This is a genomic window from Rathayibacter sp. PhB127, assembly GCF_003751665.1.
Taxonomy (GTDB): Bacteria; Actinomycetota; Actinomycetes; order Actinomycetales; family Microbacteriaceae; genus Rathayibacter; species Rathayibacter festucae.
Genome location: NZ_RKHW01000004.1, coordinates 55,699 through 168,510, shown reverse-complemented (window position 1 = coordinate 168,510; position 112,812 = coordinate 55,699). Strand labels below are relative to the sequence as shown.

The following is a 112,812-nucleotide window of genomic DNA, read 5'->3' as shown; positions in this document are numbered from 1 at the left end:
CGGCGGACTCCGGCTTCGAGGTGGCGAGCGACAGCGGGATGCCCGCGGCGGCGATGCCCGCCAGGAGCTCCGGCAGACCGGGGTAGACGCTGGAGTCGAAGAGACCGCCCGCGTTGTAGCGGCGGCGGTAGACGACGAGGGCGGCCTGCGCCTCGTCGACGCTCATCCCGCCGAGCTCGCGGAAGGCGTCGAGCAGCGGCGGTCCGACGTAGGCGAGCAGCTCGACGGGGGTGGGCACCGGGCGGCCGAGCTCGACGAAGGTGTCCACGAGGGTGCCGGTGATGCCGGGCGCCGAATCGGTGATCGTGCCGTCGAGGTCGAAGAGGATGCAGCTCCAGGTCGCTGCGATGCCGGGCTGCGCGTCGGGCGCGAGAGTGGTGTCGGACATGGCGGGCTCCTGCCCTCGGAGGGACGTCGTGATCCCGGCGGTGTGCCCCGTCGGGGGGAACACTCTACGGTGCCGGGGCGTCGAGGGACTGCTCGATGAACGACCGGGTGACGACCTGGGCGATCGAGCCGGCGTCGAGCTGGACGGCGACGAAGTCGGCGGTGCGGATCAGCGCGAACGCCTCGCGGCCGGGCAGGACCAGCATCTGCACGCGCGGGTGCTGCTGCCGGGGGACGGCGGCGCGCAGCTCGTCGGTCGAGGTGAACAGAGGGAGCACCTGCTCGCCGGTGGTCGTCGCGACCACGCGCACGTGCGGCACGCCACCGGGCTGCGAGCCGGTCACATCGACGACGAGCGAGCCCTCGAGGCAGGCGGCGAGGAGGCGCTCGACCCCCTCCGCGGTCGCGTCGGCGACCAGCGCCTCGAGCGCTTCGCGCGCCGCGGTGTTGCGGTACGGGCCGGGTCGCGACGGGCGGGCAGGGGGTCCGTTCCTCCGTGGCATGTCTTCACGGTATCCGGGTTCGCGCCATCTCTCGAATCCATCGCGACAATCGCGCGCATTCGATGTCCGAGTGCGCTATACGACGGATGCCGGAGAGATGAGCCGATTCTCAGGCGGATTGCGACGCTTATCCTGAGTATCGGCGCAGATGACGACAGAGAATCGGGCGAATGGCGCCGATAAGTGCTCGACCGCCGACAAGAAGGGGTAATGTCTCCTCCTGTCAGTGACATCCAGGAGGAAAAGTGGCCCAGAAGATCACGCTTGTCGACGATATCGACGGAACCCCTATCGACTCCGGGGACGGCGGCACCGTCCGCTTCAGCATCGACGGAGCCAACTACGAGATCGACCTCGGTCCGGACAACATCGCCGAGCTGCACTCCGTGCTCGAGAAGTTCGTCTCGAACGGCCGCCGCGTCGGCTCGCGCCCCGCTGCCGCCACGTCGGTCGCCTCGGCGTCGAAGAGCGACCCCAAGCAGCTCAAGGCCGTCCGCGAGTGGGCGAACGCCAACGGACACCAGGTGTCCGACCGCGGTCGCATCCCCGCCGAGGTCCAGGCGGCATACGCCGCCGCTCACAAGTAGAGCCGCGCCGGGCGCACCGAGAGGTCGCGCCCGCATCGTCGAAAGGCCCCGTCGATCCGTCGACGGGGCCTTTCGCGTGCTGTTCTCCACGACCGCTCGTGGATTCTCGCAGAGCCCCTGGAAAGGGGGACGCGAGCGCTAGAAGAGGCGGGTGTGCGAATCGTCGACGCCGCGCATCGACTCGTAGTCGAGCACGACGCAGCGGATGCCGCGGTCCTGCGCGAGGGTCCTCGCCTGCGGCTTGATCTCCTGCGCCGCGAAGACTCCGGTGACCGGGGAGAGGTGCGGATCGCGATTCATCAGCTCGAGATAGCGGGTCAGCTGCTCGACGCCGTCGATCTCTCCGCGGCGCTTGATCTCGACCGCCACGGAGGCGCCGCTCGAATCGCGGGCGAGGATGTCGACCGGTCCGATCGCCGTCATGTACTCGCGCCGGACGAGGGTGTGGCCCTCGCCGAGCAGATCGATCTGCTCGGCCAGGAGGCGCTGCAGGTGCGCCTCGACGCCGTCCTTGATCAGGCCGGGATCGACGCCGAGCTCGTGCGCGGAATCGTGCAGGACCTCGTGGATCGAGACGACGAGGGCGTCGCCGGTCTTGCGGTGCGTGACCGTCCACTGCTCGTGGACGCCGGCCGCGCGGGCGTCCTCGTCGGGCTCGCCGGTGCTGAGGATGCACGGGGGGCTCATCCAGTTCAGCGGCTTGTAGGAGCCGCCGTCGGAGTGCACGAGGACGCTGCCGTCGGCCTTGACCAGCAGCAGTCGGGTGGCGAGGGGGAGGTGGGCGCTGAGACGGCCGGTGTAGTCGACGGAGCAGCGCGCGATGACGAGACGCACCCGTCGAGGATAGACGGCGGTGGTCGGGGGCGGTCGGACGGGTGGGTCTCGATACGCCCCTGCGGGGCTACTCGACCAGCATGAAGGGGGCCCCTGCGGGGTCGAAGCGGGTCAGGCCATGCGGAGGACGTTGCCGGTGACGCGGCGGCCGGCGGGGGAGACGAGGTAGGAGACGAGGTCGGCGACCTCGTCGGGGCGGGCGACGTCGAAGAAGGCGTCGTTCGCGGCGACGGCGGCGTGGACGTCGTCGGTGACCCAGCCGGTGTCGGTGACGGGCGGGTGGACCGCGTTGGCGGTGACGCCGAGCGGGCTGAGCTCGAGCGAGGCGGAGATCGTGTAGTTCACCAGCGCGGCCTTGGCGGCGCCGTAGGAGACCTCGCCGGGGAAGCCGCGCTCGCCGCCCGAGGTGAGCGTGACGATCCGGCCGCCGTGGCCGCCGCGGCGCTCCAGCCGCTCGGCGAGCTCGGCGATCAGCAGTGCACCGGCGCGGGCGTCGATGTCGAGCACCCGGTCGATGCTCGCGGCGTCGACGCGGCGCTGGGGGCGGCCCATCCAGTCGTTCGGGCGGGTGCGGAAGGTGTCGATGACGGAGCCGGTGGCGTTGTGCACGAGGACGTCGACCGGGCCGAGCGACTCCTCCGCGGCGTCGAGGAGCAGGGCGGCGGAGGCGGCGTCGCGCAGGTCGGCGGAGACGGCGCGGGCGCGGCCACCCGCGGCGCGGATCCGATCGGCGACCTGCTCGCCGTCGGTGCGGTGGGCGAGACGCTGGCGCTCCGGCTCGTACTCCGGCAGATCCTCGGCGAGGAAGGCGACCAGCACGGCCAGACCGTCGGCGGCGAGGCGCTCGGCGATCGCGGTGCCGATGCCGTGGTTCGCCCCGGTGACGACGGCGACGCGGCAGGGCTCGAGGCCCGGGGCGCTCATGCGCGCGCGCCGTCCTGCACGCGCTCGGCGGGCTCCTTCTGCGGGCGGGCGGCGGGTGAGGCGAGACCGGCGAGGACGACGAGGGCGAGCACCAGGAAGAGCGCGTTGAGGAGGCCGAAGTGCTCGCCGAGGAAGCCGATCGCGGGCGGGCCGACCAGGAAGGCGACGTAGCCGAGCATCGCGACGGCGCTGACCCGGGCCGCCGAGTGCGGGCCCTCGGCCGCGGCGGACATGCCGACCGGGAAGCCGAGCGAGCAGCCCAGGCCCCACGCGACCGCTCCGGCGATCACGAGGCCGTCGACCGGAGCGAGGATGAAGAGCAGGATGCCGACGATCGCCAGCCCGGCGGACGCGCGGAGCACCGGCACGCGGCCGAAGCGGTCGAGCACGGGGCCGCCGAGCACCCGGCCGACGGTCATCGCCGCGACGAAGACGCCGAAGACGACGGCGGCGGTGGTCTTGTCGGTGCCGTGGCCGTCCACCATCGCGAGGGTCAGCCAGTCGTTGGCCGATCCCTCCGCGAAGGCCATGCCCAGCATGATCAGGCCGATCAGCACCAGGCGGCGGTCGCGCCAGACGCCGAGCGAGGCGGCGACGCGCTCGCGGACCGGCGCCTTCGCGACGACGGCGACCCCGGAGGTGTCGAGCTCGTCGCGCACGGGGATGAAGCGGATCGCGACGGAGACGGTGATCACCACGACGACGGCGACGCCCGAGAGGTGCGCGGCCACCGGCACGGCGAGCGCGGAGGCGGCGGCGCCGAGGATCGCGCCGAGGACGGTGCCGAGGCTGAAGAAGGCGTGGAAGAGCGGGAGCAGGGTCTTGCCGAAGGCCTTCTCGTTCGCGGAGCCCTCGACGTTCATCATCACGTCGACCGCGCCGTTGCCGAAGCCCAGCAGGACCATGCCCGCGAAGGCGAGGGGGAGTGCGCCGAACGCGTCCGCCGCGAGGCCCAGGAGCGCGAGTCCGGAGGAGCAGACGACGAGTCCGGCGACCATGCCGCGGCGGGCGCCCAGCGCCGACATGATCGCGGTGGAGAGGCTGAGGCCGACGATCGCGCCGATCGACATCGAGAGGATCAGGAGGCCCACGCCGGAGGTGGGGAGCTGCAGCTCGTCGCGGATGGCGGGAGTGCGCGAGACCCAGGTCGCGATCGAGAGGCCGCTCAGCACGAAGATCGTGAAGACGGCGTTGCGCCACGCGACGAGCTGCGGGCGGCTGAGGGCGGTGGTCGAGGGCATGCGGGGTCCTGGCTGATCGCGGGGCGGTCGTGGGGCCTGATCGAGGGGAATCGAATCGATTCGATGCGGGCCGGTCTAAGCTATCCGGAACGCCGGGACCGGTCAAGGACGGGTCGCCGGGCGCCGGCCCTCCGGGTCGGGGACGAGGAGCACCGTGGAGTCGAGCAAGGCCGTGGAGTCGAAGAGCGGCGGAGCGCCGACGTCGCGCCCGACCCTCGCGCGGGTCGCGAGCCGGGCCGGGGTGTCGCCGTCGACGGCGTCGCTCGTGTTCAGCGGCTCCGGACCCGTCGCGGCCGCGACCCGCGAGCGGGTGCTGCTGGCCGCCGCCGAGCTCGACTACGCCGGGCCGGATCCGCGCGCGCAGTCGCTCCGGCGCGGACGCTCGGGCATCGTCGGGGTCGTCGTCGACGAGCGGGTGCTGCACGCCTTCCGCGACCCGATCAAGATCGCGATGCTCGACGGCATCGCGGACGTGCTCGGCGGGGCCGATGCGGGGATCCTGCTGCTCACCGAGACCGAGGGCGGCTCGGGGCTGCTGGCGACGGCGCCGGTGGACGCGATGATCCTGGTCGGCTGCAGTCCCTCCGTCGACGACTCCGTGGCGGTGCTGCGGCGGCGCGGCGTGCCGGTCGTGGTGGTCGAGGGGGTCTCCGATCTGGGGACCGCCGTCGTCTCGCTCGACAACCGGGAGGCGACCCGGACGCTGGCCGAGCATCTGCGGGAGCTCGGGCACGAGCGCGTCGCCGTCGTCTCGCTGCCGTTCGCGAAGGACCGCCGGCGCGGGCCGATCCCGGCCGACTGGCGCGCGAGCCCGAGCATCACGGCGGTCGAGCGGCTGCTGGGGGCGCGGGACGTGTTCGGCGATCCGGAGGTCGTGGCGGCGGGGGCGAGCACGGTCGACGAGGGGGTCGCCGCCGGGCGGGTGCTGCTCGATGCCGCCCGGCCGCCGACGGCCGTGATCGCGCAGAGCGATCTGCTGGCGGCCGGGGTGATCCTCGCGGCCGAGCAGCTCGGACTGCGGGTGCCGGCCGACGTGTCGGTGGTCGGCTTCGACGGGGTGCAGGTGCCGGGGCTCGCGGCCGAGTACGACCTGACGACGATGGCGCAGCCCGCGGTGGAGAAGGGCCGGGCCGCGGCCCGCGCCGTCCTCGCGCTGATCGCCGGCGACGAGGCCGAGCCCGTGCGCTTCACCTCCGTCTTCCACCGCGGCACCACGAGCGCACCGCCCCGCTGACCCGCGCTGACCCCTCCCGCGAGATGCCACTTATGAGCGGATTCTGCGGCGTGTCGTGCTCATAAGTGGCATCTCGCGGAGGGGGAGCGCCGGGAGTTGTCCACAGGGTTGTGCACAGGGTGTTCGAAACTTCGTTCGAGGGTCAGCGGAGCCAGACGTCGCCGCGGAAGCGGAGGCCGAGGGTGAGCGCGCGGGCGCCGAGGAAGCCCGCGGCGTAGGCGATCCAGAGGGCCAGGAGGCGCCAGTCCTCGGGTGCGAGGGGCGCGAGGAGGGCCAGCGGGGCGAGGGCGGCGAGGTTCACGAGGCCGCTCAGGGCGAGGTAGCGGCCGTCGCCGGCGCCGATCAGCACGCCGTCCAGGACGAACACGAAGCCGCCGAGAGGAGCCGTCAGGCCGACCACGACGAGGGCGGCGGGGAGCAGGCGGAGGACCTCGGGGTCGCTCGAGAAGACGAACGGGAGCACTCCGCTGGTCGCGACGATGACCGCTCCGAGGGCGACCCCCGCGCCGATTCCCCAGGTCACACAGCGTTTCGCGACCGCTCGGGCCCGTGCGGGGTCGCCCTCGCCGAGGAGGCGGCCGAGCAGCGCCTGCGCCGCGATCGCGACGGCGTCGAGGGCGAAGGCGACCGTGGAGAACAGCGTCATCGCGACCTGGAACGCGCCGAGCTCCTCGGCGCCGAGCGAGCCGGCGACCGCGACCGCGAGCAGGATGGCGGCGCGCAGCGAGGCGGTGCGCAGCAGCAGCCAGCCGCCCGAGCCGGCGGAGGCGCGCAGCCCGGCCGGGTGCGGGCGCAGCGGCGCTCCGACGCGGCGGGCGAGCCGCAGGGCGATCACCGCGTAGGCGCCGAACATGCCCCACTGGGCGATGACCGTCCCCAGGGCGGACCCGGTTATCCCCAGGCCGGCGGGGTAGATCAGCACGGCGTTCAGGGCCGCGTTCACCGCGAATCCGCCGCCCGCGATGATCAGCGGAGTGCGGGTGTCCTGGAAGCCGCGGAGCAGTCCGGTGAGGGCGAAGACGCCGAGCATCGCGGGGATGCCGGCCATGCTCACCGAGAGGTAGCGGACGCCCGCGTCGGCGACCGCGGGCTCCGCGCCGAAGAGGCCGATCAGGGCGGGAGCGGCGAGGGCTCCGGCGACCGCGATGACCGCGCCGAGGGCGAGCGCGAGCCAGCCGCCGTCGATCCCGGCCGCGACCGCGCGGCGCTCGTCGCCCTCGCCGAGCGCGCGGCCGACCCGGGGAGTGGTGCTGTAGGCGAGGAAGACCATCAGGCCGACGATCGTCTGCAGCACCGCGCCGCCGAGGGCGAGGCCGGCGAGCGGCACCGCGCCGAGGTGGCCGACGAGGGCGGAGTCGGTGAGCAGGAACAGCGGCTCGGCGATCAGCGCCCCGAGCGCGGGCACGGCGAGCCGCAGGATGCTGCGGTCGAGGGTGCGGCGGTCGGCGGTGGTCACCCGCTCGACGGTAGCGGGGCGGGCGGGGTGCGCGGGCGGTGTGCGCGGGCGGTGGCTACGGTGGAGGCACCCCCGGACGGAACGAGCACCATGGCATCCCGCACTCCCCGCCTCGGCCTCGGCCTGGCCGCCGTCGGGCGACCGGCCTACATCACCGCCGGGCGCGACGGCGATCTCGGGCCGCCGGAGGGGCGCAGCGTCGACGCCCTCCGCGCGCGGTCGCACGAGCTGCTCGACACCGCGTGGGACCTCGGTGTCCGCTTCTTCGACGTGGCCCGGTCGTACGGACGCGCCGAGGAGTTCCTCGGCGGGTGGCTGGCGGAGCATCCGGAGCGGCGCGGGGAGCTGACGGTCGAGTCGAAGTGGGGCTACGAGTACGTCGGCGACTGGGCGATGGACGCGGCGGTGCACGAGCGCAAGGAGCACTCGGTCGCGATGCTCGAGCGCCAGTGGTCGGCGACGCTCGCGGCGCTGGGCAGCGCGCCGGACCGGTACCTCGTGCACTCGATCACTCCGGAGAGCCCGGCGCTCGTCGACCGCGAGCTGCTGGATCGGCTGCGCGGGCTCGCCGGGTCGGGCGTCGCGGTCGGGCTGTCGACGAGCGGGCCGGAGCAGGCGCGGACGATCCGGCTCGCCCTGGCGATCCCGGACTCGCCGTTCAGCACGGTGCAGACGACGTGGAACCTGCTCGAGCGCTCGGCCGGCGCGGCGCTCGCCGAGGCGCACGGCGCGGGGTGGACCGTGGTGGTCAAGGAGGCGCTCGCGAACGGGCGGCTGGTCGGCGACCGGGCGCCGGCGGAGCTGCGGGGGCTGCCGGGGGTGCCGGAGGACGTCGCGCTCGGTGCGGCGCTCGGGCGGTCGTGGGCCGACCTGGTGCTCAGCGGGGCGGCGACTCCGGCGCAGCTGCGGGAGAACGTGCGCGCGCGGGCCGGCGCGGTGCCGGAGGGGCTGCCGGCGCAGGATCCGGGGGAGTACTGGGCCGAACGGTCGGCGCTGGCCTGGCGCTGACGCGCGGGCGGGTGAGCGGCTCGGGGGACCTCGGGCTCGCGGGATCGGGTTCGGCTCGCGGGACCGGGCGGTTCCGGCGTGCCGGAGGTGGATTCGCGTGCCGGAGGTCGACCGGGGTCGGGTTCGGCTCGTGGAATGTGGTCGGGCTCGCGGGATCGGGCGGTTCCGGCGTGCCGGAGGTGGTTGCGCGTGCCGGAGGTCGGGCGGCGTCGGTTCGGCTCGCGGAGTGAGGTTCGGCTCGCGGAGTCGCGTAGATCTCGCGTGCCGGAGGCGGTTCCGCGTGCCGAGGGTCGACCGGGGGTCGGGTTCGGCTCGTGGAACGGGGTCGGGCTCGTGAGATCGGGCGGTTCCGGCGTGCCGGAGGTGGTTTCGCGTGCCGGAGGTCGGGTGAGGGGCGAGCGGGTCAGTGCGGGGCGACGGCCGCCAGCCACTGTGCGACGAGGGGGGTGAGCCAGGACGGGTCCTCGCCGGGGGCGAGTGCCAGGACGGCGCGGTCGGGGGCGCGCCAGTCGAGGCGGTGGCCGGGGTCGGACAGCGCGTCGGCAGGGGGCGGGCCGGCGAGGGGCGCGGCGCCGCGATGCAGGATCACCTCGACGCGGTCGCCGGGGCGGAGGCGGAGGGTCACCAGGTGGGCGCCGATCGCGTAGCTCGGGGCGTTCCACTTCACCGACTCGACCAGGCGCTCGTCGGCGGCGAGGACCGCCTCGCGCGTGCGCTCGATCTGCTCGCGGCGCGGGTGGTGCATCGCGTCGACGTGCGCGGTGGTGGCGGCGGCGAGACGGGGCATGGGGACACGGTGGCAGAGGTTCGGGGGTGGGTGGGTCTCGATACGCCCCTGCGGGGCTACTCGACCGGCATGCGAAGGGGGTGCTCGACCGGCACGGGTGCTCGGCGCGCGTGGCAAGGGGCGGGGCCCTTCATGCTGATCGAGTAGGCCGCGGAGCGGGCGTATCGAGATCCGGCGTTGTGGGGACGGTGGGTCTCGATACGCTCCTGCGGAGCTACTCGACCAGCATGCAACGGGGCTGCTCGACTGGCATGCCGAGCATCCCCCAGGCGGCGGAGCCGCTCGATCGGCGGCTACGTGGTCTTCACCGCGTTGTCGCCGTGGTTGCCGATGACCTCGTAGGCGGTGCTGCCGACGGCGCGGACGGGCTTGGCGTTGACGTGGCCGGTCGCCCACTGGTTGCCGAGGACGGAGACGGCGCGGGCGTTGAGGGCCTCGACGCAGTGGGTCCAGCCGGAGCCGGCGTCCTCGCAGGCGAAGATGTTGCCGGTGATGCTGAAGCCGACGGTGCGGGCGGTCGGCGAGACGCCGAGGATCGCGATGGCGGGGTAGGTGTTCGCGGCGGCCTTGCCCCCGTTGCTGATCGCGTTGCCGACGATCTGGATCTGCGCGAGGTCCTCGGTCAGCCACGGCGGCATCGTGTAGACGAGGGACTGCCGGCGCGCCCCCTCCATGATGTTGTTCGCGATGGTGATGCGGCGGTTGCCGCGGAGCTCGATGTTGATCTGCGGCGAGCCGTCGAGGTGGTTGCCGAGGATCCGGATCGGGCCGCCCTCGATCGAGAGGTCGGCGTAGCTCGCGCCGATGTTGTTCTCCACGATCCAGGAGTCGATCATCCGGTAGCCGGTCCAGATGCCGGTGCCGGTGCACTGGTCGATGCTGCAGCGCTGGATGCGGTTGAGCAGGCCGAGGTCGCCGAAGGTGCCGTCGTTCAGGCGCATGCCGTAGTCGGTCCAGCCGTAGAGCTGCAGCGAGTCGAGCACCGTCTTGTCCAGGTGCGCGGAGACGCAGGGCGAGCCGAGGCCGTTCGCGTCGAGGATCAGGTTGTCGAAGCGGCAGGCGGAGAAGGCGCCGGTGACGACGGGGGCGTTCGTCAGCGAGCGGATCCGTGTGGACAGCTCGCCCGCGCCGCGGAAGGCGATGCTCGCCAGGCCCTCGGCGCGGCCGATCGATCCGGCGATGCGGTAGATGCCGCGCGGGAAGTACACGACACCGCCGTAGCTGGCGACGGCCGCGTCGATCGCGGCGTCGATGGCGGGCAGGTCGTCGGTGCTGCCGTCGCCGGTCGCGCCGTAGTCCTGGACGTTGTAGACGAGCTCGCCCTTCGCGACGGGGCGCTCGCCGGAGACGGTGCGCACCGCCTCGGGCAGCTGCGCGACGGGGACGGTGGCGGTGGAGTCGAGGCCGGCGACTCCGCCCGGGGAGGCGATCTCGGAGTGCAGGACGGGGTCGGAGGGGGCGGTGCCGGCCGCGGCGGCGCCCAGGGGGGAGGCGAGGAGACTGCGACGGGTGAGGTCGGCGGTCAGTGCGGTGAGAGGGGGCATCCGCTCACAGTCGACGGGTCGAGGAGGCGGCGCCGACCTCCGAAGTGGGGCGTTGGGGCCGCAGGGATCGTCGACAGTCCGGCGGAGGCGGCGCGGAACGACCCACGGCCTAGCATGCCACCATGCCCCGTACGCGTGAGCTGAGCCTCCTCGATCTGGCGATCGCGGGCGTGCTGAGCCTCTTCGCGCTCCTGCTCATCGCCCGCGCGACGGCCCTGCTGATCATCACGCCGCCGGTCAGCTGGGCGTTCGTCGCCGCGTTCGGCGTGGCCGTCGCCCTCACCGCGGCCTTCCGGATCGCTCTCGGCCGCCGCTCGGGCATGCCGGTCGCCGGCCTGACGGTCACCCTCCTCGTGATCATGCAGCCGGAGGCCGACCCGTTCCGCCTGCTCGGCGTCTGGACGGCGGCGAGCCTGGTGACCCAGCTGCTGCAGACACGGAACCTCGCGGTCGCGGGCTACGTCACGGGACTGGGGTCCCTCGCCGCGCTCCTCTACGTCACCGTCTTCCAGGCGGGGAGGGCCGTGCTGACGCCGCCGATCGCGCTGCTCGCGGCGAGCGCGCTCTTCCTCGCGGTCATCCTGCTCGTCGACCTCCTCCGCCAGCGCGGCCGCTGGGGGATGCAGTGGGAGCGGGGCTTCGGCGCCCTGTCGCCCAAGCGGGTCGGCTTCTACCTCCTCCTGGTCTGGCTGCTGAGCACGGCCGTCTGGTTCCTCGACGCCGTGGTCGTGCCGGCGATGGCCGGGGACCCCGCCATCGAGCAGAGCCCGATGGTCGTCCTGGTGGTCGGCGCGCTGGTCTTCGGCGTGGCGAAGCGGATCGAGGTGCGCGGCGTGCGGCGCCGGCTCGCCGGCGTGCTCGACGCGGCACTCGCGCTGCCCTGGGGGACCGTGGAGCAGGCGGAGCGGAAGATCGTCCGCCACGCGCTGACCTCGATCGAGGCGGACGCGATCGAGGTGCGCGACGAGCCCGCCTCCGGGCGGGAGATCGCCTCCGCCATGCTCCTGCCCGACGGCCGGACCCGGTACGTCGTCGCGTCGAAGCGGGTGAGCGCGATCCCCTTCAACGACGACGACGAGCAGATCCTCGACGCCCTCGCGCACATGGGCGCGGACACGCTGAGCACCCGCCACGACGTCGAGTCGCTGCGGCGCTCCGTGGACCACGACGCGCTGACCGGGCTGCCGAACCAGCGGGTGTTCCAGTCGGCGCTCGCCGTCGCCAACCGCGAGCGGCGGCCGTTCGAGGGCATCGCGGTGCTCTTCCTCGACCTGGACGACTTCAAGGACCTCAACGACGGCCGCGGGCACCACGTCGGCGACAAGATGCTGCGCCTGGTCGGGGAGCGGCTCGCGGAGGTGGCCGACGAGGGCGGAGTCGCCGCGCGGGTCGGCGGCGACGAGTTCGCGCTGGTGCTGCGCGGACTCGACTCGGCCGAGGACGCGCGCCGGCGGGCGCAGGCCCTGGTCGAGCGGGTGAGCGAGCCGGCGACCGTCGACGGCGACACCCTCGCCCCGGTGGTGACCGTCGGCGTGGCGTTCTCGGCGCACGAGGAGACGGACCCGACGACCATCGTCATCGAGGCCGACCGCAGCATGCTCGCGCTCAAGCGCGGGCGGGGCCGCAGCGGCCGCGGGCGCTCGAGCAGCCTCGACGTCACCTCGGTGCTGACCGATCCGGTGCGCGAGGTGGCGTCGCGCGCCCTCCGCGACCGCACCCTCGACCTCGCCTTCCAGCCCGTCGTCGATCTCGGCACCGACCGGATCTGGGCCTACGAGGCGCTCGTGCGGCTGGAGGACCCGGTGCTCGGGCGGATCGACCCGTCCCTGCTGATCCGGACGGTGCGGCACGCCGGCCTGCTCGACGAGCTGACCGTGCAGGTGGTGGAGAAGGCGATGTCCGCCGCCGCCTGCTTCCGCGACTCCGGCGCCGGAGTGGAGTGCATGAGCGTCAACGCGGACCTGGAGCAGCTCGCCGCCGAGCGGCTCGGCCCGTACTTCGCCGCCGTGCCCGAGCGCTTCCCGGGCCTGCGGTTCTGCCTCGAGCTCAGCGAGGGGTCGCTCGCGGCGGCGACGGACGAGCTGCGCGCGCAGGCCCAGCTCCTGCGCGACGCGGGTGTGCTGCTGGCGCTGGACGACTTCGGCACGGAGGGCTCCTCGGCGCTCGCCGTGGCGACGTTCCCCCTCGACGTCGTGAAGCTCGACCGCGCCCTGATCGCCGACCTGACGACCGAGCTGCGCCAGCGCGAGATCGTCCGGGCGATGCAGTCGTTCGCGGTCGCGGTCGGGGTGCGGATGATCGTCGAGGGGGCGGAGGACGAGGAGACGGTCGCGGTGCTGCGCGAGCTCGGAGTGACCGATGTGCAGGGATTCGTCTACGGCCGGCCTGACACTCGGACGGGGGCGGAGCACCGATTGCTCACCACCGGTTCGGGTGTCGGCGACTGCCTAGACTGACGCGAGAACGGGGCGTTTCCCCCGCACTTCCGCGGTTCTCCGCCGAGCTTTCGTGCACGACCGTTCCACTCTCCATCCTCGAGCGCCGGACCTCCCGGACTCCCGTATGCCGATCGGAACCCCGCCCCATGGCTTCTCCGCTCCTGCCTCGACGCGCCCTCGTCCCGGTCCTCGCCCCGGTGCTCTGCCTCGGTCTCGTCCTCGGCGGCGCGACCTCCGCGTCCGCCGCCGACCTCGTCGATCCGGCCACCGGCGGCGTCGTCCAGGGGCTCGAGAGCGACGCCGTCGTCTCGGTCTCGGCCGGCTCCGAGCCGCAGTTCGTCACCGTCCCGGTCGCCGACGGGGTCGTGCCGACCCGGGTGATCGCGTCGCTCGCTCCGCTCGAGCCGCTCACCGGCACGCTCTCGGTCATCGTGTCGGGCCGGGTCGTGCAGACGCTCGACGCCGCCACCGCGACCGCGATCGACGCGCCGGTCCAGGCCTCCGACGTCGTGGACGGCGTGCTCGCGGTCGGCTTCCAGCTCGGCGGCTCCGGCGACTCGGGCGGCGCGCTCTGCGAGGTCGGGAGCGAGGTGCTGAGCGTCTCCGGCCTGGGTGTCGTCGTCGACGGCACCCCGACCGCGCCGACCACCGTCGGCGACTTCTTCCCGGACGCGGTCACCGGCGTCTCGATCGTCGTGCCCGACGGCGCCGACGACGCCCTGCGCGCCGCGGGCCTCTCTGCGGCGGCCTCGCTCGCCTCGCGCTACTCCTCCGGCACCGCGATCACCGTCTCGGAGGAGAGCGCGACCGAGGGCCGCCCGGCGCTGGACGCTGCGCAGGGCCGCATCGTGCGATTCGCGGCGGGGGACGGCGACGTCGTCAGCGCGATCGGCGACGCCGGCGGCGTGCCCGAGCTGACCCTCACCGGGGCGGAGGCGGACCTCGCCGCGGCCGGCGCGGCGCTGGGCAGCGAGTACGCCGGCCTCGCCTCGAGCGCGACCACCACCGGTCTCGCGCAGAAGGTCGTCCCCTCGAGCTCGCTCGAGCACACGCTGGCCGACTTCGGCACCGAGCGCATCGCCCTCGGCAGCACCGGGGCGTCGACGAGCTACACGACCATCACGCAGTCCGCGTTCGGCGGGCCGGTCTCGAGCGTCGAGCTGGACCTGGTCGGCACGCACTCCGCCGTCCCCGCGGGGATCACCGCGACCGCGAACGTCTACTGGAACGACTTCCTGATCGGCTCGACGGTGCTGGGCCAGGACACCGACGTCGCGATGACGCTGCCGGTGCCGACCGGGCAGCTCAGTGCGTCCAACGGCCTCTCGGTGACGCTCTCGGCCGTGCGCGAGAGCGACGGCGCCTGCATCGGCTCGGCCGACTCCGTGCCGATCGAGTTCTTCGTCGACGGCGCGGGCTCGAGTGTCACCGGCGTCCGCGGCGAGTCCGCGGCGCCCGGCTTCGGCCGCTTCCCGCAGGCGTTCGGCGGCGAGCTCGCCGTCGCGTTCGGCGGCTCCGCGAGCGGCGCCGACGCGCTGCGCAGCGCCGGCGACCTCGTCACCGCGCTGCAGCGGGTCGACGCCGACCCCCTCGCCGTCTCGGTCGTGAGCGTCGACGAGTTCGTCGACTCGGACCGCTCCGGGGTCGTCGTCGGCGCGGGGACCGACGAGGCCGAGGCGCTGAAGACGCCGCTGCGCCTCGCCTCCTTCACCGCGATCGACGCCTCGCGCCTCAGCTACGGCGTCGGCACCGAGGCGCCCTACGCGGCCCTCGAGGCCTTCACCACCGACGGCCGCGACATCGTGCTGCTGGGCGGCTGGAGCGCCGACGGCGACGCGACGGCGTCCTCCGGGCTGCAGTCCTCGATCGCCGGCTGGGCCGCGGAGGAGGGCTGGACCTCGCTGTCCGGGAACCTCGCGGTCTCCGGTTCGACCGAGTCCGACCCGGTCGCGATCGACAGCAACGAGATCACCCCGCAGGACGAGGTGAAGGACGACTACTCCTCCTACGCGATCTGGTTCGTGATCGCGGTCGTGGTGATCGGCGTGCTGATCCTCCTCGGCTGGCTGGCGCGCCGCCGCCGGTCGCGGAAGGTCGCCGCCTACGTCGACGCGCAGGAGCGGGCGGCCGGCGAGCCCGCGGCCGCCGACTCCGCCGCTGCGCCCGCCTCCGCGCCGGCCGCGGAGGGCGACCACCCCGCCGCGCGCCACTCCTCGACCGACTGACCGAGCGGATGACCAGCACGATCGCCGCCCCGCCGCCGGTGGCCGGCGCGCCCGCCCGGCTCCCCTGGTGGCGGGAGGCGTGGGAGCGCCTCGGCCGGCCGGTCACCGGGCGGCAGGTGCCCGGCACGGTCGTGATCCTGGTGGTCTCGCTGCTGGTGGGCTTCGCGGCCTGCCTGGTGACCACCTCCTCCGGGATCAACCTCGCCTACGCGGACACCCAGAGCCACCTCTCGATCTCGCGGCGCATCTTCGACTCGAAGGCGCCCGGCTTCACCCAGCTCGGCACGGTCTGGCTGCCGGTGCCGAGCCTGATCCTGATCCCGTTCGTGCAGTCGCTCTGGCTCTGGCACACGGGCTGGGCGGCCGGGCTGCTCGGGATGATCTGCCTGGCCGGCACGGCCTGCGGCGTCTACCGGATCTCGGCGCGGGTGGGCCACCTGCGCGCCGGCCGCCTCACCGCGGTGCTCCTGGTGCTGGCGAATCCCGGCGTGCTCTACGCCTTCTCGACGGCGATGACGGAGCCGGTGCTGATCGTCACGATGGTCGGCTGCTTCTCCGGGCTGGCGCACTGGGTCACCAGCCGGCGCAACCTCAGCGCCGGCGAGATGATGGTCTTCTCCGGCCTGCCCGCCGCGGCCGCGACGCTCTCGCGCTACGAGGGCTGGGTGCTCGTCTTCGGCGGCACGTTCGTGGTGCTGATCGTCGCCTGGCGGAAGAAGCGGTCCTTCGTCTACGCGATCAAGATGGCGAGCGCCTTCGGGATCCTGCCGCTGATCGCGATCGTCTGGTGGCTGGTCTACAACTTCGCGGTCTACAGCAACCCGCTCGAGTTCATGAACGGCCAGTACTCGGCCGCGAACCTGCAGAAGGCGGTCGCCGACGCGGGGCTGCTCGCCTACCAGGGCAACGCGGGGCTCACGCTCTGGTCGTACAACTGGGCGGTCCTCGAGACCTCGGGCCTGCTGACGGTCGCGCTCGGCCTGGCCGGTGCGCTGGTGCTGGCCTGGCGGCGCGGGATCTCGGACGACGCCCTCGTGATCTGGCTGATGATCGTCTCCTACGCCTTCTCGCTGCTGAGCCTCTACCTCGGCCAGACGCACATGAACAACGACCAGACCCTGCCGACCAACTGGTGGAACAACCGCTACGCGCTGTCGGTGCTGCCGTTCCTCGCGGTGCTCGGTGCCGTGCTGGTCGACGCGCTGCGGCGGGTACCCCGGATCGGCGCGGGCGCGCTCGGCCTCGTGCTGGTGCTGCTCGGCGCGCAGACGGCCTGGTGGGTGCAGGACCTGGACCGCAACGCGGTGATCGCGGAGGCGACCGGCTACGTCTCGATCAAGGAGGCGTCGGGTGCGACCGCCGCGGCCCGGTTCCTGAGCGAGAACTACGACGGCGGCGGCATCCTGATCGACGAGAGCGCGGCCGGCAACGCGCTGCTGCCCGAGATCGGCGTGCCGCTCGCCGAGTACTACAACCGCTCGGCCGGCGAGCTGTTCGACGAGGCGCTCGCCGCCCCGTACACGCACGCGAAGTGGGTCTTCGTGACCACCGCGGACGCCCCCGAGCTGAGCGAGACCGGCGTCGCCGACCTCGTCTACGACGCGATCACCCGCGACTCCTCCTTCGACACCCGCTACCGGCCGGTGTTCGCGCAGGGGATCTACGTCATCTACGAGCGGCTCGGAGGCTGACCATGGCGACGACGACGCCCCGCGTGGGCGAGATCCTGCTCTCCCGCGGACTGATCACGGCCGAGCAGCTCGACGAGGCGCTGCGCCGCCAGGCGCGCGAGGGCGGCCTGCTCGGCCGGCACCTCGTCATCGACGGCGCCGTCACCCGGCGCGAGATGTACGGGGCGCTCGCGGAGCAGTGGGACGCGCCGATGCTCGACCTGGTCGAGGAGCCGCCGGGAGCCGCGCTGCTGGCCCGCATCGGCGCCTCCACCCTGGTCGGCGCGGGCTGGGTGCCCTGGCGGGTGCTGCCCGACGGGACCGGCGTGATCGCGACCTCCGTGCCGCCGACCGAGGCGATGCTCGCCGAGGCGCGGGAGATGCTCGAGGTCGACGTGGTCACCGTGCGCACCACGACCGACTGGGACATCTTCCAGGCCGTCGAGAGCGCCTGCCGCGCCGCGCTGCTCTTCGGCGCGGCCGACTCGCTCGCGGTGCAGAGCGGCGACGAGTCGGCCAAGTCGGGGCTGCGCCGCTGGCAGGTCATCACTCCGCTCGTCGTCGCCGCGATCGTGATCGTCGGAGCGGTGCTGGCGCCGAGCCTGACCTTCGTGATCGTGCTCGCCTCGGCCAACCTGCTCTTCCTGATGAACATCGCCTTCAAGGCGCTGGCCGGCCTGCGCGCGCCGCTCAACCAGAGCTCGGTGCGCGCGTGGGAGGAGGAGGTGGCGCTCGAGCGCGGCCGCCGCGGGCTGGACGTCTCGCCGCCGCGGATGACGGACGACGAGCTGCCGATCTACACGATCCTGATCCCCGCCTACAAAGAGGCCAACATCATCAGCAAGCTGCTGGTGAACCTCGGCGCCCTCGACTACCCGAAGGCCAAGCTCGAGGTGCTGGTGCTGCTCGAGGCCGACGACGACGAGACGATCTCCGCGGTGCGCCGGATGAGCCCGCCGGAGTACGTGCGGATGGTGATCGTGCCCCCGGGCGGCCCGCAGACCAAGCCGCGCGCCTGCAACTACGGGCTCAGCTTCGCCCGCGGCGAGTTCGTGGTGATCTACGACGCCGAGGACCGGCCCGACCCCGACCAGCTGCGCAAGTGCGTGCGGCTGTTCCGCGAGGACGCGTTCGAGCGCGAGCACGTGGATCCGGAGCAGAAGCAGCTCGTCTGCCTGCAGGGGGCGCTGAGCTACTTCAACGCCGACTACAACGTGCTCACCCGGATGTTCGCGGTCGAGTACGCGCACTGGTTCGGTGCGATGCTGCCGGGGCTCGACCAGTCGCACCTGCCGATCCCGCTCGGCGGCACCTCGAACCACTTCGAGACGCGCGTGCTGCGCGAGCTCGGCGCCTGGGACCCGTACAACGTCACGGAGGACGCCGACCTCGGCCTGCGCGTGGCCGCGCACGGCTACCGCGTGGGCGTCGTCGACTCCAACACCTGGGAGGAGGCGTGCGCCGAGGTCCCTGCGTGGATCAAGCAGCGCACCCGCTGGATCAAGGGCTACATGATGACCGCGGGAGTGAACACGCGGCACCCGATCCGCTGGTTCAAGGTGAACGGGGTGCTCGGCTCGCTGAGCCTGGTGGCGCTGATCATGGGGACGCCGGTCGCCTTCCTGCTCTACCCGCTGGTGCTCGGCTTCACCGTGATCACCTACATCGGCGTGCAGTTCCTCGGGCTGGATCTGCCGGAGTGGCTGATCGTCGCGGGGACGACGAACATGCTCTTCTCGAACACGCTGATGATCGTCGTCTCGGGGATCGCGGCGTGGAAGCGCTACAACTGGCGGGTCGCGGCGTTCGCGATCCTGAACCCCGTCTACTGGGTGCTGCACTCCATCTCGGCCTGGCGCGCGGCCTGGCAGATCGTCTTCAGCCCGCACAAGTGGGAGAAGACGCCCCACGGCCTCACGGAGGACTACGAGGACTCGACGATCGGGGCCCCGGCGTAGGTGCGCTCGCCGAGACGTCCCGTTCCGGTCGAGGCGTCCCGTTCCACCTGGACGTCTCGACCGTTCGAGGACGCCTCGGCGGCGTTAGAGCGGCGGGGCCGCCAGCAGCACGGCGCCGGCGGCGGCGCTCAGGGCCGCGACGAGGCACCAGCGGTCGGCGCGGAGGCGGCAGCCGCCCGCTCGGGCGAGCGCGGCGAGGCCGGCGGCGAGCACGGCGGCGCCGATCTGCACGGTCGCCGAGGTCCGCATCAGCGACCACGCCTCGAACGGCGGCATGCGGCCTTCGCCAGCCAGGAACGGCAGCCCCGCGACGCTCGCCGACGCCAGCAGCAGCAGCGCTGATCCGACCGCGAGAGCCACCACGACGTGCCCGAGCACCTCGGCCGCCGCCCGCTGCCGGGCGCTCGGCGCGGCGATCTGCGGGAGGACAGCGGAGGCGCTCGCAGCACTGCGGAGGGGCATGCGCCGAGCGTAGAACGCGGCCGTCTGCGGCGGACCCCCTTGCAGATCCCCCTTCCGGAGGTGATTCCGCGGGGGACTCTGCTCCGGCTCCCGTTGCGCGCTCGATGTTATACATCGGGCCGATGTATAACATCGCGGCGGCTTCTCGGTGGACCGGACTTCTGGCGGTGGTGGATCTCGATACGCCCGCTGCGCGGGCTACTCGATCAGCATGAAGGAGGCGTGCCCCGGACTGCGGTCAGCAGGGATCGGCATGCCCGGGAGTGCATGGACGGCGCGGGTCGGCATGCCCGGCGCTGCATGCTGGTCGAGTGGCCCCGAAGGGGCGTATCGAGACCCCGCTGCCGCCGGAGTCCCGGCAGCCGTCCGCGTCAGATGTTGAGGCGGTTGAAGATCGGGGACGGCAGCAGGCGGATGACCGTCATGATGACGCGCCACTTGGCCGGGGCGTAGGCGACGGCGCGGCCGGAGGCCATGGCGGCGGCGACGTCCTTCGCGACGGAGTCGACCGGGGCCAGCGAGGCGCCGCTCTGCTTGAGCGAGGCGGTCATCGGGGTGTCGGTCGGACCGGGCTTGATCAGCACGACGGACAGGCGCGAGCCGGCCAGGCGGTGCTGCAGGCCCTGGGCGAAGCGCTCGACGAGGCCCTTGGCGGAGCCGTAGACGTAGTTGGTCTTGCGGCCGCGGTCGCCGGCGACGGAGCCGATCACGCCGATGCTGCCGGAGGTCAGCGCGTTCGCGTAGGCCTCCATCCAGAGGGCCACCGAGACTCCGGTGACGACGAGGACGTCGCGGGCGACGGCGAGGTCGGCGGACGCCTCGTCCTGGGTGGTCATCGCGCCGTGGGCGATCAGCACGGTGTCGGGGGCGCCGCCCTCGAGCGAGGTCGCGACGACCGAGGAGATCGCGGCGGGGTCGGTCAGGTCGACCGCCGCCACCGACAGCGCGGCCGCGGGGAAGCGCACGCGCAGGTCCGTCGCCAGCGCCTCCAGCCGGCCGGCGTCGCGGCCGACCAGCAGGGCCGAGCGCGCGCCCGTGCCCAGCCACAGCCGCAGCGTGTGCTCGGCGATGGCGGAGGTCGCTCCGACCACGACGATCTTGGAGGGGGTACCAGTGCTCACGTCAGCTCCCGAGGACTCGGCGCGAGAAGCCGGAGGAGATCCCCGGGTCGCGCTGGAGGGTGAATTCGGCGAGGCGCGGGAAGCCGGCCTCGAACATCTCGCGCGTCATGCGCGCGTCCTTCGCCGGGTACAGCCGGCCGCCCGCGGCGAGCACCAGCGCGTCGAGGCGCTCGAACAGCGGCAGCGCGACGGGCGTGTTCGGGAAGTCGAGCGCGAAGCAGACCCCGGGCGCCGGGAAGCTCAGCAGGCCCGGCGACTCCAGCGCGCCGAAGGTCTTCAGCACGCCGAGGAAGGAGCCGGTGCCCGAGGCCGCGATCAGCGCGAGCATCTCGCGGGTCGTCTCGAGCGCCCCCTCCCACGGCACGGTGCTCTGGTACTGGTAGAAGCCGCGCGGGCCGTACATCGTGTTCCAGCCCTCGATCGCGTCGAGCGGGTAGTCGAACTGCTCGTAGTGCTGCACGGAGCGGCGGGCGCGGGTCGCCTTCAGGCGGTAGTAGGCGCGGTTGAGCAGCGGCAGCGTGGCGCGGTTGACGACCGAGAGCGGGAAGGCGAAGGGCACCTTCAGCGAGCCCGGCCGGTTCTCCGGCAGCTCCGGGGCGGCCGTGCTGTCCGCGCGCGAGTAGACCCCGCGGCGGCCGCCGCCCGTGGTCACGTCGATCCAGGCGACGGTGTGCTCGAAGACGTCCATCGACTCGTGCACGAGATCGAGGTACCCCTCGAGCGTCTGGAACGGCACGTCCTCGCTGACGAGCCACGGCCCGGGGACACGGGCGAGCCCGAGCTCGACCTCGACGATCAGCCCGGTGAGCCCGAGGCCGCCGATCGTCGCCTCGAACAGCTCGACGTTCTCGGTGGGGGAGCAGCGCGAGGACGACCCGTCGCTGCGCAGGAGCGTGAAGGAGCGCACGTGCCGGCCGATCGTGCCCGCGGAGGCGTGGTTCTTGCCGTGCACGTCGTTCGCGATCGCGCCGGCGAGGGTCACGTTCTTCGTCCCGGGGGTGACCGGCAGCATCCAGCCGCGCGGCGCGAAGACGGCCTGCACGTCGCGCAGCAGCACGCCCGGCTCGGCCCGCAGCACGCCGGTCTCCTCGTCGAAGGCGAGCAGGCGGTCGAAGCCGCTGAAGTCCCAGATCCGGCCGCCGCCGTTGAGCGCGACGTCGCCGTAGCTGCGGCCGAGCCCGTAGGCGATCCCGCTGTCGCCCGCGGCCAGCGCGGCCTGCGCCTGCTCGACGCTCGTGATCCGGGTGACGCGGTGCTCGTCGCGCGAGAGCAGGCCCCAGGAGGAGACGGGGGTGGTCATGCGGGCTCCTCTCGCGGGCCGGAGAACGTGACGTTCTTGTCGAGGTGGTACTTGGCGACGTAGCCGATGGCCAGGCCGATGACGGCCCCGGTGTAGCGGGCCAGGTCGGTGCCGAAGAGGTAGTCGAAGCCGAACTCGAAGCCCCAGAAGATCAGGGTCGTCACGCCGCTCATCACGCCGTAGAGGAGGAAGGTCCTCAGCCCGTGCGCCGCATTCATCGTCTCGTGCTTGAAGATGAAGCGCTTGTCGAGCACGTACTTGGCGATCACCCCCGTCAGGGTGCCCGCGAGCACGGCGGCGACGGTGGCCCACTCCGCGTCGACGGCGAGCTCGACGAGCATCTGCGTGCCCAGATTCACCGCCGTTGCAAGGATCGCGAAGACGACGTACAGCGCGGCCGTCCGCATGCGCTTCCCTCCGTGGTGCTCCGGTCGTGAGCGCTGCGGATCCGGGTGGATGGGAGCGCGTTCACCCCCGATTGTAGGTTGGGCCCGCGTCACCCCGATCCCGCCCGATCCGGCCGTTCCTGGCCCCGTTCCCCCGAGAGGGAGACGTCGTGAACACCGCCCGCGCACTCGTCGCCGCCATGCGTCCGCGCCAATGGCTGAAGAACGTCCTGGTGCTGGCCGCTCCGGTCGCCGCCGCACGCATCCTCGAGCCCGAGATCCTCGTCGCGACCGTCATCGGGGTGATCGCGTTCAGCCTCGCCTCCTCCGGCGGCTACCTGCTGAACGACCTCCTCGACGTCGAGTCGGACCGCGTGCACCCGAAGAAGCGCTTCCGCGCGATCGCCTCGGGCGCGCTGCCGCTGAAGGTCGCCTGGCCGGCCGCGTTCGTGCTGATGATCGTGCCGGTGCTGGTGACCTTCCTCCTCGGCTTCACCTGGTTCGCGGCGACGCTCGCGGCCTACCTGGTGATGCAGATCTCGTACTGCCTCTGGCTCAAGCACGAGCCGGTCATCGACATCCTGATCGTGGCGGGCGGCTTCGTACTCCGCGCGATCTCGGGCGCGGCCATCGCGGACATCCCGCTGACGCAGTGGTTCCTGCTCGCGGTGTCCTCGGGCTCGCTGTTCATGGTCGCGGGCAAGCGCTACTCCGAGAAGCTGCAGAGCGAGGGCAAGGAGGAGAGCCACACCCGCTCGACCCTCAAGGTCTACACGCCGGGCTATCTGCGCTTCATCTGGTCGGTCGCCGCGTCGCTGACGATGATCTCCTACGCGCTGTGGGCACTGTTCATCAACGGCGAGAACTCGCTCTGGTCGATGGCGTCGGTGGTGCCCTTCGGTGCGGCGCTCTTCCTCTACGCCCTCGACATCGAGCGCGGGCGGGCGTCGGCGCCGGAGGACATCGTGCTCGGCAACCTGCGGCTGCTGGTCTGCGGCGCGCTCTGGGCGGGGCTGTTCGTCGTCGCGATCATGACGCGGACGACCACGGGCTGAGGTCGCGGGTCGGGCGTCGAGCCGGGTCCGCCGCGGGATCGACGTCGTCGACGCCCTCGATCACCTCGCCGGGCTTCTCGGGGACCGCGAGCGCCTGCTCGGTGATCTCGTCGAGCAGGCCCGCGAGCTCGCGCTGGTCCTCCGGCACGTCGACCCCGCGGATCCCGGTGGCGCGGATGAGCAGCGGCAGGGTGCTGCCCTGGATCAGCAGCGTCCCAGCGATCTTCTCGCCTCGTTGAACGTCCGCGACTGCTGTGTCGTGTCCTCGGTGGGACCACCTCGGCCCCCGCACTACAGGAGGCATCATGCTCAAGCGAATCGCGACCACTGTGACGACTGCGGCGTTCGCCGCCGTCCTTCTCGCCGGATGTTCGACGGCCGCCGGCTCGGCCGCCTCGTCGGAAGCGCCGGCCGACAGCCCCTCCGCCACCGCGATGGCCTCCGCCACCGCGACCGCCTCCGCTGAGACGGCGGCTCTCACGACGGCGTCCTCGCCGCTGGGCGAGATCATCACGGACGAGGCCGGCTCCACCGTCTACACGTTCACGAAGGACACGCAGAACTCGGGCAGCAGCAGCTGCTACGACGAGTGCGCCACGACCTGGCCGGCCGTGTCGGCGTCCAGCACGACCGCCGCGGACGGGATCACCGGAGAGGTCGGCTCGATCACGCGCACCGACGGGACGACCCAGCTGACCGTCGACGGATGGCCGGTCTATCGGTTCGCGAAGGACACTGCACCGGGCCAGGTCAACGGGCAGGGTGTGAAGGACGCCTGGTACGTCCTCCTCCCTGACGGCACGATGAACAAGGAAGCCGCGGCCATGAGCACCGCCACCCCGGCGTCCTGATGCGACGGCGACCCGTCCCCGCGCAGCGAAGCGCATCGCCCGGACGGGTCGCCGGTTCTCGACAGGCAAGGACGGAAAGGGATGACCGGCAGTGATCGCAGCGACCGAGATGAGGGAGCGCGCCGTGGCGCTTCGAGGCGGTGAGCACTGTGCCCCGCCCCGTCGATGAGCTCCTGGCGGCGCTGTACGAGAGTCACGGCCCGGCGTTGCGGCGCTTCGTGCAGAACCTCACTCGGAACGCGGCGCTGACGGAGGACGTCGTGCAGGAGACGATGGTCCGCGCCTGGCAGCGCCCGCAGGTCCTCGAACGCGACGCCGACGCCGCCCGCGCGTGGCTGTTCACCGTCGCCCGCAACCTCGTCATCGACGACGCCCGCTCCGCTCGGAGCCGACGCGAAGTGCCGGCGAAGGACGAGGACGGCGGCGGCGCCGTCCCCGATCGCACCGACGCGGTCCTGGACAGCATCCTCGTCGCCGACGCTCTCGCCTCGCTGTCGGTGGAGCATCGTCGGATCGTGGTGGACGCGTACTTCCTCGGACACACCGTCCCCGAGATCGCTCGCCGGCACTCCATCCCCGAGGGAACAGCGAAATCCCGATTGCACTACGGACTGCGCGGACTGCGACTGGCTCTGCAGGAAAGGGGCGTCACCCGATGAACGACCACCACGGAAGCTCTGCGACGGAGGACGAGTACCGCGACTGGGACGCGTCCTACGTCCTCGGCGCTCTCCCCGCGGATCAGCGACTCGAGTACGAGCAGCACCTCAGCGGCTGCGCGGCCTGCCGCGCGGCCGTGGCAGAGCTGGCAGGACTGCCCGGCATCGTCGGTCGCCTCTCCGTCGAGGACGCTCTCGCCATCAGCGCATCGGACGACGGCGAGGAGGCGCCGCCGTCGATGGTGACGCTGCCCGCCATCGCCCACCGTGTCCGGACGCGCCGACGTCGGCGCCGGCTGGTGACGTCCCTCGCCGTCGCGGCCGCCGTCACCGCCTCCGTCTTCGGAGGCGTCGCTCTCGGCACGGGCATCGCGGGCGCTCCCGTGGCGAGCGAGGCGACCCTCGAACCGATGGACCCGATCGCGACCGATCCCGCTCTCGCTGCGGACATCGAGGTCGAGGGGAAGCCGTGGGGCACCCGGCTGGAGTGGAGCTGCACCTACAGTGGTGATGCGCCCGCCGACGCGGAGTACGAACTCGTGATCACCCGCACAGACGGCAGCACGATCACCGTCGCCACCTGGACGGCGGCCGGGCAGCGCGCCGTCGACCTGGCGGCGTCCACGGGCATCGCCCGGTCGGAGATCACCGGTGTCGACATCAGGGTCCGCGGTACGAACACCCCCCTCGTCCGCACCGACACCTGAGACACCATCCACCCGCAGGAGACACCGACACTGCCCGCGGTGCCGCGGACACCGGACAGGAGCAGACCTTGAGCACCGAGACCACGCCGCTGCACATCACCCGCGAGGGCCCGAGACGCTTCATCGGCCGCAACGCGCGAGGAGCCGAGGTCCGCATCGGCGGGTCGGAGGCCGACGGCGTGTTCTCGCCCGGCGAGCTGCTGCACCTCGCCCTCGCCGCCTGCGGCATGCTCTCCTCGGACCACCTCCTCGCCAGCCGCCTCGGAGCCGACTTCGAAGCGACCACCGACATCACCGCGACCAAGCCCGAGGGTGAGGACCGCTACGACTCGATCACCGCCGTGATCCGCGCCGACCTGTCGGCGCTCGATCCCGAGCGGATCGCCTCACTGTCCGAGCGCACCCGCCGGGCGGTCGACCGTCAGTGCACCGTCGGCCACACGCTCGAGCACGGCGCGGCGTACACCGTCGACATCGTGGACGACCAGGCCGTTCCCGTCAGCGGTCCGAGGACGGGGACCGTCTGAGATCAGCGCCTCATCGGTCACGACGACCGGTGCCGACCGAGCGGCGGACGTCTGCCTTCAGTGCCGTCAGTCCGCGACTCGCCGACCGGATCCGAGACGATTCGCGAGGCGGAGCGCGTTCACGGAGCGGAGGTGCTGGTCGGCGCGGTGACGTCCGTTGGCCGGCGACGGGTGCGGTGCCGCGAGGACGGGAACGACACGGGGATCATCGTGCAGGGTCAGGTAGCGCATGACCCCGTCGAGCGCCACGGTCCCGTAGGTGACGACGGCGTCGAGCGCGGGCAGCAGCTCCAGCAGCTCACCGAGCGCGAGCCTGCCCTGCTCGATGTCCGCGGGGCGGACGCGGCCAGGGATCTCCCACGGGATGAGGTTCCAGCGGAGGTAGTGGTCGCGGGAGAGTCCGGACTCGATGCGGGCCGCCCGGAACGCGGCGGCGGTGGGCCCGAGGTTGTCCTCACTGCAGACGGCAGCGGATCCCGCGGCGATCGTCCGAGGGCCGGGTGACTGCATCAGCACCAGGACGCGACTGGCGGTGCCGCCGGAGCGGGGATCGAAGCCCGGAACGAAGCGTCCGGTCGCGTCCGCGGTACTCCGCCAGGTCTCGGCGAGGGCGTTCAGGGTTCGGATGTCCACGATGGTCCTCGATCCCGGTCAGGCCGGTCGCGGTGGTGCGAGCAGGGTGCCGCGGATCACGGAACCGTGGAAGGTGCGGGCGGCGACGAAGATCCACGCGGCGACCAGGCCGACGTAGTAGAGCACGGCGAGGCCGGCGACGACCGTGAGACCGGAGTGCAGGGCGAGGCCGTTCAGTCCGGTGACGCAGGTGCCGACGGGGAACGTGAACGACCACCACGTCAGACTGAACGGCAGGTGCTCCTTCGCGGTGCGGAGGGTGATCGCGAGGGCGATGACGGTCCAGAGCAGTGCGAAGCCGAGCATCGCGAAGCCGTACACCAGAGCCACGACCAGCAGCGCACGCGCCGTGCCGGCGTCGACGACGGTGGGCGCGTTCGAGGCGAGCAGATTCACAGCGGTGATCGACTGTCCGACCGGTCCGAGGACGATCCACAGCGTCGGCACCATCCCGGCTGCTCCGACCTTGTGCTGCGCGAGCCGGTTCCAGATCAGGGTGATCACCACCAGCGACGCGACCAGGCTGAGGCCGAAGAAGCCGTAGCAGGACCACAGGAGCGTCTCCCGCGCTTGCCCGGCTGGCGCGTACGGCAGCAGCAGTGCGCCGGTGGAAGCGGACACCATCGGCGGAACGATCGGCATCAGCCAGCCGCCGAACGCCGAATCGGGCTTGTTCTCGTGCCGGGTGAACGCGAGGTAGGGCACCAGGACCGCCGTCGCCAGCCCGCCGAGTGTCCCCGCACCCCAGAGCACCCAGTCGATGGTGACAGCGGCGGGCAGGCCGATCCAGTCCTTGCCGAGAAGGAGGGTCCCCGCGCCGACGGTGAGGAACGCCATGGGCGGCGCGCCGTAGAAGTGCGAGAGGACCGGATTCAGGTGGTGCCTCATCGCTGTACCGCGGTAGCGGACCCAGTGCAGCCCGGTCGCGACCGTCAGCGCGACGAGCAGCAGTGCGGCGATCGCCCAGACGACGGTGGCCCCGGTACGCAGTCCGGGGAACTGGAGGGGCAGGGACGCGGCGGCGACCGCGACGATGCCGGTGCCCATGATCGACGCGAACCAGTTCGGCGTCAGGTTCGACACGATCAGTCCCGGATGCTCCAGCTCCCGGAACAAGCGCCTCGACCGCGGAGGATGCCCGATCGAGGAAGATGCGCGGGCGGGGGAGAGAGTTGTCATGACTCCAGCCTGAGCATCGCCGTCCCCAGCCGATACAGCGATCGTGTTGGCGGGGCACAATGAGTGCTTGTGGCGACGCGGCGATTGACGGACCGGATCCTGGATCTCGACACGCTGGAGGTGCTCGAACGCATCGCCGAGGCGGGCTCGCTCTCCCGTGCCGCCGAAGACCTCGGCGTCACCCAGCAGGCCGTTTCGGCGCGTCTGCGGGTCGCGGAGCGCGCCATCGGGCAGCCGCTCGTGCGCCGCTCTCCGACCGGGTCCCTGATGACCGACGCGGGCCGGCTCGTGCTCGAGCTGGCCGGCCCGGTCCTCGAGGCGTCCCGCCGCCTCGAGGCGGGCGCGGCAGCACTGCGACAGCCGACCGGCTCACTGGTCCTCGCGGCGTCGCAGACGATCGCCGAACTGCTGCTCCCACGCTGGCTCCTCGAATTCCGACAGCGCACACCCGAGGTGAGTGTGCAGCTGATCGCCGGCAATTCAGCCACGGTCACCGAGCTCGTGCGATCCGGTGCGGCGCAGCTCGGATTCGTCGAGACTCCGGCGTCCACGGCCACGCTCTCCTCTCACGTGGTCACGGAGGACGAACTCGCTGTCGTCGTCGCACCGGACCACCCCTGGGCACGCGCGGCGAGTATCAGCGCCGAGGACTTGGCCGGGACCGCACTGCTGACACGAGAGGAAGGCTCCGGCACCCGGACGACCCTCGAAGCATGGCTCCACGACGCCGGGCTCGCACCCACGACTCCCGCCGCGATCCTGGAGACGACGGCGATCATCCGAGCGAACGCCCGCGCCGGCATCGCGCCCGCCGTCATGAGCATCCTCACCGTCGAAGCAGATCTCGCCGCGCGCTCACTGATACGAGTGCCCCTCCGCGGACCAGCACTCGTGCGACCCCTCCGCGCCATCTGGTCCGATCGCATCGGGTCGTCCGCGGCGGCGTTCCTGGAGATCGCGCACGAGATGCGCTGACCGGTGCACGGCCGGGCCGGGCCGAACCGGAGTGGTCACCTCTGCACACGGCGGCACGGACGTCACTTCGCGGTGATGGCGAAGAGCCCGCCGATGCCGACGGTGTAGAGCGCGAGCACGATCACCGAGTCGACTCCCATGCCGGCGATGCGGCGGGTGGGTCGGAAGATCAGTCCGACGACGTAGACGAGGGTGAGCAGGGCGGCGAGAGCGGTGAGGTAGATGTCGGACGAGTTCGCCTGCGGGAGGACCGCGGTGCCGGAGAGGACGGTGGCGACGAGGAACAGGACGGGGAGGAAGGCATTGCCGCCGAAGATGTCGCTGATGGCGAGGTTGTCGTCGCCCTGCTTGATGGCTTGCAGCCCGGTCGAGATCTCGGGGAGGGAGGTGGCGAGAGCGAGCACGGTGGCTCCGAACAGCACCCCTGAGAGACCGAGCTGCGAGGATGCCGCGTCACCGGCGCGCTCGAGCACGACACCGGCGAGGAGGGTCGCCGCGGCGGAGATCGTGAACACGATGGTCGCCTTGCGTGTGCTCATCGGGTGCGTCTTCTTCTTCGCGGGGGATGCTGTCGCGTCGGGGGCCCGCCCGTCCTCGTGCCAGGGGAGGTGCTTGCCGGAGCGCTGCACGAGCAGCAGCCCCACGACCCAGAGGCCGGCGATGAGGACGACGTCCGGGGTCAGGCGCAGCACTTCCAGTCCGGAGGGCAGCTGGCTGCCGGCGATGACGACGGCGAGCACCGCGACGACCACGAGCCCCTCGAGCACGAGTGTGAGGGACGCAGCACGGTAGGTGAGCGGCTTCGCACCCTTTCCGCGCTTGCCGAACAGGTCGAGGACGACGAGGACCACGGTCTGCAGTGCGATGCCGCCGAGGATGTTGCCGACCGCGACGTCCAGGTTCCCGGAGAGCGCGGCGGACACGGTGATCGCGATCTCCGGCAGGTTCGTCGCGACGGCGAGGACGATCAGACCGCCCAGCGCACTCCCCAGGTGCAGACGCGCGTCCAGAACGTCCGTGGCCTTCGACAACTGGATGCCGGCGACCCACACCACTGCGGCGGCGGCGAGGAAGATGACGACGAGAACAACGAGAGGCAGACCATCCATGCACTGAGTGAACCGCGCCGACGACGATTCGAGACCCCCTTGCGCCGGGGCTGCTTCTCACCGTCAGCACCGGCCGGTCCTCATGATCCCCCTCTCCCCGGTCGATGATTCGGAGCCGCTGCCCTGGTCCTGACCGAGGTGCGGGCGTAAGCTGATGGCAGTGGCGATGGATCCCGCCCGAGCGTGAGCTCGAACTGCCGCCGAGGCTGATGGTTCCTACCTTCTCGATCAGAGACCAGGTAGGTGACCCGTGCCCGCGCATCCCCCGCTCGTCCTCGTGCGCCACGGTGAGAGCACCGGCAACGCCGACGGTCTCTTCTGCGGCGTCCTCGACGTCCCCCTCACCGACCTCGGACGTGACGAAGCGCGACAGGCCGCGACGCTGCTGAGGGACGCATCGATCGACCCCGATCTGATCCTCACGTCGACCCTGCAACGCTCCGCCGAATCGGCCCGGATCATCGTCGGCGCCCTTCCAGGGCGGCCGCGGATCGTCGCGGCCCAGTGGCGGCTGAACGAGCGCAACTACGGAGCGCTCACCGGCCTGTCGAAAAGCGCCGTCAGAGCCCGGTACGGGGCCGACGCCTTCCTGGAGTGGCGCCGGTCGATGGACGTCCGCCCGCCTGCTCTGTCCGCCGCCGCCTTCGCGCAGCTGCACAGGTCTGCGGCGTTCCGTGGGCAGCCGGCCGAGGCGATGACGGAGACGGAGTCGTTGCGCGACGTCGTCCACCGACTGCAGCCGCTCCTCGAGGAGCGCATCCTGCCCGCCCTCGAGGAGGGCGAGACGGTGCTCATCGTCGGGCACGGCAACTCCCTGCGCGCGCTGCGCGCCCTTCTCGAGGACCTCGGCGATGCCGCGGTCCGCGATCTGAACATCCCGACCGGTCAGCCGTACCTGTACGACACCGGGCCGTCCGGGACACCGATCTCGAGGAGCGGACGCTACCTCGACCCCGCAAGAGCCGACCGGGCGGCGATCACGCTCGCCCACGAAGGAGGAACCTGATGAACGCCTACATCAGCCACACCCGCACCAGCATCCACGGATCGGGCGAGTACGTCGCCCACCCCGCCGGACACCCGCTGGTCATCGCCGACGTCGCCGCACGGCAGATCCTCGACTCCCGCGGCTTCCCGACCGTCGCTGTCACCCTGCGTCTGGACGACGACACCGTCCTGGACGCCTCCGCCCCCGCAGGCGCCTCGACCGGCGCGTTCGAAGCGGTCGAGCTGCGCGACGGCGGCCCCGCGTTCGGCGGACGCGGAGTCCGCTTCGCTGTCGCGGCCGTCGACGGCGAGATCCGCGCCCTCCTGCTCGAGCACTCCTGGACCTCGCTTCGCGAGATCGACGAAGCGCTGCGAGCACTGGATGGAACCGCGAACCTCGCCCGCCTCGGAGCGAACTCCGTCGTCGCCGTCTCCATCGCGGCCGCCCGCGCCTTCGCAGCGCGCACCGGCCTGCCCCTGCACCGGTGGATCGCCGATCACACCGGGGCGACCGCCTCCCTGCCCGTCCCGCACTTCAACGTCATCAACGGCGGCGCGCACGCCGCGAACGGCCTCGACTTCCAAGAGTTCATGATCGCCCCCGTCTCCGCCGGCACCGAGGAGGAGGCCGTGCAGGTCGGCGCGGAGATCTATCACGCCCTCGCCGCCCGCGTCCGCACCGCCTACGGCACCTCCGGGCTCGGCGACGAGGGCGGCTTCGCGCCCCCCATCGACCGGCCCGAGGACGCCCTGGACCTCCTCGTCGCAGCGATCACCGACGCCGGATACCAGCCCGGCACCGGTGACATCGCGATCGCGATGGATCCCGCCGCGAACGGCTTCTTCCACGGCGACGGCCACTACACCGTCGCCGGCACCGACCTCGACCGCGACGCACTCGCCCGCTACTACGAGAAGCTGATCGCCGACTACCCGATCCGCAGCATCGAGGACGGTTTCGCCGAGGACGACCACGAGGGCTGGGCCCTCCTCGCCCACACCATCAGCGACCGGGTGCAGCTCGTGGGAGACGACCTCTACGTCACCGACGCCGACCGCATCCGCGACGGAGCCCGCAACGGCTACTCCAACGCCGCACTCATCAAGCCCAACCAGATCGGCACCATCACCGGCACCCTCGACGCGATCGCGGCCGCGCACGACGCCGGCATGCGCTGCATGGTCTCCCACCGCTCCGGCGAGACCCTCGACACCTTCATCGCCGACCTCTCGGTGGGAACCGGAGTCGGGCAGATCAAATCCGGCGCCCCCGCGCGCGGTGAGAGGGTCGCGAAGTACAACCGCCTCGTCGACATCGAGCACCTCGACCCCGCGCTGCACTACGGCCTCACCCACTGACCCGCCCCCTCCCGAAAGGCCCCGCTCCTCGTGACCGATGACCTCCACCGTCACCGCCCCCCGGACCCCGACCCCGAGCTGCCGGTCGACAGCGACCTCGACGTCGACGACGCCCCCGACGGGACGCCACGACCCGTGCACCTGCGCCTGCGGTACCTCCTCCTCGTCGCCGCCGGCGGCACGGTCGGGACCGGGGCGCGGGAGGGCCTGACCCTCGCGTTCCCCGCCGGTCCCGCCTTCGACACCGTCGTCTTCGCCATCAACATCGTCGGCGCGCTCCTGCTCGGCGTGCTCCTGGAGGGCCTCGCCAGAGCCGGCAGCGACGAGGGCCGACGCCGCACCGCACGGCTGCTGCTCGGTACCGGAGCGCTCGGAGGCTTCACCACCTACAGCACCCTCGCCACCGACACCGCCCACCTGCTCACCACAGGACACCCCGCACCCGCCGCCCTCTACGCGCTCGGCACCGTCCTCCTCGGTGCCCTCGCGTCCTGGACAGGGATCGTCCTCGCCGCAGCACTCCACCGGCGACGCACGCAGAGGAAGGTGCCGGCATGACACCCGCACTGTTCCTCGCGCTCTCCCTCGCCGGTGGAATCGGAGCCGCGACACGGCTCCTCCTCGACGGGCTCATCAAAGCCCGCACCGGCGGCGCCTACCCCTGGGGCACCACCGTCATCAACGTCACCGGATCACTCCTCCTCGGACTGATCACCGGCCTCGCCCTCGCAGGCATCGCCCCCGAATCGTGGCGACTCGTCCTCGGCACCGGCTTCCTCGGCGGCTACACCACCTTCTCCACCGCCAGCCTCGAGACCGTCCGCCTCCTCGCCGAAGGACGCCGCCTCGCCTCCGTCACCAACGCGCTCGGCATGCTCCTCCTCAGCGTCATCGCCGCAGCGACAGGACTCTGGCTCGGAGGCGCGCGATGAGCATCATCGATGGCCGCGAGAGCGGGAGCGGTTCTCTTCCTCGACGCTGATGACGGCGGCGATGCCGAGCTCCATCAGAGCGTCCTGCGGGCGGCGTCGGGCATCGGCGGTCTCGATTCGGGGAGGGGGAGGCGCCTGTCCGTGCGGGGGCGCTCGCGCGCGCGGGCGCTCGCGCGCGCGGTCGAGGCCGGACGGCGAGTCTGCGCTCGTGTCCGGCCTCGGCCTAGGGGGGTTGCGGGTGGCGGGTGCGTGGCTCCGCGACCCGATCTCCTGGGAAGAGACGCCCGCCTGCCTGCTGGTCGAGCAGCCCCGCAGGGGCGTATCGAGACCCGACTCCCCACGGACGTCGGTCGCCTTCCTGCCCTGCTGCCGCTCGTCAGCGCCGGTCGAGGACCCGGACGAGGCCGATCAGGAGGGCGATCGTCCCCAGCGCGGCGATCGCGATCGCGGCGGCTCCGGCCGGGCCGAGCGAGAGCGCCCAGTCGACGACGGCGGTCCGCAGCCCGGCGTCGGCGGCGAGGAGGAGCAGGAGGACCGCGACGGCGGCCTGGACCAGCCCCCAGACGATCGCGCCGGCGCGGATCCTGGGCCGCTTCGCGGTCTCGGTGGCGGTGCTGGTCTGCGTGGCGGTGGTGCTCTGCGCGGTCATCGTCCTACCTCCGTCGGGGTCGTGCTGTCGGTTCCGGGCGGGGTGCCGGGGTCTGTCGGGGTGGTGGGGTCCGTCGTGGTGGGGTCAGTCGTGCTGCCGGTGTCCGTCGGGGTCGGGAGGTCGGTCGCGGCAGCGGTCGCCCCCGAGGTCGGCTCCGCGGTCGCAGTGCCGTCCTGGTCGAGTGCGGCGCCGCTGGTCGAGTCCTCGGCGGTCCGGTCGTAGACGGTGACCCCGCCGCGGCCCTGCGCGATCCGGACGACGACCGGCTCGGCGTCCGGGTCGCCGAAGGTCTGCGTCCACGTGGCTCCGTCGCGGCTGTACTCGACGTTCTCCGGCTCGGAGCCCACGTCGCCGTCGGCGAAAGCGGTCGTCAGCCAGTAGTAGCCGTTGGCCGTGGACGCCTCGAGGCGGACCGCCGCCCCCGCCATCGGCATAACGGTGATGTTCCCGGCGCCCTGCCAGACGTCGATCACCTCCCCCGGGGCACCCAGCGACGGGTCGATCGAGATCTGCAGGTCGCCCGCAACCATCGCGTAGCTGCCCGGAACCGCGTTCGAGAGGCCGTACGAGCTGAGCATCGGCAGCAGCTGGCGATCGGGCGGGACGAGCGATGCGGTCGAGGCTGTCAGCACCGTGATCACCGAGACCGCGATCAGGAGGATCGCGCGCCGGCGCAGCAGTCCCGCGGCGACGATCGCCAGGGCGAGCACCAGGGTCGCGACGCTGAAGCCGACGACTGTCGCGGTCGAGCCGGAGACGGTGAGCGACGCGATCGCGCCGACGACGGCGGCCAGGCCGAGCACGAGCAGGGTGACGCTCCTCCGCAGCCGCGGGTTCGCCTCGCGGTGCAGCCGACGCCGCTCGAGGCGCGCCGCGGTGATCGCGGCGGCTCGGAGGCGCGACTCCTCGGCACGGGCCCGGGCCGTCTCGCGGGCGGTCGCGCTCTCCTGGGCGCGGAACGCCTCCCGCTCGGCCTTCCACTCCTCCTGGCGCTCGCGCCACAGCGCGAGGTCCTCGGGGGTGCTCGGCCGCGGCTCGGTCGGGCGCTGCGGAGGGAGGAGGGGAGCGCCGCTCGCGGGCTCGCCCTTCGGGGCGGGGTAGCCGGCGGCCGAGGCGCCGGGTCCCTCGGGGCTGCCGTACGGCGGGGGCGTCGGGTCGGTGCGGCCCGAGCGGCGGGCGATCCAGACCACGAAGAGCACGATGAGGACCAGGACGACGACCGTCCAGAGGGCACGGCCGGTGGCGGGCGCCCAGGGGACCGCCCCGGTGTACGCGCCGCCGAGCGACCAGAAGCCCTGCGCGACCGGGAGCATCGAGGCGAGCACCAGGGCGCCGATCCCGGCGTGGACCCGGGTCAGGCGCCCGCGGAGCAGCTCCTCGACCGGCAGCACGCCGTCCTCGTCGGGCAGCAGCAGCCAGGCCGCCGCGTAGAAGAGGAAGGCCGGGCCGCCGAGGACGGCGACCACGACGAAGATCCCGCGCACGATCAGCGGGTCGATGCCGAGGCGGTCGGCGATGCCGGAGCAGACGCCGCCGACCCAGCCGGGCCGGCGGGCGAGATCGAGGGAGCGCAGCCAGAGGAGGAAGCGGTTCTCGGAGGAGGGGCCGGATGCGGAGGCGCCGGGGCCGGGGGTGCCGGTCCCGGGGGTGCCGTTCCCGGGATCGCCTGCTCCAGCGGTCGGGTCCGGCGTCGGCGGATCGCCCGCCGTCTCCTGCGCCGGGTCCGGCGGGGTCGTGCTCGCTGCTGTCATGGCTCGAGTGTGACCCTCCTCCACAGCCGCCGACCATCGGGGGAACCCCTGATCCGACCCCGACTCCCGCCCCGGCGACCCCGACGACCTGTTTGGATGCAGGGGTGAGCACACCCACCCTCCCGAGCACCGCGGCGCATCCGCCGCGGCGTCGGCCGTCCCCGGGCCGATCGTCCGCGGGTCGGCCCGCCTCGGCCCGGCCTCCGCTGCGCCGCCCGCGCCGGATGGTCCTCGGCGGCGTGTGCGCGGCGCTCGCCGAGCACCTGGGCCTGCGCCCGGGGACGGTGCGCTTCCTCATGATCATCGCGACGCTGCTGGGCGGCGGCGGTGCGCTGCTCTACCTGTGGCTGTGGGCGCTGGTGCCCCTGCGCGACGCCGGCCCCGAGTCGGGCGAGCAGGCGGGCGGTGTGCGGCGGGCCGTCCCGGTCGCCGTGCTGCTCGTCGGCGTCGCCGGGGCCGCGACGCTCTCGGTCGTGGTCGCGCTGCGCGGGGGCGACGACACCGACGTCACCCGGGCGCTCGCCGCCGTCGCGGTGCTCTCCGGCGGCGCCGTCGCCTGGAGTCTCGGACTCGACCGCGGCGATCCGTCCCGCTCGGCGCGCTCCTCCGTCCTGGTCCGCCTCGCCGCCTGCGCTGTGCTCGTCGTCGCCGGGGCCGCCGTGCTCACGGCCCGCCCGAGCGCGGTCAACGCGGTCCTCGCCGTCGGCGTCCTCCTGGTCGCCGCGGGCGTGCTCGCCGCGCCCCGGGTCGTCACGCTGTGGACCGAGCTGATGGGCGAGCGCGCGGCGCGGGTCCGCGAGGAGCAGCGCGCCGAGATCGCCGCGCACCTGCACGACTCGGTGCTGCAGACCCTCGCGCTGATCCAGAACCGGGCGGGCGCCTCCAGCGAGGTCGCCCGCATCGCCCGCGCGCAGGAGCGGGAGTTGCGCGACTGGCTCTTCGAGCGCGACGTCCCGGTCGCGAACGACCTGGCGGCCGAGATCCGCGCCATCGCCGCCGCGATCGAGCTCGACTGGCCGGCGACGCTCGAGGTGGTCGCGGTGGGGGCCTCGGTGCCGGGCGCCGCCCCCGTGCTCGCCGCGACCCGCGAGGCGATGCTCAACGCGGCTCGGCACGCAGGCGGCGAGGTCTCGGTCTACGTCGAGTCGTCGGCCACCGGGGTCGACGTCTTCGTGCGCGACCGCGGCCCCGGAGTCGACCTCGGCGCACTCCCCGGCGACCGCCTCGGCATCCGCGAGTCGATCGTCGGCCGGATGGCGCGCGCCGGCGGCAGCGCGACCGTGCGGCCCGGCGCGGGCGGCTCGGGCACCGAGGTCCACCTGCGCCTGCCGGCGGGGGCCGAGCGGTGACCCGCGTCGTGCTGGTCGACGACCACTCCATCTTCCGCTCCGGGCTGCGCGCCGATCTCGCCCCCGAGCTCGACGTCGTGGGCGAGGCGGCCGACGTCGACTCCGCCGTCGCGCTGGTCGCGGCCGAGCGTCCGGACGTGGTGCTGCTCGACGTGCACCTGCCCGGCGGCGCGGGTGGCGGCGGCGCCGAGGTCCTGCGCCGCAGCGCCGCGCACCTCGACGCGGTGCGCTTCCTGGCGCTGAGCGTCTCGGACGCGGCGGAGGACGTGGTCGGCGTCATCCGCGCCGGAGCCCGCGGCTACATCACCAAGGCAAGCTCCGGCGCCGAGGTCAGCCGGGCGGTCCTCGCGGTGGCCGGCGGCGACGCCGTCTTCTCACCGCGCCTGGCCGGCTTCGTCCTCGACGCCTTCGGCGCCCTCAGCGGCGAGCAGGCGGAGTCCGTCGACGAGCTCGACCGCCTCTCGGCTCGCGAGCGTGAGGTGATGCGCCTCATCGCCCGCGGCTACGCCTACAAGGAGGCCGCCGCCGAGCTCTTCATCTCGGTGAAGACCGTCGAGTCCCACGTCTCCGCGGTGCTCCGCAAGCTCCAGCTCTCCTCCCGCTACGAGCTGACCGCCTGGGCTTCGGCCCGCCGCCTCCTCTGAGGAAGGCTCCCGTCTGATCTGCAGGCGATCCGATGCGGTAGGCGCCTTCCACCGCGAGGCGCGGAAGACGGATTCGCGCATCGCCTGCAGATCGGACAACGGACGGAAGACGCCCCCGCGCCCGGAAGCTAGAACGAGAGCAGCGGGAGGAACGGCAGCGCGGCCAGCGCCGCGAGCGTGCCGAGTGCCGCGCCCGCGAGCACGTCGGTCGGGAAGTGCATCCCGAGCACGAGGCGCGACAGCAGCATCACCAGCACGACGAGGACGGCGAGCGGCCACAGCGCGGGCAGCATCACGGCGAACACGATCGCCGCGGCGGTGGTCGAGGACGCGTGCGAGCTCGGGAAGCTGAGCTTGCTCGGCGCCGTCCCCCGCACCTCGACGCCCTCGCCGAGGGGACGCGGCCGCCGGACGACGCGCTTGATCACGATCGACAGCCCGTGCGCCACGACGATCGCGACGTCGCAGAGCGCCCACGCCCAGAAGCGGGACGGATCGGCGAACGCACCGACCACGCCCAGCAGCAGCCAGCCCGCGGCGTGCTCGCCGAAGAAGCTGAGCCAGCGGGCGATCGGGCGCAGGGGCGGTGCCAGCGGCGAGCGCTGCACAGCGACGATGACCGCGGACTCGCGGCTCCGGAGGGTCGACATCGCGCTCAACCTAGCGCACCCCTCGGGCCCCCGGTGTGCAGGCGTCAGTCCGATGTGCAGGTGTCCGTCCGATGTGCAGGCGACCGGCCGCGGAAAGCACTTGCCACCGCGTCGAGTGCGCCGCCGAGCCTCGGATCGCCTGCACAACGGACCTGCGTCCCCGATCAGGCCTCCGGCTCGGCCTCCGTGCCGGCCGCGCGGCGGCGCGCCAGACCCAGTGCGGCCGCACCCGCGGTCAGCAGGGCGGCGGCGCCGGCGACGAGGCCGACGCTCTCGACACCGGTCGAGGCGAGTCCGCCGGTCGTTCCGCCGCCCACCGGCATCGGAACGGGCGTGCCGGTCGGCGCGACGGTCGGAACAGCGGTCGGCGCGGCGATCGGCCCGGCGGTGGGCGCAGCGGTCGGTCCGGCTGTCGGCCCCGCGGTCGGAACCGCGGTCGGTCCGGCCGTCGGAGTCGCCGTCGGCGCCGTGGTCGGCCCCGCGGTCGGCGTGGGTGTCGGCGTGACGAGCTGCGACGCCGGCAGGATCTGCACGATCGTCGGGCGCGGCGCCGCGACGGCACCGGCCGCGAGGGCTCCGGTGGCAGCGAAGTCCGGGAAGTACGAGCTGGGCTCCTCGAAGGTGCCCTCCTCGCCCGGGTGCTGGACGGCCACGAACACGTGCTGGTCCTGGTCGTGCACGATCGGGCCGCAGGTCTCGGCATCGCGCGGGACCGAGAGGAACTGCTCCACCCGCCCGCGCTCGGCGCCCTCGAGCGCCACCTTGAAGAGGCCGTCGTTGTAGCCGATGCCGCTCGGGGCGCCGTCGGTCGAGATCCAGAGGTTCCCGACCGAGTCGAACGCGAGGTTGTCCGGGCAGGAGATCGGCGAGACCTGGTCGACCGGGAAGCCGGAGAAGTAGACCGTGTCGCCCTGCGCGACGTCGCCGCAGAGCATCAGCAGGTTCCAGGTGAAGGTGCGGCCGGTCTGGTCGCCGCCGTCCTCGATGATCTCGACGATGTGGCCGTCGCGGTTCTCGGTGCGCGGGTTGACCTCGGTCGGCCCCTCCTTGCCCTCGGTGCCGCGGTTGGAGTTGTTGGTGCAGGCCACGTAGATCCGGCCGCTGACGAGGCTCGGCTGGACGTCCTCGCAGCGGTCCATCTTCGTCGCGCCGGCGATGTCGGCGGCCATGCGGGTGTGCACGAGCACCTCCTCGACGCTCATGCCGGCGATCATCGACGCGCCGTCGAGGACCAGGGGCAGCCAGGCGCCGATGCCGTCGAAGCCGCCGTCCGAGGGGACCGCGCCGGTGCCGGTGATCTCGGCGACGGGGGAGTCGCCGGTGAAGCTCGCGACGAAGAGGTCGCCCTCCTCCAGCAGCGTCTTGTTGTGTGCGCGGTCGCCCTCGATGTAGCGCTTCTTCGAGACGAACTTGTAGAGGTAGTCGAAGCGCTCGTCGTCGCCCTGGTAGGCGACCACGCGGCCGTCCGGGGCGAGGATGACGTTCGCGCCCTCGTGCTTGAGGCGGCCGAGCGCGGTGTGCTTCTTCGGGGTGGACTCGGGGTCGAAGGGGTCGAACTCGACGATCCAGCCGAAGCGGTTCGGCTCGTTCTCGTAGCCGGGCGTGCGGGCGTCGAAGCGCGGGTCGTCGAGCTCCCAGAGGCGGGCGGTCTCGGCGTCGGCGAGGCCGTAGCGCTTCTCCGCGTCGCTGGTCGCGGTGGCGCGGAAGTAGCCGTTGAAGTTCTCCTCGCCGGAGAGGATCGTGCCCCACGGCGTGGTGCCGCCGGAGCAGTTGCCGAGCGTGCCGAGGACGGAGCGTCCCGTCGGGTCGGCGGCGGTCTTCAGCAGCGCCGAGCCGGCCGCGGCGCCGGTGACCTCGTACGGGGTGTCCAGCAGGTAGCGGCGGTTGTGCTCGCCGCCCTGGACGTAGGCCCAGGGGCGGTCGACGGCGGTGCGGACCAGCTCGACGACGCTGAGGCCGTGGGCGGCGCGGCCGACGGCGCGGACCCGCTCGGGCTCGGCCTCGAGCTGCGCGGCCGGGAACATGATCGACTCGTTCGTGTACTCGTGGTTCACGACCAGCAGGGCGCGCAGGCGCTTCGAGCCGGGGATCTCGACGATGTCGGTGTAGTCGTTGTTGTAGCCGAACTGCGCGGCCTGGGCCGCCTCCGTCTGGTTCTGGATGTCGAAGGCGGGGCTGTCGGCGAAGAGCGGGTCGCCCCAGCGGATGATCGGCTGCCAGGCGAAGCCCTCGGGGACGGTGAACTCGTCGACCGTGTACGGCACCGGGGCGATCGGGGTGAAGGCGAGCGGGGAGCCGCCGACCGCGGCACCGGCGACGGCCGCCTCCGCGCTGGGGGCGCCGCCGGCCGAGGCGACGGCGACGGTGACCGCGCCGGCGAGGCCCAGGCCGAGAGCGCTGCGGCGCGAGATCTGCCGGGCGACGATGTCGCGGAACGAGCTGTTGTGCGAGGTGTTGCAGGCGGCGGTCGAGCACGCGTTCGCGCACTTCAGGGCGCAGGTGACGGGGCTGCGCTTGCCGCGCACGTGCCCCGCCATGGGGAGGAGGAGCGGGCGGCGGGCGGTGTCGGTCATGCGATGTCCTTCGATCGGCAGGCAGTGCGATCGAGTGGACCAGTGCGAGGGGACGCGCATCCCGCTCAGCGGCGGCCTCTCCCTGAACGGAATATGAACGTTCTCACAAGAAGGTAAGGCTATCCTTCGTCGCTCCGGCGGGCGCCCCGGGCCGCCAGCACCGCGCCGACGTTGTCCGCGATCCACTCGACCACGGGCAGCAGCCGCTCGGCCAGCTCGGCCCCGAGCGGCGTCAGCGCGTAGTCGACCCGCGGCGGGATGACGGGGTGCGCCTCGCGCTGAACGAAGCCGTCCTCCTCGAGGGTGCGGAGGGTCTGCGCCAGCATCTTCTCGCTGATGCCGCCGATCCGCCGCCGCAGCTCGCCCCAGCGCAGGCCGCGCTCGGCCAGGGCGGCGAGCACGAGCACGCCCCACTTGCTCGTCACGTGGCCGAAGACCTCGCGGCTCGGGCAGTCGGCGGAGTAGACGTCGCCGGTGAGGAGGGGGCTCTGGATGATGGTCACAGGAGTACTAACAAAATAGTGGGTACTGCATTCCGGGAAGTTCTGGCGTCGTCGTCCGGTTCCTCTTCTCCGACGGCGCCCCACCCGCCGTCTCCCGAACGGAAGGACCACCCTCATGACCCTCGTCGTCACCGGAGCCACCGGCCACCTCGGCCGTCTCGCCGTCGAGCACCTGCTCGCCCGCGGCACCGCCGCCTCCGACATCGTCGCCACCGGCCGCGACGCCGCCAAGCTCGAGGCGCTCGCCGCCGACCTCGGCGTCCGCACCGCCGTCGCCGACTTCGAGGACCCGGCCTCGCTCGACGCCGCCTTCTCCGGCGCCGAGGCCGTGCTGCTCGTCTCCGGCTCGGAGGTGGGCAAGCGCGTCGCGCAGCACACCGCCGCGATCGAGGCCGCCGCCCGTGCCGGCGCGCGCCTGGTCTACACGAGCGCGCCGAAGGCGACCACCAGCCCGCTGATCCTGGCCCCCGAGCACAAGGCGACGGAGGAGGCGATCGCCGCCGCGGGGATCCCCGCCGTGATCCTCCGCAACGGCTGGTACAACGAGAACTACGCGCAGACCGTCGCCGAGCTCGCCTCGACCGGCACCGCCCTCTCCAGCGCCGGCGACGGCCGCGTCTCCAGCGCCGCCCGCACCGACTACGCCGAGGCGGCCGCCGTCGCGCTGCTCGACGCGTCCCTGGTCGGCTCGGTGCACGAGCTCTCCGGCGACACCGCCTGGAGCTTCGACGAGCTCGCGGCCCTCGTCGGCGAGGTCGCCGGCCGCGACGCCGCGATCACGCACGTCGACGCCGCCGAGCACGCCCGCGTCCTCACCGAGGCCGGCGTCCCCGAGGGCGGCGTCGGCTTCGTCGTCGGCCTCGACGCGAACATCGCCGACGGCCTCCTCGGCGAGACCGACGGCTCGCTCGCCCGCCTGATCGGCCGCCCGACCACCCCGATCCGCGCCTACGTCGAGGAGCAGCTCGCCCGCTGAGCCGCGGCCTGCCGGGGGCTGACCTCCGGCTCGCGGAACCCGCTCCGGCTCGCCGGATCGTCCGGTTCTCGCGAGCCGGAGGTGTTCTCTCGTGCCCGACTTCTGACTGGTCCACCTCCGGCATGCGGAATCCGCTCCGGCTCGTCGGATCGGCCTGTTCCCGCGTGCCGGAGGCGGTTCCGCGTGCCGGAGCTGCGACTGGTGAACCTCGGGCCCGCGGAAGCCGCTGCGGCGCGTCCGATCGGCCGGACTCGGCGTGCCAAGGTGTCCACGCGTCGGAAGTTGCGAACGGACGGCCCTGGCGGCCCTCCGTCATCGACGCGCGGCCCGGCGAGGAGGGCCGAGAACGAAGCAGGCCCCCGACGAGTCGGGGGCCGCGCCCGGTAGTCGAGACACCCGGGTGATTATGCGCCGACACTACCGGGGGCGCGCGAATGTGTCGGGCTCTAACGCATCGCCGACGCACCTCCGGCTCGCAGAATCGGCTCGGGCTCGATGAATCGGCCGGTTCCCGCGTGCCGGAGGCGGTTCCGCGAGCCGGACCCGCGCCCGCGGGCCGCGGTGTCCGACGCCCGACGTAGGCTTGACGCCATGACCTCGACGACGCCTCGCTCCGGTATCGACCTCTCCGAACTCGACCCGGCGACGCGTCCGCAGGACGACCTCTACCGCCACGTCAACGGCCTGTGGATCGACCGCACCGAGATCCCGAGCGACAAGGCACGCTACGGCTCCTTCCACGTGCTCCAGGAGGAGGCGGAGAAGGCGGTCCGCGACATCATCGTCGAGGCGCAGTCGGCCCCGCAGGGCACCGAGGCGCGCATGTTCGGCGACCTCTACACCTCCTTCCTCGACGAGGAGCGCGCTGAGGAGCTCGGCGCCGCCCCGCTCGCCGACGATCTCGCGGCCGTGCAGCGCGTCGACTCGATCGCCGGGCTGCTGCAGGCCGTCGGCGCCTTCGAGCGCGCGGGTGTCCCCGGCCTCTTCGGCCTCTTCGTCGACAACGACCCGGGCGACCCCGAGCGCTACCTCGTCTTCGTCAACCAGGGCGGCCTCGGCCTGCCCGACGAGAGCTACTACCGCGAGGAGGAGTTCGCCTCCGTCCGCGAGGCGTACCTGCCCTTCGTCGCCCGGATGCTCGGGTTCGCCGGCCTCGACTCGCCGGAGTCGCGCGCCGAGCGCATCGTCGCGCTCGAGACCGACCTCGCCGCCGTGCACTGGGACAAGGTGCGCAGCCGCGACAGCCAGTCCACCTACAACCTCCGCTCCTGGGCCGAGGTCACCGAGCTCGCCGCCGGCATCGACCTCGGCGTCTGGCTGACCGCGATGGGCGCGCCGGAGGGGGCGCTCGCCGAGGTCGTCGTGCGCCAGCCGAGCTTCCTCGAGGGGCTCGCCGGCCTGCTGACCGACGACCGCCTCCCCGCCTGGCGCGACTGGCTGTCCTGGCAGGTGATCCGCGGCGCCGCGGCCTACCTCTCCAGCGACTTCGTCGACGCCAACTTCGACTTCTACGGCCGCACCCTGACCGGCACGCCGCAGAAGCGCGAGCGCTGGAAGCGCGCCGTCTCGCTCGTCGAGGGCTCGCTCGGCGAGGCCGTCGGCCGGATCTACGTCGAGCGCCACTTCCCCGAGACGGCGAAGGCCGCGATGGACGTCCTCGTCGCGAACCTGATCGAGGCCTACCGCCGCTCGATCGTGGACCTCGAGTGGATGGGCGCCGACACTCGCGAGCGCGCGCTGGAGAAGCTCGCGAAGTTCACGCCGAAGATCGGCTACCCGGTCCGCTGGCGCGACTACTCCGCCCTCTCGATCGACCCGGCGGACCTGGTCGGCAACGCCCGCCGCGTCGCCGCCTTCGAGTTCGACCGGGAGCTCGGCAAGATCGGGAAGCCGCTCGACCGCGACGAGTGGTTCATGACGCCGCAGACCATCAACGCGTACTACAACCCCGGCTTCAACGAGATCGTCTTCCCCGCCGCGATCCTGCAGTTCCCCTTCTTCGACGAGTCCCGCGACGCCGCGGCCAACTACGGCGCGATCGGCGCGGTGATCGGCCACGAGATCGGCCACGGCTTCGACGACCAGGGCTCGCGCTTCGACGGCGACGGCCGCCTCACCGACTGGTGGACCGAGGACGACCGTGCCGCGTTCGAGGAGCGCACGAAGGCGCTGATCGCGCAGTACGACGCCCTCGCCCCCGCGACGACGCCCGGCCACCACGTCAACGGCGCGCTCACCATCGGCGAGAACATCGGCGACCTCGGCGGCCTCGGCATCGCGTGGAAGGCCTACCTGCTCTCGCTCGACGGCGAGGAGTCGCCCGTGATCGACGGCCTGACCGGCGCGCAGCGCTTCTTCCTCTCCTGGGCGCAGGCCTGGCAGCAGAAGGCGCGCGACGAGGAGACGATCCGCCTGCTGGCGATCGATCCGCACTCGCCGTCGGAGTTCCGCTGCAACCAGATCGTCCGGAACCTGGACGAGTTCTACGCTACTTTTGACGTCACCGAAGGCGACTCCCTCTGGCTCCCGCCGAGCGAGCGCGTCGCCATCTGGTAGTCGCCGCCGACTGCCGTCCCGCACCACGGGCGAGCGGCGGGCATCGAGAGCCGACCGATGCCTCCCGCGCCGTCCGTCCACCGACGCGTCGTCGCGGTGGACCCCGCTCCTCCCCTCCGCACCGACCGTTCCACCGACCCGGAGAGAGGCCGCAGCCGTGGTGATCCCCGCCCACGAGACCCGTCGCGAGAGTCGTCGCGCCCGCCGCGGCCGGCACAAGGGCGACTACGACCACGACGACTTCCAGCGCGGCTTCGACGCGCTCGGCCGGCTCGCCCTGGACGGCGTCGTGGTGTCGGCGCGCGCGGTCGACCTCGGCACCGGCCGCGCGCTCTTCGCGGTCGACGACTCCGTCTCGATGCCGACGGCGTCCGTCGGCACGATCGTGCTCCTGGTCGAGGTCGCGGCGCGGCTCGCCACCGACCCGCAGGAGAACCTGCGCCTCGTCGACCGCACCGCCGCCGACGCCGTCACCGGCACCGGGATCTGGCAGCACCTGCAGATCCCGTCGATGCCGATCGCGGATCTCGCCGCCCTCGTCGGGGCGACCAGCGACAACCTGGCCACCAACGTCCTCCTGCGCCGCGTCGGACTGGACGCCGTCCGCGAGCGCGCCGAGGCGCTCGGCCTCTCGCGCACCGCGCTGCTCGACGTCGTCCGCGACGAGCGCGGTCCGGACGACGCTCCGCAGCTCTCCATCGGCTCGGCCAGCGAGCTGACCTGGCTGCTCGCGACCCTCGCGAACGGCGAGGTCGTCGACCCCGCGGTCAGCTCGCGCGTCATCGGCTGGCTCTCGCTGAACAGCGACCTGTCGATGGTCGCCTCCGCCTTCGGCCTCGACGCGCTCTCGCACCGGCAGCCCGACCACGGCGTCCTGCTCGTCAACCGGACCGGCACCGACGTCGGCGTCCGCGCCGAGGTCGGCGTGCTCCGCGGCCCGCGCGCCGGCGTCGCCTACGCCGTCATCACGCAGTTCGACGACTCCAGCCTGCGCTACCGCCTCGCAGTGCTCGACGGCATGCGCACGCTGGGCGTCGACCTGCTGGAGTACGTGCACTGACGGTCGCAGCGGCCGCGTGCTTCCGCTCGCTCCCTTGCGGTCCGCGCTCGCCGACCTCCGGCTCGTGAAACATCGTTCGGCTCGCCGGAATCGCGAGGTCCGGCGTGCCGGAGTCGGTCGTGCGTGCCGGAGGGTTCCACTCGCCTCCCGGCGGGATGTTCGGCACGCCGAATCACGTCCGGCTCGCGCGAAGCGCACGATTCCGCGTGCCCATGTCGGTTCCGCGTGCCGGAGGTGCTCGCCGCGGGCGGCGTCGTCAAGCAGGTGACCGGGCCCGGAGGCGCGACCTAGGCTGCCCGCAGCGGCGCCGCCTCCCGGTGCGCCGCGGAGAGGACACCATGAGCAGCTTCGGCTTCGACGCCCCCGAGGACGTCACCGACACCACCCGTCCCGACGCCGACTCCCTGCCGGTCCCCCCGGAGGACCCGGCCGAGGTCGACGACACCGAGGCGACCGGAGAGGCGACCGACGAGGGCGCCGACTCCCGCCTCGACGACGATGCGCGTCTCGACGACGACCAGGACCCGCCGGAGCACCCCTTCGTCCCCTCGCCCAGCTGAGCGACGGACCGGGCTCCGACCCGGTGCGTGCACAACTAAGGCTGGAAGGGCCGGATCGGCCCGAAAACGCCCGATCCGCGGCTTCCAGCCTTAGTTGTGCACGCCCTCCACGGCTGACATCGCTTCGGGCGGTCGGTGACGGGGCGGCAGACCCTCTTCAACCGCGGAACGCCCCGCGGTAGCGCGCCGCAGGGTGCCGCGGGTTGAGCCGCGCGGCTCCGGTCAGCCGCTCGCGGAGCCCGCCGGGCGCGTACTCCGAGCGGGCCAGCCCCCGATCCCGCAGCACCGGCATCACCTCGTCGACGAACTCGACGTAGCTGTCGGGCAGCGACCAGTGGTTGAGGTTGATGCCGTCGACGCCCGCGTCGCGCAGCTCCGACAGCCGGTCGGCGATCTGCTCGGGCGTCCCGACGACGCGCTGGTGCCGGCCGACGGTGAGTCGCGCCAGGTCCGCGACGGTCGCGTCCCGGTCGGGGAGCAGCCGGATCATCGACTCGAGTGTGCTGCGATTCCCATTGGTGACGATGTCGCGCAGCCTCGTCTCGGGCGGGAAGGGCTTCCCGTCGGCCTGGTCGACGCTGAGCCCCGCGTGCAGCAGGTGGGCGTCGACGCTCGTATATGCGTCGAGCTCGGCCTCGAGCTCCCGGGCCTCGCGCTCGGTGCTGCCGACCACGACCGAGAGCGGGGAGAAGAACAGCACGTCGTCGCCGCGGCGCCCCGCCGCCTCCGTGAGCGCCCGCGTCGAGGCGATCAGCTCGCGGGTCTGCTCCGTCGTCGAGCCGCCGACGAACTGCGCCTCCGCGTGCCGGGCCGCGAAGGCCCGCCCGGCGGGGGAGGAGCCGGCCTGGAAGAGGAACGGCGTGCGCTGCGGCGACGGCGCCGACAGGTGCGGCCCCTCGACCCGGTAGCTCGCGCCGGCGTGGTCGATGCGGTGCACCGACTCCGGGCGGGAGTACGCGCCGGCCTGGTCGCGGACCGAGGCGTCGTCGTCCCAGGACCCCTCCCACAGCTTGTAGACGACGTCGAGGTACTCCTCGGCCTGCGCGTAGCGGTCGTCGTGCTCGGTCAGTCGGTCGAGGCCGAAGTTGCGGGCCGCGTTCTCCTGGTAGCTGGTGACGATGTTCCAGGCGACCCGGCCCTTCGAGAGGTGGTCGAGCGTCGACATCCGCCGGGCGAACTCGAACGGGTGCGCCTGCAGGATCGAGCTGGTCATCGCCAGGCCCAGGTGCTCGGTCGAGCCGATCAGGGCGGCGAGCAGGATCGACGGGTCGTTGTTCGGCAGCTGCAGTCCCTCGCGCGCGTTCACCTCGAGCGAGGCGCCGACCGCGCCGTAGGTGCCCACGACGTCCGCGAAGAAGATCGCGTCGAACACCCCGCGCTCGAGCGTCCTCGCGACCTCGATCCAGTGCCCGAGGTCCTCGAACGCGCCGGGCCGCGCCCCGGGCCGCCGCCACTGGCCGTGGTGGATGTGCGAGGGCGTGTTCATCACGAACGCGTTGAAGAGCAGCGGGCGGGGATCGGTCATGCGGGTGCTCCTCGGGCGGGACGTCGGTCTCGTGCGAGGCGATCGTACGGTGAGCGCGCCGGGCACGACGTGAGTGAAGTCGCCGGGTCTCGATACGCCGCCTGCGGCGGCTACTCGACCAGCATGTCTCCGACGGGTGCGAGTACATGCGGATCGAGCAGCCCGCGGAGCGTCCGCGCTCCATGCTGATCGAGTAGCCCGGCGCAGCCGGGCGTATCGAGATCCGCGCGCCTACTCCCGCGGGGTCGACCCCGGCTTGATGCGCTGCGCGAGCCGCTTCAGCGGGTGCGCCGGCTCGCGCTCGAGCGGCTCCTCCACCTCGAGGCCGTAGAACGAGCCGATGTCGCCGACGAAGGCGGCCCGGCGGGCTTTGTCGTAGGCGCGGATCTCCCTCCGGAAGGCGATCACTGTCGCCACGCACATCAGGATCATCACCACGCTGAACGGCAGCGCCGAGAGGATCGCGGCCGTCTGCAGCGCGTCGAGGCCGCCCGCGATCAGCAGCGAGAGCGCGAGCAGCGCCGTCGCGAGCGCGAAGAAGATGCGGATGCGGTTGCGCGGCTCAGCGTCGCCGCCGGTGGCGATCATCGACATCACCAGGGCGCCGGAGTCGGCGGAGGTGACGAAGAAGATGCCGATCAGGATGATCGCGCCGACCGTGAGCACGGAGCCCGCGGGCAGGCCCTGCAGCATCTCGAAGAGCGCCGCGTCGGTGCTGACCGAGCCGTCGGCGCCGACGAGCCCGCCGTCGCCGTACAGCTCGCGGAAGAGCGCGGTGCCGCCGAGGACGCTGAACCAGAGGAAGGTCATGATGGTCGGCACCAGCAGCACGCCCGCGACGAACTCGCGGACGGTCCGGCCCTTGGAGACCCGGGCGATGAAGATGCCGACGAACGGCGCCCACGACATCCACCAGCCCCAGTAGAAGGTCGTCCAGGACGCCTGCCAGGCCTCGCCCTCCTGGCCCGCGTAGGCGCTGACGGTGAAGGTCAGCCCGATGAAGTTCTGCAGGTAGTTGCCGAGCGACTGCACGAACTCGCGCAGCAGGAACTGGGTCGGGCCGGCGACCAGCACGAACACGAGCAGCGCGGCGGCGAGCAGCAGGTTGCCGGTCGAGAGCCACTTCATGCCCTTGCCGACACCGGAGACCAGTGAGAACACGGTGAGGGCGGTCACGACCGCGATCACGATGATCTGCACGGTGAGCGAGGAGTCGACGATGCCGCTCGCCTCCAGTCCCGCGGAGATCTGGGTGACGCCGAGGCCGAGCGAGGTGGCGACGCCGAACATCGTGCCGACGAGCGCGACCACGTCGATGGCGTTGCCCCAGCCGCCGCGGACGCGACGGCCCAGCAGTGGCTCGAGCGCCCAGCGGATCGACACCGGGCGCTTGCGGCGGTGGATCGCGTAGGCGAGGGCGAGGCCGACGACGACGTAGATCGACCAGGCGTGCACGCCCCAGTGCAGGTAGGTCTGCGAGATGGCGCTCTGGGCGAGCTCCGTCTCGGTGCCGGTGACGCCGGGGCGCGGGGTGGCGAAGTGGGTGAGCGGCTCCGCGACGCCGTAGAAGACGAGGCCGATGCCCATCCCGGCGGCGAAGAGCAGCGAGATCCAGGAGAGCAGCGAGAACTCGGGCTCGTCGTCGTCGGCGCCGAGCTTGATGTCGCCGAAGCGGCTGACGCCCATCCAGATCGCGAAGGCGACGAAGACGGCGGCGATCAGCACGTAGTACCAGCTGAAGGTGTTGACGACCGTGGTCTGCAGGGAGGCGAACACGCTGGTGGCGGCGTCCGGAACGATGATCGCGAAGGCGGCGATCGACAGGGTGATCACCGCGGCGGGCCAGAACACCCAGCGGGCGAGGCCGTGCGGCGATCTCACCGCGGTGGCGGTGGCGGGCGGGACGGCGGTGTCCGGGGCGGAAGGCTTGTCGGACATGGGGTCCTCTCGTCGGCGGCAACCTGCCACGGTACACGTGCGGTCGCGAGCGCGGTCGGCCGCCCGGTGGCGCAAGGTCCCCGATCGAGGGTCCCGGGGTTCCTGCGGGCGGGTCGGTCCCGACCGCGGCGACCGGGGTGCGCGAGGCTGGACCCGTGCAGTTCAGAGTCTTCACCGAACCCCAGCAGGGCGCGAGCTACGAGGATCTCCTCGCGGTCGCGCAGGCGACCGAAGCCCTCGGCTACGACGGCTTCTTCCGCTCCGACCACTATCTCCGGATGGGCGACGGCGACCCCGGCCCCGGCCCGACCGACGCCTGGACGACCCTCGCCGGCCTCGCGCGCGAGACCGAGCGGATCGCACTCGGCACGCTCGTCTCCTCCGTCACTTACCGGCCGCCGGGGATCCTCGCGATCCAGGTCGCCCAGGTCGACGCGATGTCGGGCGGCCGCGTCGAGCTCGGGCTCGGCACCGGCTGGTTCGAGGAGGAGCACGCCGCGTACGGCATCGACTTCCCGCCGCGTCGCTTCGACCTGCTCGAGGAGCAGCTCGAGATCGTCACCGGCCTCTGGTCGACGCCGGTCGGCGAGCGCTACTCGTTCGCGGGCGAGCACTACACGCTGACCGACTCGCCCGCGCTGCCCAAGCCCGCGCGGCTGCCGCTGCCGGTGATCGTCGGCGGAGGCGGGCCCAAGCGGACCCCGCGGCTCGCGGCCCGCTTCGCCAGCGAGTTCAACCTGCCCTTCCCCGAGTTCGACGCGATCCCCGGCGCCTTCGCGCGCGTCGACGAGGCCTGCGCCGCGATCGGCCGCGAGCCGTCCTCGCTCGTGCACTCGGTCGCGCTGATCGCGGTCGGCGGAGCGGATGAGGCGGAGTTCGTCCGGCGCGCCGCGGCGATCGGCCGCGAGCCCGCCGAGCTGCGCGAGCACGGCGTCGCCGGCGGCGTCGACGAGACCGTCGACCGCCTCGAGTCCCTGCGCGCGGCCGGTGCCGAGCGCGTCTACCTCCAGTTCATGGACCTCCAGGACCTCGACCACCTCGACTTCTTCGCCCGCGAGGTGCTGCCGCGCCTGTCCGCCTGAGACCCGCTGGAGAGGAGCGCGCTTCGCGCGCACCATGCTGATCGAGTAGCCCGCGGAGCGGGCACTGCATGCTGATCGAGTAGCCCGCGGAGCGGGCGTATCGAGATCCACCGTTCTGCAGGACGTGGGTCTCGATACGCCGCCGGAGGCGGCTACTCGACCAGCATGGAAAGGGCTGCTCGACCAGCGAGGCCGCAGGCAGGGAGACGCCTGCCGCCGCGACCTAGGCTGGAGGGATGGTGGACACGATCGAGCGCGCCGACGAGCGGCTGGCGACCCGCTCGGCCGCCGAGGTGCCGTGGGTCGTGCTCGTCTGGGACGATCCGGTCAATCTGATGTCGTACGTGTCCTACGTGTTCCGCAGCTACTTCGGCTTCGGTCGCGCCGAGGCCGAGCGGCTCATGCTCCAGGTGCACACGGAGGGGCGCGCCGTGGTCGCGACCGGCAACCGCGAGGAGATGGAGCGGCACGTGGAGGCGATGCACGGCTACGGCCTGTGGGCGACGCTGCAGAAGGCCGACGCATGACCGGCCGACTGACGGCGGGTAGGCCCTGATGCGCTCCTTCCGCCGCGACTCCTCCGGTGCCGCCGTCGCCCGCTTCGACCGCGAGGAGGCCGGGATCCTCCGCCACCTGGCCGGCGAGATGCTCGAGCTCCTCGATCGCGGCACGTCCGAGGACGCGCGCAACGACCCTGCGCTCGCGCGCCTGCTGCCCGACGCCTACCGCGACGACGACGAGGCCGCCGCCGAGTTCCGTCGCTTCACCGCCCCGGACCTGGCCGGCCGCAAGATGGACGACGCCCGCGCGATCACCGCCGCGCTGGACGCCGGCGAGGGCTCCGGCCACGCCCGCGTCTTCGCCGGTCTCGGCGAGGTCGCCGTCCGGCTCGAGCCGCCGCAGGCGCTGTCCTGGCTCCGCGGGCTCACCGACATGCGCCTCGCCCTCGCCGCCCGCCTCGGCATCGTCGACACCGACGCCGTCGAGCCGGAGGACGAGACCGGCCAGGCGATCCGCGCGGTCTACGACTGGCTCGGCAGCGTCCAGGACGGCCTGGTCCGCGCGATCGACGTGTGATCGCGACGGTCGCGGCCACGCCTTTCCGCTAGAGGATCGAGAGATCTCCACAGCTGTGGACAAACCTGTGGAGAGATGTGGAGAACGGGCGTCCTCGCCGGTGCCCGCCGCCGCGGATCGCCCGTCCCACAGCGGATCCGGCCGAGCGGAGGCTGTGGAAACGCGAGGTGTCCGGTCGGTGAACCCCTGCCCCGGAACGGGGGAACCGGCTCCCGGTTCGACGCCGGGGGCGGAACCGCGTACCGTCCGGACCGTGAACACTCCTTCAGGAACCCAGGCCAAGCGCGCCGCGGACGACGCGCAGGACTCGACCGCGGTGCGCACGCTCGCCCGCGGGGGCTACGCCGCGAACGGCCTCGTCCACGTCCTCATCGGCGTCATCGCCCTGCAGATCGCGACCGGCGGCCAGGGCGAGGCCGACCAGTCCGGCGCGCTCGGCTCGCTCGCGGCGCAGCCCGGGGGACTGGTCGTGCTCTGGGTCTGCGCGATCGGGCTCTTCGGGCTCGCGCTGTGGGGGGCGCTCGAGGCGTTCCTGGTGGCGGGCGGCGACAGCGCCGCGTCCCGCTGGGGCAGCCGGCTCAAGGAGGCGGCGAAGGCCGTCGTCTACCTCGCGCTCGGCATCACGACCCTGCGCTTCGCGATGGGCGGCAGCTCCGACTCGTCCGAGACGTCCGAGAGCGCGAGCGCGCAGGTCCTCGCCGCGCCGGGCGGAGTGGTGCTGCTCGTGATCGCCGGTCTCGCGATCCTCGCCGTCGGCGGCGTCTTCGTCTACCGAGGCGCGTCGAAGAAGTTCCTCAAGAACGTCGCACTGCCGGGCGGAACGGCCGGCCGGGTCGTCACCGGCCTCGGCGTCGCGGGCTACGTCGCGAAGGGCGTCGTGCTCGGCGTGCTCGGGATCCTGGTGATCATCGCCGCCGTCACGCACGACCCGGCGCAGGCGGGCGGCCTGGACGAGGCGCTGAAGACGCTGACCGAGCTGCCGTTCGGCGTGGTGCTGCTCGGCGTCGTCGCCGTCGGGCTGATCGCCTACGGCGCGTTCTGCTTCGCCCGGGCGCGCTGGCCGAAGCTCTGAGGAGCGCCGCCGGGGCACCGACGTCGCGTCGGCAGGAGGGCTCGGCGCGATAGCCGTCGCGGAGCCCGCCCATGCGCGCCGGATCCGCACCGCGCCGCCGTCCTGTCCGGCCTCGTCGTCGGGTCGCCGATCCCCGGAAGGACGGCCCAGCGGGGCGCGCACCTGTGACGCGGGGCGCGGGGCGGTGCTGATACCCCCTGACGGGTGTGATCGCAAGCAGTGCCCCGGTCCGCGTTCCAGTGACACTCTGTGCAGATGCATGCAGACAGCGACGACGCGAGCGCGGAGCGGGTCCGCGCTGCCCTGGCCGAGACGGCCGCGCGCCTGCTCCGGGCCGTCGCGACCGGTGACCGTGCCGCGTTCGCCGAGCTGTTCGACCGCTTCGGCGGACTCTTCTCCGCCTCGATCGCCACGGTGCACGCCGATGCCTCCACGCGCGACCGGCTCTGCACCGAGGCCTTCGCCGCGGTCTGGCGCCGTGCCCGGGAGGGCGCCCGCGCCCCGGAGCCGGTGCTCTGGCTGCTCGAGGTGCTCTGCGAGACGCTCGGCTCCTCCCGGGAGGGCTCGCGCCGCCCTCTCGCCGAGGGGCTCCTCGCACTGGCCTGCCCGGATCGCGAGCTGCTGCTGCTCGCCGTGGCCGGCCGCTACTCCCAGCCCGAGATCGCCGCGCTCACGGGCGTCCGCGAGTCGCGGCTGCGCGCGGTCCTCCGCGACGCGCTCGGCTCCCTCCGCGGCGGCCTCGGCGACGGGCGCCTCACCGCCTGACCGCGGCGCCGTCTCCTCGAGAAGTCGCCGCCTCCCCCGCGGCGGCTCCGACGGGCGTAAACTTGAGTCACCCGAACTCAACTTTCGAACCGCAAGGAGGAGATGCAGATGCAGGCCGGTCGGACACCCCAGCAGGACGAGTCGTCCGCGCTCGCGCAGTACGGCGTCGACCTGACCGCGATCGCGGCGAGCGGCAAGCTCGACCCGGTCATCGGACGGGACGCCGAGATCCGCCGCGTCAGCCAGGTGCTCACGCGTCGCACCAAGAACAACCCGGTGCTCATCGGCGAGCCCGGCGTCGGCAAGACGGCGGTCGTCGAGGGGCTCGCGCAGCGGATCGTCGCGGGCGACGTCGCCGACAGCCTCAAGGGCAAGCGGCTCGTCAGCCTCGACCTCTCCGCGCTGATCGCGGGGGCGAAGTACCGCGGCGAGTTCGAGGAGCGGCTGAAGGCCGTCCTCGCCGAGATCAACGACTCCGGCGGCCGCATCATCACCTTCATCGACGAGCTGCACACCCTGATGGGCGCCGGCGGCGGCGAGGGCTCGGTCGCCGCCGCGAACATGCTCAAGCCGATGCTGGCCCGCGGCGAGCTGCGGATGATCGGCGCCACCACGCTCGACGAGTACCGCCAGTACATCGAGAAGGACGCGGCCCTGGAGCGCCGCTTCCAGCAGGTCTTCGTCGGCGAGCCGACGGTCGAGGACACGGTGGCCATCCTCCGCGGGCTGAAGGAGCGCTACGAGGCGCACCACAAGGTCGCGATCGCCGACTCCGCGCTGATCGCCGCCGCCTCGCTGTCCAACCGCTACATCACCGCGCGCCAGCTGCCGGACAAGGCCATCGACCTGATCGACGAGGCCGCCTCGCGCCTGCGGATGGAGATCGACTCCGCGCCGGTCGAGATCGACGAGCTGCGCCGCTCCGTCGACCGGCTGAAGCTCGAGGAGCTCGCGCTGAAGAAGGAGAAGGACGAGGCGTCGAAGGCGCGGCTGGAGACGCTGCGCGAGGACCTCGCCCGCCGCGGCGCCCACCTCGCCGAGCTGCAGCAGCGCTGGGAGCGCGAGCGCGCCTCCCTCAACCGCATCGGCGATCTCAAGAACCGGCTCGACGCGCTCCGGATCGCGGCCGAGCGGGCCCAGCGCGAGGGCAACCTCGAGCGCGCCTCGCGCCTGCTCTACGGCGACATCCCCGCCGCCGAGAGCGAGCTCGCGGCCGCCGAGCAGGAGGAGCAGCCGGCCGAGGGCCGCATGGTCAACGAGCAGGTCACCTCGGACGACATCGCCGCGGTCATCGCCGCCTGGACCGGCATCCCCGTCGGCCGGCTGATGCAGGGCGAGACCGAGAAGCTGCTGCACCTCGAGACCGAGCTGCACCGGCGCCTGATCGGCCAGAACGAGGCGGTCTCGGCCGTCGCCGGCGCCGTCCGCCGCACCCGCGCGGGCGTCTCCGACCCCGACCGGCCCACCGGCTCCTTCCTCTTCCTCGGACCGACCGGCGTCGGCAAGACCGAGCTGGCGAAGGCGCTCGCCGACCACCTCTTCGACGACGAGAAGGCGATGGTGCGCATCGACATGTCGGAGTATGGCGAGAAGTTCGCCGTCTCGCGGCTCGTCGGCGCCCCTCCCGGCTACATCGGCTACGAGCAGGGCGGCCAGCTGACGGAGGCGGTGCGCCGCCGGCCGTACTCGGTCGTGCTGCTCGACGAGATCGAGAAGGCGCACCCCGAGGTCTTCGACGTGCTGCTGCAGGTGCTCGACGACGGCCGGCTCACCGACGGCCAGGGGCGGACGGTCGACTTCCGCAACACGATCCTCATCCTCACCTCGAACCTCGGCTCGCAGTTCCTGGTCGACCAGTCGCTGACCCGCCCGCAGAAGGTGGAGGCGGTGCAGCAGATGGTGCGCCAGGCCTTCAAGCCCGAGTTCGTGAACCGGCTCGACGACATCGTCGTGTTCGAGGCGCTCGACCGCACCGAGCTCGGCGAGATCGTCTCGCTCTACGTCGACCGGCTCTCGCGCCGGCTGGCGGAGCGGCGTCTCGACCTCGCCGTCACGCCCGCCGCCCGCGGCTGGCTGGCCGAGCGCGGCTACGACCCGCAGTACGGCGCCCGCCCGCTGCGCCGCCTGATGCAGCAGGAGATCGACGACCGGCTGGCGACGGCCCTCCTCGACGGCTCCATCCGCGACGGCGACGTGGTGCTCGTCGACGCGGGCCCGGACGGCCTGCTGGTCTCCGCGGGCCTCGCGACGCCGTAGGCCGGGCGAGGCTCCTCTCCCATTCCTCAAAAGTTGCGGTAGTCGCGCGCCACTACCGCAACTTTTGAGGACTCGCGGGAGGGATGCGCGAGGGTCGCTCCTCCACAGGGGGCGATCGCGGGCGGTCCGTCCGCAGTCGTCGCCCGGGCGCCTCGCCGGGGTCGCGTCGGCTGGTAGCGTCCCGCCCATGGACGCCCCCTCTCCCGCCGCCGGCGCGCGCATGGCCGACCTCGCGCCCGAGGAGCGGCCGCGCGAGCGGCTCCGCGCCCGCGGTCCGGAGGCGCTGACCGACGCGGAGACGCTCGCCGTGCTGATCGGCAGCGGGGTCCGCGGGGCGAACGCCACGGTCGTCGCGCAGCGTCTGCTCGCGCGCTTCGGCGGCATCGACGCGGTGTCGCGCGCGGGCGTCGCCGACCTCGTCCGCCAGCGCGGCGTCGGCGAGGTCGCCGCTTGCCGCATCGTCGCGTCCTTCGAGCTGCGGCGGAGGATGAACCGCGCCGGACGGGCCGCGCGCGTCGTCGACGCGGCCGGTCTCGCCGAGCTGGTGACGCCGCTGCTCGCCGCACGGCCGACCGAGACCGTGCTCGCCGTCGCGCTGACCGCCGCCGGAGCCGTGCGCGACGTGATCGCCCTCGCCGACGGACCGCCCACCCACGCGGAGGTGCCGGTCGCCGAGATCCTCGCCGAGGTGCTGGCGCGCGGTGCGGCCGGCGTCGGCCTCGCGCACAGCCACGCGGGCGCGGCGGACGTCCTCCCCTCCGATCTCGCCGCGACCCGGGCGCTCGCCGAGGCGTGCGCGGCCTGCGGGCTGCGGTTCGTCGCGCACGTCGTCGTCGGCGCCGACGGCTGGCGGGACGCGCCGCCGTAGCAGCCGCGGACGTTCGTGCAAGCCCCTGGCCGGCCACCCTTCCACCCCGCGGCGGCGGCGTACCGTGGACGAGCCCCCACCCCCTCTCGAGCAGGAGTCCCCATGCGAGCAACGATCATCCACGGCGAGCGCGACGTCCGACTCGAGGAGGTGCCCGACCCCGTGCTCTCGACCGGTCGCGACGCGATCGTCCGCGTCACCGCCGCGTGCGTCTGCGGCTCCGACCTCTGGCCCTACCGCGGCGTCACCCCGACGAAGGAGGCGCACCGCATCGGCCACGAGTTCGTCGGCGTCGTCGAGGAGATCGGCGACGACGTGCACGACATCGCGGTCGGCGACTTCGTGATCGCCCCCTTCTACGTCTGCGACGGCACCTGCGCGAACTGCGCGAACGGCGTCTCGACCTCCTGCCTCACCGGCGGCTGGTGGGGCGCCGAGGTCGGCGAGCAGGGCTTCGCCGACGGCGCGCAGGGCGAGAAGGTCCGCGTCCCGCTCGCCGACGGCACCCTCTTCCCGGTCGGCACCGACGTCGACCCGAAGCTGATCCCGAGCCTGCTCACCCTCGCTGACGTGATGGGCACCGGTCACCACGCCGCCGTCTCGGCCGGCGTCACCGCGGGCTCCACGGTCGCGGTCGTCGGCGACGGCGCGGTCGGCCTCTGCGCCGTGCTCGCGGCCAAGCGCCTCGGCGCGACCACGATCATCGCGATGTCGCGGCACGAGTCCCGCCAGGCGCTCGCCACCCGCTTCGGCGCGACCCACATCGTCGACACCCGCGGGGACCAGGGCGTGGCCCGCGTCCGCGAGCTCACCGACGGCATCGGCGCGGACTGCGTCCTGGAGTGCGTCGGCACCAAGGAGTCGATGCAGCAGGCGCTCGACTCGGCCCGCCCCGGCGGCATGGTCGGCTACGTCGGCGTCCCCAACGGCGGGCCGGAGCTGCCCGTGCGCCAGATGTTCGGCTCGAACGTCGGCGTCAACGGCGGCGTCGCGCCGGTCCGCGGCTACATGGCGGAGCTGCTGCCCGACGTGCTGAGCGGCGCGATCGAGCCGGGTCTCGTCTTCGACCTGGAGCTGCCGCTCGAGGAGATCGCCGAGGCGTACGCCGCGATGGACGAGCGCCGCGCGATCAAGACCCTCGTGCGGCCGTAGCGGGAGCCGGTCGTGCGCATCGAGGTCGAGACGCCCCGCGGCGTCGTCGCCGGAGTCGCGGAGGACGGCGTCGCCCGGTTCCTCGGCGTCCCCTTCGCACAGGCGCCGGCGGGCGACCGCCGGTTCCGCGCGCCCGAGCCGCGGGCGCCGTTCGACGGCGTCTTCGAGGCGGACGCCTACGGGGCGACGCCTCAGCGCGGCCGCCCCTTCGAGTTCACGACCATCCCCGAGCACTCGATCCCGGGTGAGGACACGCTGACGCTGAACGTGTTCGCCCCGGCCGAGCCGGCCGGCTCGCTGCCCGTGCTGGTCTACCTGCACGGCGGCGGCTACGTCACCGGAGCGGCCTCGAGCGACTGGCACGACGGCTCGGCGTTCGCGCGCGACGGCGTGATCATCGTGACCGCCGCCTACCGGCTGGGGGTCGACGGCTTCGGCGTCGTCGAGGGCGACGCGAACCGCGGGGTCCGCGACTGGCTCGCCGCCCTCCGGTGGGTCCGCGAGAGCATCGGCGCGTTCGGCGGCGATCCCGGCCGGGTCACGATCGCGGGCCAGTCCGCGGGCGGCGGCGCCGTGCTCACCCTGCTCGGCTGCGCCGAGGCGCAGCCGCTCTTCGCGCGCGCCGTCGCGATCTCGCCGACCGATCGCAGCGTCCCGCTCGAGGAGGCGGAGGAGCAGCTCGCCGCCTTCGCTCACGGCCTCGGCGTCGAGCCCACCCGCGCCGGGCTGGCCTCGCTCGACCAGGACGGGCTCTCCGAGACCGCCGCGCTCACGATGATGCCCGGGTCGGGTCACGCGATCGTCTTCGCGCCGGTCTCGGGAGACGCGCTCCTGCCCCTGCCCGTGTCCGAGGCGACCGCGACGACCGGCCTCGACAAGCCGCTCCTGATCGGGGCGACCGCCGACGAATTCGACAGCCCGCGCCTCGAGCGCGAGCCCGGGGCGGCACCCCGCACGACCGACCTGCTGTTCCGCCGCGCGGTGCTGCAGGCGGCGCGGAACCGTGCCGCAGGACCGGCGCCGACCTGGCTCTACGCCTTCGACCGGCTCTCGCCCGCGACCGGCGGCGCGTCGCACTGCCTCGACCTGCCGTTCTTCTTCGACCACCTCGACGCCGAGGCGACCGCCCGCGTCCTGGGCGAGGACCCGCCCGCGGCGCTCGCCACGGTGATGCACGGCGAGCTGGTGGCCTTCGTCCGGGGCGAGGAGCTGCCCTGGCCGCCGGCGCACGGCGCGGAGGGCGACGCGGTGCGCGTCTACGACGTCGAGCCGGCGGTCGTGCCCGGCCACTACGACGACGTGCTGCCGCTCGTCACGGACCCGCGGGCATGAGCGGGTCCGCGCGCGGCGCCGCAGCGCGCTTCCACCCCGACCTCGCGCTCGGCCGCCTCGTCCCGCCGATCGTGCTCGGACCGCGGCTGCTCCGCCTCGCCACCCGTCGCACCGCCGTCGGCGGGGAGGCACCGCCGGACCTGCTCGTCGAGGACCTCCAGATCCCTGGGCCGGACGGCACCTCGGTCCCGGTCCGCAGCTACCGTCCGCGCACCCTCCGCGGCGCCGCGCCCGCGCTGGTGTGGGTGCACGGCGGCGGCATGGTGCTCGGCAGCCGCTTCGACGACGAGTCCTCGAACATCGCCTTCGCCCGCACCCTCGGCATCACGGTCCTCTCGGTCGGCTACCGGCTCGCGCCCGCCCACCCGGCGCCCGCCGCCCTCGAGGACGTGCTGGCCGCGTTCCGCTGGCTCGCCGCGCACGCCGAGGAGCGGGGAGTCGATCCCGAGCGGATCGCGCTGGGCGGCGCGAGCGCGGGCGCCGGCCTGGCCGCGGGGGCGACCCTCCTCGCCCACGATCGCGGCGGAGTGCAGCCCGCGTTCCAGCTGCTGGTCTACCCGATGCTGGACGACCGCACCGTCACCCGTCCTGGGCCGGCGCCCCGCGGTGTCCGCGTCTGGACGCCGGGCAGCAACCGCTTCGGCTGGACGTCCTACCTCGGCGCGGAGCCCGGCGGCCCCGATGTCTCGCCGTACGCCGCGCCCGCCCGCCGGGACGACCTCTCGGGCCTCCCGCCCGCGTGGATCGGCGTCGGAACCCTCGACCTCTTCCACGACGAGGACGTCCGCTACGCGGAGCGGCTCCGCGCCGCGGGAGTGCCCTGCGAGCTCGAGATCGTCGACGGCGCGTTCCACGGCTTCGACGCCCTCTTCTCCCGCACCGGCGTGGCGAAGCGCTTCTGGGCGGCTAAGGCGGCCGCCCTGGGGAGGGCGCTGGGCGCCTGAGGCTCTGCGATCCGGGCCCGACCGGACGGCGGGTCGAGCCGTGCGGGGTGCCGCTGCACCGGATGGGAGCATGGACGCATGGACATCGACCGCCTCGCCACCCGCTACGAGATCGCCCTGCCCGCCTGGATCGAGGACGCCGTGCGCGACGTCCCCGAGTACCTGTCTGAGCGCGAGGACCGCATGGCCCTCGTGCACGCGCTCGCCGATCGCAACTTCCGCGAGGGCAACGGCGGCCCGTTCGCGGCGATCGTCGTCGAGCGCGACTCCGGTCGCGTGGTCTCGGTCGGCGTGAACGTCGTCCTGGGCAGCGGGGTCTCCTCCGGCCACGCGGAGGTCACCGCGCTCGGTCTCGCGCAGACGGCGCTCGGCTCGTGGGACCTGGGCGGCGAGGGCCTGCCGGCGCACGAGCTGGTCGTCAACTGGCGGCCCTGCGTGCAGTGCTACGGAGCGACGCTGTGGTCGGGCGTGCGCCGCCTGGTGGTCGCCGGGTCGGGTCCGGAGCTGGAGGAGATCTCCACCTTCGACGAGGGCCCGATGCGCGAGGACTGGGCCGCGCAGTTCGAGGCGCGCGGCATCGAGGTCGTCGACGGCGTGCTCCGCGACGAGGCGCTCGAGGTCTTCCGCGCCTATCGCGCGCACGTCGACGCGGGGGACGTGCTCGTCTACAACGCGCGCGCCGCGGACTGAGCCGCCGCCCCTTCTGAACGAGCGAGCCGCCCCGGAGGATCCCCGGGGCGGCTCGTGCTGTCAGTGGGCCTGCGGCGTCAGTGGTTGCCGGGCGTGTACACGGCGGAGGTGCGCCACCAGTCGTCGAACATCGACAGCGGCACCTGCCGCTTGTGCTCGGTCGCCTGGTACCGGGCCTCGATCGCCTCGGCGACCTCGGTCGCGACGTCGCCACCCTCGAGGTACTCGTCGAGGTCGGCGTAGACCAGGCCGAGGTTCGACTCGTCCGTCTGGCCCGGGTTCTCGTCGAGCAGGTCGGCGGTCGGCGCCTTCTCGTAGAGCCGGGCCGGGGCGTCGAGGTGCACGAGCAGCGAGCGGCCCTGGCGCTTCGTGAGGCCGGTCAGCGGCAGCACGTCGGCGCCGCCGTCGCCGAACTTGGTGAAGAAGCCGGTCACCGCCTCCGCCGCGTGGTCGGTGCCGACGACGAGCATGCCCGCCTGGCCGGCGATCGCGTACTGCGCGACCATCCGGGCACGCGCCTTGACGTTGCCCTTGACGAAGTCCGAGATCGGCTCGCCGACCGCGTCGCCGAACGCGGAGGCGATGCCGTCGACCCCGGCGTGGATGTCGAAGGTCACCTGGCGGTCGGGCCGGATGAAGGTCAGCGCGAGCTGGGCGTCCTCCTCGTCGGCCTGCACCTTGTAGGGCAGCCGCACCGCGATGAAGGAGGCGTCGCCGCCCTCCGCGCGCACCTGCTCGACCGCGAGCTGGCAGAGCCGGCCGGCCAGGCTCGAGTCCTGCCCGCCGCTGATGCCGAGCACGAGGCCCTTGGCCCCGGTGTGCCGGAGGTAGTCGGCGAGGAAGCCGCTGCGCCGCTCGACCTCGGCGGCCGGATCGATGGAGGGGGAGACGTGGAGCTCGGAGATGATTCGCTGCTGGACATCGCGCACGCGACAACGCTACTCCCGATGCCCCCGCCCCGCCCCGCTTCGCAGGCGACCGCAAGCCTCGGGCGGTGCACACCGTCCTGCGGGTCGAGCAGCCCCGCCTGCACACACGCATGCCGGTCGAGCAGTCCCGCAGGGGCGTATCGAGGCCGGCCGCCACCAGCAGGACGGGTCTGCATACTCGTCTTCCGACGCCGGTGGATCTACTTGGCAGAGACGCCCGCAGACATGCTGGTCGAGTAGCCCCGCAGGGGCGTATCGAGACCCACCCACCACATGCACGTCGGCCTCTTCCCCGCCCTGCGGTGGCGCCGGAGGCGCCCCCTCCGCTCGATACGCCCGCTGCGCGGAGAACTCGATCAGCATGCAATGGGGCCCATTGCGCGAGCTGCAGGATCCCCCGAGCAGGGAATGTCGCCGTCTCGCGACATTCTCTATATGTCGCCGAACGTAGACAGAGATACCGGTGACAACGATCATGGACACGCGCCCCCGGCGCAGCATCGTGAAGGAAGGAGCGGCACATGTCAGTGGTTCGCACCGCCGAGGACATCGGCGCGGTGATCCGAGCACGGCGTCGACAGCTCGGCTGCACCCAGCAGGACCTGGCCGACCGAGCCGGTCTCTCCCGGCAGTCGATCGTCGCGATCGAGCAGGGCAAGGAACGAGCGGCTCTGGCCGCGGTCCTCCGCGTCCTCCTCGAGCTCGGACTCGAGGCGGACGTCTTCGCCCCCGAGGACGCCCACCAGCGGACGGAGGAGCCGGCCGGTCTCGACCTTCAGGCGTACCTCCGCGGATTCACGGACGGAGCATCCACGTGACGCGGCAGCTCCTCGTCTTCGTCGACGGTGTCCGTGCCGGAGTGCTCGGATGCGACGTCCGGTCGTCGACGTTCCGCTACGACCGGCCGTACCTGGCGCGCCGCACGCCCACTCCGCTGTCCCTCTCGCTGCCTGTCGGTCCACGGGAGTACGGGCCCGAGGCGGTCGAGCCCTTCCTCTGGGGGCTCCTGCCCGACAACGCCGAGACGCTCCGGCGGTGGGCGCTCGACGCCCGGCCGCAGGCCGACGAGCACAATCCGTTCACCCTGCTCCAGCACTACGGGCTCGACTGCGCGGGAGCCGTGCAGTTCGTGCGTCCTGAGAACGAGGCGACCTTCGAGCGTCACGGCGGCCTCTCCCGGCTCAGCGATACGCAGATCGGAGCGCAGATCCGTGCAATGAACGCGGATCCGAGCAGATGGACGTTCGACGATCGCGACGGTCGGTTCAGTCTCGGCGGCGCCCAGGCCAAATTCGGCCTGCTGCGAGAAGACGATGCGTGGGCCCTGCCGACGGGCGCGACGCCGACGACGCACATCGTCAAGCCGGGGATCCCGGAGTTCCGGGGAAGCGCTGTGAATGAGCACGTATGCCTCACGCTCGCCGCGCGCCTGGGGCTGGTAGCCGCGCGCTCCCGCATCGATCGGTTCGACGGCGAGACCGCCGTCGTCGTCGAGCGGTACGACCGTCTGCGCCTGGCGGAAGCCCGTCCGCCGGAACGGAGCGCGCGTGGCCTGCGCCGGATCCACCAGGAGGACTTCTGCCAGGCGCTCTCCGTCATGCCGTCCCAGAAGTACGAGGACGACGGCGGCCCCGGACTGGGACGCATGGCGGCGCTTCTCCGCAGGCAGCTGCCGAGGGACGAGGCGCAGCGCGCGATCGAGCGGCTGCTCCTCGGCGTCGCCTTCAACTGGCTGATCGCGGCGCCCGACGCCCATGCGAAGAACTACTCCGTCCTGCTGTCGGGACGGCAGATCGCCCTCGCACCGCTCTACGACATCGCCACACTGACCCCGTACGACCGGTACCGCCCGGAGCGCATGCGGTTGGCGCAGAAGGTGGCAGGCACGTACCGGCCCGCCGAGATCGGAGGACTCGGGTGGCGGACGGAAGCCGCGGCGCGTGATCTGGACCCCGACCGCTTCGGAGACCGGATCACCGAGCTCGTCGCCGCCGCACCGGACCACATCCGTGCGCTCTGCTCGGACCCGGCGCTGCGGGCGATGGACCCGGAGTTCGTCGACGATCTGCGTGCGGCGCTCCTCGATCGTGTCGCTGCAGCGGCAGCCGCGCTGCGCTGAGCCCGGGTCAGCCGCGCGCGGCGACGATGCGGGCGATCCGCTCCGGGACCGTGTCGTCCTGGAGGCTCGTGACGTCGCCGAGGGCGCGGCCGTCGCGGATGTCGCCGAGGAGGCGGCGCATGATCTTGCCCGAGCGGGTCTTGGGCAGGTCGGGGACGACGACCACGTCGCGCGGCTTCGCGATCGGGCCGATCGCCGTCGCGACGTGCTCGCGCAGCACCTGCGAGAGGTCGGCCTCGAGCGCGGTCCAGTAGGCCGGATCCTCCTCCGCGCGGTCGATCGCCTCGTCGGAGGGGATCACGAACGCCGCGATGGCCTGGCCCGTCGTCGCGTCCTCGACGCCCACCACGCCGGCCTCGCCGACCGCCGGGTGCGCGACGAGCGCCGACTCGATCTCGATGGTCGAGAGCCGGTGCCCCGAGACGTTGATGACGTCGTCGACCCGGCCGAGCACCCAGATGTCGCCGTCGGCGTCGTACTTCGCGCCGTCGCCGGAGAAGAAGTAGCCGCGGTCGGCGTAGCGGGCCCAGTAGGAGTCGCGGTACCGCTCCGGGTTCCCCCAGACCGTCCGGGCGAGGGCCGGGCCGGTGCGGTCCACCACGAGGTAGCCGCCGGACCCGTTCGGCACCCGCTCGCCCGCCTCGTCGACGACGAGGGCGCCGAGGCCGGGCAGGGCGCCCAGCGAGGAGCCCGGCTTGAGCGTCGAGACGCCCGGCAGCGGGCACATCACGGCCGCGCCCGTCTCGGACTGCCACCAGGTGTCGACGATCGGGCAGCGCCCGCCGCCGATCCGCTCGTGGAACCACACCCAGGCCTCGGGATTGATCGACTCGCCGACCGTGCCGAGCAGCCGCAGACTCGAGAGGTCGTACTCCGACGGGACGCCCTCCGGGAACCAGGTCATCAGCGTCCGGATCAGCGTCGGCGCCGTGTAGTAGACGGTGACGCCGTAGCGCTCGATGATCTCGAAGTGCCGCGCGGTGTGCGGGGTGTTCGGGGTGCCCTCGTAGATCACCTGGGTGAGCCCGTTCGAGAGCGGTCCGTAGATCTCGTAGGTGTGCGCCGTGACCCAGGCCAGGTCGGCGGTGCACCAGTGCACGTCGTCCGGCTTGGCGTCGAACACGGCCCAGTGCGTCCAGGAGGCCTGGGTGAGGTACCCGCCGCTGGTGTGCACGAGGCCCTTCGGCTTCCCGGTCGTACCCGAGGTGTAGATGATGAACAGCGGCGTCTCGGCGTCGAAGGCCTCGGCCTCGTGCACGTCGCTCTGCCCGTCGACGACGTCGTGCCACCAGACGTCGCGGCCCTCGGTCCAGGGGAGGTCCGGCGTCTCGTCGCCGGTGCGGCGGACGACGAGCACGTGCTCGATCGACGCGACGCCGGCGACCGCGTGGTCGGCGTTCGCCTTCACCGGCACGGCGACACCGCGCCGGAACTGGCCGTCGGTGGTGACGAGCAGCTTCGCGCCGGTGTCCTCGACGCGGAAGCGGACGGCCTCGGCCGAGAAGCCGCCGAAGACGAGGGAGTGGATCGCACCGATCCGCGCGATGGCGAGGGTGATCACGACGGTCTCGGGGATCACCGGGAGGTAGACGACGACGCGGTCGCCCTTCCCGATGCCGAGTGCGGTGAGCGCGTGCGCGGCGCGGGCGACGTCGCGCTGCAGCTCGGCGTAGCTGATCGAGCGCCGGTCGCCGCGCTCGCCCTCGAAGTGCAGGGCGGTCTTGTCGCCGCGGCCCGCGTCGACGTGCCGGTCGACGCAGTTGACGGCGACGTTGAGCGTGCCGCCCTCGAACCAGGTCGCGCGCGGGACCGACAGCGTGCCGTCCTCCTGCGGGACGGCCGGCTCCCAGCGGTGCGCGGTGTGCCAGGGCTCGACCCAGTCCAGGCGCCGGGCGGCCTCCTCCCAGAACGCCACCGGGTCGGCGGCGGCGCGGGCGTGCTCGCCGGGGGCGACGTTCGCCTGCGCAGCGAAGGCCTCGGGCGCCGGGAAGCGGCGGGACTCCTCGAGCAGGTTCGCGATCGTCTCGATCATCGGCGGGCCTCCGTGGTCGTCGTGCCGGTGGTCGTGTCGGTCGTGGGACGCGCCGTGCCGGTCATCCTCACGCCCACTTCCGGATCGCGTAGCGCTGGAACACGCCCACGATCGAGTCGGTCAGCTTGCCCAGCACGGCAAGCAGGATGATCGCGAGGAAGACGCGGTCGATCCGCCCGTTGCTCTGGCTGTCGGTCAGGCGGAAGCCCAGGCCCATCGACGAGGCGATCAGCTCGGCGGCGACCAGGAACAGCCACGACTGCGCGAGCGCCAGGCGCAGCCCGGCGATCACCGAGGGGATCACGGCGGGCAGCTGCACCGCGGTGAACAGCCGCACGCCGGAGAGCCCGAACGCCCGGCCCGCCTCGACGAGCTGCCGGTCGACGTGGCCGAGGGCTGTCGCGACGGTGGTGAAGACGGGGAAGAACGCGCCGATCGTGATCAGCGTGATCTTCGACTCCTCGCCGATCCCCATCCAGAGCAGCAGCAGCGGCACCCAGGCCAGCGACGGCACCGCGCGGATCGCGCCGAGCGTCGGTGCCAGCACGACCTCCCACACCCGCGAGAGCCCGAAGAGCGCGCCGACCAGCAGCCCCAGCGCGGAGCCGAGGCCGAAGCCGATCAGCACCCGCTGGGTCGAGATCGCGACGTCCTGCCCGAGGTCGCCGCGCTGCGCGAGATCGACCGCCGCCGCCCAGACCATCGCCGGCGACGGGAACACCGAGACCGACACCATCCCGGTGGTGGTGACGATCTGCCAGGCCGCGAGCAGCAGCACCGGGAGGATCGCCCCGCCGACGACCAGGAACCAGCGCCGCGAGGTGAGCGGCCGGGCGTGCGCCGCCTCGTCGTCGCGGATCCGCTTCTGCGAGGCCTCGACGCTCGGACCGACCACGGCGGTGCCGACCGCACCCGGCGCCTGCACGAGCCCGGTGCTCCGGCGCACGAGGTCGGCGTCGGTCACGGTCTCGTCGTCGCGTGTCGCCATCGTCGTCTCCTCGGTCGGTGTCGCGGTCGGTGCTGTCGCGGGTCGTTCTGTCGTGGTTCGGTGCCGTCGTGCGGGGGTGGTGCGGGCGTCAGGAGCGCCGTCAGGCGATCGCGGACGGATCGGCCGCCGTCGCGTAGCTGTCGTCGATCAGGGAGTCGAGGGCCGCGTCGACCTGCTCCTGCGAGGCGACGTCGCCGTTCGCGACGAAGATCGGGCCGATGACGGAGAGCACGTCGGTCTGGGCCGAGCCGGGCACGTTGTCGACGTCGAGGTTGCTGCGCTCGGTGATCACGGTGGTCGCCACGGCGACGTCGAGACCGGCGACGGACGCGAGGATGCTCGCCGTCTCCTCCTGGTTCTCCAGGGCCCAGGCGCGGGCGTGCTCGTAGGCGTTCACGACGGTCTGCGCGAGGTCGGGCTTGGCCGCGAGGAAGCTCTCGGTGGCGTTGAGCAGCCCGTAGGAGTTGAAGTCGACGTTGCGGTAGAGCAGGGTCGCCCCGGCCGCCTGCGCGCCCGCCATGATCGGGTCGAGTCCGGCCCACGCGTCGACCGAGCCGTTCTGCAGCGCGGCCCAGCCGTCGGCGTGCTGCAGGTTCTGCACGGTGACGTCGTCGATGCTCAGGCCGGCGGCCTCGAGCGCCTGCACCAGGAAGAAGTAGGGGTCGGTGCCGCTGGTCGCCGCGATCTGCTTGCCGGCGAGCTGCTCGACGCTCGTGATCGCCGAGCCGGCGGGCACGACGAGGGCGGACCACTCCGGCTGGGAGAAGATGTCGATGGTCCTGATCGGCGAGCCGTTCGAGCGCGCGAGCAGCGCGGCCGAGCCGGCGGTCGAGCCGACGTCGATCGCCCCGGCGCGCAGCGCCTCGTTGGCCTTGTTCGAGCCGGCCGACTGCACCCAGGTGACCGTGACGTCCTGCTCGGCGAGGGCGGCCTCGAGCCAGCCCTTCTCCTTGATGACGAGGCTGAGCGGGTTGTAGGTCGCGAAGTCGAGCGTCAGCGTGCCGCCCTGGGTCTTCGCGGTCGAGCCGTCGGAGGCGGCGGGCGCCGCGGCCGCGCCGCCGCCGCCCTCGCCCTGGACGCATCCCGCGAGGAGCGGGACCGCGGCGGCGGTGAGCAGGCCCGCGAGCGCGGTGCGGCGGGTGAGTGGGGAGGTGCTGAACGACGGGAAGGACATGGGGGCCTCGACTTCGGTGCGGTGGGGGAGTGGGACGAGTGTGCGGGAGCGGACGGACGGGATGTCCGCGAGCGGTGGGATCCGTGGACGGAGGGCGGGATCGGCGCCTGGGGAGGAGAAGGAGGAGGGGCGCGGCGGCCTAGTGCCGCTCGATCCCGAGCCCCTCGAGCAGCTCGACCCGCCGCTCGGCGAGCTCGGCGGAGCCGCGGTCGCGGGGCCGTGCACCGGGGACCGTCATGATCTGCCGGATGCGCGAGACGCCACCCGGCTCGTCGCGGCCGAGCAGCACGATCCGGTCGGCCAGCTGCAGCGCCTCATCGACGTCGTGGGTGACGAGCAGGATCGTGGCGGGGGCGGCCGCGTGCACCTCGAGCAGCAGGTCCTGCATCCGCAGGCGGGTCAGCGCGTCGAGCGCGCCGAACGGCTCGTCCAGCAGCAGCACGCCCGGGTTGCGGGCGAGCGCGCGGGCGAGCGAGGCGCGCTGCGCCATCCCGCCGGACACCTCGCGCGGCCGGGAGCCGGCGTGCGCGGTCAGGCCGACGAGCGAGAGCAGCTCGTCGACGGCGGTGCGGCCCGCCTCGCGCGAGGTGCCGCGCGGAAGCCCGAGCGCGACGTTCGCCGCGAGGGAGCGCCAGGGCAGCAGGCGCGGCTCCTGGAAAGCGACCGCGCAGCGCGGGTCGATCCCCGAGACCGACGACCCGTCGATCAGCACCGTGCCGGCGCTCGCCGTGTCCAGGCCGGCGGCGATCCGCAGCAGCGTCGACTTGCCGCAGCCGCTCGGGCCGAGGATCGCGATGACCTCGCCGGCGCGCACGTCGAGCGAGACGTCGGCCAGGACGGGAGCGCCCGGGGTGAAGGTGCGGCCGACCCCGTCGAAGCGCACCGGGAACGCCGACTGGCCGAGCGCGGCGTCGAAGGCCAGGCTCGTGCGGGCGGGGGTTCCGGTCATGAGGGCTCCGAGGCGGGGCGGGCGGGCGGACCGTCCGATCGTACGGACGAGCGCCGACCCCTCGGCGGCCGCGACGACACGCGGAGTAACACAGGCGCACCCCTGCACGACGAAGGCCCCGCCGGCACCGCGCAGCGGCGGCCGACGGGGCCTCGGGGGAGCGGACTACGCCTGGACGAGCACGAGCTCCTCGAGCGGCAGGCGCGTGCGGGGAGCGGTCTCGCGCTCGCGGAGCACGTCGTTCTCGAGCGCGTCGGGGCCGGCGAGCACGCCCACGGCGGCGACGGTCACCGGGTCGAAGCGCTCGTCGACGCCGAACGCCGTGCGGATCCCGTCCTTGTCGAAGCCGGCCATCTGGTGCACGTGCAGCCCCTCGTGGTGCGCCTGCACGCTGAGGTGGGCGACGGCCTGGCCGAGGTCGTAGACGGCCCACGGGCGCGCCTCGCCCTTCTCGTCGACCGTCTCGGCGAGCGCGACGATCAGCGCGGCGGCCGAGCCGGCCCAGGCGGCGTTGAAGCCGACGAGGGTGCCGACGATGCTGTCGAACTCCGGAGTGCCGCGGCGCGCGACGATGAAGCGCGACGGCTGCGAGTTGCCCGCCGAGGGGGACCAGCGGGCGGCCTCGAGCAGCGCGGTCAGCGTCTCGTCCGCGATCGCCGCGGAGGCGTCGTAGGAGCGGGGGCTCCAGCGCTCGGCGAGGACGTCCAGGATCGGGGCGCTGGTCGAGGCGGTGCGGGTGGCGGTGTCGGTCATGGGGTGCTTCTCTCCGGAGATCGCTGAACAGGGAGGGCCTCGTCGCCCGAGGGACCCAACCGCAGGAGCTCCGCCGGCATTCCCGCTCGTCGCGCCGACCGGCCGTTCGCCCACGGAGGAGCACGGGGTCCTGTCGGTGCGGAACGGTACCCTGGAGAGCGGCGTGCTTCCCCGCGCGCGACAACTCACCACTCTGATGGAGGATCATCCATGGCCCAGCACTTCGACGTCGTCGTCCTGGGGGCAGGCCCCGGTGGATACGTGGCCGCGATCCGTGCCGCCCAGCTCGGCAAGTCCGTCGCCATCGTCGAGAAGAAGTACTGGGGCGGTGTCTGCCTCAACGTGGGCTGCATCCCCTCCAAGGCGCTGCTGCGCAACGCGGAGCTCGCCCACATCTTCCACGCGCAGGCGAAGCAGTTCGGCATCTCGGGCGACGTCTCCTTCGACTTCGGCGTGGCCTTCGACCGCAGCCGCACCGTCGCGGACGGACGCACCAAGGGCGTCCACTTCCTGATGAAGAAGAACAAGATCACCGAGTTCGACGGCACCGGCTCCTTCACCGGCCCGCAGGGCCTCGACGTGCAGCTCACCAAGGGCGGCTCCGAGTCGCTGACGTTCGACGACGCGATCATCGCGACCGGCGCGAGCGTCCGCCTCCTCCCCGGTGTCGAGCTCTCCGAGAACGTCGTCACCTACGAGACCCAGATCATGACCCGCGAGCTGCCCGACACGATGGCCATCGTGGGCGCCGGCGCGATCGGCATGGAGTTCGCCTACGTCCTGAAGAACTACGGCGTCGACGTGACGATCATCGAGTTCATGGATCGCGCCCTCCCCAACGAGGACCCGGACGTCTCCAAGGAGATCCAGAAGCAGTACAAGAAGCTCGGCGTCGAGATCCTCACCTCCACCAAGGTCGAGTCGGTCGTCGACAAGGACGGCTACGTCACCGTCACCTACACCGGCAAGGACGGCACGCAGTCGACCCTCGAGGTCGACAAGGTCCTCATGTCGATCGGCTGGGTCCCCCGCGTCGAGGGCTTCGGCCTCGAGAAGACGGGCGTCGAGGTCACCGAGCGCGGCGCCATCGGCATCGACGAGTACATGCGCACCAACGTCCCGCACATCTACGCGATCGGCGACGTCACCGCCAAGCTGCAGCTCGCGCACGTCGCGGAGGCGCAGGGCGTCGTCGCCGCCGAGACCATCGCCGGAGCCGAGACCCAGACCCTCGGCGACTACCGGATGATGCCGCGCGCCACGTTCTGCCAGCCGCAGATCGCCTCCTTCGGCCTCACCGAGAAGCAGGCGACCGACGAGGGCCACGAGATCACCGTCTCGACCTTCCCGTTCATGGCCAACGGCAAGGCGCACGGCCTCGGCGAGCCGACCGGCTTCGTCAAGCTCATCGCGAGCAAGCAGTACGGCGAGCTCCTCGGCGCCCACATGATCGGCCCGGACGTGTCCGAGCTGCTCCCGGAGCTCACGCTCGCGCAGAAGTGGGACCTCACGGCGACCGAGCTGGCCCGCAACGTGCACACCCACCCGACGCTGTCGGAGGCGCTCCAGGAGGGCTTCCACGGCCTCAAGGGCCACATGATCAACATGTAGCTCCCCGCTCCCCGCACCGCGCGCTCCGGCTCGCGGGAGCACCTGCTCCGGCTCGCAGGATCCGCCTCGGCTCGCCCGATCGCGCGGATCCGGCGAGCCGGAGCTGTTTCCGCGAGCCGGATCCGTCTCCGCGTGCCGGAGGTCCCGCCCCGAGCCGGATCGCGACCCGACGAGCCCGGCTCCGGGCCGCCGCTAGCGTGGACGGATGGACCCGCGCCTCCTCGACCGACTCGCCGCCGACGCCTGGCCGCCCCTCGAGCGCCGCGCGCTCGGCGGCTGGCGGCTGCGCGCCGCCGGCGGCGTCACGAAGCGCGCCAACTCCGTGCTCACCTCGGGTCTCGTCGAGGACGTGGACCAGGCGATCACCGCAGCGGAGGAGTTCGCGCGCGAGCAGGGGATCCCGCCGCTCTTCCAGCTCGGCCCCGCGACGCTCCCCGCCGACCTGCCCGAGCGGCTCGCCCGCCGCGGCTACGCCGGGCACGAGCGCACCCTCGTCCTCACCGGCTCGGTGACGGAGGCGCTCGCCGCGCTCGGCCCCGCCGCCCCGGAGGCCGCGGAGCCGGTCGAGACGACGGAGGCGCCCGGCGAGGAGTGGCTCTCGCTCTGGTGGTCGGTCGACGGCCGCGGCGGCGACGCCGAGCGCAGGATCGCCGAGCGGATCCTCGCGGGCTGCGACTCCGCCTACGCCCTGCTGCGGGACGGGAGCGGCCCCGCCGCCTGCGGCCGGCTCTCCTGGGCGACCGCCGAGGACGGCGAGCGCTGGTGCGGCCTCTTCGCGCTGGCCACTCGCCCCGACGCCCGCCGCCGCGGCCACGCCGCCACGCTCCTCCGCGCCCTGCTCGAGCAGGCCGCCGCCCGAAGCGTCGACCGCCTGTGGATCCAGGTGCTCGCCGACAACGCCGCCGCCCGCCGCCTCTACGCGTCCCTCGGCTGCCGCGAGTCCTCGCACTACGACTACTGGCGCCCCTGACCGCGCCGTCCCCTCCCTCCCGCGAGATGCCTCTTGTGCACGCGACACGCCGTGAAACGTGTGCACAAGTGGCATCTCGCGGAAGGGATCAGCCGGCGATGACCGCGCGTGCGACCGCCTCGGCGCGGGCCGCGTCGCCCGTCACGAGCACGCGCCACCACGTGTCGTCGGCCAGCACGTCGACCTCGCACGAGCCGCCGCCGCAGCCCGAGAGCGCGCGGTCGCCGAGACCGTCGAGCGGAGTCAGCGTGACGGCGAGCCCGGTCGTCAGGGACAGGTTCCGCCAGCCGTCCTCGCCGTTCGGCAGCACGTCGACGCTCAGGCCCGCGTAGCTGCTGCTGGTCGCATCGGTCCAGGTGCACGAGGCGTAGCCCGCGCGGGCGGCGGCCGCCGCGGAGGCGGTCGACGGCGCGACGCCCTCGGTCCCGCTCCCCGGGGTCGCGTCCACGAGCCCGGCCGTCGCGGCCAGCTGCTCGCCGGTGAGCACCTCGGCACAGACCGGAGCGGTGGCGGTCACCGGCTCGTCGAGCCGGCCGCCGGCCGCCGCGGCGGTCGCCGTGGCGAGGGCCGCGAGGTCGGCGTCGGCCGGCGAGCCGGTCAGCGCGAGCGTCACCCAGGTCGAGCCGGTGAGGAGATCGACGGAGCAGATCTCGACCGAGCAGGCGCTGTAGGCCTCGACGTCGGTCGCGAGTCGCGTTCCGCCGGAGAGACCGGCCGCGGCGAACGCGTCCGCGGCGTCCTCGGCGGCCGAGGCGGTGATCGACGCCGTGCCGTCCTCCTCGTACCAGGCGCAGGTCAGCAGCCCGCCGTTCTCCTGCGCCGACTCGCGGATCAGCTCGGCCGAGGAGCGCACCGTCTCGTCCCGCGTGCCCTCGAGCGAGCCGGGCGCGATCCCGAGGGCGCTCGACGCGCGGGCGACCGGCAGCAGGGCGTCGCAGTCGAGCCGGGCGGCGGAGGAGCGACTTGGCGTCGGCGACGCGGACGCGGAGGCAGGAGGAGTCGCAGAGGGAGTCGCGGACGCCGTCCCGCTCGTCTCCGGCTCGGCCGCCGTGCAGCCCGCGAGCAGGCCGGCTGCGACGAGCAGCGCCGCCCCCGCCCCGACGGCGCGCGCCCTCACGCGGCCAGCTCGCGCTCGATCGCCGCCGTGAACGCGTCGATGTCGTCCTCGCTCGTGTCGAACGAGCAGACCCAGCGCACCTCGCCGGTCGCCGGGTTCCAGTCGTAGAAGCGGTAGGCGGCGCGCAGCCGGTCCGCGACCCCCGCCGGCAGGGTCGCGAACACCGCGTTCGCCTGCGTCGGCTGGGTGAAGGCGAGCCCGGTGATCCGCCCGGCCGCCACGGCCTCGTCCAGCTGCGAGCGCAGCCGCGCCGCCATCGCGTTCGCGTGCCGGGCCGAGCGCAGCCAGAGCGGCTCCGCCTCGCCGTCCTCGCCGAGCATCGCGAGCAGCTGCGCCGAGAGGAAGCGCATCTTCGAGGACAGCTGCATGTTGGTCTTGCGGAGGAACGTCAGCCCGCTGGACGCCTCGGGGTCGAGCACGACGATCGCCTCGCCGAGCAGCATCCCGTTCTTGGTGCCGCCGAAGGACAGCACGTCGACTCCGGCGTCGCTGGTGAAGGCGCGCAGGGGCAGCCCGAGGGCCGCTCCGGCGTTCGCGATCCGCGCTCCGTCCATGTGGAGCCGCATCCCCCGTTCGTGGGCCTGATCGGCGAGCGCGCGGACCTCCTCCGGCGTGTAGACCGTGCCGAGCTCGGTCGACTGCGTGATCGAGACGACCAGCGGCTGGGCGCGGTGCTCGTCGCCGAAGCCCCAGGCCTGCTCGTCCACGAGCGCCGGCGTGAGCTTGCCGTCGGGGCTCTCGACGGTGAGGATCTTGATCCCGCCGACCTTCTCGGGGGCCCCGCCCTCGTCCGAGTTGATGTGCGCGGTTCCGGCCGAGACGACCGCCCCCCAGCGGGGCAGCATCGACTGCAGACCGGTCACGTTCGCCCCGGTTCCGTTGAAGACGGGGAAGGCCTCGGCCTGCTCGCCGAACTCGCGGCGGAAGACGCGCTGCAGCTCCGCGGTGTAGACGTCCTCGCCGTAGGCGACCTGGTGGGCGCCGTTCGCCGCGGCGATCGCCGCGAGCACCTCCTCGTGCACGCCGGAGTAGTTGTCGGAGGCGAAGCCGCGGAGGTCGGGATCGTGCAGAGCGCTCATTCCCCCATCCTCGCAGCCCGCCGCGGATCGATCCTGGTGGCGGGCGCCGTCGCTCCCTGTGTTTCCGGCATGTGAACGGACCGTCCTCTGAAAGCCGATTGCCGTCAAGAAGTTGGTATCGCGTGGGAGGCAGGCCACTCTTGTCCTATGCGCATGGACACTTCGGGGGCGGTCCGCGACATGCCCGCCCCTCCCGGGGTGGACGAGATCGCGGCTCGCTTCGGCGATCCCGTCCTCGCGTTCGCCCCGCAGCCCCGCCTCGAGGAGTTCGCGGCGGCGCAGACCATGGCGCTCGGACGCTTCGTCGAGATCTCCCTCTCCTACTCGTTCTTCAAGAATCCGCGCAACCGGGCCGACCCGGTCAACCACGTCCCGCTCACCCCCGAGCAGAAGCGCGCGATCGAGCGCGCCGAGAACGACCACCTCCCGCCGTGGATGGTCGATCAGGTCACGCGGATGCGCTATCCCGTGCTGTGGGAGGCGGTGCGCACCTCCGTGCCGATCCCCGCCGAGCGCAGCCGCCCGCTCGAGTCGCGTCTCGCCGCGCACATGGGCGACGTGCTGAGGAACACCTTCCCGGGTCGCGTCCGCACCCGCCGCGGCGGCATGCCGGTCGTCGCCGCCGCCCTGCGCGACGAGGACGTCGTGCGCGGAGTCCCGGTCGTCGTCGACGGTGAGGCGCTGCGCGGCTACCGCGTCGACACCGACCCCGACGTGGTCGCGATCGGCGCCCGGGTCGACGGCCGCTACATGACGGTCGTGCTCGATCGGAAGATCGCCCCCGACATCCGCATGGAGTTCGTCCGTCGAATCCCGCCACGTCCGGCACCGGCCCAGCCTCGGCGCTGACGCCCGAACGGACGCGATCGGGCTCGGCAGCGGGCACGATCGGATCTCTGCGGCGCGGTTCACCCCTGCCCGGCGAGGCTGTCCCGCCAAGCGCGCGCCGAGACCTTGACGCCGTCGAGGAGGCGCAGTGCGGCGCTCATCGAACGACTCATGGGGCGCAGATGCCGCGACAGGTTGCCCAGCAGCGCGAGCTGCTGATCGAGCCCGCTCGCGCCGGGGACGTCGAGAGCTCGGACCAGGCCGTCCAGAATCTCGAACAGCATGCGCTTGGACGCTTCGTCGGGCGTGCCGCTGAGGAGGAAGACCAAGCGCGATACATCGCTGTCCACGCCCTGCCACACCGCACCGAGTTCCTCCGCCGCGTGGTCGAGTCGTGCCACGGGCTGCTCCAGCTCCGCCCCGATCTCCGACAGGGCTCGCGCAGTCGCGTACGTCGGTCCGGTCCGGAGCGGAGGCCGACCGGAGAACACGGCACTGATCGAGGCGATCGCATCCTTCAGGCCGGAGGCCGCGCGCTCGATGTCTGTCCGACTCGCCTCCAGGGATTCCAGGGTCTCGAGAAGGTCGCGGTCCTCGTCGGGGTCCTCTCCACGCTGAGTGAACGTCTCCGTCCTGTCCTTGGCCACGGTCGCGACAGCGATGCGGAGCCGCTGCGTCAGCTGGTCGAGCACGGTGTCGTACTCGACACTTCCCGGTTCGAGCAGCCGGAAATCTGTGGCCGCAACCCACTGCGTCTCTTTGATCACTGACCAGACCGGGTCCTTGTCGGACATCACGCCGCTCGCCGAGGGATCCACCCAGATGAGCGGGAGGAGGACTTTCTGCCCGGGATCCGCGGTCGCTGCCCGCCGGAAGTCCAGGAACTCCTCCCGGCAGGCGGCGCTGCTGAGGTAGCGAGGGGTCACGAAACTCAACAGGAAGGTCGTCGTGCTCGCCTCTGCTCTGAGGCGCTGTCGCCAGTTCTCCCCCCAGGAGATGTCGTCGCGGTCGATGAAGAGACGGAGGGAGCCGCCCGTCAGGAACTCGTAGCGGTCGGCGAGATCTTTGGCGAAGGAGATCATTCGCCCGCGCGAGCTGGCGTCGTCTGCGTGGACGTGACTGATGAAGATCGAGGCGTCACTTCCGACGATCGGATCCGGCACAGTGACGACCTCTCTCTCTGAGATGCGAGCATCGCCGGCCCTGCCGAGCGGATGGGATCCGTCGAGGACGGCCAGGGGGAGCCCCCAGATGTTCTCTCGCAACCGGATGACCTCGGGGCCGTTGTGGAACACGAAGCCTCTGTGCAGTCCTCGTCCCTCACCGAGAGCGATGAGTCCGGCGATGTCCCGCTCGTGGACCGAGCGTGACGCCTTGATCTCGACACCGACGGTGCGATCGAGTTCGTCGATCATCACGAGATCGACCTCTCGCCCTCGTTTCTCCGCTGGACGCCAGTAGAAGGCGCGGATCTCGTGGTCGGACCAGCCGGCCGCGGTCGTCAGCTGGTTGACGACATGACTTTCGAGAAGCGCTCCGAGTGCTTCACGGTCTTGACGGAGATCGACTCCGGCTCGGGTCATCGATTCCACGGCGAAGGACGTATCGACCGGGTGGATCTTCGCGCGCGAATGGGATTGGCGTGGCGGCGCGGTGGCGAGGTTGGGGAGGTGATGAGTGAGGAAGACCCGCTCGAAGACTCCGAGATAGCGATCGATCGTTCGGCGGTCGAGATCGAGCTGCTGAGCGAGGCGACTGGCGTTGAAGATACCGCCCGGTGTGCGCATGAGACCGTCCAAGGCGGCGCGGGCGGCAAGAGTGTCCACTCCACGGCCGGCGAGTGCCTGATCTGAGAGCAGGCCTTCGATGTCCGACCGCAGGTCCAGCGAGAGGTCGCGCCGTGTCCTGATGACATCGGGGACGACGTAGGTGGGGAAGCCTCCCCTGGTGAGCCGATCGAGGAGCGTCGACTCGTCGAGATCGGTGCGCCCTCCTGCAGCGATCTCTGCATCGAAGAGGAGGTCGACGATCGAACCCTCCTGGCCTCCGATCTCCCACTCCGTCAGCGGACCCATGCTGAACCGGCGGGAGCGTCGCGTGAGGGCGTCGGCGCCGCCGAGTCCGGTCCGAGCGATGGACGCTGAGCCGGTCAGGACGACTCTCGTGCCCGCGCCGGGAATCTCGTCGACGAGCTCCTTGACCAGGAGCGGAAGCGCTTCGAGCAGTTGCGCCTCGTCGATGATCGCGGGGAAGGTGAGGCCTCGCAGCCAGCCGCCCGGGTCGGAGGTCGCTCGGCGGAGCACTGAGGGGTCGGCGAGCGAAGTGTAGGAGAAGCCCCGCTTCTGGAGAACGCTGCGCACGAGAGTGGTTTTGCCGACGGCCCTCGCTCCCTCGAGAACGACGACCTTCGCATCGGAGGAGAGAAGGGCATCTCCAAGCAGCCGGGGAATGAGAGACATGGCAAAAATGTACATCGTGTGTATACATTTTTGTACATGAGACGCAAAACGGCGGTCCGGCTTCGCCGGTAGCGTCAGGACCGCCCCGGCACCGCGATCCCGTGCTCGTAGGCGAAGACGACGGCCTGGATGCGGTCGCGGACGCGCAGCTTCATCAGGATCTTGGACACGTGGGTCTTCACGGTGGCCTCGCCGACGTAGAGCTCGGCGGCGATCTCGGCGTTGGACGAGCCGCGGGCCAGGTGCACGAGCACCTCGCGCTCGCGGTCGGTGAGCTCCTCGATGCCGGGGTGGACCTCGGCGCGGGCCGGCGCCGTCGCGAAGCGCTCGAGCACGCGGCGCGTCACGTCGGGTGCGAGCATCGCGTCGCCGCGGGCCACGACCTGCACGGCCTCGACCAGCTCCTCCGGCGACGCGTTCTTCAGCAGGAAGCCGCTCGCTCCGGAGGACAGCGCCTCGAAGAGGTAGTCGTCGCGGTCGAAGGTGGTCAGGATGAGGACGCTGGAGCACAGGCGCGGATCCTTGACGATCTCGCGGGTCGCGGCCAGGCCGTCCATGCCGGGCATCTGCACGTCCATGCAGATGACGTCCGGGCACAGGTCGGAGGCCCGCTCGATCGCCTCGATCCCGGTGCGGGCCTCGCCGACGACGACGATCCCGGGCTCGGACTCGAGGATGGTGCGGAAGCCGGCACGGACGAGCTCCTGGTCGTCGACCAGCAGCACCCGGACATCGGCCGTCATGCGCGCCCCCCGCTCGCTCGCTCCCGGCGCCCCCACGACACCTCGGACGACGCTACCTGCTCCCCGGACCCCCCGCGGACGCTCGTCAGAGGGACGTGCGCGCGCACCAGGTAGCCGGAGCCGCTCGGGCCGGTCTCGACCGTGCCGCCGACGGCCGCGGCGCGCTCGCTCATGCCGGTGTGCCCGAGCCCGCAGGACGTCGCGGCGACGGGATGCGCGCCCTCGCCGCCGTCGTCGGCGACCTCGAGCTCGACCGCGTCGTCCAGGTAGCGCAGCCGCACCTCGGCGGTGGCCCCGCGGCCGGCGTGCTTGCGCACGTTGGTGAGCGACTCCTGCGCGATCCGGTAGAGGCTGAGGCCCACGGTCGCCGGGATGTCCCGGGGTTCGCCGACGGTGAGGAACACGGCGGGCAGTCCGGAGCCGGCCGCGGCGAGGACGAGCTCCTCGAGCTGCGCCACCCCGCGGGTCGAGGCGGCGTCGGTCAGCGGGTCGAGGGCGGTGTCCTCGGCGCGGAGGGCGATCAGGATGCGGTGCAGCTCCTCGATCGCCGATCGCGCGTCGCTCTCGATGGCGCTGAGCGCCGTGGCCGCCCGCTCCGGATCGCGCGCGAGCACCCGCCGTGCAGCCCCCGCCTGCACGCCCATCACGCTGACGTGGTGCGCGACGACGTCGTGCAGCTCGCGGGCGATGCGCAGCCGCTCGGACGACACCGCCTGGCGGGAGGAGCGCTCCCGCTCGTCGTCGAGCTCGGCGGTGCGCGCCTCGAGCGCCTCGAGCCGCCGCGCCGACTGCCAGGACGCGTCGCCGAAGACGTACGCGCTGCCGAAGTAGAGGAGGTTCGCGACGACGGCCAGCGCCGACTCCGCGACGTAGGGCGGGAGCAGCCCGGCCGACTCCTCCGCCGGGAGCGGGCTGCTCACAGGTGCGCCGGTGGCGAGGGTGACGATCAGCCAGCCGAGCATGCCGACGGCGATGACCGTGCGGACGATGAGCGCCAGGCGCCGGTCGCGGCTCCAGGCACCGACCGTGTAGAGGGCGAGGTAGAGGCAGATCTGGTTGAACAGCGACTCCGGCACCTGGAGGATCAGCCCGAGCGCGTAGACCGCGGTGAGAGCGACCGCCACGGTCGACGGGAAGCGCCGGCGCAGGGCGAGCGGGAGGGTCATCGCGAGCGCCCAGAGCGTGCTCACGGCGGGGTGCGCGGCGTCGGTGAAGCCCGCAGAGGCGTAGAGCGCGACGGAGACGAGGGTCGCCACCAGCAGGACGCCGGCGGCGACGGCGTCGCGGACGTAGGCGGAGCGGGTCGGCGCTCGCCGAGTCCAGCCCGCATCGAAGGGGTCGGCAGCGACGGCGCCAGGAGGCATGCGCCCCACGCTAACCGACGACGGTCGGGCGGGCCGCCGCGCGAGTCGCCGCATGACGCTCCTCCCCTTCTGGTCGAGTCGCCACCGCCCATGCTGGTCGAGTAGCCCCGCAGGGGCGTATCGAGACCCGCCGGCCTCAGCAGTGCGGGTCTGCAGACTCGCGTTCTGACGGTGGATCTCGATACGCCCGCTGCGCGGGCTACTCGATCAGCAGGGGCGGGGCCGCTGCGCGGGCTGCTCGATCGGCACGGGCGGGGCCCTCTGCGCGAATCACGCGATCTGTCAGTCGCGCCCGGTGATGCCCGCGGTCGACGCGATCACGTCGCCCATCTTCCTGCCGAGGGCCTCGTAGAACATCGACAGCGGGAACTCGTCGTCCAGCACCGCGTCGGTCAGCCTGCGCGGAGCGCCGAGGAGCACCTCGTCCGGCAGCCCGCGCGCCCAGGCGGAGGCGGGGTGCGGCGTCACCGTCGCCGCGACCAGCGCGTAGGCGGCGAGCCAGTGCGCGGTCTTCGGCCGGTCGATCGAGCGCCAGTAGAGCTCGTCGATGGCGTCCGAGAGGGCGACGACGACGTCCGCGACGCTGTCCCACTCGAAGGCGAGCCGGGTGTCGGTCCAGTGCAGGACGCCGTGCTGGTGCAGCCAGGCGAAGAGCAGCTGGCCGCCGAGCCCGTCGTAGTTGCGCACCCGAGAGCCGGTCAGCGGGAAGCGGAAGAGCCGGTCGAAGAGGATCGCGTACTGGACCGTGCGCGCCCGCGCCGCGAGCGCCTCCTCCTCGCCGTCGCGGTGCTCCTGGCCGGCCAGGCGCCGCTCGATCGCGACGGACTCGCGGAACGCGGTCAGATCGCAGCGCAGCTCCTCGAGGGAGTAGAGGAAGAACGGCATCCGCTGCTTGATCATGAACGGGTCGAACGGCAGGTCGCCGCGCATGTGGGTGCGGTCGTGGATGAGGTCCCACATCACGAAGGCCTCCTCCGCGGTGTGCTGGTCCTCGAGCATCCGGCGGGCGTCCTCCGGCAGCTCGAGCCGCGTGATCTCCGCGGCGGCGGAGACGACACGGCGGAAGCGCGCGGCCTCGCGGTCGGCGAAGATCGCGCCCCAGGTGAAGGCGGGGACGGCGCGCATCGCGACGGTCTCGGGGAAGAGCACGGCGCTGTCGGTGTCGTAGCCGGCGGTGAAGTCGACGAAGCGGACCGGCACGAACAGCGCGTTCGAGTAGTCGCCCGCCTCGAGCTCGGCGACGAAGCGCGGCCAGACGACCTCGACGAGCACGGCCTCGACGTGGCGGTCGCGGCTGCCGTTCTGCGTGAGCATCGGGAAGACGACCAGGTGGCGCAGCCCGTCGACGCGGTCGAGCTGCGGCTGGAACGCCTGCAGCGAGTCGAGGAAGTCCGGGACACCCAGCCCCTCGGCGCTCCAGCGCTCGAAGTCGACGACGAGCGCCTCGAGGTAGGCGGCGTCGTGCGGGAAGGCGGGCGCGAGGGTGCGGACAGCGTCGATGAGGCGCTCGATCTCGGAGCGGGCGTCCTCGAGGCGGTCCGGGTCGGCCAGCGAGCCGTCCTGCGCCTGCAGCGGTTGCAGTGCGGTGGCCGCGGCCTTGAGGCGGAGCCAGGCGCGGGAGGTCTCGACGCGGTCCTCGACGACCTCGGGTTCTCCGACGACGGTGCTCTGCACGAATTGCGACATGGTGATCCTCCTCACGCTCGTATAACCGGGTGGTTCGGGCCGGATCCGGCCCATCCCCGAGCGTATGGGCCGCGGCGCGCGCTTTTCTTGCGTGAGCCCGGAGCGAATCCGCGAGGTCGGCGATCACGGCGCACGACTCCGCCGAAACGGCCCTCTCTGCGCGGATCGACGGGGGAATCGGCGCGCGATATCAGCCCGCGACCAGCCTTTTCGCAGGTAGCACCCCCCGTCCGGGGCTAGATTCGCAAGGTTCCCGCCAAGGCTCCTCCAAGGGGTCGAAGATAGGGCGGACATCTCGGCTGCCCACACCCGGCGGCCATCCGATCGACCTGCGACTCCGAACACCTGGCGGAGCGGCAGGGCGTCGGTCCACCTTCAAGAGGAAGGATCGGATCGCGTGACGGGACCCGAACCCGGAAGCGACCACAGAACAGTCAGCATCGATCAGCACTCCGAGACCCTCCGCCTCCTGCCCTGGCCGCAGGCGGACGTCACCGCACTCCGCAGCGATCTCGCGGAGTCCGGAGAGCGTCTCGAAACGGAAGACGAGTTCCTCGACCGGCACGACCGCTACCTGCGCGGTTGGGCCGAGGGGAGCGGGTTCTTCTACGCGATCGAGCTCGACGGGCACTGCGTCGGCTCCATCGGCTATTGGTACGGCCACTCGCGTGGCGCCCTCGCCTACGAGACGGGCTGGAGCATCGCTCCCGCAGCCCGCGATCGCGGCGTCGTGGCGCGCTCGGTGCGCCTGCTCCTCGAGGAGGCGGCGGCGTTCCCGCTGCCGCGCTTCGTGCACGCGTACGTCCCCGCGGACGACGCCGAGGACAGCGCGATCTGCGTCGAGGCCGGCTTCGACCGCGTCGACGTCGTGGAGGCCGGCGACCCCCCGGTCCTCTACGCCGACTGGGCGTTCGACCTCGCCGACGTCGCCTAGGAGCGGCGTGCTCGCGCCCGCGATGGGCCGATCATGCTGATCGAGTAGCCCGCGCAGCGGGCGTATCGAGATCCACCGTTCTGCAGAGTGCGGGGTCTCGATACGCGCTGCGCGCTACTCGACCAGCATGATGGCGCGCTGGCGCGCCCGTTCCTTGCGAGCTCCGTGACCAGCAGGGTTGCCGGGATGTTCACGCGTCTCGGCCGCGCTGGGCTCGTCCATGCTGATCGAGTAGCCCGCGCAGCGGGCGCGTCGAGATCGGCTCTCCTGCAGAACGCCGGCGCGACACGCGCTGCGCATTCCTCGAGCAGCAGGAGCGCCGGTCGTGACGCGCCACGGTCGACATAGCGACCCCATGTTCCTATCATCCAGGTATGGGTGCGACGCGGACGGCTAAATCGACGGGGCTGGCTGGGCTATGAGCGCCCAGGACGGGGATCTCCGACCGATCTCCTCGCTCGTCGTCGCAGCCGGCGATGGCGTCGTCGCCACCGGTCGGCTGAAGCGAGTGGCCGGGGGACTCCGCCTTGCCGCAGTGGGCGCCGGCCTCTACGACATCGTCGTCGAGCAGGCGGCGCCGAGCGTTCCGCTGACTCTCGAGTCCGCTCCCGCCTGCGTCGACGTCGTCACGGTCGAGGGCGTCTGGCGGGGCGAAGGAATCACCGAGGCCCGCATCGTCCCGTTCCGAGAGCCGGTGCGATTCCCGGACGCTCTCGGCGACCGTGCCGAGCCTCCTCTCGTCGCCGGCGGCCGGGCGACGAGAGCGGAAGTCCTCGCGGTGGACGTGATGGCTGTCGTCGACGGTCTCCGCGAGTCCGGGCTCGTGTCCTACGTCGCCCACTGCGACGAACGCGGGTGGTTCGGGATCGCGAGTGCCACTGATCCGGAGCCGGTCCGCCGCGGTCTCCGCCGTGTCCTGGGCGACTCCTTTCTGGTGGTTCATTCCCCCTGAGGACTCCAGACGCTCGACGCCATCGACCGCATCTTCGAGAGCGACGGCGTCGGCCGGGAGACCCTCCACATCGGACGCTTCATCGATCCACGCGGCCGCCTCCGCTCCAGCGCACTGGTCCGCTTCGTCTCTCCCGCGCTGGCCCGCGCCCTCGGGGACACAGGCGCCGGCGCTGTAGACCTCGCCGCCTGGATCGCTCCGACCCCGTCCGGCCTCTGACGGCCGCCGCGTCGGAGGCCGTCAGGCGCCAGCCATGGGCGCAGCACAGCGAGGAACTCCTCGGGCCGCAGGCGGGCGGCTTCCGCCGGGGCTTCTCGTGCTCTCCGCCGACTGGGCGTTCGACCTGGCCGTCATGGCGTCGGAGCGGCGGGCCGCATCACCGAGCATCTCGGGTGCGATGCGACGCTCCGCGCCATCGCGCCCCGCCGGTGGCCGCGGAGCTACCATCCCCGGATGGTCAGGAGCATCTCGACGGGCGCCCGCGCGCGAGCAGCTGCTGCGCTCGTTCTCGCTGTGTCGGGGCTCCTCGCCGGGTGCGCGGACACGCGAGTCGAGGAGGCGAGGCCGGTCGATGGACCAGCGTTCTCCGGCCCCTGGGCGGCGGAGTTCCGCTCGCACTTCGACGACGCCGCGTCGGACTTCGAGCGTGGCGTTCTCGCTGACGGCGAGATCACCGACCAGGAGTACTCGGAGATGACCGACCGCTTCTCGGGCTGCCTCGAGGCCGCGGGGTTCGACTTCTCCGGTTTCGGACGCGACGGCTCCTACTCCGCCACGCCACTCTCGCCCGTCGATCCCGACACGTCTCGGCAGGTCACCGACGACTGCGGAGTCGAGTCGGGCGAGCGGACCATCGGCGCCCTGTACACGTGGATCACCCGGAATCCGGAGAACGTGGACGAGGCGTCGATCGTGGTCGACTGCCTGCATCGGAAGGGCCTCGTCGACGCCGGCTACACCGCTGAGGACTGGACCCGTGAGAACGCGGTGTCCTCGCTGCCCGCCTCGATCCCGGCCGATCGCAAGGGCGAGTACGAGGAGTGCGCCGGCGATCCGCTGGGGCTCGTCGATGGCTGAGCCGGTCCGGGCATGAGGCCGTCGCGGGCCGCCCGCCTCTCGCTCGGCGTCGTCATCGCGGTGCTCCTCGCCTCGGGCGGCGCGGGGGCCGCACTCCTCCTGGTGACGCCGACGGTGCCCGCGAGCCTGGCGGAGTCGTCCGGTCCGGAGACGGTGCCCGTCCCGTTCGAGGAGTTCGCCGATCCTCGCCAGGTCGAGGCCGGGTTCGAGCGGGCAGCGGACGTGTCCCTCGTGTCCGCGACGGAGGGGCTGCTGACCGCTTCGGCCTGCCGCGCCGGCGAATCGTTCTCCTCGGGCACGTCGTCCCTCGCGGTCGACGGCGCACCCGTGCTGTCCCTCGCAACGGCGACGCCGCTCTGGCGCGACCTCGTGAAGGGCGACAGGGGTCCCGACGTGCGCGCCCTGCAGGAGGAGCTCGTCCGCCTCGGCTCCCCGCTGGTGGCCGACGGGGTCCTCGGTGACGGTTCGATCCGCGCGATCGAGCACCTCCTCGAGGAGGCGTCGGGGGAGGACGAGCAGCTCGCGGCGATCCCGCGGTCACGGCTGCTCTGGATCCCACGACCGACGGTCACCACGGCCTCCTGCGGGCTCTCGGTGGGCGGCCCGGTCGAGCGGGGGAGCGTCGTCGCCGTCGTCGCCGGTGGGATCGCGGCGCTGCGTCTCCCCTCCGTCCCGGCCGACGTCCTGACGGGCGAGCGGCGGCTGCTCGTGGACGACGCGGTGCTGTCGCTCTCTCCGGAGGGCGCGGTCACCGCCGAGGCCGACCTGCGATCGTTCGCGGCCACGGTGTCCGCCCGGTCGGCGCTCGCGACCGAGGGGACGACGACCGTCCGCGCGGAGTACGTGCTCGCGAACCCCGTCCGAGTCGGAGTGGTGCCACCGTCCGCCCTCTTCGCGCTCGAGGGCGAGCGCGGCTGCGTCGTGGCGGACGGCTCCCCGGCCCGCGTCGAGATCGTCTCCTCGGAGCTGGGCCGCACGTCGGTCGTCTTCCCCGACGGGGAGGAGCCGGCCTCGGTCGCGGTCCTGCCCGGGGCGCGGAGTTGCGGGTGAGGGTGCACGGGCTCGGGCACCGCTTCGAGCGCGGCCCCTGGCTCTTCCGCGGGCTCAGTGCGGACTTCCGGGTCGGCGAGACCTGCGCGGTCGTCGGTCCGTCGGGGTCCGGCAAGAGCACGCTGCTCGCGCTCCTCGCCGGCTGGGTGGAGCCGACCGAGGGCGGCGTCGATCGGGTTCCCCACGAGCGGATCGGCTGGGTGTTCCAGAACCCGCACGGCGTCGCCCGGCGGTCGGCGCTCGATCACGTCGCCCTGCCGTTCCTCGCCGGAGGGGTCTCCGGTGCGGAAGCCGATCGTCTCGCGGCCGCTCTCCTCGACCGCTTCGATCTCGGGCAGGTGGCCGACCGCGCCTTCCGCGAGCTCTCGGGCGGTGAGGCCCAGCGGCTGATGCTGGCCAGGGCCCTCGCGGCGCGCCCCACCCTCCTCCTCATCGACGAGCCGACCGCCCAGCTCGACCAGCGGACGGCGCAGACCGTGAACCGGGCGATCGCCGAGGCCGCGACACCCGACTGCGCCCTCGTCGTCGCGACGCACGATCACGGCACGCGCGACTCCTGCACGACGGCGCTGGACCTCGCCGCGCACTCCGGAGGCGGGGAGTGAGATTCTCGAGCCTGGTCCGCGAGGCCTGGCGCAACGTCTCGACCGGCACCTCGCGTGCGCTGCTGCTCTGCGCGTGCGTCCTCCTCGTCGCTCTGCCGATCCAGATCGCGGACCTCGCGGTGACGCGGCAGCACGTGCGGGCGGCGGAGGCGTACCAGCGGGCCGGCGCTTCCGTGCAGACGCTCGCCGCGCCGGGTCGGATAGACGGGGAGGCGTGCGCGGCGCTCGCCGGCTCGGCGACGGTGCGGGCGGCCGGAGCGGTCCGCGCCGCCACGTCCGATCTCGTCACGGCCGTGCTGCCCCGCTCGCCGATCCCGCTCTTCGAGGTCACCGCGGGCGTCCCTGACATCCTCCGAGCCGCGGCGGTGCCCGGGACCGGCGTGGTCCTCGGACCCGAGGCCGCGGACGCCGTCGGGCGCGGCGGCGACCTCGCGCTCGCCGGCGGCGGCTCGGTCGCCATCCGCGGAGGCTACGACTATCCGGACGACGGGCGGCGCCGCGGTTTCGGCTACGCGGCCCTGGCGGGTGCTCCGGCTGGCGAGCGGCCCTTCGACGAGTGCTGGATCGACGCCTGGCCGCAGAGCGAGACCGTCCGGGCCCTCCTCCTGACGACCGTGCTGCTCGGCGAGAGCGCTCCCGACGATCCGGCGCCCGTGCTCGCACCGCTGAACTCGCGCCTCGGTGCGGCCTTCGACGGCGGGGCTCGCAACGCGGACCGGGTGACGCTCGCCGCCGGGCCGCTCGCGGGACTGCTCGTGCTCGCGGCGTGCTGGGCGGTGACGGCCCTGCGCCGGGTCGAGCTCGCCTCGGCCCTGCACTCGCGGGTCCACCGGGTCGAGCTGCTGGCGGTCCTGCTGCTGGAGTCGCTCGCGTGGCTGATCCCGGTCGGCTCGGCGGGCCTCGCCGTCGCCCTGTTCTTCTCGAGCACCGGTCCGCCCGTCGACGCGGCGGCGACCCTGATCCAGGGCCTCCGGACGCCGGCCGTCGCCGTGCTGTCCGCGGCGACGGGCGTCGTCCTCGGCGTGCTGACGACCCGCGAGAGGCACCTGTTCCGCTACTTCAAGAACCGCTGACGGCGTCGCGGGTGCGCCACCTTCTGCAGGGGGTGGGGTCTCGATACGCGCTGCGCGCTACTCGACCAGCATGTTGGCGCGCTGTCCCGCCAGTTCCTTGCGGGCTCCTCGACCAGCAAGGGTGCGGAAACGTTCACGCATGCTTGCCGCGCTGAGCCGATCATGCTGATCGAGTAGCCCGCGCAGCGGGCGTATCGAGATCCACCAGCGTCAGACGTCGAGTCTGCCGAGCCGGCCTGCTGAAGTCGGTGGGTCTCGATATGCCCCTGCGGGGCTACTCGACCAGCATGAGTGTGCGCCGTCGTGGGTGCGTCCGCCGGGGCGGATCGCTGGCGGCCTCGTGTCAGAGGCCGTGGGACGCCAGCCACGGGCGCAGCACGGCGAGGAACTCTTCGGGTCGCTCGACGCTGGGGAGGTGGGCCGCGTCGTCGAAGACGTGGGCGTCGGCGCCGGGCACGGTCGCCGAGAGGAAGGCGTGCACGGGGAGCGACTCGGAGACGTCGTGGGCGCCGACCATCGCCAGCGTGGGCACGGCGATGTCGACGACGCGGTCGTAGGCGGGCGGCTCGATCGCGGTCGGCCGCGGCTTCTCGCCCTCGTGGCCGCTCCGGCCGCGGGCGAGCTCGCGCACGGTCTCGACGAACGCGGGGTCCAGCGAGGCGGGGTCGCGGTCGGGGCCGAACGCCCACAGCTCCGCCTCCATCCGCGCGACGCGCTCGTGGTAGCCGGCGGTCAGCACCGCGTCGATCTCGTCGAAGCGGCGGTCCTCCTCCTCGGTGAGGTCGGGGTACGGGAAGCCGCCGACGCCGGGGGCGATCAGCACCAGGCCGGTGACGCGGTCGGGGTGCTCGAGCGTCAGGTCGAGGACGAGCGAGCCGCCGCGCGAGCAGCCGATCACCGTCGCGCGCTCGACGCCGAGGTGCTCGAGCACGTCGAGGGCGTCCTGCCGCGGGTCGAACTCGACGTCGTCCGTCCGGGTCTCGCCGAAGCCGCGGGTGTCGTAGCGGATGACGAGGTGGTCCTCCGCGAGCGCGGGGACGACCGGGTCCCACATCCGCAGGTCGGTGATGCCCGCGTGCACGAGCAGGAGGGCGGGGGCGGAGGCATGGCCGTCCGACTCCCAGTGCAGGGTCGCTCCGGGGACCTCGAGATGCGGCATGCGCCCACCGTAGGCCCGGCCCCGCGACGGGGCAACGGGCGGCGCCTCCTAGGCTGGACGCGGTGCGCCGACCCGCGCCGACGATCCCAGCCCGCGAGCCGCCCGGCTCCGCCGACGAGACGGAGGACGCCGTGGAGGGAGTGCTCACCGGGTTCGCGATCATCGGGACGGTCATCGCGGTCGGCTACCTGATCGCCCGGTTCGGCCTGGTGCCGCCCGAGGGCCGCGCCGTCCTCACCCGCATCGCCTTCTTCGTCACCACGCCGGCGCTGCTGTTCACGGTGCTCGCCCGCGCCGACGTCTCGGTGCTGTTCTCCTCATTCCTCCTGGTGTCGCTGATCACGGTCGCGATCGTGGCGGTCCTCTATCTGGTCGCGTCGCGGCTGTTCTTCCGCCGGCCGGTGCCGGAGACGGTGATCGGCACCGCCGCCTCCTCCTACGTGAACGCCAACAACATCGGCCTGCCGGTCGCGATCTACGTGCTCGGCGACCCGCAGTGGGTCGCGCCGACGCTGCTCCTCCAGCTGCTGCTGCTCGCGCCGACGATCCTCACGGTGCTCGACGTGTCGACGAGCGGGCGCGCCTCAGTCACCGGCATCCTCACCCAGCCGCTGCGGAACCCGATGATCATCGCCTCGGCGCTCGGCCTGGTCGTCTCGGTCACCGGGGTGCAGCTGCCGGCACCGCTGCTCGAGCCGTTCTCGATCATCGGCAACGCCTCGATCCCGCTGGTGCTGATGGCGTTCGGGATGTCGCTGCGCGGGCAGCGGCCGCTGGAGCCGGGGCCCGGGCGGATCGAGGTCGCCGTCGCCTCGCTGCTCAAGACCCTGGTGATGCCCGCGACCGCCTATCTGCTCGGCCGCTTCGCCTTCGCGCTCGACGCCGAGCACCTCTTCGCGGTGACCGTGACGGCGGCGCTGCCGACCGCGCAGAACATCTTCAACTTCGCCTCCCGCTACGACCGCGGCGTCGCCGTGGCGCGCGACACGGCCCTGGTGACCACCGTCACGGCGGTGCCCGTGCTCATCGCCGTGTCCCTCCTCCTGGGTTGACGACGGCGCGGATCGACCGCCGTCCGCGGGCGGGCGTCGCTTAGGCTCTCTCGAATGAGCACCACGACGACCTCCTCTCGCCGCGCCTCCGGCACCCCTCGCCGCAGCCGACGGGGCCTCTGGATCACCCTGACCGTCCTGCTGGTCCTCGTGATCGGCGCGGTCGTCGCCGCGTTCCTCGCGGTGCAGACCTACGAGAAGGCGATGACGGTGCGCGCCAAGCTCACCTCCGCCATCCCGCTGGTCTCCCAGGTCGCCGACCAGCTCACCGGCTTCGACACGGCGGGCGCGGAGTCGACCGCCGGCCAGATCGCCACGCTCACCGGCGAGGCGCGCGACGAGACCGACGACCCGGTGTGGCGGGTGATGGAGATCGTGCCCTTCCTCGGCCCGAACCTCTCCGCCGTGCGCGCCGCGACCGAGATCGCCGACGACGTCTCGGGCAAGATCGTCACCCCGCTCTCCTCCACCTCGCTCGACGTCCTCAAGCCGGTCGACGGCAAGGTCGACATCGCCGCTATCACCGCGCTCTCCGACAAGATCACCGTCGCGAAGGGCGTCGTCGACGAGGCGCAGGCCCGCGTCGAGGGGATCGACCGGGGCGCGCTCGTGCCGCAGGTCGCCTCCGCGCTCGACGCGTTCGCCCCGCAGCTCGAGACGGCGACCAGCGCGATGGACCAGGTCCAGCCGATCACCGCGATCCTCCCCGACGCCCTCGGCGCCAGCGGACCGCGCAGCTATCTCGTGCTCTTCCAGAACCTCGCGGAGGCGCAGGCCCTGGGCGGCGGCGCCTCCTCGGTGATGCAGCTGAACGTCGACGGCGGAGCGATCACGGTCGGCACGCAGCAGTCGAGCCAGGACTTCCGCGGGCTGCAGTCGGTCACGGTCGACCAGAGTGCGCTGGACACCTTCGGCGGCAACCTCGCGACCACGTTCAACGTGTCCACCAGCCGCCCCGACTTCCCGACCGCGTCCTCGATCGCAACGCAGTTCTGGGCGCAGAAGTTCCCGGAGCAGAAGATCGACGGCGTGCTCGCGATCGATCCCATGGCGCTGCAGTACCTGCTCGCCTCGACCGGGCCGGTGACGCTCTCCGACGGCACCGAGCTGACCAGCGAGAACACCGTCTCGACGCTGCTCAACAAGGTCTACTTCCGCTACTCGGACGCGACCGTCGCCGACGCGACCGACGCGTTCTTCTCCGAGGCCAGCGCCACCGTCCTCGGCAAGATCCTCGGCGGCGACATGGAGCCGTCGAAGATGCTCCCCGCCGTGGTGAAGGCCGTCGGCGAGAGCCGGATCCTCGCCTACAGCACCGACCCGGACGAGCAGGCGCTGCTCGCGCCGACCCCGATCGCGGGCGTCCTGCCGACGGACAACGACGACACCTCGACCACCGGCGTGTTCTTCCAGGACGCGTCGATCGGCTCGAAGATGGACTACTACCTCGACACCGCGGTGACTCAGTCGAGCACGAACCGCTGCGCCGCCGGCGGCACCAGCTTCTCCACCCAGGTGACGCTGACCAACACCATCACGGAGAAGGTCGCGCGCACGCTGCCCAAGTACGTGGCGGCGAACGGCGGGAACCGCTTCCCGCTCGGCGACTTCGTCACCAACGTCTACGTCTACGGCCCTCCCGGCACGACGACCTCGCAGGCGCAGGCGTCCTGGTCCGACCCGCTCGGCGGCGCGGCCAGTGTCCTCGAGCCTTCCGAGGACCTCGGGCGTCCGGTCGCGCGCGTGGCGGTCCAGCTCGCTCCCGGCGAGTCGACGACGGTGACGGTCGGCTTCACCGCCGCGGACGCCGCCGCGACCTTCGGCGAGCAGGCCGTCCGGGTCACGCCGATGATCAACAAGACCGAGGTGACGCTCGCGGACGACCCGACCTGCGCCGGCTGAGAGCGGGGCGGCCGGTGGACGGCCGCCCCGCTCACGCCAGCGCGGAGCCGGGGATCGAGCTGGTGACGAGCCAGGACGCGAGGAACGCGGTGCCGACGCAGAGCACGAAGGCGACGATCGGGATCCAGAACACCCGGCGGCCGACGAGGTAGCGGATGATCGTCACGCCCACGGCGATCAGCGTCAGGATCGGCGGGCCGATCAGGGCGAGCGAGACGCCCCAGTCGATCCGGTCGTAGTCGCAGGCGATGTTCTGCCCCTCGCACTGGCCGGGGAAGACGGCGAGGATCGCGGCGAGGTAGCCGAGCACCACGCAGAGCAGCCCGAGCGCGAGGCAGCCGAGGATCGAGAGCACCAGGTCCCAGCGGCGGCGCAGCGGCTTCCCGGCGGCGAAGGTCTCGCGGACCGAGCGGTACGCCTCGGTGCGGAACTCGTCGTGGGCCCGCGCCACGGCCGGCCGGCTCGCGGCGGCGCGCTGGGCGGTGGAGGGGCGCTGGGCAGCGGACGGTTGCTGGCCGGCGCGGGCGCGCTTCTTCTTCGAGGAGGCCACGGTCAGAAGATCATCGGGCGGTCGTCGTCGAGCGAGGTGTCGAGGTCGAGGTCGACGACCACGGGGACGTGATCGCTCGGGGCGTCGCCCTTGCGCTCGTTCCGGTGGATCGAGGCGCCCGTCACCAGGTCGCCGAAGGCGCGCGAGCCGAGCACGAAGTCGATCCGCAGCCCCTCGTTGCGCGGGAAGCGCAGCTGCTTGTAGTCCCAGTAGGTGTAGCCCTCGGGCACGAGCGGGCGCACGACGTCGTGCAGGCCGGCGGCGGTGAAGGCCTCGAAGGCCGCGCGCTCCTCGGGGGAGACGTGGGTGGATCCGGGGCCGAGCGTCGGGTCGCCGACGTCGCTGTCGAGCGGGGCGACGTTCCAGTCGCCGACCAGGGCGAGCGGCAGGTCGGGCTCGGCCGCGAGCCAGGCGCGGGTGCTCGCCTCGAGGGCCGCGAACCACTCGAGCTTGTAGTGCCAGTGCGGGTCGCCGACCGCGCGGCCGTTGGGGACGTAGAGGCTCCAGACCCGCACGCCGTCGACCGTCGCGCCGATCGCGCGGGCCTCGAGCGGGAAGGAGCCGTCCGCCGCGGGCTCCTTGGCGAAGCCGGGCATCCCGGGGAAGCCGACCTGGACGTCCTCCATCGGCAGGCGGGAGGCGATGCCGACGCCGTTCCACTGGCTGAGGCCGACCATCTCGACGTGGTAGCCCGCCTGGGCGAAGGCCTCGTGCGGGAACTGCTCCGGCTTGCACTTGAGCTCCTGCATGGCGAGCACGTCGACGTCCTCGCGCACGAGCCAGTCGACGACGCGGCCGGTGCGGGCCCGGATGGAGTTCACGTTCCAGGTGGCGATGCGCATTCCGGAAGTCTAGGAGCCGCCGCCGACAGCTTCCCCGCACGGGGGCCGGGCGCGCGGTCTCCTCCTGCCGACCGATTGCGGAACCGGTGTCGGTGGTCGATGGTTGTCTTGCGCCGTCCCTGAAGCGGCCGCTCCTCCGCGCCGCTCGGCCCGAGCCCCGAAGGTCCGGCCGTCCCCGTGCTCGGCCGATCCGCCTCTCGCGGACCCGGCCGCCCTCTCCCACCCCGCCTCGACCGGAGGACCCATGATCCTGCTCCGTCTCGCGTCCTCGTACGCGAAGCCCTACTCCCGGTCGATCGCGGCGGTCGTGGTGCTCCAGCTGATCGCGACCCTCGCGGCGCTCTACCTGCCGAGCCTCAACGCCGAGATCATCGACCAGGGCATCGGCCAGGGGGACACCGACTTCATCTGGGCCACCGGCATGACGATGCTCATGGTCTGCCTGGTCCAGGTCGCCGCGGCGATCGGCGGCGTCTACTTCGGTGCGCGCACCGCGATGGCCGTCGGCCGCGACCTGCGCCGCGACGTCTACCGCCGGGTCGACTCGCTGAGCGGGCTCGAGGTCGGCCGCTTCGGCACCGCCACCCTGATCACCCGCGGCACGAACGACGTGCAGCAGGTGCAGATGCTCGTGCTGATGACGCTCAACTTCATGGTCTCGACGCCGATCATGTGCATCGGCGGGATCGTCTTCGCCCTGCGCGAGGACGCCGGGCTCTCCTGGCTGGTCTGGGTCTCGGTGCCCGTGCTCTTCGTCGTCGTCGGCGTCCTGGTCTTCCTGCTGCTGCCGCTGTTCCGCCTGATGCAGGACCGCATCGACGGGATCAACGGGGTGCTGCGCGAGCAGATCACCGGCATCCGCGTGGTCCGCGCCTTCGTCCGCGAGCCCTTCGAGTCGGAGCGCTACCGCCGCTCGAACGAGGCGATCACCGAGGTGTCGATCAAGGTCGGCAACATCTTCGTGCTGATGTTCCCGGCGATCATGATGATCCTGCACCTCGCCACGGCCGCCGTGCTCTGGTTCGGCGGGCACCGGGTCGACGCGGGTCAGATGCAGATCGGCTCGCTGACCGCGTTCCTCCAGTACCTGCTGCAGATCCTCACCGCCGTGATGATGGGCGTCTTCATGGTGATGATGATCCCGCGCGCCGTGGTCTGCTCCGAGCGCATCCAGGAGGTCCTCGACACTCGGACCAGCCTCACCACGCCGACCGGCGGCGTCGAGGCGCCGACCGTCGGCCGCGTCGAGTTCTCCGGCGTGGTCTTCGGCTACCCCGGCGCCGAGCGCCCCGTGCTCTCGCAGCTCGACCTCGTCGCCGAGCCCGGCCGGACGACCGCGATCGTCGGCTCGACCGGCGCGGGCAAGACGACCCTGCTCGGCCTCGTGCCGCGGCTGTTCGACCCGCAGGAGGGCTCGGTCGCCATCGACGGCGTGCCCGTCTCCTCGCTCGACCGCGCGCAGCTCGCGAAGGTCGTCGGGCTCGTCCCGCAGCGGCCGTACCTGTTCTCGGGCACGATCGCCTCCAACCTCCGCTTCGGCCGGCCCGACGCGACCGACGCGGAGCTCTGGGAGGCGCTGCGCATCGCCCAGGGCGAGGACTTCGTCCGGGCGAAGGAGCGCGGGCTCGACGAGCCGGTCTCGCAGGGCGGCACCAACGTCTCCGGCGGGCAGCGGCAGCGGCTCTGCATCGCGCGGGCACTCGTCGCGAAGCCGCGCGTCTACCTCTTCGACGACTCGTTCTCGGCGCTGGACGTCGCGACCGACGCGCGCCTGCGCGAGTCCCTCGCCGAGGCGACCACCGACGCGACCGTGATCATCGTCGCCCAGCGCGTGTCGACGATCCGGAACGCCGACCAGATCGTCGTGCTCGACGCGGGCCGCATCGTCGGCCGCGGCACGCACGACGAGCTCGTCGAGACGAACGCGACCTACCGCGAGATCGTCGAATCCCAGCTGAGCGTGGAAGGGGTGGCCTGAGATGGCACGCGCACGCGACACCGAGACCCAGGCGGCGCCGGTCGCCGAGACCTCCGAGCTCGAGCCCGAGTTCGAGCCCGGCGAGGGTGACGGCGGCATGTTCGGCGACGGCCCGCCCGCCCGGAAGGCGCAGAACTTCTGGCCCTCCGCCAAGCGGCTGTTCAGCCTGCTCGGGCCCGAGCGCGCCCGGATGATACTCGTCGTCGCGCTCGTGTCCGCGTCGGTCGTGCTCACCGTCATCGCGCCGAAGATCCTCGGCCAGGCGATGGACACCATCTTCAACGGCGTGATCGGCTCGCAGCTGCCAGCCGGCGTCCCGCTCGAGCAGATCATCGCGCAGCAGCGGGCCGAGGGCAACGGCACCTTCGCCGACATGCTCTCCAAGACCGCGATCGTGCCCGGCGAGGGCATCGACTTCACCGTGCTCGGGCGACTGATCATCATCGTGCTGCTGATGTACGTCGTCGCGTCGGTGCTGATGTGGGCCCAGGGCTACATCCTCAACGGCCTCGTGATGCGGGTCGTCTTCGGCCTGCGCCAGGACATCGAGGCGAAGATCAACCGCCTCCCGCTGCGCTACTTCGACACCCGGCAGCGCGGCGACGTGATGTCGAGGGTGACCAACGACGTGGACAACATCCAGACGGCGCTGCAGCAGGCGTTCTCGCAGCTCGTCCAGTCGGTGCTCACCATCATCGGCATCGCCGTGATGATGTTCATCGTCTCCTGGCAGCTCGCGCTGATCGCCCTGGTCTCGATCCCGCTGTCCGCCGTGATCGCCGGCGTCATCGGCGCCCGCTCGCAGAAGCTCTTCGCCGCGCAGTGGAAGAACACCGGCGCGCTGAACGGCCACATCGAGGAGACCTTCTCCGGCCTCGAGATCGTGCGCACCTTCGGCCGCGACCGCGAGATGCTCGAGGAGTTCGACCGCCGGAACGACGCGCTGTACTCGGCCTCGTTCGGCGCCCAGTTCGTCTCGGGCATGATCATGCCGGCGATGACCTTCGTGTCCTACCTCTCCTACGTGCTGATCGCGGTGGTCGGCGGGCTGCGGGTCGCCTCGGGCCAGCTGACCCTCGGCGACGCGACCGCGTTCATCCAGTACTCGCGTGAGTTCACCCAGCCGGTGACCCAGCTCGCGAGCATGGCGAACATGCTGCAGTCGGGCGTCGCCTCGGCCGAGCGCACCTTCGAGCTGCTCGACGCCGACGAGCAGGAGCCGGAGACGGCGATCGACTCGCTGCCCGAGCGCACCGACGGCCACGTCGAGTTCCAGGACGTCTCCTTCTCCTACGACCCGGAGCAGCCGCTGATCGAGGGGCTGACCTTCTCGGCCCAGCCGGGCCAGACGGTCGCGATCGTCGGTCCGACCGGCGCCGGCAAGACCACGCTGGTCAACCTGGTGATGCGCTTCTACGAGCTCACCGGCGGGCGGATCCTGCTCGACGGCGTCGACATCACCCGGATCGGCCGCGGCGACCTGCGCTCGCGAGTCGGCATGGTGCTCCAGGACGCGTGGCTGTTTCAGGGCACGATCCGCGAGAACATCCGCTACGGCCGCCTCGACGCGACCGACGAGGAGATCGTCGACGCCGCGCGGGCGACGATGGTCGACCGCTTCGTGCAGCAGCTCCCCGACGGCTACGACACGGTGCTCGACGCCGAGGGCGGCAGCGTCTCGGCCGGTGAGCGCCAGCTGATCACGATCGCCCGCGCGTTCCTCGCCAATCCGTCGCTGCTGATCCTCGACGAGGCGACCTCCTCGGTCGACACCCGCACCGAGCTGCTCGTCCAGCACGCGATGGCGGCGCTTCGGACCGACCGCACCTCGTTCGTCATCGCGCACCGCCTCTCCACGATCCGGGACGCCGACACGATCCTGGTGATGGAGGCCGGCCGCATCGTCGAGCAGGGTGCTCACGAGGCGCTGCTCCAGCGCCGCGGCGCGTACTACGACCTGTACATGACCCAGTTCCGCGGGGGAGCCGAGGAGGGACAGGGCGAGAAGGCCGGTGCGACGCGCGCGGGCGGGGCCGAGTCCGCGCCGTAGGCGTGCCCCGTAGAGTAGGCGCGTGACCGACGCACGCCAGCAGCTCATCGAGTACATCGGCTCCGACGCCGTCTTCCACGGGGACTTCACCCTGACGAGCGGCAAGAAGGCGAGCTACTACGTCGACCTGCGGCGCGTCAGCCTCGACCACCGGGTCGCCCCGCTCATCGGCGACGTGATGCTCGACCTGATCGCCCCGATCGAGCGCGTCGACGCCGTCGGCGGTCTGACCATGGGCGCCGACCCGATCGCGTCCGCGATCCTGCACCGCGGCGTCCTCCGCGGACTCGAGTACGACGCCTTCGTCGTGCGCAAGGCGCCCAAGGACCACGGCCGCGGCCGCCAGGTCGAGGGCCCGGACCTCGCCGGCAAGCGCGTCGTCGTCGTCGAGGACACCTCCACCACCGGCGGCTCCCCGCTCGCCGCGATCGAGGCCCTGCTGAAGGTCGGCGCCGAGATCGCCGGAGTCGCCGTCGTCGTCGACCGCGCGACCGGGGCCCGCGAGATCATCGAGGGCGCCGGCTACCCCTACTTCGCCGCGATCGGGCTGGCCGACCTCGGGCTGAGCTGATGGTGGACGACGACGGCCGCGAGCGCGGCGACCAGCCCGACGGCGGGCGTGACGAGCAGCCCGAGCGCCGCGCCGGCGGCAGCGAGTGGCTCCTCGAGCAGCTGAGCGGCGGGCGCCTGAAGAGCATCTTCGACGCCCCGCGTACCCCTGCGCCCGAGGCGGCGCCCGCGACTGAGGCCGCGCCCGCCGAGGAGGAGCAGCCCGCGGGGACGCAGGACTCGACCGAGGCCGAGCAGGCCGCCGAGGCGGAGCGCCCCCTCGACGCCGAGCGCTCCGTCGAGGCCGAGCAGGCCGCCGTCGAGCAGTCGGTGGACGTCGAGCGCCGCGCCGGGTCCGAACCGCCCGTCGGCACAGAGCAGGCCGAGCCGCTCGACGAGACCGTGCCGCTCGACGAGACCGACCGGGCCGACCGGCCTGAGCAGGCCGGCGAGACCGAGCAGGTCGCAGCTGCCGAGCGTCCCGTCGACGCCGAGCAGGCCGAGCAGTCCGTCGAGGACGAGCGTCCCGTCGAGGACGAGCGTCCCGTCGAGGACGAGCAGCGCGTCGATACCGAGCAGCAGGCCGATGTCGATCAGCCGGTCGATGCCGTCCGACCCGTCGAGCCCGAGCCCGGCTCCGCTCCCGAGACCGTCGTCCGGCCGGACCCCGCGCCGGCACCGCTGAGCACGGAAGCGGGGCTCACGGAGGACGACGCTCAGCCCGTGGAGCCCGCGTCCGATCCCGAGGCCGCCGCCTCCGCGCGCCGCGACATCTGGGCCGCCTTCACCGCTCCCCGGTCGCGGCCCGCAGCGGACGACTCGACCAGCTCGGAGTCCGCTCCCGAGCGACCGGTCACGCCCTCGCCGCGCTTCCCGCTCGGCCCGGTGCTCCCGCAGTCGCCGGCCGCCCCGGGCCCCGTCGCGGCTCCCGCGCCGGAGTCGCCCGTCGCGCCGGTCGCGCCCGCGCCCGTCCTGCCCGCGACACCGCCGATCGACGATCTGCCGACCGCGCCCCCGGCGCTTCGCGAGCGAGGGCGCCGCTCCGAGGCGCGCCGCGACCGACCCGAGGGTGCGACCGAGCCCGAGCCGCGCGAGCCCGCGGCGCCCACCGTGTACCAGTGGCCCGACCCCCGCGGCGGCTGGGACGCACCGCCGGTGTGGGAGGACGTCGTCGCCCCGCGCGACGAGCCCGAGGACGACGGCGGCGACGAGGAGCTCTGGCGCGAGACCGCCGGTGCCTACGCCTGGAACCTCGAGCCGGACGACGACGGCACTGCCTCCGGAGAGCCGACCGCCGAGCCGACCACCGGCGCCGAGGGGGCGTCCGGCGAGGACGAGCCCGCCGCCCCGGCCGTCGCGCCGTTCAGCACTCCTGCCCGCGCGCACGTCAACGCCGCCAAGCGCTCGACCCGCAAGCCCCGCAGCGAGAGGCCCCGCGCCGAGAAGCCCCGTGGCGAGAGGCCCCGTGCCGAGAAGCCCGCGACGTCACCGGCCCCCGCTCCCGTCCCCTCCGTCACGAGCGTCGGCGCACCCGGTCCCGACCGCGCCCGCAGCCGTCGGCGCCTGCTGATCGGCCTGATCGCCGTCGGCGTCGTGCTCCTGCTCGGCGCGATCCTCGCCATCGGGATCGCCGTCGGCTCGAACGGCGATCAGGAGGCGGCGCCGGCCCCGGCCGCGACGACCGCCGCTCCGTCCGAGCCGAGTGCGACGCCCACCAGCGCGCCCACCGCAGCCCTGCCCACCGTCGGCCCGCTGCCGGCCGGCAGCTACGCCTGGACCGCGTTGCTGGGCGGCGAGTGCCTGCAGCCGTTCGACACGGTCTGGGCCGAGCAGTTCACAGTCGTCGACTGCGCGACCGCCCACACCGGCGAGATGGTCGCGACCGGTGAGCTGACCGACGCGATCTTCCCGGGCCAGGACGCGCTCGCCGTCTCGGTCTCCTCGCTCTGCCAGGCGCAGGGCGTCGTCGACATCGCCGGTGCCGAGGCGTACGGCGACGTGCAGGTGTCCGCCTCCTTCCCGGTGACCCAGGAGCAGTGGGACGCCGGCGAGCGCAGCTACTACTGCTTCGTCGACCGCGCCGGCGGCGGCGACATGCTCGGCTCGGTCGACGGCACCCCGTCGGCCTAGGCCGGGCGGCGCGAGACGTGGACGAGGCCGGGCCCTCCGCCTCCCCCGAGGCGACGACGAACGGCGTGGGGCCGTGGGTCGGTCCGCGTCCCGACGACGACCGCCTCGACCCCGAGCTGCTCGAGCGCGGCGACTCCCGCAACGTGATCGACCGCTTCCGCTACTGGCGGATGGACGCGATCGTCGCCGAGCTCGACGCGACGCGGCACCCCTTCCACGTCGCCATCGAAAACTGGCAGCACGACATGAACATCGGCTCGATCGTGCGCAGCGCCAATGCGTTCGGCGCCGAGAGCGTGCACATCGTCGGGCGCCGGCGCTGGAACAAGCGCGGCGCGATGGTCACCGACCGCTACCAGCACGTGCAGCACCACGAGACCGTCGCCGACCTCGCCCGCTGGGCCGAGGCGGAGGACGTGCCCCTGCTCGCGGTCGACAACGTGCCCGGCTGCGTGCCGATCGAGACGTTCGCGCTGCCGGAGCGCTGCGTGCTGCTGTTCGGGCAGGAGGGGCCGGGCCTCTCGGAGGAGGCGATCGCCGCGTCCGTCGCCGTGCTCGAGATCTCGCAGTTCGGCTCGACCCGCTCGATCAACGCCTCGGCCGCCGCCGCCGTGGCGATGCACGCCTGGATCCTCCAGCACGTCCGCTTCTGAGCGGCCGGGCGCTCTTGCCCCTCCCTCTCCCACTCTCCAAAAGTTGCGGTACTCGCGCACGACTCCCGCAACTTTGGAGGAGTCGGAGTGAGGTCCGTCGGCTGGTCGGCCGCGAGTACGCAGAAGTTGCGGTACTCGCGCGCCGTTGCCGCAACTTTCGAGGAGTCAGAGCGTGGTCTGCTGGTGCGCGGCGGGTACGCGGAAATCGCGGTACTCACGACCGACCACTGCGACTTCCGAGGAGTGGGAGCGCGGCCGCCGGCCGACCCCGCCCGAGTACGCAGTAGTTGCGGTAGTCGCGCGCCGCTACCGCAACTACTGAGGAGTGGGAGTGCCGTCTCCCGGGTGGTCCGCGGCGGGTCCGCAGAAGTTGCGGTACTCGCGTGCGACTACCGCAACTTCTGGAGTGTGGGCAGGTCGGGTGGGAGGAGCGACGGTGCGGGGCGGCTCGTCAGAGGATCTGGTCGTCCGGGGGGAACTCGGTCTCGTACGGGTCGGTCGAGAGCAGCTCGTGCACGCCGGTCAGCACCTCGTCGGGGCGGAACGGGTAGCGGTCCATCTCGGCGCGGTCGCTGATGCCGGTGAGGACGAGGACGGTGTGCAGGCCGGCCTCGATGCCGGCGACGATGTCGGTGTCCATCCGGTCGCCGATCATGCCGGTGTTCTCGCTGTGCGCGCCGATCTTGTTCATCGCGGAGCGGAACATCATCGGGTTCGGCTTGCCGACCACGTACGGGTCCTTGCCGGTTGCCTTCGTGATCAGGGCGGCGATCGCGCCCGTCGCGGGCATGACGCCCTCGGCGCTCGGGCCGGTCGCGTCGGGGTTCGTCACGATGAAGCGGGCACCCCCGACGATCAGGCGGATCGCCTTCGTGATCGCCTCGAAGCTGTAGTTGCGGGTCTCGCCGACGACGACGTAGTCCGGCGCGGTCTCGGTCATGATGAAGCCCGCCTCGTGCAGGGCCGTGGTGATGCCGGCCTCGCCGATCACGAAGGCGCTGCCACCCGGCATCTGCGAGGCGCAGAAGTCGGCGGTCGCGAGGGCGCTCGTCCAGATCCGCTCCTCGGGCACGTGCAGCCCCGACGCCCGCAGCCGGGCCGCGAGATCGCGCGGGGTGAAGATCGAGTTGTTCGTGAGCACCAGGAACGGGGTGCCCGCGTCCGTCCACTCCTGGATGAGCTCGGGCGCGCCGGGGAGCGCCTGGTTCTCGTGCACCAGCACGCCGTCCATGTCCGTGAGCCAGGCCTCGACCTCGCTGCGCTTCGTCGCCATGGGGTCGATGCTATCGGCGCAGCCCGGACGGGGGAGTCGACGGGCTGCCCCGGAGCGGCACAGCGGGAGCGGGTTACCCTGAGGGCATGAATGGCGAGAACCTGCTGGGCCCCGAACCGACCCTCCTCCCGGACGAGCCCGCGATCACCGCGGCCCTCGCCAAGCACGCGAACCCGGGAGCCGTCGAGTTCGCCGCGCTCGCGGCCGCCCACCCGCGCTCGCCGCTGGCCTGGGCCCTCCTCGCGGACAGCGTCTGGGGGATCGACGCCGCGCTGCCGTCCTACGCCTACGCGCGCGTCGGCTACCACCGCGGCCTCGATCTGCTCCGCACCGCCGGCTGGCGCGGCCAGGGCCCCATTCCGTGGCGCCACGGCCCCAACCGCGGCTTCCTTCTGGCCCTCTACGCGCTCCGCCGCGCCGCCGAGTCGATCGGCGAGACCGACGAGGTCGCCCGTCTCACCGGCTTCCTCGAGCAGGCCGACCCCGCCGCGATCCCCGAGATCGAGCGCTACCACGAGGACGCGCTGCCCCCTACGGCAGCGATCGTCATCTTGGGCGCGGACTGATCGCCGCCCGGCCGCGGCGCTCGCGGCGTTGTCGTCGGTCGCCGTAGCTCCGCTACGCCTCCCTCCTCCGCCTTGCGATCACCGCGACCGGACGACGATCAGGCTGAGGCGGTGCAGGGTTGCCACCCCCGCCGCCTGCTGGTCGAGTAGCCCCGGAGGGGCGTATTGAGACCCGCCGTCGTTCGGTGGGTGGATCTCGATACGCCCTCTGCGAGGGCTACTCGATCAGCATGAGAGGGACCCGCTCCGCGGGCGGATCGATCAGCAGGTGGGCGCCCGCTCTGCGGGCTCCTCGGGCGGGACGCTCGGTCAGCGAGACGAGCCGGCGTCCGTAGGCGCGGCGCGGCGGCGGAGGAGCAGGACCGTCGCGAGGGTCAGCAGGGCGCCGAGGGCGGCCGAGGCGGCGGTGACCAGGAACGCGGACTGCGGGCCGAGGGCCTCGACGGCGAGGCCGCTCAGGGTGGAGCCGGCGGTGGCGCCGAGGGCGATGCCGGTCGGCGGCCAGGCGAGGGCCTCGGTAAGGCGGCTGCGCGGGGCGATCGACTCGACGAGGCTCGAGCCGGTGATCAGCAGCGGCGACGTCGCGAGGCCGGCGACGAACGCCAGCGCGATCAGCGCGGGCAGCGAGCCGGCCAGCACGACCACCGGCACGACCACTCCGAAGACCGCGCCCGCCACCAGGAACCTCGAGCGCGGACCGCCGGGCAGGCGCGCGGCGCCGACCACGACGCCGGTCAGCACGCTGCCGATGCTGTACGCCGAGAGCAGCAGCCCCGAGGCGGCTCCCGCCCCGGACGCCTCCGCGGTCGCGATCGCCGCGACGTTGAACGAGCCGAAGACCCCGCCGATGGTCGCGAAGACCGCCACGATGCCGACGAGGCCGAGCGGCAGCCGCTCCCGCGCCGGCGACGCGGCCGAGCGCACCGGAGCGAGCGTCGGCTGCGTCCCCGTCTGCACGAGCAGTGCGACGCCGCCGGCCACGCCGATCCCGAGTCCGACCAGGACGCCGGCCGCCGGGTGCACGAGCGAGGCCAGCAGGGTGACGATCGGCGGCGCGACCACGAAGGCCGCCTCGTCCGCCACCGACTCGACCGAGTACGCGGTGTGCCGCAGCCTCGGGTCCGACGTCGCGGCACTCCAGCGCGAGCGGACGGCCGAGCCGACGTCGAGGACGGCCGCCCCGGCGAGGATCCCGAGCGCGAACCAGGTCCAGACGGGAGCGCCCAGCAGCACGGCGGCGACGAGCCCGAGCGAGGCGGCGACGAGGACCGGGAGCGACAGGGCGAGCGCCCGCCGCTGCCCCCAGCGGTCCATCACCCGCGACCAGAGCGGCCCGGTCACGGCGAGGGCGAGGGTCAGCGCGCCGGAGACCGCGCCGCCGAGCGCGTAGCTGCCGGACTGCGCCGACACGAGGACGAGCACCCCGATCGCGAGGCTGCCCTTGGGGAAGCGGCCGAGCCAGCCGGCCGAGGAGAAGGCCAGCGACCCCGGGAGGGCGAACGCCCGCGCGTACCTCCCGGTCGCACGGCTCAGAGCGGAGGTCGAGGTGGTCGTGGGGTCTGGCATGGTCGGATCCGATTCCGGTCGTTCCGACGGCGGAGACTGCTCCACTGGCTGGACGGACGACAGGACGAGCCTACGTGGGCGGCACCTCTGCGGGCATGATGGACGCGTGGACACCGCCGCGCTCGAGTCCTTCCTCGCCGACCTGCCGGGCGCAGGCGCGAGCTTCCCCTTCGGCCCGGAGACGCGGGTGTGGAAGGTCGAGGGCAAGGTCTTCGCGCTCGAGAGCGAGCGGTTCGGCCGGCCCGTCGTCAGCGTCAAGGCGCTGCCCGAGAACGTCGTGCATCTCGTCGCGGGCGTCGACGGCATCGAGCCCGGCTACCACCTCAACAAGAAGCACTGGGTGACGGTCGACGCGGGCGGCCGGGTCGAGGAGGGCCTCGTCCAGGAGCTGCTCGCGGAGTCGCACGCGATCATCGTCGCGAAGCTGCCGCGCCGCCTCCGCCTCGCCCTCGACGGCACCGCCACCGGCTCCCTCAGCGAGGACGCCTGACCCGAGCCCGGCCCTCCCCGCGAGATGCCACTTGTGACGGACTTTCGCGGCGTGTCGCGCTCACAAGTGGCATCTCGCGGGGCGCGACGGGGCGCGCAGAGACCTAGAGGCCGTAAGAGCGGAGGTACGCCGCGGTGTCGTGCCAGCCCTCGACGGCGAAGGTCTCGACGCCCATCGCCTTGACGGGGTAGTCGTTGCCGTCGGGGTCGAGGCGGTCGCCGACGAAGATCATCTCGTCGAGGGGGATGCCGGTGAGCTCGGTGAGCTTGTTCATCCCGTAGGCCTTGTCGATGCCCTTGCGGGTGATGTCGACCGAGGTGGAGCCGCCGGAGCGGACCTCGAGGTCGGGCAGCACGGCCTGGACGGCCTCGCGGAGGGTGTTCTTCTTCTCGCCGGTCGGGTCCCAGGCCTGCTTCACCGGCACGGGGGCGGCCTGGCCGAGCGCGGAGAAGGTGATCTGCGAGTCGCGGTCCTCGAGGATCGGGCCCCAGGTCTCGGACTCCCAGTAGCCGAGCTCCTTGGCCTTCTCCTCGACGGCGGCGAGCGCGCGCGACTTCTCGTCCTCGGTGAGGTTCTCGGCGTAGATCTGCGCCCAGTCGCCGTTCTCGTAGCGGTAGTACTGCGTGCCGCAGGTGGGCATCAGGTGCAGCTTCGCCAGCACGGCGGGGTCGGCGCCCTCGAGGCGGTCGAGCACCTGCATCCGGAACTGGCCGATCTGGCCGCCGGAGATGATGCACACCTCGGTCGCCTGCAGCAGCTTGACGAAGAGGTCGGCCATCACCGGGTCCACGGGGGACTTCGAGGCGGCGAGGGTGTCGTCGAGGTCGAAGGCCATCAGGCGGGGCAGGGTGCTCATGGAACTCGTTTCACGGTCTGCGGACAGGGCGGTAGGGACGGGGTGGCGCGGCGCGCGCGGTATCGAGGATACGGGGCGGCACACCGGGAGCGCGGGAACCGCGGGCGCAGACTGGAGCGATGAGCCTCCCGCGCACGATCGCCCGCGTCCTCCTGGGCCTCGTGCTCGTGTTCGCGGGGACGGGGCACCTGACCTTCGCGCGGCAGTCCTTCCAGGCGCAGGTTCCGCCGTGGCTGCCGTTCGATGCGGACTTCGTCGTCCTGGCATCCGGTGTCGTCGAGATCGCGCTCGGGCTCGCGCTCCTGCTGCTGCGGCGTCGGCGGGTGCTGGTGGGGATCGTGGTCGCCGCGTTCTTCGTCGCGGTGTTCCCCGGCAACGTCTCGCAGCTCATCACCCGGACCCCGGCCTTCGGTCTCGAGACCGACGCGGCGCGGGCGATCCGGCTGGTCTTCCAGCCGCTGCTCGTGCTCTGGGCGCTGTGGTCCACGGGCGTGCTCGCGGCCTGGAACGCGAGACGGCGCCGCCCTCGGGAGTGAGGGCGGCGCCGTCCGGTCGTGCGGGTGGTGCGGGCGGCTACTCCGAGTGCGAGGCGGAGCGGCGGCGGCGGAGCACCGTCAGTGCGATGCCGGCGAGCAGCAGCAGAGCCGCGCCTCCTGCGTAGGAGGCCGCGTCGACGCCCGTGTTCGCGAGCGGTCCGGAGTGCGAGCCCCCGGCAACGGGGACGGGCGTGGCGGAGGGCAGCGGCACCGGGGTGGCCGTCGGCTGCTCGGTCGGCTCGGGCTGGCCGGGCGCGGGCGTGCCGGGCTGGCCGGGCGTGCCGGGCTCGGCCGGGACCTCGGCCGCGACCGACGTCAGCGACCAGTTCTCGTCGAAGAAGTCGGCCTGGTCGATCACGCCGCGCGCGCTCGCCCAGTCGATCAGCAGCTGCCGGATCTCGAGCCGCTCGTCGTAGACGAGGGGAGCTGCGGCGACGGCCGGGTAGGCCCCGCCACCGCTCTGCCGGTAGTTGTTGACGGCCAGCACGAAGCGGTCGTCGTCCGCGACGGGGGTGCCGTCGAGCTGCGTCAGGTCGCGGATCCGCGAGCCGGCCGGCTGCGAGATGTCGATGACGTAGTCGAGCCCGGAGAGCGCGTCGTAGTTGTAGTCCGGGATGCCCGTGGGGCGGTCCGCGGTGATCGCGTTCGTGCCCGTGGCCGGGTCGAACGGAGCGCCCGGGGCGACCTGGTTGAAGTAGCGGGCCGAGTACTCGAGATAGTCGCGCACCTCCGCGCCCGTCATCTCGACGCCCCGGAGGGTGTTCTCGTAGATGTAGAGACCGGCGATGTCGCGGATGGTGACCTGCCCCTTCGGGAAGACCGCGGTGCGCGAGAACGGCGACGCCTGCGAGATGACCGGGACGTCGGCCCACTCCGTGCCCTCGAGCGCGGCGTCGACCGTCTCGGCTTGGACGTTGTTGATGAAGTCGATGATCGGGGTGTCCTCGTAGCGCGAGGTCTCGGCCGAGAGCTCCTCGAGCGACTCCGCCACGGGGGTGTTCACGTACTCGATCGTCGTCGCGTGCTGCTCGGCGAGGGCGTCGACCACGGCGGTCGACTCCTCGGCGATGTCGCGCGCGTAGACCGGGGTGACGACGGGCGCGCTGCCCTCGGTCCAGTCGACCTGCAGGTCACCCGCGGCGTCCTTCACCAGGTTCAGGGTCACCTCGGTGAGCCCCTGCGCCCAGAAGGACGGCTGGGTGACGAGGACCTGCTCGCCGGCGACGTTCGTGTAGAGCGTCTCGGGGACGTCCTGGTGGCTGTGGCCGGCGACGACCACGTCGATGCCGGGGACCTGCGTCGCGATGTTGTTGACGACGTCCTCGTTGAGGTCGGCCGGGTCGTACTCGGCGTCCGGGACGGTGCCCTGGCCGGTGTGCGCGAGGACGACGACCACGTCGGCCTCGGCCTCGACCTTCGGGACCCACTCCTTCGCGGTCTCGACCATGTCGCGGAACTCGAGCACGCCGTCGACGTACTGCTTGTCCCACACGCGGACGCCCGGGGTGACCAGGCCGAGCACGCCGACCCGCACGGTCTCGCCGTCGATCTCGCGCTCGATCACCGTGTACGGCTTCTGGTACGGCTCGCCGGTGGCGACGTCGACGACGTTCGCGCCGAGCAGCGGGGCGTTCAGATCGTTCTCGTAGGCGCTGAGCATGTCGAGGCCGTAGTTGAACTCGTGGTTGCCGACGACCTGCGCGTCGTAGCCGATGGTGTTGAACGCGGTGGCCATCGGGTGCGTCGTGTCGCCCGAGAGGACGCCCGCGGCGCCGTCGCCGAGGCCGTAGTAGTAGGTCAGGGGCGTGCCCTGGATCGCATCACCGTTGTCGAAGACGAGGACGGAGTCGTCGCCCTTCTCGGCGCGGAGGCGGTCGACCTCGGTCGCGACGCGGGTGAGGCCGAGCGTGTCCTCGCCCTCGTAGGGCGCGTTCGCGAAGTAGTCCCAGTTGTAGACGTGCCCGTGCGTGTCGGTCGTCGACACCAGGGTGAGCTCGACGCCGTCGTCGAGGGGGGCCGCGCTCGCGAGGGGAGCGGCGGTGGCCGCCCCGAGCGCGACGACGGCGAGGAGGCTTGCGGCGCGGAGTGTGCGCATCGGTTTCCTGTTCGCGTGATCGGTGGAGTGTGAACGAGTTCGAATCTATGCGCCACGTGTGAACGCGTCGTTACGGGTTCGAGAGCATCGCTCGGCTATCGGTCCGCGTCGGCATCCGGGCCCGTGCGCACGAGCCGCAGAAGGGGCCCCTCCGCTAGAATCGATCGGCTGGTCGCGCTGCTGCGCCAACGGATGCCCCGCCGGCCGCCGAGGCTCGCCCTCGAGATCGAGTGCACGCCCCACGACTCCGCTCCCACCCGCGAAGGACACGCCATGCCAGCAATCGTCATCACCGGCGCCCAGTGGGGCGACGAGGGCAAGGGACGCGCGACCGACCTGCTCGGCAGCCGCGTCGACTACGTCGTCAAGTTCAACGGCGGCAACAACGCCGGGCACACGGTCGTCGTCGGCGACGAGAAGTATGCGCTGCACCTGCTGCCCTCGGGCATCCTGACGCCGGGCGTCGTGCCCGTCATCGCGAACGGCGTCGTCGTCGACATCGAGGTGCTCTTCCACGAGCTCGAGGCGCTGAGCGCCCGCGGCGTCGACGTCTCGAAGCTGCTCGTCAGCGCCAACGCGCACGTGATCACCAGCTACCACCGCACCCTCGACAAGGTGACGGAGCGCTTCCTCGGCAAGCGCCAGATCGGCACCACCGGCCGCGGCATCGGCCCGGCGTACGCCGACAAGATCAACCGCGTCGGCATCCGGATCCAGGACCTCTTCGACGAGAACATCCTCCGCCAGAAGGTCGAGGGCGCCCTCGACCAGAAGAACCACCTGCTGGTGAAGGTCTACAACCGCCGCGCGATCCTGGTCGAGCAGGTCATGGAGGACCTGCTGCAGTACACGGAGCGCCTGCGCCCGATGGTCGCGGACACCTCGCTCGTGCTCGCCCGGGCGCTCGACGCCGGCAAGACGGTGCTCTTCGAGGCCGGCCAGGCCACGATGCTCGACGTCGACCACGGCACCTACCCGTTCGTCACCTCCTCCAACGCGACCTCGGGCGGCGCGGCCACCGGCTCCGGAGTGGCGCCCAACCGCATCGAGCGCGTCATCGCGGTCATCAAGGCGTACACGACCCGCGTCGGCGCCGGCCCGTTCCCGACCGAGCTGTTCGACGAGTGGGGCGAGTACCTGCGCAAGCAGGGCTTCGAGTTCGGCACCACCACCGGCCGCCCGCGCCGCTGCGGCTGGTACGACGCCCCGATCGCCCGCTACTCCGCGCGGATCAACGGCGTCACCGACTTCGTGCTGACCAAGCTCGACGTGCTCTCGGGCCTGGAGACCATCCCGGTCTGCGTCGCCTACGAGGTCGACGGCGTGCGCCACGACGAGGTCCCCGTCTCGCAGAGCGACTTCCACCACGCGAAGCCGATCTACGAGGAGTTCCCCGGCTGGCAGGAGGACATCACCGGCTGCCGCGAGTTCGCCGACCTGCCGCAGGCCGCGCAGGACTACGTCCGCGCCCTCGAGGCGATGAGCGGCGCCCGCTTCTCCGCGATCGGCGTCGGGCCGGAGCGCGAGCAGGTCGTCGTCCTGCACGACCTCCTCGACTGACGCGCGACGGGACCGACCCGCTTCGAGACCCGTCCGCGTCGGCAGCGACGCGCACGACGGCCGAGGGCGGGGGATGATCGGCTGGTGCAGATCTACGCCGACCTCCCCGCCGTCCGCGCCCGCCAGATCACGGCCGACGCTCTCGCGCTCGCCGTCGCGGTGATCGCGATCGCGGCCGGGATCGCCGTCGGCTCGCTGATCGCGGGCCTCGCCGAGATCGGCCGCCGCCTCGAGAGCGCGGGCAGCGGCTTCGGCTCGACCATGAGCGACGCCGGCTCGGCGCTCGGCGGCATCCCGCTGCTCGGCGACGCCGTGCGCGCGCCGTTCGACGAGGCCAGCGGCGCCGGAGCGGTGCTCGCCGCGGCCGGCCGCGACCAGCAGCAGCTCGCGAGCGCGCTGGCGATCGTGGCCGGCCTCGCGATCGGCGGGCTGCCGCTGCTCCTGCTCGCGGTGGTCTGGCTCCGCCCGCGCCTGCGCTTCGCCCGCCGCACCGCCGAGCTGCGCGCGCTCGGGGCGACCCCCGGCGGCGCCGAGCTGCTGGCCCTCCGCGCCCTCACCGAGGCGACCCCGCGCGAGATCCTCGCCGCGCACCCGCAGGCCGTCCCCGCCTGGCGCGCCGGCGACCACGCCGCCACCGCCGCCCTCTCCGCCCTCACCCTCCGCCGAGCGGGCCTCCGCCCCTGACCCCTCCCGCGAGATGCCACTTATGAGCACGACACGCCGTGGACCCCGCTCATAAGTGGCATCTCGCGGGGGCCGCAGGGACGAGCACGGGTCCCCCGGGAGGATGACGGCGGCGGCCACCCGGGGCGACGCCCGCGACAGAGACGGCTCCGTAGCGTCGGAGACATGCAGAACCAGACCTCCTCCGTCGTGGCGCGCGTCGAGGGCGTGCGCAAGCTCTACGGCAGCACGCCGCCCGTCGTCGCCCTCGACGACGTCACCCTCTCGATCGAGCGCGGCGAGTTCACCGCGGTGATGGGCCCCAGCGGCTCCGGCAAGTCGACGCTGATGCACGTGCTCGCCGGCCTCGACACCGCCTCGGCCGGCCGCGTCTTCCTCGGCGACGTCGAGATCACCGCGATGGGCGACGCCGAGCTCACCGTGCTCCGCCGGCGCAGCGTCGGCTTCGTCTTCCAGGCCTTCAACCTCGTCCCGACCCTCGACGTGCGCGGCAACATCCGCCTCCCGTTCGAGCTCGACGGCCGCCGCGTCACGGCCGAGGAGGAGGAGTGGATCGCCCGCCTGATCGAGTCCCTCGGTCTCCGCGAGCGCCTCACCCACCGCCCGCACGAGCTCTCCGGCGGCCAGCAGCAGCGCGTGGCCATCGCCCGCGCGCTGGCCACCCGCCCGCAGCTGATCTTCGCCGACGAGCCGACCGGCAACCTCGACTCGCGCACCGGCCGCGAGGTGCTCAGCCTCCTCCGCGCCTCGACCCGCGAGTACGGCCAGTCGATCGCGATGGTCACCCACGACCCGATCGCCGCGGCCTTCGCCGACCGCATCGTCTTCCTCCGCGACGGGGCCGTCGTCGACGACCGCCGCGGGATGAGCGCCGAGGAGATCTCGCGCGCCATGCTCTCGATGGAGGGAGCGTCGTGAGCGCCCGCACCGGTCTGCGGGCCGCCTCGGGGCAGGGCGGCGGCGCGATCATCACGGTCGCCGCGCTCTCGGCCGCGTTCGGCGGGGTCCTGGTGATGGTCATCGCCGACATGGTGGCGGCGTTCGACGCCGCCGGTCTCGACGGCATCGCGCAGGCCGCGACGACGCTGGGCGTGGTCGGCGGCGTCTTCTTCGGCATCGCCGTCTTCGTCGGCGCGATCGTCACCTCCAACGCGGTGTCGACGGTGATCGCCGGCCGCACCCGCGAGATCGCGCTGCTGCGCCTGCTGGGCGCCTCCGGACGCTCGCTCCGTGCCGAGGTGGTGCGGACCGGCCTCGTGCAGGGGCTGATCGGCGCGGCCCTCGGCCTCGTCGCCGCCGTCGTCCTCGTGGCCGTGGGCGCCGAGATCGCCTTCAGCACCGGCACCTTCACGCGCATCGCCGTACCGCTCGCCTCACCGGGACTGCTGCTGCCGGGCCTCGCCGTCATCGCCTCGACCGTCGTCGCCTCCTGGGCCGGGTCCCGGCGCGTGCTCTCGGTCGCGCCCTCGCAGGCCGCCGGCTCCGCCGCCGAGCCCCGCTACGACGAGCTCCGCGGACGCACGGGCCGGAACGTCCTGGCGCTCGTCCTCCTCGTGGTCGGCGTCCTGCTCCTGCTGATCGGCGTCGTCGTCGGGCTCGCCAGCCCGCTCGGCGTCCTGATCGGCCTCGCCGGCGGCATGCTCTCCTTCACCGGGGTGGTCCTCGGCGCTCCGGTGCTGCTCCCGCCGCTGATCTCGCTGGTCGGCCGGGCCTTCGGCGGCAGCCCCGTCGCCCGCCTCGCCTCGGCGAACGCCACCCGCAACCCCGCCCGGAGCGCGCGCGCCGTCATCGGCCTCGTGATCGGAGTGACGCTCGTCACGATGTTCGCGGTGGCCGCCGCGACCTTCTCGTCGATCATGCGCGCCTCGAGCGAGATGAGCCCGGAGATCTTCGCGGCGCTCGACCAGTTCGTCGCGGTCAGCACGGCGATCATGAGCGTGCTGCTCGGCTTCTCGGTGCTGCTCGCGGCCGTCGGCATGGTCAACACGCTCTCGCTGAGCGTGCTGCAGCGCCGTCGCGAGCTGGGACTGCTCCGCGCGCTCGGCTTCACGGGCTCGCAGGTGCGCTGGATGGTCGTCGTCGAGGCGGCGCAGATGGTGATCGCCGCGGCGCTCCTGGGCCTCGTGCTCGGCGCCTTCTACGGCTGGGCCGGGGCCGTCGCGATCTTCGGCTCGCTGCCGGGCATCGGGCTGGTGCCGCCGACGATCCCGGTCGGGATCCTGGTCGCCGTCGTCCTGGTGAGCATCGTCCTCACCGCCGTCTCCGCGGTCCTGCCGGCCCGCCGCGCGACCCGGGTGCCGCCGGTGGAGGCGCTGGCCGTCGCCTGAGCGCGCCGGCCGCTCGCCTCGCGAGCGGCTCGAACCACCGGGCCGCTCACACCACCGAGAAGCCGTCCGCGAGGCGCTCCCGCCCGCTCAGTGCGAGCAGGAGCTCCTCGCCCCGTCCCGCCCGAGCGGCGAGCGCCCCCGCCATCGCGGAGCAGGCCTCGACCGCCTCGGGCGGGATCTCGTGCGCGAGGCCCGTCGCCCGCGACAGGTCGAGGGTGTGCACGACCAGCTCGAGCACGCGGGTCCGCAGGTACTCGTCCAGGGCCAGGGCGTGCTCGCCGATCGCGACGAGGCGCCCGGGCGGCTGCTGCGCCAGCAGCGCGAGGGCACGCCGCAGCGACGCCGCGATCGACTCGGCCGGGTGCTCGCCGAGCAGCGCCCCGGTCTCGACGCCCCGCCGCGCCACGGCCGCGGGGTCCGCGCGTCCGCCCGCCAGGGCCGCGTAGTAGCCGAGCGCGTCGGGCACGGTCGCGGCGGCCGGCTCCTCTGCCA

102 protein-coding genes and 1 riboswitch (2 of these 103 cut by a window edge) are annotated in these 112,812 nt (G+C 72.7%); of the genes, 58 read left to right on the top strand and 44 right to left on the bottom strand.

All coding sequences use genetic code 11. From position 1 onward, the window contains the following. Both EDF22_RS17270 and EDF22_RS17265 read right to left on the bottom strand, forming a co-directional pair. Positions 1 to 388: the 5' portion of an HAD hydrolase-like protein gene (locus EDF22_RS17270; protein ID WP_123706085.1), read on the bottom strand. The gene continues 308 nt to the left of window position 1, outside the view; only the first 388 of its 696 coding nucleotides appear in the window; its start codon is at positions 386 to 388; its stop codon lies beyond the left edge, outside the window. Positions 389 to 452: 64 nt separating this feature from the next. Beyond that, positions 453 to 890 (bottom strand): SseB family protein, encoded by a 438-nt coding sequence (locus EDF22_RS17265; protein WP_123706084.1) that lies wholly within the window; start codon positions 888 to 890, stop codon positions 453 to 455. 245 nt (positions 891 to 1,135) lie between these two features. Here EDF22_RS17265 and EDF22_RS17260 point away from each other — a divergent pair, with 245 nt between their 5' ends. Beyond that, the gene (locus tag EDF22_RS17260; protein WP_123447211.1) at positions 1,136 to 1,477 is read left to right on the top strand and encodes an Lsr2 family protein; all 342 of its coding nucleotides are present in this window, start codon (positions 1,136 to 1,138) and stop codon (positions 1,475 to 1,477) included. Between the two features lie 138 nt (positions 1,478 to 1,615). On the opposite strand, the gene nucS is transcribed toward EDF22_RS17260, so the two are convergent. The 3 genes from nucS to EDF22_RS17245 all read right to left on the bottom strand — a co-directional run bounded on the left by nucS (position 1,616) and on the right by EDF22_RS17245 (position 4,476). Then, positions 1,616 to 2,311: an endonuclease NucS gene (gene nucS / locus EDF22_RS17255; RefSeq protein WP_123706083.1), complete on the bottom strand. Its 696-nt coding sequence runs from the start codon at positions 2,309 to 2,311 to the stop codon at positions 1,616 to 1,618. A gap of 111 nt (positions 2,312 to 2,422) precedes the next feature. Further along, a complete protein-coding gene (locus tag EDF22_RS17250) occupies positions 2,423 to 3,235 on the bottom strand; it encodes an SDR family NAD(P)-dependent oxidoreductase (protein ID WP_123706082.1) in 813 nt (270 codons plus the stop codon). Continuing rightward, on the bottom strand, positions 3,232 to 4,476 hold the full coding sequence (locus EDF22_RS17245; protein WP_123706081.1) for a sugar MFS transporter: 1,245 nt from the start codon (positions 4,474 to 4,476) through the stop codon (positions 3,232 to 3,234). Before EDF22_RS17245 ends, EDF22_RS17250 begins: the two co-directional genes overlap by 4 nt. A gap of 154 nt (positions 4,477 to 4,630) precedes the next feature. Here EDF22_RS17245 and EDF22_RS17240 point away from each other — a divergent pair, with 154 nt between their 5' ends. Beyond that, a complete protein-coding gene (locus tag EDF22_RS17240; protein WP_260303528.1) occupies positions 4,631 to 5,710 on the top strand; it encodes a LacI family DNA-binding transcriptional regulator in 1,080 nt (359 codons plus the stop codon). A gap of 142 nt (positions 5,711 to 5,852) precedes the next feature. On the opposite strand, the gene EDF22_RS17235 is transcribed toward EDF22_RS17240, so the two are convergent. Next, entirely contained in the window at positions 5,853 to 7,166 is a 1,314-nt protein-coding gene (locus EDF22_RS17235) for an MATE family efflux transporter (protein ID WP_260303527.1), read from the bottom strand. Between the two features lie 90 nt (positions 7,167 to 7,256). Here EDF22_RS17235 and EDF22_RS17230 point away from each other — a divergent pair, with 90 nt between their 5' ends. After that, positions 7,257 to 8,174: an aldo/keto reductase gene (locus tag EDF22_RS17230; protein ID WP_123706080.1), complete on the top strand. Its 918-nt coding sequence runs from the start codon at positions 7,257 to 7,259 to the stop codon at positions 8,172 to 8,174. Positions 8,175 to 8,577: 403 nt separating this feature from the next. Here the strand turns inward: EDF22_RS17230 and EDF22_RS17225 are convergent, their stop codons facing one another. Together EDF22_RS17225 and EDF22_RS17220 are read right to left on the bottom strand one after the other, a co-directional pair. Beyond that, a complete protein-coding gene (locus EDF22_RS17225; protein WP_123706079.1) occupies positions 8,578 to 8,961 on the bottom strand; it encodes a DUF1801 domain-containing protein in 384 nt (127 codons plus the stop codon). Positions 8,962 to 9,254: 293 nt separating this feature from the next. Further along, positions 9,255 to 10,505, bottom strand: a complete 1,251-nt coding sequence (locus EDF22_RS17220; RefSeq protein ID WP_123706078.1) for a glycosyl hydrolase family 28-related protein — start codon at positions 10,503 to 10,505, stop codon at positions 9,255 to 9,257. A 122-nt stretch (positions 10,506 to 10,627) separates the two neighbouring features. Between EDF22_RS17220 and EDF22_RS17215 the strand changes: the two genes are divergently transcribed. The 4 genes from EDF22_RS17215 to EDF22_RS17200 all read left to right on the top strand — a co-directional run bounded on the left by EDF22_RS17215 (position 10,628) and on the right by EDF22_RS17200 (position 18,796). After that, positions 10,628 to 12,961: a bifunctional diguanylate cyclase/phosphodiesterase gene (locus tag EDF22_RS17215; RefSeq protein WP_123706077.1), complete on the top strand. Its 2,334-nt coding sequence runs from the start codon at positions 10,628 to 10,630 to the stop codon at positions 12,959 to 12,961. A gap of 128 nt (positions 12,962 to 13,089) precedes the next feature. Next, on the top strand, positions 13,090 to 15,168 hold the full coding sequence (locus EDF22_RS20950; RefSeq protein WP_185039067.1) for a hypothetical protein: 2,079 nt from the start codon (positions 13,090 to 13,092) through the stop codon (positions 15,166 to 15,168). A gap of 8 nt (positions 15,169 to 15,176) precedes the next feature. Next, positions 15,177 to 16,859 carry a glycosyltransferase family 39 protein gene (locus tag EDF22_RS17205; RefSeq protein WP_123706076.1) on the top strand — a complete coding sequence of 561 codons (1,683 nt, stop codon included), beginning with the start codon at positions 15,177 to 15,179 and terminating at the stop codon, positions 16,857 to 16,859. Positions 16,860 to 16,861: 2 nt separating this feature from the next. Then, entirely contained in the window at positions 16,862 to 18,796 is a 1,935-nt protein-coding gene (locus tag EDF22_RS17200) for a glycosyltransferase (RefSeq protein WP_123706075.1), read from the top strand. 84 nt (positions 18,797 to 18,880) lie between these two features. On the opposite strand, the gene EDF22_RS17195 is transcribed toward EDF22_RS17200, so the two are convergent. The 4 genes from EDF22_RS17195 to EDF22_RS17180 all read right to left on the bottom strand — a co-directional run bounded on the left by EDF22_RS17195 (position 18,881) and on the right by EDF22_RS17180 (position 22,086). Next, positions 18,881 to 19,258: a hypothetical protein gene (locus EDF22_RS17195; RefSeq protein ID WP_123706074.1), complete on the bottom strand. Its 378-nt coding sequence runs from the start codon at positions 19,256 to 19,258 to the stop codon at positions 18,881 to 18,883. A gap of 371 nt (positions 19,259 to 19,629) precedes the next feature. Next, positions 19,630 to 20,379: an SDR family NAD(P)-dependent oxidoreductase gene (locus EDF22_RS17190; protein WP_123706073.1), complete on the bottom strand. Its 750-nt coding sequence runs from the start codon at positions 20,377 to 20,379 to the stop codon at positions 19,630 to 19,632. A 1-nt stretch (position 20,380) separates the two neighbouring features. Further along, the gene (locus tag EDF22_RS17185) at positions 20,381 to 21,679 is read right to left on the bottom strand and encodes an FAD-binding oxidoreductase (RefSeq protein ID WP_123706072.1); all 1,299 of its coding nucleotides are present in this window, start codon (positions 21,677 to 21,679) and stop codon (positions 20,381 to 20,383) included. Then, the gene (locus EDF22_RS17180) at positions 21,676 to 22,086 is read right to left on the bottom strand and encodes a GtrA family protein (RefSeq protein ID WP_123706071.1); all 411 of its coding nucleotides are present in this window, start codon (positions 22,084 to 22,086) and stop codon (positions 21,676 to 21,678) included. Before EDF22_RS17180 ends, EDF22_RS17185 begins: the two co-directional genes overlap by 4 nt. Positions 22,087 to 22,235: 149 nt before the next feature. Here EDF22_RS17180 and EDF22_RS17175 point away from each other — a divergent pair, with 149 nt between their 5' ends. Further along, the gene (locus EDF22_RS17175; RefSeq protein ID WP_123447195.1) at positions 22,236 to 23,120 is read left to right on the top strand and encodes a decaprenyl-phosphate phosphoribosyltransferase; all 885 of its coding nucleotides are present in this window, start codon (positions 22,236 to 22,238) and stop codon (positions 23,118 to 23,120) included. Here EDF22_RS17175 and EDF22_RS17170 read toward each other — a convergent pair. Beyond that, entirely contained in the window at positions 23,095 to 23,427 is a 333-nt protein-coding gene (locus EDF22_RS17170; protein WP_148059226.1) for a hypothetical protein, read from the bottom strand. The genes EDF22_RS17175 and EDF22_RS17170 overlap by 26 nt on opposite strands. On the opposite strand from EDF22_RS17170, the gene EDF22_RS17165 reads away from it, so the two are divergent. From EDF22_RS17165 to EDF22_RS17150, 4 genes are all read left to right on the top strand, one after another. Further along, positions 23,426 to 23,971 (top strand): hypothetical protein, encoded by a 546-nt coding sequence (locus EDF22_RS17165; protein ID WP_123706069.1) that lies wholly within the window; start codon positions 23,426 to 23,428, stop codon positions 23,969 to 23,971. The two genes, EDF22_RS17170 and EDF22_RS17165, sit on opposite strands and share 2 nt — an antisense overlap. A gap of 149 nt (positions 23,972 to 24,120) precedes the next feature. Then, positions 24,121 to 24,630, top strand: coding sequence for a sigma-70 family RNA polymerase sigma factor (locus EDF22_RS17160; RefSeq protein ID WP_056045897.1), 510 nt, complete (start codon positions 24,121 to 24,123; stop codon positions 24,628 to 24,630). Then, positions 24,627 to 25,337, top strand: coding sequence for an anti-sigma factor (locus EDF22_RS17155; RefSeq protein ID WP_123706068.1), 711 nt, complete (start codon positions 24,627 to 24,629; stop codon positions 25,335 to 25,337). Before EDF22_RS17160 ends, EDF22_RS17155 begins: the two co-directional genes overlap by 4 nt. 68 nt (positions 25,338 to 25,405) lie before the next feature. Further along, positions 25,406 to 25,864, top strand: coding sequence for an OsmC family protein (locus EDF22_RS17150; RefSeq protein WP_123706067.1), 459 nt, complete (start codon positions 25,406 to 25,408; stop codon positions 25,862 to 25,864). A gap of 66 nt (positions 25,865 to 25,930) precedes the next feature. Here the strand turns inward: EDF22_RS17150 and EDF22_RS17145 are convergent, their stop codons facing one another. Continuing rightward, the gene (locus EDF22_RS17145; RefSeq protein WP_260303526.1) at positions 25,931 to 26,497 is read right to left on the bottom strand and encodes a uracil-DNA glycosylase family protein; all 567 of its coding nucleotides are present in this window, start codon (positions 26,495 to 26,497) and stop codon (positions 25,931 to 25,933) included. A gap of 18 nt (positions 26,498 to 26,515) precedes the next feature. Further along, the gene (locus EDF22_RS17140) at positions 26,516 to 27,580 is read right to left on the bottom strand and encodes a TDT family transporter (protein WP_243839871.1); all 1,065 of its coding nucleotides are present in this window, start codon (positions 27,578 to 27,580) and stop codon (positions 26,516 to 26,518) included. A gap of 159 nt (positions 27,581 to 27,739) precedes the next feature. Between EDF22_RS17140 and EDF22_RS17135 the strand changes: the two genes are divergently transcribed. After that, a complete protein-coding gene (locus EDF22_RS17135; RefSeq protein ID WP_311316360.1) occupies positions 27,740 to 28,651 on the top strand; it encodes a LysR family transcriptional regulator in 912 nt (303 codons plus the stop codon). Positions 28,652 to 28,713: 62 nt separating this feature from the next. Here the strand turns inward: EDF22_RS17135 and EDF22_RS17130 are convergent, their stop codons facing one another. Beyond that, complete coding sequence (locus tag EDF22_RS17130; RefSeq protein ID WP_123706063.1) at positions 28,714 to 29,760, bottom strand: sodium:calcium antiporter; 1,047 nt, start codon at positions 29,758 to 29,760, stop codon at positions 28,714 to 28,716. A gap of 153 nt (positions 29,761 to 29,913) precedes the next feature. Next, positions 29,914 to 29,986, top strand: a riboswitch (Fluoride riboswitch). A gap of 24 nt (positions 29,987 to 30,010) precedes the next feature. Between EDF22_RS17130 and EDF22_RS17125 the strand changes: the two genes are divergently transcribed. The 4 genes from EDF22_RS17125 to crcB are packed head-to-tail and all read left to right on the top strand — an operon-like array spanning position 30,011 to position 33,038. Next, on the top strand, positions 30,011 to 30,766 hold the full coding sequence (locus EDF22_RS17125) for a 2,3-diphosphoglycerate-dependent phosphoglycerate mutase (RefSeq protein ID WP_123706062.1): 756 nt from the start codon (positions 30,011 to 30,013) through the stop codon (positions 30,764 to 30,766). Then, entirely contained in the window at positions 30,766 to 32,106 is a 1,341-nt protein-coding gene (gene eno, locus EDF22_RS17120) for a phosphopyruvate hydratase (RefSeq protein ID WP_123706061.1), read from the top strand. The genes EDF22_RS17125 and eno overlap by 1 nt, the downstream gene beginning before the upstream one ends. A gap of 30 nt (positions 32,107 to 32,136) precedes the next feature. Then, positions 32,137 to 32,664 carry a CrcB family protein gene (locus EDF22_RS17115; protein ID WP_243839873.1) on the top strand — a complete coding sequence of 176 codons (528 nt, stop codon included), beginning with the start codon at positions 32,137 to 32,139 and terminating at the stop codon, positions 32,662 to 32,664. Further along, complete coding sequence (gene crcB / locus EDF22_RS17110; RefSeq protein ID WP_123706060.1) at positions 32,661 to 33,038, top strand: fluoride efflux transporter CrcB; 378 nt, start codon at positions 32,661 to 32,663, stop codon at positions 33,036 to 33,038. The genes EDF22_RS17115 and crcB overlap by 4 nt, the downstream gene beginning before the upstream one ends. 376 nt (positions 33,039 to 33,414) lie before the next feature. Here the strand turns inward: crcB and EDF22_RS17105 are convergent, their stop codons facing one another. Then, positions 33,415 to 33,687: a hypothetical protein gene (locus EDF22_RS17105; protein WP_123447184.1), complete on the bottom strand. Its 273-nt coding sequence runs from the start codon at positions 33,685 to 33,687 to the stop codon at positions 33,415 to 33,417. Beyond that, on the bottom strand, positions 33,684 to 35,438 hold the full coding sequence (locus EDF22_RS17100) for a PspC domain-containing protein (protein ID WP_123706059.1): 1,755 nt from the start codon (positions 35,436 to 35,438) through the stop codon (positions 33,684 to 33,686). The genes EDF22_RS17105 and EDF22_RS17100 overlap by 4 nt, the downstream gene beginning before the upstream one ends. 104 nt (positions 35,439 to 35,542) lie before the next feature. Between EDF22_RS17100 and EDF22_RS17095 the strand changes: the two genes are divergently transcribed. Beyond that, the gene (locus EDF22_RS17095; RefSeq protein ID WP_260303524.1) at positions 35,543 to 36,787 is read left to right on the top strand and encodes an ATP-binding protein; all 1,245 of its coding nucleotides are present in this window, start codon (positions 35,543 to 35,545) and stop codon (positions 36,785 to 36,787) included. Beyond that, positions 36,784 to 37,431: a response regulator transcription factor gene (locus EDF22_RS17090; RefSeq protein WP_123447181.1), complete on the top strand. Its 648-nt coding sequence runs from the start codon at positions 36,784 to 36,786 to the stop codon at positions 37,429 to 37,431. The genes EDF22_RS17095 and EDF22_RS17090 overlap by 4 nt, the downstream gene beginning before the upstream one ends. 128 nt (positions 37,432 to 37,559) lie before the next feature. On the opposite strand, the gene EDF22_RS17085 is transcribed toward EDF22_RS17090, so the two are convergent. The 3 genes from EDF22_RS17085 to EDF22_RS17075 all read right to left on the bottom strand — a co-directional run bounded on the left by EDF22_RS17085 (position 37,560) and on the right by EDF22_RS17075 (position 41,157). Beyond that, complete coding sequence (locus EDF22_RS17085; RefSeq protein WP_123706057.1) at positions 37,560 to 38,081, bottom strand: phosphatase PAP2 family protein; 522 nt, start codon at positions 38,079 to 38,081, stop codon at positions 37,560 to 37,562. Between the two features lie 164 nt (positions 38,082 to 38,245). Then, complete coding sequence (locus tag EDF22_RS17080) at positions 38,246 to 40,654, bottom strand: alkaline phosphatase PhoX (protein ID WP_123706056.1); 2,409 nt, start codon at positions 40,652 to 40,654, stop codon at positions 38,246 to 38,248. Positions 40,655 to 40,773: 119 nt separating this feature from the next. Continuing rightward, positions 40,774 to 41,157, bottom strand: coding sequence for a helix-turn-helix domain-containing protein (locus EDF22_RS17075; RefSeq protein ID WP_243839875.1), 384 nt, complete (start codon positions 41,155 to 41,157; stop codon positions 40,774 to 40,776). 115 nt (positions 41,158 to 41,272) lie between these two features. Between EDF22_RS17075 and EDF22_RS17070 the strand changes: the two genes are divergently transcribed. The 4 genes from EDF22_RS17070 (at position 41,273) to EDF22_RS17055 (ending at position 46,309) form a co-directional block, all read left to right on the top strand. Continuing rightward, positions 41,273 to 42,133, top strand: coding sequence for an NmrA family NAD(P)-binding protein (locus EDF22_RS17070; protein WP_123706054.1), 861 nt, complete (start codon positions 41,273 to 41,275; stop codon positions 42,131 to 42,133). A gap of 591 nt (positions 42,134 to 42,724) precedes the next feature. Next, positions 42,725 to 44,689 carry a M13 family metallopeptidase gene (locus EDF22_RS17065; protein WP_123706053.1) on the top strand — a complete coding sequence of 655 codons (1,965 nt, stop codon included), beginning with the start codon at positions 42,725 to 42,727 and terminating at the stop codon, positions 44,687 to 44,689. A gap of 157 nt (positions 44,690 to 44,846) precedes the next feature. Beyond that, positions 44,847 to 45,749 carry a serine hydrolase gene (locus tag EDF22_RS17060; RefSeq protein WP_123447174.1) on the top strand — a complete coding sequence of 301 codons (903 nt, stop codon included), beginning with the start codon at positions 44,847 to 44,849 and terminating at the stop codon, positions 45,747 to 45,749. Positions 45,750 to 46,087: 338 nt separating this feature from the next. Then, positions 46,088 to 46,309, top strand: a complete 222-nt coding sequence (locus tag EDF22_RS17055; protein ID WP_123706052.1) for a hypothetical protein — start codon at positions 46,088 to 46,090, stop codon at positions 46,307 to 46,309. Between the two features lie 157 nt (positions 46,310 to 46,466). Here EDF22_RS17055 and EDF22_RS17050 read toward each other — a convergent pair whose 3' ends face one another. Beyond that, positions 46,467 to 47,834 carry an NtaA/DmoA family FMN-dependent monooxygenase gene (locus EDF22_RS17050; RefSeq protein ID WP_123706051.1) on the bottom strand — a complete coding sequence of 456 codons (1,368 nt, stop codon included), beginning with the start codon at positions 47,832 to 47,834 and terminating at the stop codon, positions 46,467 to 46,469. Positions 47,835 to 48,065: 231 nt separating this feature from the next. Further along, positions 48,066 to 49,772: a BCCT family transporter gene (locus EDF22_RS17045; RefSeq protein WP_123706050.1), complete on the bottom strand. Its 1,707-nt coding sequence runs from the start codon at positions 49,770 to 49,772 to the stop codon at positions 48,066 to 48,068. Positions 49,773 to 49,927: 155 nt separating this feature from the next. Between EDF22_RS17045 and EDF22_RS17040 the strand changes: the two genes are divergently transcribed. The 11 genes from EDF22_RS17040 (at position 49,928) to EDF22_RS16990 (ending at position 61,010) form a co-directional block, all read left to right on the top strand. Beyond that, positions 49,928 to 50,854 carry an LLM class F420-dependent oxidoreductase gene (locus EDF22_RS17040; RefSeq protein ID WP_123706049.1) on the top strand — a complete coding sequence of 309 codons (927 nt, stop codon included), beginning with the start codon at positions 49,928 to 49,930 and terminating at the stop codon, positions 50,852 to 50,854. A 236-nt stretch (positions 50,855 to 51,090) separates the two neighbouring features. Then, positions 51,091 to 51,381 carry an ATP-dependent Clp protease adapter ClpS gene (clpS, locus tag EDF22_RS17035; RefSeq protein WP_123706048.1) on the top strand — a complete coding sequence of 97 codons (291 nt, stop codon included), beginning with the start codon at positions 51,091 to 51,093 and terminating at the stop codon, positions 51,379 to 51,381. Between the two features lie 28 nt (positions 51,382 to 51,409). After that, entirely contained in the window at positions 51,410 to 51,931 is a 522-nt protein-coding gene (locus EDF22_RS17030) for a DUF2017 domain-containing protein (protein ID WP_123706047.1), read from the top strand. 253 nt (positions 51,932 to 52,184) lie between these two features. Further along, the gene (locus EDF22_RS17025) at positions 52,185 to 53,003 is read left to right on the top strand and encodes a DUF1206 domain-containing protein (RefSeq protein ID WP_185039064.1); all 819 of its coding nucleotides are present in this window, start codon (positions 52,185 to 52,187) and stop codon (positions 53,001 to 53,003) included. A 255-nt stretch (positions 53,004 to 53,258) separates the two neighbouring features. Next, entirely contained in the window at positions 53,259 to 53,768 is a 510-nt protein-coding gene (locus EDF22_RS17020; protein WP_148059225.1) for a hypothetical protein, read from the top strand. Positions 53,769 to 53,876: 108 nt separating this feature from the next. Beyond that, positions 53,877 to 56,024 carry an ATP-dependent Clp protease ATP-binding subunit gene (locus EDF22_RS17015; protein WP_123706241.1) on the top strand — a complete coding sequence of 716 codons (2,148 nt, stop codon included), beginning with the start codon at positions 53,877 to 53,879 and terminating at the stop codon, positions 56,022 to 56,024. A 187-nt stretch (positions 56,025 to 56,211) separates the two neighbouring features. After that, a complete protein-coding gene (locus EDF22_RS17010) occupies positions 56,212 to 56,892 on the top strand; it encodes a RadC family protein (protein ID WP_123706045.1) in 681 nt (226 codons plus the stop codon). A gap of 102 nt (positions 56,893 to 56,994) precedes the next feature. Then, complete coding sequence (locus EDF22_RS17005) at positions 56,995 to 58,044, top strand: zinc-dependent alcohol dehydrogenase family protein (protein ID WP_123706044.1); 1,050 nt, start codon at positions 56,995 to 56,997, stop codon at positions 58,042 to 58,044. Between the two features lie 12 nt (positions 58,045 to 58,056). Beyond that, on the top strand, positions 58,057 to 59,376 hold the full coding sequence (locus tag EDF22_RS17000; protein ID WP_123706043.1) for a carboxylesterase/lipase family protein: 1,320 nt from the start codon (positions 58,057 to 58,059) through the stop codon (positions 59,374 to 59,376). Further along, positions 59,373 to 60,320 (top strand): alpha/beta hydrolase, encoded by a 948-nt coding sequence (locus tag EDF22_RS16995; protein WP_123706042.1) that lies wholly within the window; start codon positions 59,373 to 59,375, stop codon positions 60,318 to 60,320. Before EDF22_RS17000 ends, EDF22_RS16995 begins: the two co-directional genes overlap by 4 nt. A 78-nt stretch (positions 60,321 to 60,398) precedes the next feature. Further along, entirely contained in the window at positions 60,399 to 61,010 is a 612-nt protein-coding gene (locus tag EDF22_RS16990) for a nucleoside deaminase (RefSeq protein WP_185039061.1), read from the top strand. Positions 61,011 to 61,087: 77 nt separating this feature from the next. On the opposite strand, the gene nadE is transcribed toward EDF22_RS16990, so the two are convergent. Further along, on the bottom strand, positions 61,088 to 61,939 hold the full coding sequence (gene nadE / locus EDF22_RS16985; RefSeq protein WP_123706041.1) for an ammonia-dependent NAD(+) synthetase: 852 nt from the start codon (positions 61,937 to 61,939) through the stop codon (positions 61,088 to 61,090). Between the two features lie 521 nt (positions 61,940 to 62,460). Between nadE and EDF22_RS20945 the strand changes: the two genes are divergently transcribed. Together EDF22_RS20945 and EDF22_RS20545 are read left to right on the top strand one after the other, a co-directional pair. After that, positions 62,461 to 62,757 (top strand): helix-turn-helix domain-containing protein, encoded by a 297-nt coding sequence (locus EDF22_RS20945; protein ID WP_123706040.1) that lies wholly within the window; start codon positions 62,461 to 62,463, stop codon positions 62,755 to 62,757. Further along, complete coding sequence (locus EDF22_RS20545; RefSeq protein ID WP_185039057.1) at positions 62,754 to 64,058, top strand: type II toxin-antitoxin system HipA family toxin; 1,305 nt, start codon at positions 62,754 to 62,756, stop codon at positions 64,056 to 64,058. Before EDF22_RS20945 ends, EDF22_RS20545 begins: the two co-directional genes overlap by 4 nt. Positions 64,059 to 64,065: 7 nt before the next feature. On the opposite strand, the gene acs is transcribed toward EDF22_RS20545, so the two are convergent. From acs to EDF22_RS16940, 5 genes are all read right to left on the bottom strand, one after another. Beyond that, a complete protein-coding gene (gene acs / locus EDF22_RS16960) occupies positions 64,066 to 66,090 on the bottom strand; it encodes an acetate--CoA ligase (protein ID WP_123706039.1) in 2,025 nt (674 codons plus the stop codon). Between the two features lie 67 nt (positions 66,091 to 66,157). Continuing rightward, complete coding sequence (locus EDF22_RS16955; RefSeq protein WP_123706038.1) at positions 66,158 to 67,078, bottom strand: ABC transporter permease; 921 nt, start codon at positions 67,076 to 67,078, stop codon at positions 66,158 to 66,160. Positions 67,079 to 67,178: 100 nt separating this feature from the next. Beyond that, positions 67,179 to 68,252, bottom strand: a complete 1,074-nt coding sequence (locus EDF22_RS16950; protein WP_123706037.1) for an aliphatic sulfonate ABC transporter substrate-binding protein — start codon at positions 68,250 to 68,252, stop codon at positions 67,179 to 67,181. 139 nt (positions 68,253 to 68,391) lie between these two features. Further along, complete coding sequence (locus tag EDF22_RS16945) at positions 68,392 to 69,201, bottom strand: ABC transporter ATP-binding protein (RefSeq protein ID WP_123706036.1); 810 nt, start codon at positions 69,199 to 69,201, stop codon at positions 68,392 to 68,394. A gap of 165 nt (positions 69,202 to 69,366) precedes the next feature. Continuing rightward, on the bottom strand, positions 69,367 to 69,954 hold the full coding sequence (locus tag EDF22_RS16940; protein ID WP_123706035.1) for a nitroreductase family protein: 588 nt from the start codon (positions 69,952 to 69,954) through the stop codon (positions 69,367 to 69,369). 210 nt (positions 69,955 to 70,164) lie between these two features. Here EDF22_RS16940 and lpdA point away from each other — a divergent pair, with 210 nt between their 5' ends. Both lpdA and EDF22_RS16930 read left to right on the top strand, forming a co-directional pair. Then, on the top strand, positions 70,165 to 71,565 hold the full coding sequence (gene lpdA / locus EDF22_RS16935) for a dihydrolipoyl dehydrogenase (protein WP_123706034.1): 1,401 nt from the start codon (positions 70,165 to 70,167) through the stop codon (positions 71,563 to 71,565). 205 nt (positions 71,566 to 71,770) lie between these two features. Beyond that, positions 71,771 to 72,535, top strand: a complete 765-nt coding sequence (locus tag EDF22_RS16930; RefSeq protein WP_123706033.1) for an N-acetyltransferase — start codon at positions 71,771 to 71,773, stop codon at positions 72,533 to 72,535. Between the two features lie 88 nt (positions 72,536 to 72,623). Here the strand turns inward: EDF22_RS16930 and EDF22_RS16925 are convergent, their stop codons facing one another. Both EDF22_RS16925 and EDF22_RS16920 read right to left on the bottom strand, forming a co-directional pair. Next, positions 72,624 to 73,652, bottom strand: a complete 1,029-nt coding sequence (locus EDF22_RS16925) for a hypothetical protein (protein WP_123706032.1) — start codon at positions 73,650 to 73,652, stop codon at positions 72,624 to 72,626. Continuing rightward, positions 73,649 to 74,731, bottom strand: coding sequence for a low specificity L-threonine aldolase (locus tag EDF22_RS16920; RefSeq protein ID WP_123706031.1), 1,083 nt, complete (start codon positions 74,729 to 74,731; stop codon positions 73,649 to 73,651). Before EDF22_RS16920 ends, EDF22_RS16925 begins: the two co-directional genes overlap by 4 nt. A gap of 153 nt (positions 74,732 to 74,884) precedes the next feature. Here EDF22_RS16920 and EDF22_RS16915 point away from each other — a divergent pair, with 153 nt between their 5' ends. Next, the gene (locus EDF22_RS16915; protein ID WP_133963572.1) at positions 74,885 to 75,580 is read left to right on the top strand and encodes a hypothetical protein; all 696 of its coding nucleotides are present in this window, start codon (positions 74,885 to 74,887) and stop codon (positions 75,578 to 75,580) included. 59 nt (positions 75,581 to 75,639) lie between these two features. Here the strand turns inward: EDF22_RS16915 and EDF22_RS16910 are convergent, their stop codons facing one another. From EDF22_RS16910 to EDF22_RS16895, 4 genes are all read right to left on the bottom strand, one after another. Further along, positions 75,640 to 78,018: a DUF4143 domain-containing protein gene (locus tag EDF22_RS16910; protein ID WP_185020570.1), complete on the bottom strand. Its 2,379-nt coding sequence runs from the start codon at positions 78,016 to 78,018 to the stop codon at positions 75,640 to 75,642. Positions 78,019 to 78,092: 74 nt separating this feature from the next. Continuing rightward, a complete protein-coding gene (locus tag EDF22_RS16905; RefSeq protein WP_123706238.1) occupies positions 78,093 to 78,761 on the bottom strand; it encodes a response regulator transcription factor in 669 nt (222 codons plus the stop codon). Then, positions 78,758 to 80,125: a sensor histidine kinase gene (locus tag EDF22_RS16900; RefSeq protein WP_123706028.1), complete on the bottom strand. Its 1,368-nt coding sequence runs from the start codon at positions 80,123 to 80,125 to the stop codon at positions 78,758 to 78,760. The genes EDF22_RS16905 and EDF22_RS16900 overlap by 4 nt, the downstream gene beginning before the upstream one ends. 282 nt (positions 80,126 to 80,407) lie before the next feature. After that, the gene (locus EDF22_RS16895; RefSeq protein WP_123706027.1) at positions 80,408 to 81,811 is read right to left on the bottom strand and encodes a DUF6421 family protein; all 1,404 of its coding nucleotides are present in this window, start codon (positions 81,809 to 81,811) and stop codon (positions 80,408 to 80,410) included. 397 nt (positions 81,812 to 82,208) lie between these two features. Between EDF22_RS16895 and EDF22_RS16890 the strand changes: the two genes are divergently transcribed. Beyond that, the gene (locus EDF22_RS16890) at positions 82,209 to 82,745 is read left to right on the top strand and encodes a GNAT family N-acetyltransferase (protein WP_159421751.1); all 537 of its coding nucleotides are present in this window, start codon (positions 82,209 to 82,211) and stop codon (positions 82,743 to 82,745) included. Between the two features lie 364 nt (positions 82,746 to 83,109). On the opposite strand, the gene EDF22_RS20540 is transcribed toward EDF22_RS16890, so the two are convergent. Then, entirely contained in the window at positions 83,110 to 83,766 is a 657-nt protein-coding gene (locus tag EDF22_RS20540; RefSeq protein ID WP_148059223.1) for a hypothetical protein, read from the bottom strand. A 384-nt stretch (positions 83,767 to 84,150) separates the two neighbouring features. Between EDF22_RS20540 and EDF22_RS16880 the strand changes: the two genes are divergently transcribed. From EDF22_RS16880 to EDF22_RS16865, 4 genes are read left to right on the top strand one after another with little or no spacing between them, the layout of a single operon-like run. Next, positions 84,151 to 84,774, top strand: coding sequence for a hypothetical protein (locus EDF22_RS16880; RefSeq protein ID WP_148059222.1), 624 nt, complete (start codon positions 84,151 to 84,153; stop codon positions 84,772 to 84,774). 12 nt (positions 84,775 to 84,786) lie between these two features. Then, positions 84,787 to 85,824: a peptidoglycan-binding protein gene (locus EDF22_RS16875; RefSeq protein ID WP_123706023.1), complete on the top strand. Its 1,038-nt coding sequence runs from the start codon at positions 84,787 to 84,789 to the stop codon at positions 85,822 to 85,824. Then, positions 85,821 to 86,429 (top strand): ABC transporter ATP-binding protein, encoded by a 609-nt coding sequence (locus EDF22_RS16870; RefSeq protein ID WP_260303523.1) that lies wholly within the window; start codon positions 85,821 to 85,823, stop codon positions 86,427 to 86,429. Before EDF22_RS16875 ends, EDF22_RS16870 begins: the two co-directional genes overlap by 4 nt. After that, the gene (locus EDF22_RS16865) at positions 86,426 to 87,502 is read left to right on the top strand and encodes a hypothetical protein (protein ID WP_123706021.1); all 1,077 of its coding nucleotides are present in this window, start codon (positions 86,426 to 86,428) and stop codon (positions 87,500 to 87,502) included. Before EDF22_RS16870 ends, EDF22_RS16865 begins: the two co-directional genes overlap by 4 nt. Positions 87,503 to 87,845: 343 nt before the next feature. Here EDF22_RS16865 and EDF22_RS16860 read toward each other — a convergent pair whose 3' ends face one another. After that, complete coding sequence (locus EDF22_RS16860) at positions 87,846 to 88,661, bottom strand: alpha/beta fold hydrolase (protein WP_123706020.1); 816 nt, start codon at positions 88,659 to 88,661, stop codon at positions 87,846 to 87,848. Positions 88,662 to 88,792: 131 nt separating this feature from the next. On the opposite strand from EDF22_RS16860, the gene EDF22_RS16855 reads away from it, so the two are divergent. Next, the gene (locus EDF22_RS16855) at positions 88,793 to 89,713 is read left to right on the top strand and encodes an AEC family transporter (RefSeq protein WP_123447139.1); all 921 of its coding nucleotides are present in this window, start codon (positions 88,793 to 88,795) and stop codon (positions 89,711 to 89,713) included. 54 nt (positions 89,714 to 89,767) lie between these two features. After that, positions 89,768 to 91,615 carry a DUF4012 domain-containing protein gene (locus EDF22_RS16850; RefSeq protein WP_123706019.1) on the top strand — a complete coding sequence of 616 codons (1,848 nt, stop codon included), beginning with the start codon at positions 89,768 to 89,770 and terminating at the stop codon, positions 91,613 to 91,615. Between the two features lie 31 nt (positions 91,616 to 91,646). Here the strand turns inward: EDF22_RS16850 and EDF22_RS16845 are convergent, their stop codons facing one another. Both EDF22_RS16845 and EDF22_RS16840 read right to left on the bottom strand, forming a co-directional pair. Continuing rightward, a complete protein-coding gene (locus tag EDF22_RS16845) occupies positions 91,647 to 92,165 on the bottom strand; it encodes a DUF6264 family protein (protein ID WP_123706018.1) in 519 nt (172 codons plus the stop codon). Between the two features lie 2 nt (positions 92,166 to 92,167). Beyond that, positions 92,168 to 93,007 carry an exodeoxyribonuclease III gene (locus EDF22_RS16840; protein ID WP_123706017.1) on the bottom strand — a complete coding sequence of 280 codons (840 nt, stop codon included), beginning with the start codon at positions 93,005 to 93,007 and terminating at the stop codon, positions 92,168 to 92,170. A 244-nt stretch (positions 93,008 to 93,251) separates the two neighbouring features. Here EDF22_RS16840 and EDF22_RS16835 point away from each other — a divergent pair, with 244 nt between their 5' ends. From EDF22_RS16835 to EDF22_RS16815, 5 genes are read left to right on the top strand one after another with little or no spacing between them, the layout of a single operon-like run. Then, complete coding sequence (locus EDF22_RS16835) at positions 93,252 to 94,985, top strand: ABC transporter ATP-binding protein (protein WP_123706016.1); 1,734 nt, start codon at positions 93,252 to 93,254, stop codon at positions 94,983 to 94,985. A 1-nt stretch (position 94,986) separates the two neighbouring features. Next, entirely contained in the window at positions 94,987 to 97,035 is a 2,049-nt protein-coding gene (locus EDF22_RS16830; protein ID WP_123706015.1) for an ABC transporter ATP-binding protein, read from the top strand. 22 nt (positions 97,036 to 97,057) lie between these two features. Continuing rightward, on the top strand, positions 97,058 to 97,606 hold the full coding sequence (gene pyrE / locus EDF22_RS16825) for an orotate phosphoribosyltransferase (protein ID WP_123447133.1): 549 nt from the start codon (positions 97,058 to 97,060) through the stop codon (positions 97,604 to 97,606). Next, positions 97,606 to 99,714, top strand: coding sequence for a septum formation family protein (locus tag EDF22_RS16820; protein WP_148059221.1), 2,109 nt, complete (start codon positions 97,606 to 97,608; stop codon positions 99,712 to 99,714). Before pyrE ends, EDF22_RS16820 begins: the two co-directional genes overlap by 1 nt. Positions 99,715 to 99,731: 17 nt before the next feature. After that, positions 99,732 to 100,367 (top strand): TrmH family RNA methyltransferase, encoded by a 636-nt coding sequence (locus EDF22_RS16815; RefSeq protein WP_123447132.1) that lies wholly within the window; start codon positions 99,732 to 99,734, stop codon positions 100,365 to 100,367. A gap of 451 nt (positions 100,368 to 100,818) precedes the next feature. On the opposite strand, the gene EDF22_RS16810 is transcribed toward EDF22_RS16815, so the two are convergent. Beyond that, entirely contained in the window at positions 100,819 to 101,640 is an 822-nt protein-coding gene (locus EDF22_RS16810) for an HAD-IIA family hydrolase (RefSeq protein WP_123447131.1), read from the bottom strand. An 86-nt stretch (positions 101,641 to 101,726) separates the two neighbouring features. Here EDF22_RS16810 and EDF22_RS16805 point away from each other — a divergent pair, with 86 nt between their 5' ends. Next, positions 101,727 to 102,206, top strand: coding sequence for a DUF3151 domain-containing protein (locus tag EDF22_RS16805; RefSeq protein WP_123706013.1), 480 nt, complete (start codon positions 101,727 to 101,729; stop codon positions 102,204 to 102,206). A 309-nt stretch (positions 102,207 to 102,515) separates the two neighbouring features. Here the strand turns inward: EDF22_RS16805 and EDF22_RS16800 are convergent, their stop codons facing one another. Beyond that, the gene (locus EDF22_RS16800) at positions 102,516 to 103,772 is read right to left on the bottom strand and encodes an MFS transporter (protein WP_123706012.1); all 1,257 of its coding nucleotides are present in this window, start codon (positions 103,770 to 103,772) and stop codon (positions 102,516 to 102,518) included. Positions 103,773 to 103,878: 106 nt separating this feature from the next. Here EDF22_RS16800 and EDF22_RS16795 point away from each other — a divergent pair, with 106 nt between their 5' ends. Next, entirely contained in the window at positions 103,879 to 104,262 is a 384-nt protein-coding gene (locus EDF22_RS16795; protein ID WP_221180964.1) for an MmcQ/YjbR family DNA-binding protein, read from the top strand. 103 nt (positions 104,263 to 104,365) lie between these two features. Here EDF22_RS16795 and EDF22_RS16790 read toward each other — a convergent pair whose 3' ends face one another. Next, positions 104,366 to 105,118, bottom strand: a complete 753-nt coding sequence (locus EDF22_RS16790) for an HAD-IIB family hydrolase (RefSeq protein WP_123706010.1) — start codon at positions 105,116 to 105,118, stop codon at positions 104,366 to 104,368. Between the two features lie 119 nt (positions 105,119 to 105,237). On the opposite strand from EDF22_RS16790, the gene EDF22_RS16785 reads away from it, so the two are divergent. Then, entirely contained in the window at positions 105,238 to 105,654 is a 417-nt protein-coding gene (locus tag EDF22_RS16785) for a DoxX family membrane protein (RefSeq protein WP_123706009.1), read from the top strand. A 37-nt stretch (positions 105,655 to 105,691) separates the two neighbouring features. On the opposite strand, the gene EDF22_RS16780 is transcribed toward EDF22_RS16785, so the two are convergent. Then, the gene (locus EDF22_RS16780; protein WP_123706008.1) at positions 105,692 to 107,749 is read right to left on the bottom strand and encodes a bifunctional UDP-sugar hydrolase/5'-nucleotidase; all 2,058 of its coding nucleotides are present in this window, start codon (positions 107,747 to 107,749) and stop codon (positions 105,692 to 105,694) included. 273 nt (positions 107,750 to 108,022) lie between these two features. Here EDF22_RS16780 and EDF22_RS16775 point away from each other — a divergent pair, with 273 nt between their 5' ends. The 4 genes from EDF22_RS16775 to EDF22_RS16760 all read left to right on the top strand — a co-directional run bounded on the left by EDF22_RS16775 (position 108,023) and on the right by EDF22_RS16760 (position 112,320). Beyond that, positions 108,023 to 109,309, top strand: a complete 1,287-nt coding sequence (locus EDF22_RS16775) for an adenylosuccinate synthase (RefSeq protein ID WP_123447124.1) — start codon at positions 108,023 to 108,025, stop codon at positions 109,307 to 109,309. 84 nt (positions 109,310 to 109,393) lie between these two features. Continuing rightward, entirely contained in the window at positions 109,394 to 109,993 is a 600-nt protein-coding gene (locus EDF22_RS16770) for a hypothetical protein (RefSeq protein WP_123706007.1), read from the top strand. A 165-nt stretch (positions 109,994 to 110,158) separates the two neighbouring features. After that, a complete protein-coding gene (locus EDF22_RS16765) occupies positions 110,159 to 110,911 on the top strand; it encodes an ABC transporter ATP-binding protein (protein ID WP_123447122.1) in 753 nt (250 codons plus the stop codon). Next, the gene (locus EDF22_RS16760) at positions 110,908 to 112,320 is read left to right on the top strand and encodes an FtsX-like permease family protein (RefSeq protein WP_243840074.1); all 1,413 of its coding nucleotides are present in this window, start codon (positions 110,908 to 110,910) and stop codon (positions 112,318 to 112,320) included. Before EDF22_RS16765 ends, EDF22_RS16760 begins: the two co-directional genes overlap by 4 nt. 46 nt (positions 112,321 to 112,366) lie before the next feature. Here EDF22_RS16760 and EDF22_RS16755 read toward each other — a convergent pair whose 3' ends face one another. Further along, on the bottom strand, positions 112,367 to 112,812 hold the 3' portion of the coding sequence (locus EDF22_RS16755) for a maleylpyruvate isomerase N-terminal domain-containing protein (RefSeq protein ID WP_221180963.1). The gene runs 163 nt beyond the window's last position; the window shows 446 of its 609 coding nt (coding positions 164-609); its start codon lies off the right edge, out of view — the gene reads right to left on this strand; its stop codon occupies positions 112,367 to 112,369.

Excerpts from the sequence above, each read along its gene's own strand:
- EDF22_RS16850 (WP_123706019.1), top strand. The coding sequence starts at position 89,768 with ATGAGCACCACGACGACCTCCTCTCGCCGCGCCTCCGGCACCCCTCGC.
- EDF22_RS16940 (WP_123706035.1), bottom strand. The coding sequence starts at position 69,954 with ATGACCGACACCGCCACCCGCACCGCCTCGACCAGCGCCCCGATCCTG.
- EDF22_RS17200 (WP_123706075.1), top strand. The coding sequence starts at position 16,862 with ATGGCGACGACGACGCCCCGCGTGGGCGAGATCCTGCTCTCCCGCGGA.
- EDF22_RS16820 (WP_148059221.1), top strand. The coding sequence starts at position 97,606 with ATGGTGGACGACGACGGCCGCGAGCGCGGCGACCAGCCCGACGGCGGG.
- acs (WP_123706039.1), bottom strand. The coding sequence starts at position 66,090 with ATGATCGAGACGATCGCGAACCTGCTCGAGGAGTCCCGCCGCTTCCCG.
- EDF22_RS17245 (WP_123706081.1), bottom strand. The coding sequence starts at position 4,476 with ATGCCCTCGACCACCGCCCTCAGCCGCCCGCAGCTCGTCGCGTGGCGC.
- EDF22_RS16810 (WP_123447131.1), bottom strand. The coding sequence starts at position 101,640 with ATGGCGACGAAGCGCAGCGAGGTCGAGGCCTGGCTCACGGACATGGAC.
- EDF22_RS16910 (WP_185020570.1), bottom strand. The coding sequence starts at position 78,018 with ATGTCTCTCATTCCCCGGCTGCTTGGAGATGCCCTTCTCTCCTCCGAT.
- EDF22_RS17085 (WP_123706057.1), bottom strand. The coding sequence starts at position 38,081 with ATGTCGACCCTCCGGAGCCGCGAGTCCGCGGTCATCGTCGCTGTGCAG.
- EDF22_RS16835 (WP_123706016.1), top strand. The coding sequence starts at position 93,252 with ATGATCCTGCTCCGTCTCGCGTCCTCGTACGCGAAGCCCTACTCCCGG.
- eno (WP_123706061.1), top strand. The coding sequence starts at position 30,766 with ATGAACGCCTACATCAGCCACACCCGCACCAGCATCCACGGATCGGGC.
- EDF22_RS20950 (WP_185039067.1), top strand. The coding sequence starts at position 13,090 with ATGGCTTCTCCGCTCCTGCCTCGACGCGCCCTCGTCCCGGTCCTCGCC.
- EDF22_RS17055 (WP_123706052.1), top strand. The coding sequence starts at position 46,088 with ATGAGCAGCTTCGGCTTCGACGCCCCCGAGGACGTCACCGACACCACC.
- EDF22_RS16880 (WP_148059222.1), top strand. The coding sequence starts at position 84,151 with ATGGTCAGGAGCATCTCGACGGGCGCCCGCGCGCGAGCAGCTGCTGCG.
- EDF22_RS17015 (WP_123706241.1), top strand. The coding sequence starts at position 53,877 with ATGCAGGCCGGTCGGACACCCCAGCAGGACGAGTCGTCCGCGCTCGCG.
- EDF22_RS17080 (WP_123706056.1), bottom strand. The coding sequence starts at position 40,654 with ATGACCGACACCGCCCGCCGCCCGCTCCTCCTCCCCATGGCGGGGCAC.
- EDF22_RS17205 (WP_123706076.1), top strand. The coding sequence starts at position 15,177 with ATGACCAGCACGATCGCCGCCCCGCCGCCGGTGGCCGGCGCGCCCGCC.
- EDF22_RS17195 (WP_123706074.1), bottom strand. The coding sequence starts at position 19,258 with ATGCCCCTCCGCAGTGCTGCGAGCGCCTCCGCTGTCCTCCCGCAGATC.
- EDF22_RS16780 (WP_123706008.1), bottom strand. The coding sequence starts at position 107,749 with ATGCGCACACTCCGCGCCGCAAGCCTCCTCGCCGTCGTCGCGCTCGGG.
- EDF22_RS17065 (WP_123706053.1), top strand. The coding sequence starts at position 42,725 with ATGACCTCGACGACGCCTCGCTCCGGTATCGACCTCTCCGAACTCGAC.
- EDF22_RS16900 (WP_123706028.1), bottom strand. The coding sequence starts at position 80,125 with ATGCCTCCTGGCGCCGTCGCTGCCGACCCCTTCGATGCGGGCTGGACT.
- crcB (WP_123706060.1), top strand. The coding sequence starts at position 32,661 with ATGACACCCGCACTGTTCCTCGCGCTCTCCCTCGCCGGTGGAATCGGA.
- EDF22_RS20945 (WP_123706040.1), top strand. The coding sequence starts at position 62,461 with ATGTCAGTGGTTCGCACCGCCGAGGACATCGGCGCGGTGATCCGAGCA.
- EDF22_RS17070 (WP_123706054.1), top strand. The coding sequence starts at position 41,273 with ATGACCCTCGTCGTCACCGGAGCCACCGGCCACCTCGGCCGTCTCGCC.
- EDF22_RS16860 (WP_123706020.1), bottom strand. The coding sequence starts at position 88,661 with ATGCCGCATCTCGAGGTCCCCGGAGCGACCCTGCACTGGGAGTCGGAC.
- EDF22_RS17265 (WP_123706084.1), bottom strand. The coding sequence starts at position 890 with ATGCCACGGAGGAACGGACCCCCTGCCCGCCCGTCGCGACCCGGCCCG.
- EDF22_RS16800 (WP_123706012.1), bottom strand. The coding sequence starts at position 103,772 with ATGCCAGACCCCACGACCACCTCGACCTCCGCTCTGAGCCGTGCGACC.
- EDF22_RS17105 (WP_123447184.1), bottom strand. The coding sequence starts at position 33,687 with ATGACCGCGCAGAGCACCACCGCCACGCAGACCAGCACCGCCACCGAG.
- EDF22_RS16945 (WP_123706036.1), bottom strand. The coding sequence starts at position 69,201 with ATGACCGGAACCCCCGCCCGCACGAGCCTGGCCTTCGACGCCGCGCTC.
- EDF22_RS17130 (WP_123706063.1), bottom strand. The coding sequence starts at position 29,760 with ATGGATGGTCTGCCTCTCGTTGTTCTCGTCGTCATCTTCCTCGCCGCC.
- EDF22_RS17020 (WP_148059225.1), top strand. The coding sequence starts at position 53,259 with ATGCATGCAGACAGCGACGACGCGAGCGCGGAGCGGGTCCGCGCTGCC.
- EDF22_RS17165 (WP_123706069.1), top strand. The coding sequence starts at position 23,426 with ATGCTCAAGCGAATCGCGACCACTGTGACGACTGCGGCGTTCGCCGCC.
- EDF22_RS16995 (WP_123706042.1), top strand. The coding sequence starts at position 59,373 with ATGAGCGGGTCCGCGCGCGGCGCCGCAGCGCGCTTCCACCCCGACCTC.
- EDF22_RS16840 (WP_123706017.1), bottom strand. The coding sequence starts at position 93,007 with ATGCGCATCGCCACCTGGAACGTGAACTCCATCCGGGCCCGCACCGGC.
- EDF22_RS17170 (WP_148059226.1), bottom strand. The coding sequence starts at position 23,427 with ATGATGCCTCCTGTAGTGCGGGGGCCGAGGTGGTCCCACCGAGGACAC.
- lpdA (WP_123706034.1), top strand. The coding sequence starts at position 70,165 with ATGGCCCAGCACTTCGACGTCGTCGTCCTGGGGGCAGGCCCCGGTGGA.
- EDF22_RS16785 (WP_123706009.1), top strand. The coding sequence starts at position 105,238 with ATGAGCCTCCCGCGCACGATCGCCCGCGTCCTCCTGGGCCTCGTGCTC.
- EDF22_RS17185 (WP_123706072.1), bottom strand. The coding sequence starts at position 21,679 with ATGACCACCCCCGTCTCCTCCTGGGGCCTGCTCTCGCGCGACGAGCAC.
- EDF22_RS17225 (WP_123706079.1), bottom strand. The coding sequence starts at position 8,961 with ATGCCCCGTCTCGCCGCCGCCACCACCGCGCACGTCGACGCGATGCAC.
- EDF22_RS17010 (WP_123706045.1), top strand. The coding sequence starts at position 56,212 with ATGGACGCCCCCTCTCCCGCCGCCGGCGCGCGCATGGCCGACCTCGCG.
- EDF22_RS16765 (WP_123447122.1), top strand. The coding sequence starts at position 110,159 with ATGCAGAACCAGACCTCCTCCGTCGTGGCGCGCGTCGAGGGCGTGCGC.
- EDF22_RS16915 (WP_133963572.1), top strand. The coding sequence starts at position 74,885 with ATGGACACTTCGGGGGCGGTCCGCGACATGCCCGCCCCTCCCGGGGTG.
- EDF22_RS16830 (WP_123706015.1), top strand. The coding sequence starts at position 94,987 with ATGGCACGCGCACGCGACACCGAGACCCAGGCGGCGCCGGTCGCCGAG.
- EDF22_RS17030 (WP_123706047.1), top strand. The coding sequence starts at position 51,410 with ATGCGCTCCTTCCGCCGCGACTCCTCCGGTGCCGCCGTCGCCCGCTTC.
- EDF22_RS16775 (WP_123447124.1), top strand. The coding sequence starts at position 108,023 with ATGCCAGCAATCGTCATCACCGGCGCCCAGTGGGGCGACGAGGGCAAG.
- EDF22_RS17215 (WP_123706077.1), top strand. The coding sequence starts at position 10,628 with ATGCCCCGTACGCGTGAGCTGAGCCTCCTCGATCTGGCGATCGCGGGC.
- EDF22_RS16790 (WP_123706010.1), bottom strand. The coding sequence starts at position 105,118 with ATGAGCACCCTGCCCCGCCTGATGGCCTTCGACCTCGACGACACCCTC.
- EDF22_RS17180 (WP_123706071.1), bottom strand. The coding sequence starts at position 22,086 with ATGCGGACGGCCGCGCTGTACGTCGTCTTCGCGATCCTTGCAACGGCG.
- clpS (WP_123706048.1), top strand. The coding sequence starts at position 51,091 with ATGGTGGACACGATCGAGCGCGCCGACGAGCGGCTGGCGACCCGCTCG.
- EDF22_RS17155 (WP_123706068.1), top strand. The coding sequence starts at position 24,627 with ATGAACGACCACCACGGAAGCTCTGCGACGGAGGACGAGTACCGCGAC.
- EDF22_RS16950 (WP_123706037.1), bottom strand. The coding sequence starts at position 68,252 with ATGTCCTTCCCGTCGTTCAGCACCTCCCCACTCACCCGCCGCACCGCG.
- EDF22_RS17045 (WP_123706050.1), bottom strand. The coding sequence starts at position 49,772 with ATGTCCGACAAGCCTTCCGCCCCGGACACCGCCGTCCCGCCCGCCACC.
- EDF22_RS17250 (WP_123706082.1), bottom strand. The coding sequence starts at position 3,235 with ATGAGCGCCCCGGGCCTCGAGCCCTGCCGCGTCGCCGTCGTCACCGGG.
- EDF22_RS16920 (WP_123706031.1), bottom strand. The coding sequence starts at position 74,731 with ATGAGCGCTCTGCACGATCCCGACCTCCGCGGCTTCGCCTCCGACAAC.
- EDF22_RS16955 (WP_123706038.1), bottom strand. The coding sequence starts at position 67,078 with ATGGCGACACGCGACGACGAGACCGTGACCGACGCCGACCTCGTGCGC.
- EDF22_RS16875 (WP_123706023.1), top strand. The coding sequence starts at position 84,787 with ATGAGGCCGTCGCGGGCCGCCCGCCTCTCGCTCGGCGTCGTCATCGCG.
- EDF22_RS16905 (WP_123706238.1), bottom strand. The coding sequence starts at position 78,761 with ATGACGGCCGATGTCCGGGTGCTGCTGGTCGACGACCAGGAGCTCGTC.
- EDF22_RS17100 (WP_123706059.1), bottom strand. The coding sequence starts at position 35,438 with ATGACAGCAGCGAGCACGACCCCGCCGGACCCGGCGCAGGAGACGGCG.
- EDF22_RS17220 (WP_123706078.1), bottom strand. The coding sequence starts at position 10,505 with ATGCCCCCTCTCACCGCACTGACCGCCGACCTCACCCGTCGCAGTCTC.
- EDF22_RS16990 (WP_185039061.1), top strand. The coding sequence starts at position 60,399 with ATGGACATCGACCGCCTCGCCACCCGCTACGAGATCGCCCTGCCCGCC.
- EDF22_RS16805 (WP_123706013.1), top strand. The coding sequence starts at position 101,727 with ATGAATGGCGAGAACCTGCTGGGCCCCGAACCGACCCTCCTCCCGGAC.
- EDF22_RS17050 (WP_123706051.1), bottom strand. The coding sequence starts at position 47,834 with ATGACCGATCCCCGCCCGCTGCTCTTCAACGCGTTCGTGATGAACACG.
- EDF22_RS16895 (WP_123706027.1), bottom strand. The coding sequence starts at position 81,811 with ATGTCGCAATTCGTGCAGAGCACCGTCGTCGGAGAACCCGAGGTCGTC.
- EDF22_RS17230 (WP_123706080.1), top strand. The coding sequence starts at position 7,257 with ATGGCATCCCGCACTCCCCGCCTCGGCCTCGGCCTGGCCGCCGTCGGG.
- EDF22_RS16930 (WP_123706033.1), top strand. The coding sequence starts at position 71,771 with ATGGACCCGCGCCTCCTCGACCGACTCGCCGCCGACGCCTGGCCGCCC.
- EDF22_RS17005 (WP_123706044.1), top strand. The coding sequence starts at position 56,995 with ATGCGAGCAACGATCATCCACGGCGAGCGCGACGTCCGACTCGAGGAG.